General features: G+C 61.8%; 70 protein-coding genes, 5 tRNA genes, 1 pseudogene and 1 riboswitch. Of the genes and pseudogenes, 56 read left to right on the top strand and 20 right to left on the bottom strand.

Annotated elements, in window-relative coordinates:
• Positions 1-773 (top strand): hypothetical protein (locus JMA46_RS07915; RefSeq protein ID WP_207344791.1); only part of this gene is annotated, 773 nt, incomplete at its 5' end.
• Here JMA46_RS07915 and JMA46_RS07910 read toward each other — a convergent pair.
• A complete protein-coding gene (locus JMA46_RS07910) occupies positions 757-1,479 on the bottom strand; it encodes a transposase family protein (RefSeq protein WP_207344790.1) in 723 nt (240 codons plus the stop codon). The two genes, JMA46_RS07915 and JMA46_RS07910, sit on opposite strands and share 17 nt — an antisense overlap.
• 599 nt (positions 1,480-2,078) lie before the next feature.
• Positions 2,079-2,154: transfer RNA gene (locus tag JMA46_RS07905), tRNA-Arg, on the bottom strand.
• Between the two features lie 183 nt (positions 2,155-2,337).
• On the opposite strand from JMA46_RS07905, the gene JMA46_RS07900 reads away from it, so the two are divergent.
• The 3 genes from JMA46_RS07900 (at position 2,338) to ettA (ending at position 5,354) form a co-directional block, all read left to right on the top strand.
• Positions 2,338-3,015 carry a single-stranded DNA-binding protein gene (locus JMA46_RS07900; RefSeq protein WP_207344789.1) on the top strand — a complete coding sequence of 226 codons (678 nt, stop codon included), beginning with the start codon at positions 2,338-2,340 and terminating at the stop codon, positions 3,013-3,015.
• Positions 3,016-3,057: 42 nt separating this feature from the next.
• Positions 3,058-3,576 (top strand): hypothetical protein, encoded by a 519-nt coding sequence (locus JMA46_RS17155; RefSeq protein ID WP_247647154.1) that lies wholly within the window; start codon positions 3,058-3,060, stop codon positions 3,574-3,576.
• A gap of 95 nt (positions 3,577-3,671) precedes the next feature.
• On the top strand, positions 3,672-5,354 hold the full coding sequence (gene ettA, locus JMA46_RS07890) for an energy-dependent translational throttle protein EttA (RefSeq protein WP_207344788.1): 1,683 nt from the start codon (positions 3,672-3,674) through the stop codon (positions 5,352-5,354).
• Between the two features lie 62 nt (positions 5,355-5,416).
• Here ettA and JMA46_RS07885 read toward each other — a convergent pair whose 3' ends face one another.
• Complete coding sequence (locus JMA46_RS07885; protein ID WP_207344787.1) at positions 5,417-6,322, bottom strand: acyl-CoA thioesterase II; 906 nt, start codon at positions 6,320-6,322, stop codon at positions 5,417-5,419.
• A gap of 137 nt (positions 6,323-6,459) precedes the next feature.
• Here JMA46_RS07885 and JMA46_RS07880 point away from each other — a divergent pair, with 137 nt between their 5' ends.
• Both JMA46_RS07880 and JMA46_RS07875 read left to right on the top strand, forming a co-directional pair.
• A complete protein-coding gene (locus JMA46_RS07880; protein WP_207344786.1) occupies positions 6,460-6,960 on the top strand; it encodes a thioesterase family protein in 501 nt (166 codons plus the stop codon).
• Positions 6,960-7,628 carry a hypothetical protein gene (locus tag JMA46_RS07875; protein WP_207344785.1) on the top strand — a complete coding sequence of 223 codons (669 nt, stop codon included), beginning with the start codon at positions 6,960-6,962 and terminating at the stop codon, positions 7,626-7,628. Before JMA46_RS07880 ends, JMA46_RS07875 begins: the two co-directional genes overlap by 1 nt.
• Before the next feature lie 44 nt (positions 7,629-7,672).
• Here JMA46_RS07875 and JMA46_RS07870 read toward each other — a convergent pair whose 3' ends face one another.
• From JMA46_RS07870 to pepN, 5 genes are all read right to left on the bottom strand, one after another.
• On the bottom strand, positions 7,673-8,140 hold the full coding sequence (locus tag JMA46_RS07870) for a globin (protein WP_207344798.1): 468 nt from the start codon (positions 8,138-8,140) through the stop codon (positions 7,673-7,675).
• Positions 8,141-8,295: 155 nt separating this feature from the next.
• Positions 8,296-9,015, bottom strand: a complete 720-nt coding sequence (locus tag JMA46_RS07865) for a mechanosensitive ion channel domain-containing protein (RefSeq protein WP_348770090.1) — start codon at positions 9,013-9,015, stop codon at positions 8,296-8,298.
• A 76-nt stretch (positions 9,016-9,091) separates the two neighbouring features.
• On the bottom strand, positions 9,092-9,574 hold the full coding sequence (locus JMA46_RS07860; RefSeq protein WP_207344784.1) for an OsmC family protein: 483 nt from the start codon (positions 9,572-9,574) through the stop codon (positions 9,092-9,094).
• A gap of 50 nt (positions 9,575-9,624) precedes the next feature.
• Positions 9,625-10,491, bottom strand: coding sequence for an SGNH/GDSL hydrolase family protein (locus tag JMA46_RS07855; RefSeq protein ID WP_207344783.1), 867 nt, complete (start codon positions 10,489-10,491; stop codon positions 9,625-9,627).
• A 167-nt stretch (positions 10,492-10,658) separates the two neighbouring features.
• Positions 10,659-13,220: an aminopeptidase N gene (pepN, locus tag JMA46_RS07850; protein WP_207344782.1), complete on the bottom strand. Its 2,562-nt coding sequence runs from the start codon at positions 13,218-13,220 to the stop codon at positions 10,659-10,661.
• 273 nt (positions 13,221-13,493) lie between these two features.
• Here pepN and JMA46_RS07845 point away from each other — a divergent pair, with 273 nt between their 5' ends.
• The 11 genes from JMA46_RS07845 to JMA46_RS07795 all read left to right on the top strand — a co-directional run bounded on the left by JMA46_RS07845 (position 13,494) and on the right by JMA46_RS07795 (position 22,788).
• Complete coding sequence (locus JMA46_RS07845) at positions 13,494-14,531, top strand: DUF1648 domain-containing protein (protein WP_207344781.1); 1,038 nt, start codon at positions 13,494-13,496, stop codon at positions 14,529-14,531.
• 4 nt (positions 14,532-14,535) lie between these two features.
• A complete protein-coding gene (locus JMA46_RS07840; RefSeq protein ID WP_207344780.1) occupies positions 14,536-15,531 on the top strand; it encodes a hypothetical protein in 996 nt (331 codons plus the stop codon).
• A gap of 92 nt (positions 15,532-15,623) precedes the next feature.
• A complete protein-coding gene (locus JMA46_RS07835; protein WP_207344779.1) occupies positions 15,624-16,097 on the top strand; it encodes a ribose-5-phosphate isomerase in 474 nt (157 codons plus the stop codon).
• Positions 16,098-16,099: 2 nt separating this feature from the next.
• Complete coding sequence (locus tag JMA46_RS07830) at positions 16,100-17,113, top strand: DNA glycosylase (protein ID WP_207344778.1); 1,014 nt, start codon at positions 16,100-16,102, stop codon at positions 17,111-17,113.
• 78 nt (positions 17,114-17,191) lie between these two features.
• Positions 17,192-17,265 (top strand) — tRNA-Gly (locus tag JMA46_RS07825).
• A 141-nt stretch (positions 17,266-17,406) separates the two neighbouring features.
• Positions 17,407-17,479, top strand: a tRNA-Pro gene (locus JMA46_RS07820).
• Positions 17,480-17,568: 89 nt separating this feature from the next.
• Complete coding sequence (gene tig, locus JMA46_RS07815) at positions 17,569-18,945, top strand: trigger factor (protein ID WP_207344777.1); 1,377 nt, start codon at positions 17,569-17,571, stop codon at positions 18,943-18,945.
• Positions 18,946-19,232: 287 nt separating this feature from the next.
• On the top strand, positions 19,233-19,853 hold the full coding sequence (locus JMA46_RS07810; protein ID WP_207344776.1) for an ATP-dependent Clp protease proteolytic subunit: 621 nt from the start codon (positions 19,233-19,235) through the stop codon (positions 19,851-19,853).
• A 42-nt stretch (positions 19,854-19,895) separates the two neighbouring features.
• Positions 19,896-20,570 (top strand): ATP-dependent Clp protease proteolytic subunit, encoded by a 675-nt coding sequence (locus JMA46_RS07805; RefSeq protein ID WP_207344775.1) that lies wholly within the window; start codon positions 19,896-19,898, stop codon positions 20,568-20,570.
• A 191-nt stretch (positions 20,571-20,761) separates the two neighbouring features.
• The gene (gene clpX, locus JMA46_RS07800) at positions 20,762-22,048 is read left to right on the top strand and encodes an ATP-dependent Clp protease ATP-binding subunit ClpX (protein WP_207344774.1); all 1,287 of its coding nucleotides are present in this window, start codon (positions 20,762-20,764) and stop codon (positions 22,046-22,048) included.
• 113 nt (positions 22,049-22,161) lie between these two features.
• The gene (locus tag JMA46_RS07795; protein WP_207344773.1) at positions 22,162-22,788 is read left to right on the top strand and encodes a DsbA family protein; all 627 of its coding nucleotides are present in this window, start codon (positions 22,162-22,164) and stop codon (positions 22,786-22,788) included.
• Positions 22,789-22,968: 180 nt separating this feature from the next.
• On the opposite strand, the gene valS is transcribed toward JMA46_RS07795, so the two are convergent.
• Positions 22,969-25,590, bottom strand: a complete 2,622-nt coding sequence (valS, locus tag JMA46_RS07790) for a valine--tRNA ligase (RefSeq protein ID WP_207344772.1) — start codon at positions 25,588-25,590, stop codon at positions 22,969-22,971.
• Positions 25,583-25,984 (bottom strand): hypothetical protein, encoded by a 402-nt coding sequence (locus JMA46_RS07785; protein WP_207344800.1) that lies wholly within the window; start codon positions 25,982-25,984, stop codon positions 25,583-25,585. Before JMA46_RS07785 ends, valS begins: the two co-directional genes overlap by 8 nt.
• 272 nt (positions 25,985-26,256) lie before the next feature.
• Between JMA46_RS07785 and JMA46_RS07780 the strand changes: the two genes are divergently transcribed.
• Complete coding sequence (locus JMA46_RS07780) at positions 26,257-26,604, top strand: DUF488 family protein (protein WP_207344771.1); 348 nt, start codon at positions 26,257-26,259, stop codon at positions 26,602-26,604.
• 34 nt (positions 26,605-26,638) lie between these two features.
• On the opposite strand, the gene JMA46_RS07775 is transcribed toward JMA46_RS07780, so the two are convergent.
• Positions 26,639-28,264, bottom strand: a complete 1,626-nt coding sequence (locus JMA46_RS07775) for a GMC family oxidoreductase N-terminal domain-containing protein (RefSeq protein ID WP_207344770.1) — start codon at positions 28,262-28,264, stop codon at positions 26,639-26,641.
• Positions 28,265-28,433: 169 nt separating this feature from the next.
• Positions 28,434-30,152, bottom strand: coding sequence for an aldehyde dehydrogenase family protein (locus JMA46_RS07770; protein WP_207344769.1), 1,719 nt, complete (start codon positions 30,150-30,152; stop codon positions 28,434-28,436).
• A gap of 163 nt (positions 30,153-30,315) precedes the next feature.
• Between JMA46_RS07770 and JMA46_RS07765 the strand changes: the two genes are divergently transcribed.
• From JMA46_RS07765 to ndk, 6 genes are all read left to right on the top strand, one after another.
• Positions 30,316-31,530, top strand: a complete 1,215-nt coding sequence (locus JMA46_RS07765) for a helix-turn-helix domain-containing protein (RefSeq protein WP_207344768.1) — start codon at positions 30,316-30,318, stop codon at positions 31,528-31,530.
• A gap of 3 nt (positions 31,531-31,533) precedes the next feature.
• A complete protein-coding gene (locus tag JMA46_RS07760) occupies positions 31,534-32,301 on the top strand; it encodes an SDR family oxidoreductase (protein WP_207344767.1) in 768 nt (255 codons plus the stop codon).
• A 306-nt stretch (positions 32,302-32,607) separates the two neighbouring features.
• Positions 32,608-35,892: an isoleucine--tRNA ligase gene (ileS, locus tag JMA46_RS07755; protein WP_207344796.1), complete on the top strand. Its 3,285-nt coding sequence runs from the start codon at positions 32,608-32,610 to the stop codon at positions 35,890-35,892.
• Complete coding sequence (locus JMA46_RS07750; RefSeq protein WP_207344766.1) at positions 35,893-37,275, top strand: folylpolyglutamate synthase/dihydrofolate synthase family protein; 1,383 nt, start codon at positions 35,893-35,895, stop codon at positions 37,273-37,275.
• Between the two features lies 1 nt (position 37,276).
• Complete coding sequence (locus tag JMA46_RS07745; RefSeq protein ID WP_207344765.1) at positions 37,277-37,717, top strand: DUF4233 domain-containing protein; 441 nt, start codon at positions 37,277-37,279, stop codon at positions 37,715-37,717.
• Positions 37,718-37,780: 63 nt separating this feature from the next.
• Complete coding sequence (gene ndk, locus JMA46_RS07740) at positions 37,781-38,197, top strand: nucleoside-diphosphate kinase (protein ID WP_207344764.1); 417 nt, start codon at positions 37,781-37,783, stop codon at positions 38,195-38,197.
• A gap of 304 nt (positions 38,198-38,501) precedes the next feature.
• On the opposite strand, the gene JMA46_RS07735 is transcribed toward ndk, so the two are convergent.
• Positions 38,502-39,137, bottom strand: a complete 636-nt coding sequence (locus JMA46_RS07735) for a vitamin K epoxide reductase family protein (protein ID WP_207344763.1) — start codon at positions 39,135-39,137, stop codon at positions 38,502-38,504.
• A 367-nt stretch (positions 39,138-39,504) separates the two neighbouring features.
• On the opposite strand from JMA46_RS07735, the gene JMA46_RS07730 reads away from it, so the two are divergent.
• From JMA46_RS07730 to JMA46_RS07660, 15 genes and pseudogenes are all read left to right on the top strand, one after another.
• The gene (locus JMA46_RS07730) at positions 39,505-43,341 is read left to right on the top strand and encodes an Rne/Rng family ribonuclease (protein ID WP_247647153.1); all 3,837 of its coding nucleotides are present in this window, start codon (positions 39,505-39,507) and stop codon (positions 43,339-43,341) included.
• A gap of 154 nt (positions 43,342-43,495) precedes the next feature.
• Positions 43,496-43,594, top strand: a riboswitch (TPP riboswitch).
• Positions 43,590-45,185, top strand: a complete 1,596-nt coding sequence (gene thiD / locus JMA46_RS07725; protein ID WP_207344762.1) for a bifunctional hydroxymethylpyrimidine kinase/phosphomethylpyrimidine kinase — start codon at positions 43,590-43,592, stop codon at positions 45,183-45,185. It overlaps the preceding riboswitch by 5 nt.
• A 432-nt stretch (positions 45,186-45,617) precedes the next feature.
• A complete protein-coding gene (rplU, locus tag JMA46_RS07720) occupies positions 45,618-45,926 on the top strand; it encodes a 50S ribosomal protein L21 (protein WP_062006778.1) in 309 nt (102 codons plus the stop codon).
• A gap of 59 nt (positions 45,927-45,985) precedes the next feature.
• Positions 45,986-46,243: a 50S ribosomal protein L27 gene (gene rpmA, locus JMA46_RS07715; RefSeq protein ID WP_207344761.1), complete on the top strand. Its 258-nt coding sequence runs from the start codon at positions 45,986-45,988 to the stop codon at positions 46,241-46,243.
• 141 nt (positions 46,244-46,384) lie between these two features.
• Positions 46,385-48,001, top strand: a complete 1,617-nt coding sequence (gene obgE, locus JMA46_RS07710; protein WP_207344760.1) for a GTPase ObgE — start codon at positions 46,385-46,387, stop codon at positions 47,999-48,001.
• Positions 47,998-49,164, top strand: a complete 1,167-nt coding sequence (proB, locus tag JMA46_RS07705; RefSeq protein ID WP_207344759.1) for a glutamate 5-kinase — start codon at positions 47,998-48,000, stop codon at positions 49,162-49,164. The genes obgE and proB overlap by 4 nt, the downstream gene beginning before the upstream one ends.
• Positions 49,165-49,225: 61 nt before the next feature.
• On the top strand, positions 49,226-50,506 hold the full coding sequence (locus JMA46_RS07700) for a glutamate-5-semialdehyde dehydrogenase (RefSeq protein WP_207344758.1): 1,281 nt from the start codon (positions 49,226-49,228) through the stop codon (positions 50,504-50,506).
• Positions 50,507-50,627: 121 nt separating this feature from the next.
• Positions 50,628-50,873, top strand: coding sequence for a hypothetical protein (locus JMA46_RS07695; protein ID WP_207344757.1), 246 nt, complete (start codon positions 50,628-50,630; stop codon positions 50,871-50,873).
• 10 nt (positions 50,874-50,883) lie between these two features.
• Positions 50,884-51,564, top strand: coding sequence for a nicotinate-nucleotide adenylyltransferase (nadD, locus tag JMA46_RS07690; protein WP_282099569.1), 681 nt, complete (start codon positions 50,884-50,886; stop codon positions 51,562-51,564).
• Complete coding sequence (locus tag JMA46_RS07685; RefSeq protein WP_207344756.1) at positions 51,564-53,366, top strand: hypothetical protein; 1,803 nt, start codon at positions 51,564-51,566, stop codon at positions 53,364-53,366. Before nadD ends, JMA46_RS07685 begins: the two co-directional genes overlap by 1 nt.
• Positions 53,367-53,393: 27 nt before the next feature.
• Positions 53,394-53,771 (top strand): annotated as a pseudogene (rsfS, locus tag JMA46_RS07680) (ribosome silencing factor); the annotation flags it as partial.
• 138 nt (positions 53,772-53,909) lie between these two features.
• Positions 53,910-54,656, top strand: coding sequence for a histidine phosphatase family protein (locus JMA46_RS07675; RefSeq protein ID WP_207344754.1), 747 nt, complete (start codon positions 53,910-53,912; stop codon positions 54,654-54,656).
• Between the two features lie 100 nt (positions 54,657-54,756).
• Positions 54,757-54,832, top strand: a tRNA-Ala gene (locus tag JMA46_RS07670).
• A 54-nt stretch (positions 54,833-54,886) separates the two neighbouring features.
• Positions 54,887-54,962 (top strand) — tRNA-Ala (locus JMA46_RS07665).
• 224 nt (positions 54,963-55,186) lie between these two features.
• Positions 55,187-55,918 (top strand): VIT family protein, encoded by a 732-nt coding sequence (locus tag JMA46_RS07660; RefSeq protein WP_207344753.1) that lies wholly within the window; start codon positions 55,187-55,189, stop codon positions 55,916-55,918.
• A gap of 21 nt (positions 55,919-55,939) precedes the next feature.
• Here the strand turns inward: JMA46_RS07660 and JMA46_RS07655 are convergent, their stop codons facing one another.
• The gene (locus JMA46_RS07655; protein WP_207344752.1) at positions 55,940-56,407 is read right to left on the bottom strand and encodes a pyridoxamine 5'-phosphate oxidase family protein; all 468 of its coding nucleotides are present in this window, start codon (positions 56,405-56,407) and stop codon (positions 55,940-55,942) included.
• On the opposite strand from JMA46_RS07655, the gene JMA46_RS07650 reads away from it, so the two are divergent.
• Positions 56,399-57,268 (top strand): FCD domain-containing protein, encoded by an 870-nt coding sequence (locus JMA46_RS07650; RefSeq protein ID WP_207344751.1) that lies wholly within the window; start codon positions 56,399-56,401, stop codon positions 57,266-57,268. The genes JMA46_RS07655 and JMA46_RS07650 overlap by 9 nt on opposite strands.
• A gap of 77 nt (positions 57,269-57,345) precedes the next feature.
• Positions 57,346-57,666, top strand: a complete 321-nt coding sequence (locus JMA46_RS07645; protein ID WP_348770089.1) for a YchJ family metal-binding protein — start codon at positions 57,346-57,348, stop codon at positions 57,664-57,666.
• A gap of 11 nt (positions 57,667-57,677) precedes the next feature.
• Here JMA46_RS07645 and JMA46_RS07640 read toward each other — a convergent pair whose 3' ends face one another.
• Positions 57,678-58,670 (bottom strand): MIP/aquaporin family protein, encoded by a 993-nt coding sequence (locus JMA46_RS07640; protein WP_207344749.1) that lies wholly within the window; start codon positions 58,668-58,670, stop codon positions 57,678-57,680.
• Between the two features lie 156 nt (positions 58,671-58,826).
• On the opposite strand from JMA46_RS07640, the gene JMA46_RS07635 reads away from it, so the two are divergent.
• A complete protein-coding gene (locus JMA46_RS07635; RefSeq protein WP_207344748.1) occupies positions 58,827-60,014 on the top strand; it encodes a methyltransferase in 1,188 nt (395 codons plus the stop codon).
• A 185-nt stretch (positions 60,015-60,199) separates the two neighbouring features.
• On the top strand, positions 60,200-61,405 hold the full coding sequence (locus JMA46_RS07630; RefSeq protein WP_207344793.1) for an ROK family transcriptional regulator: 1,206 nt from the start codon (positions 60,200-60,202) through the stop codon (positions 61,403-61,405).
• Positions 61,406-61,454: 49 nt separating this feature from the next.
• Here the strand turns inward: JMA46_RS07630 and JMA46_RS07625 are convergent, their stop codons facing one another.
• Positions 61,455-61,655: a hypothetical protein gene (locus JMA46_RS07625; protein ID WP_207344747.1), complete on the bottom strand. Its 201-nt coding sequence runs from the start codon at positions 61,653-61,655 to the stop codon at positions 61,455-61,457.
• A gap of 139 nt (positions 61,656-61,794) precedes the next feature.
• Here JMA46_RS07625 and JMA46_RS07620 point away from each other — a divergent pair, with 139 nt between their 5' ends.
• From JMA46_RS07620 to JMA46_RS07580, 9 genes are all read left to right on the top strand, one after another.
• Positions 61,795-62,802, top strand: a complete 1,008-nt coding sequence (locus tag JMA46_RS07620) for an AAA family ATPase (RefSeq protein ID WP_207344746.1) — start codon at positions 61,795-61,797, stop codon at positions 62,800-62,802.
• 6 nt (positions 62,803-62,808) lie between these two features.
• Entirely contained in the window at positions 62,809-63,690 is an 882-nt protein-coding gene (locus tag JMA46_RS07615) for a DUF58 domain-containing protein (protein WP_207344745.1), read from the top strand.
• On the top strand, positions 63,680-64,324 hold the full coding sequence (locus tag JMA46_RS07610) for a hypothetical protein (protein ID WP_207344744.1): 645 nt from the start codon (positions 63,680-63,682) through the stop codon (positions 64,322-64,324). Before JMA46_RS07615 ends, JMA46_RS07610 begins: the two co-directional genes overlap by 11 nt.
• Positions 64,315-65,421, top strand: coding sequence for a VWA domain-containing protein (locus JMA46_RS07605; RefSeq protein ID WP_207344743.1), 1,107 nt, complete (start codon positions 64,315-64,317; stop codon positions 65,419-65,421). The genes JMA46_RS07610 and JMA46_RS07605 overlap by 10 nt, the downstream gene beginning before the upstream one ends.
• Complete coding sequence (locus JMA46_RS07600) at positions 65,418-66,503, top strand: VWA domain-containing protein (RefSeq protein ID WP_207344742.1); 1,086 nt, start codon at positions 65,418-65,420, stop codon at positions 66,501-66,503. The genes JMA46_RS07605 and JMA46_RS07600 overlap by 4 nt, the downstream gene beginning before the upstream one ends.
• A complete protein-coding gene (locus JMA46_RS07595) occupies positions 66,500-67,309 on the top strand; it encodes a hypothetical protein (RefSeq protein ID WP_207344741.1) in 810 nt (269 codons plus the stop codon). Before JMA46_RS07600 ends, JMA46_RS07595 begins: the two co-directional genes overlap by 4 nt.
• Before the next feature lie 396 nt (positions 67,310-67,705).
• Positions 67,706-68,701 (top strand): methylenetetrahydrofolate reductase, encoded by a 996-nt coding sequence (locus tag JMA46_RS07590; RefSeq protein WP_207344740.1) that lies wholly within the window; start codon positions 67,706-67,708, stop codon positions 68,699-68,701.
• 74 nt (positions 68,702-68,775) lie between these two features.
• Positions 68,776-71,091: a 5-methyltetrahydropteroyltriglutamate--homocysteine S-methyltransferase gene (metE, locus tag JMA46_RS07585; RefSeq protein WP_207344739.1), complete on the top strand. Its 2,316-nt coding sequence runs from the start codon at positions 68,776-68,778 to the stop codon at positions 71,089-71,091.
• Between the two features lie 137 nt (positions 71,092-71,228).
• Positions 71,229-72,641 carry an aldehyde dehydrogenase family protein gene (locus tag JMA46_RS07580; RefSeq protein WP_207344738.1) on the top strand — a complete coding sequence of 471 codons (1,413 nt, stop codon included), beginning with the start codon at positions 71,229-71,231 and terminating at the stop codon, positions 72,639-72,641.
• Here JMA46_RS07580 and JMA46_RS07575 read toward each other — a convergent pair.
• A complete protein-coding gene (locus JMA46_RS07575; RefSeq protein ID WP_207344737.1) occupies positions 72,638-73,570 on the bottom strand; it encodes a LysR substrate-binding domain-containing protein in 933 nt (310 codons plus the stop codon). The two genes, JMA46_RS07580 and JMA46_RS07575, sit on opposite strands and share 4 nt — an antisense overlap.
• A gap of 506 nt (positions 73,571-74,076) precedes the next feature.
• Here JMA46_RS07575 and nrdH point away from each other — a divergent pair.
• The 4 genes from nrdH to nrdF all read left to right on the top strand — a co-directional run bounded on the left by nrdH (position 74,077) and on the right by nrdF (position 78,160).
• Positions 74,077-74,331 carry a glutaredoxin-like protein NrdH gene (nrdH, locus tag JMA46_RS07570; RefSeq protein WP_207344736.1) on the top strand — a complete coding sequence of 85 codons (255 nt, stop codon included), beginning with the start codon at positions 74,077-74,079 and terminating at the stop codon, positions 74,329-74,331.
• 130 nt (positions 74,332-74,461) lie between these two features.
• Positions 74,462-74,938 carry a class Ib ribonucleoside-diphosphate reductase assembly flavoprotein NrdI gene (nrdI, locus tag JMA46_RS07565; RefSeq protein WP_207344735.1) on the top strand — a complete coding sequence of 159 codons (477 nt, stop codon included), beginning with the start codon at positions 74,462-74,464 and terminating at the stop codon, positions 74,936-74,938.
• 14 nt (positions 74,939-74,952) lie between these two features.
• On the top strand, positions 74,953-77,073 hold the full coding sequence (nrdE, locus tag JMA46_RS07560) for a class 1b ribonucleoside-diphosphate reductase subunit alpha (protein WP_207344792.1): 2,121 nt from the start codon (positions 74,953-74,955) through the stop codon (positions 77,071-77,073).
• Positions 77,074-77,182: 109 nt separating this feature from the next.
• On the top strand, positions 77,183-78,160 hold the full coding sequence (nrdF, locus tag JMA46_RS07555; protein WP_207344734.1) for a class 1b ribonucleoside-diphosphate reductase subunit beta: 978 nt from the start codon (positions 77,183-77,185) through the stop codon (positions 78,158-78,160).
• Between the two features lie 138 nt (positions 78,161-78,298).
• Here the strand turns inward: nrdF and JMA46_RS07550 are convergent, their stop codons facing one another.
• The 3 genes from JMA46_RS07550 to JMA46_RS07540 form a co-directional block, all read right to left on the bottom strand.
• A complete protein-coding gene (locus JMA46_RS07550) occupies positions 78,299-78,964 on the bottom strand; it encodes a TrkA family potassium uptake protein (RefSeq protein ID WP_207344733.1) in 666 nt (221 codons plus the stop codon).
• A 25-nt stretch (positions 78,965-78,989) separates the two neighbouring features.
• The gene (locus JMA46_RS07545; RefSeq protein ID WP_207344732.1) at positions 78,990-80,357 is read right to left on the bottom strand and encodes a potassium transporter TrkG; all 1,368 of its coding nucleotides are present in this window, start codon (positions 80,355-80,357) and stop codon (positions 78,990-78,992) included.
• Between the two features lie 309 nt (positions 80,358-80,666).
• Positions 80,667-80,876, bottom strand: a 210-nt coding sequence (locus JMA46_RS07540; RefSeq protein WP_207344731.1) for a hypothetical protein, incomplete at its 5' end; no start/stop codon positions are given.

Here is an 80,876-nt window from a genome sequence, read left to right as displayed (position 1 = left end):
GGACGTCCCCGTCCCGCCACGGACCCCACACGCACTGCCGCACACACTCACCGGAACACCACTCGAACGCCCCTGGCGAACCCCACAAACCGCATAATCACGGCAGTTACATGGATAGCCAATTCACAGAGTATCGTTTCCTTGCCAGCGAATATGTGGCCAGCGCTTTTGCTGATGGCACAGGTCGAGTTGTCATCTACTCCGTCATGACGTGCTCCCCGGATTTCGGGCTGACATTTACGACGCCGATAGGAACACGAGCAACGCTCCAGACCGTGCCGATAGCCAACACTGAACAGGGCAGTCCTGGGGACAAGGCTGCAGCATATTTCGACTACAACGAACGATTCATTACCTACTATGCCGGCGCTACACGCGGGAGCCTGAATCAAATCATCGAAGAAGGAAAATATTCGGGTTCAACGATCGCTCGATACCAGAGCTTCTACGTAGGAGTGAATAGTGCATGCGCCAAAATCAATCTGATTTCTGACCCATCTTCCACCGAAGCTCTATGGGTGCAAAATACCTATAGCGGCTACACAGACAAGGCTCCGGAAACGCTGAAAGCACTGCGTGGCAGTATCGCTGCAAACTTCTACGCTGAAACTTCTGGCATTGATATACGCATTTCCAGCGAAGACAAGGTTCTCCTCTACAACGGCAACGATCCCATCCACACCAACGAGGAGCAGGCCTTTCCGATCTCACCTTACCATTTGGATTTGCCGCAGAATTATTTGCAGTCAGCCTCAACTAGAACATTCCAGTAGCTGCCGTGGTCTGTCGTTGAGATAGCCATGAGATAGCTACAACGTGCACTCCCAAACGCCATTCCAAGGGTCGTTGAATCAGCCAAGCACCAATGCCCGTGTGGTCACGGCCGTCTACAACGCCAAGGACTTGACCGGTATCGAGGTCAACGATGGTGCTCATCCAGGGTTCAAAGCGCGTCCAGGCGTTGGTGGCCGGGTCTTTGAAGTAGCGCACGGATCGGAAGCGGTGTTCATCAATACCTAGCATTCTTGGCCTCAGAGCGTCGACGTCCGGTAACTTCAGCAGGGCTGCTTCATTCACAGCAGCCCTGACCATCCACCACGACACAGCGAACCCTGCGGCGGTTTCTGACATGGCCCGGCCAGAGCGGATCACCGCATCCACCAAATGATCCCGGAGCCTACCCGTCGAGCGCGCCCTAGCAGGAACTTGGGTCGTCGATTCAAAGAATGAGAGCCTCTGGCACTCCAGTTCTTGGCAGTACCAACGGTACTTCCGCCACACCACTTCAATCTTCCCGGCGACCGGGATGTCGCGGATCCGTTGGAAGCGGCGTTCCTTCCGCCGAGTGGCGATGACACCGCAGCTGGGGCACCCTGGTGGTTGCTCGCTTTCGACCATGACTTGGCGGCAACCATCAGCGGTGATTGTCGTTGAGATGAAGCGGTAGTCGGGCAGATTGAAAAGCGTGGTGGCCGTCAACTGCCATGACGGTAGGCTCGTTCAAGGCTCGTGGTCCTGTTCAGGTTGAATGCGTAGATAACACTCATCCCAGCAGGGCCACGGGCCCTTTGTATAGCTAAATCAAGAACTCAAACCCCCACGAACCACGAAGAGCCCGATTGCTGGACCGGACAGATTTAGACCGGATCGATGACAATCAGGGGTTTGACGCTCCGCGCTGGCCGCTTTCGGCGGGTATCTTTCTGCCCAGCGTCCGCGTCGAGCGCAAATTGGCCCATCGCCTTGGGGGTATTTTGCGTGAGGATATGTGGACCCGAATGATCAAACTCTGCGCGCGAAAGCTGAGCGGCTGAGCAACGTTGGGCTATCGCAGGGGTAGGGTGCATCGCTTTGCGGATGCGTGTCGGATCGACTGGCGCCAGCGGCATTTTCTCCAATTGGCAACGCGGCCTCGCAGCCAAAAACGTGAGCTGAAATTGAACCTATTTCCGCCCCAAACCATGCAAAAAACGTGACCAACTTTTCGTCCAAAAACGTGAGTAAAACGTGACTTGGGGCGCTTTTGGCCTTAAACGGCTCTGACCTGCGGAACGTAACCGCAGGTCAGAGCCATTTTTTGGTGCCCCGGGCGGGAATTGAACCCACGACCAAGAGATTAGAAGGCTCCTGCTCTATCCGCTGAGCTACCGAGGCGTGGCCCAACTAAGGGCCGCATCTAAATTATCAGGTTTCTTGGTCGATCTCTTCCTCCACAGCTTCACCAGCACAGGCGTGCGTCCACAATCAGCGCATTCTTACTGGTGAACGTACCTGGACAGGCGTTGGCTGGAAGCAAGTGAACACCGCCGCAGCTGCGGCCTAGAGAAAGGCATCGCCATGGCCAACCATGTCAATATCCGGGGCTTCGTATCTTCCGAGTTCGAGATGCGCAACACCCCAACTGGACTTGTCATCGGGAGCTTTCGCATGGGTTCCACCGAGCGCCGCCAGGATCCCATCACCAAACTCTGGGAGGACGGGCAGACGAACTGGTACCGCGTCAACGCGTTCAAGGCACTTGCCGTGAACTCTGCTTCAAGCATTCACAAGGGCGATCGCATCCTGGTGATGGGCAGGCTCAAAATCCAGACCTTCCTGCGCAAGGACGGCACCACTGGAACGAGCGTCGACATTGATGCGGACGGCATTGGCCCGGATCTGCAATTTGGAATGGCCCACTACACCCGCATGGCAGGTGCCCACCCAGTTGGCCAAACGATGTCGCGAGCCGATGCTGGAGAAGCGTTGCAGTCTGCAGGCTCGTTCCGTAGCGCAGAGGAGGGGGATATTCCTGATGACTCCATGCCCGGCTCGGACGGGTCCGGCGCGGACGGGCCCGGCGTGGACGGGGCTGACGAAGAACAAGACGACGACGTGGACGGTGACGCGGCCGCCGCCGCGGGATACGGCGACGACGATGAGTCGGGCAGTGCTGACGATGAAAGTGGCCTCACGGAGGGGGAGCGCGCAGATCGGCAGACAGGAGAGATTCTGCAGGAAGCCGCGCCCTTCTAGACCTGTGGAACAACGCACCGGCTGTCATGGCAGAATGGCGGGGTGACTTTGGAAAAGATGACATCCCGCCACCAGCCCGCATCACCTCACATGAAGGTTCGCGCTGTGGCAGTGTCTGCCCTACTGGCTGCAACCATGGCACTGGGTGGCTGTTCGCTTCTGCCTGGGGAAGTGGCCTCTCAAGCTCCCACACCAGCAGCAGCAAGCACGTCAGCGCCTGCCACGGAAGCCGAAAAAGCGCCCGAAAAGCCTGCGCAACCACCAACGGCAGCGGAAGAATTCTCCAAGAAGCTCACGGCATCCCTGACCACGCTCGCTGCAGGAACCAAGGCCCCCAACCGTCAACAGATGATGACCGCCATGCTTGACGCCGGTGCAGTCAAGGAAAACACCGAGGTCTCTGTAGACATCACCCCAACGGGCCTCGCCGTTGACGCGATTGAAGCTGCAACGCCCATCGCGGAAGAGTGCGTCATCGGCCAGGTACGCGACGGCAAGGTTGCAGTCACCATACTGCCGGTGCTGGCATCCGGACGCTGCTTCGTCGGGGACGTCCACTGACCACGAAGTCGTGGCGTGGGCCGCGCCATGACGCTTGCCTCACAAATACGTCTGCGAATGTGGGTTAAGCCGTCGCACCCACTAACCTTGAGTGTATGGCGGAATTTATTTATACAATGTCCGATGCCCGCAAGGCTGTTGGCGACAAACTCATTCTTGACAACGTAAGCATGTCTTTCTATCCGGGCGCCAAGATCGGCGTCGTCGGACCCAATGGTGCGGGAAAGTCCACCATTTTGAAGATCATGGCCGGCTTGGACACCCCCTCCAACGGTGAAGCCCGTTTGAGCCCCGGCTACACGGTAGGCATCCTGCTCCAGGAGCCGCCGCTGAACGAGGAAAAGACCGTTCTGGGCAACGTCCAGGAAGGCGTTGGCGAGATCTACGGCAAGATCACCCGTTACAACGAGATCTCCGAGGAAATGGCCAGCCCCGACGCTGACTTTGACACCCTCCTTGAAGAGATGGGCAAGCTGCAGGAAGCCATTGACGCTGCCGACGCCTGGGACATCGACTCCCAGCTCGAGCAGGCCATGGACGCTCTCCAGTGCCCGCCGGGCGACTCCGACGTCACGGTCCTCTCCGGTGGTGAGCGCCGCCGCGTTGCCCTGTGCAAGCTGCTGCTGCAAAAGCCTGACCTGCTGCTCCTCGACGAGCCCACCAACCACTTGGACGCCGAGTCCGTCAACTGGCTGGAACAGCACCTGAAGAGCTACGCCGGCGCCGTCCTGGCCGTGACCCACGACCGCTACTTCCTGGATCACGTCGCCGAATGGATCGCCGAAGTGGACCGCGGAAAGCTGTACCCCTACGAAGGCAACTACTCCACCTACCTGGAGAAGAAGCGCGCCCGTCTGGAAGTCCAAGGCAAGAAGGACGCCAAGCAGGCCAAACGACTCACCGAAGAACTCGAGTGGGTACGCTCCAACGCCAAGGGTCGCCAGACAAAGTCCAAGGCACGCCTGGCCCGCTACGAGGAAATGGCTGCCGAAGCCGACCGCACCCGCAAGCTGGACTTCGAAGAAATCCAGATTCCACCGGGCCCGCGCCTGGGCGGCATTGTGCTCGAAGCCGAGAACCTCAAGAAGGGCTACGGCGACCGCGTCCTCATCGACGGTCTCAGCTTCACCCTGCCCCGCAACGGCATCGTCGGCGTCATCGGCCCCAACGGTGTTGGCAAGTCAACGCTGTTCAAGACCATCGTTGGCCTTGAAGAGCTCGACGGCGGCAAGCTCAAGGTGGGCGACTCGGTCAAGATCTCCTACGCCGACCAGAGCCGTGGCGGAATCGACCCGGACAAGACCCTGTGGCAAGTCGTCTCCGACGGACTCGACTTCATCCAGGTGGGCCAAGTTGAAATGCCTTCCCGCGCCTATGTTGCCGCATTCGGCTTCAAGGGACCGGACCAGCAGAAGAAGGCAGGTGTGCTCTCCGGTGGTGAGCGCAACCGCCTGAACCTGGCGCTGACCCTCAAGCAGGGTGGAAACCTGCTGCTTTTGGATGAGCCCACTAACGACCTTGACGTGGAAACCCTCAGCAGCCTAGAAAACGCGCTGCTGGAATTCCCCGGCTGCGCCGTCGTGGTATCGCACGATCGCTGGTTCCTGGACCGGGTCGCGACACACATCCTCGCCTACGAAGGCACCGATGAGAACCCGGCCAACTGGCACTGGTTCGAAGGCAACTACGACGCCTACGAGGAAAACAAGATCGAGCGCCTTGGCGCAGATGCTGCACGTCCGCACCGCGTCACGCACCGCCGCCTAACCCGCGACTGAAATTGCCGATAAGAATGGCCGGTCCCCTCAACGGGACCGGCCATTCTTGTACCTGCAGCACGTTAGTCCGTGGGGGTTCCTTCCGGCACGCGGATCATGCCTTCCTGGGCAACGGAGGCCACGAGCACGCCGTCGCGGTTGAAGAAACGGCCCACGTTCAGCCCGCGTGCCTCCGAGGCGCTGGGGGATTCGGCGACGTAGAGCAGCCAGTCGTCCACCTGCAGCGGCCGGTGCCACCACATAGCGTGGTCCAAGCTGGCCACACTGATGCCGCGCGTCGCCCAGGCAATCCCGTGACGGCGTAGCGACGGCTCCAACAGCGTGTAGTCACTGGCATAGGCCAGCGCCGCACGGTGCAAATTCTGGTCGGTCGGCATGGGACCCAGCGTCTTCAGCCACACAGCCTGGTGCGCAACATGCTCACCCTTGACGTCAAAGTAGATGTTCGGGCCAACGTGGCGGATGTCGAACGGACGCTCATACGCCCAGGCCTGCGCCACCGGGTGGTCAATGCCTCCCAGCAGTTGCGCCGAGGTGGGCAGCGTCTCCGGATCCGGAATGCCTGCGGGCATGGTGTCCTGATGTTCAATGCCGCTGTCCGGCCGCTGGAAGGATGCGATCATGGACAGGATCGGCACGCCGCCCTGGTAGGCGTGGGTGCGGCGGGCCGAGAATGACCTGCCGTCGCGTAGCCGCTGCACCCCAAACGTCAACGGGGCAGCAGCATCCCCGGGGCGCAGAAAATAGCCGTGCATGGAGTGGACCAAATGGTCCTCTTCCACCGTGCGGGTAGCTGCCACCAGCGACTGCGCAAGCACCTGGCCGCCAAAAAGTCGGGGCTGGGGCGCGGCAGGGTCGCCTAGCCCCACAAAAACGTCCTCATCCGTCTGGGCGCCGCCCGCGTCGGACAGCTCCAAGATTCGCAGCAGGGATTCCATCGGGTCAGCTTTAGGACGCGTCGCATTCATAAACGTGACTCTATGTGTCGCAACGCCCCGGCGACAAATGGACCACACGACATGAATCCGGCAACTGCGCTGCGCCGTCCTGTGACGTTGCCGACGTTGATTGGTGGCACCACCTGTGGCTTTGGCATGATGAAAGCATGGCTCCCGGCATCCGCATCACCCAACAAATCCGCTTTGGCGACATTGACTCCTACAACCACGTCAACAATGTTGTCTATCTGCAATACCTTGAGGATGCCCGTGTTCAGCTGACGTACGCCGAACTGCCCGGTGGCGGCACGTTCCAGGATCTGGTTGGCCAGGATTTCTTCACCCTGGTGGGGCGCAACGAAATTGAGTATTTGGCCCCGATCAGCTTCCGGCCGACACCTATTGCCGTGAACATCTGGGTCACCCACATTGGCGGATCCAGCTTCGACTTCGGCTACACCGTCACCGAATCCGACGACTCCATCACGTTCGCGCAGGCAGAAACCTCCATGGTGCTGGTCTCACGCACCACCGGCCGCCCCGTCCGACTCACCGAAGCGCAGCGGGTCGCCCTGAACGCGTGGCGCGGGGAACCGGTGCCGTTCAAACGCGGATCCAACCGCCCCGCCACCAAAACCACACCCGCCACCGCAGAAGGAAGCCACTGATGTCCACCGCCACGCATACCGAAGAACTGCTTTTGGAAGACGCCGGAACCGTCGCCGACCTGCGCACCTTTGTGACCCGGGCCCGTGCCGCGGACGACGGCGCCATCCGCCTTCAGGGGGCCGGGCACGTCCTCGCCGCCTACGTGTGCGTCATGCGCGCCAAACTTTTGGGGGAGGGAACCCCCACGATCCTTGGACTGCGCACCATGGCGCTCGGAACGCCGTCGGACATTGACGTGACGGTGTCCCTGGCCTCGGTGGCCGACCGCCTGGCCCACATGGATGCCGACGACACCAGGCTGCCCATCCCGCCCATGACCGTCAATGAATCCTGGGCGGCCGTCACGGCCCCGCGCGGTGCGTGGGAGGAGCTGGGTTCCGTTTCCGCCGAGACGCTCATCGATGCCGCCAAGACCGGGGTGCAGGAGATTGGCCAGATCATCCCTATCAATCCCGGAGCCTTGATCGTCAACAACGCCCGCGCCGCCGTGTGGGGACGAGAAATGGACGGCGTTCCCGGCTCGATTCCCGGCGGGGCAGCCTTCGCCGCCTACGCCCTCGGCTTTGTGGCACCGGGGGAGACCGGAACGATTTTCCGCTCGCACAAATGGTTGCGTATCACCACGGGGCGCGGACATATCCTGGTCCGGCCCAAGGCGGTGCTCTAAAAGCCAGTGTGAGTCACCGTCTCCAATGGGAGACGAGCGAAAACTCAGCCCCGGGGTTCGGAGGCCGCGTTCACGAGCGAATGCGCGGCTCGCTCCAAATAATCCCACAGCGTGGCCTCGTGCATGGGCGAGAGCTCCACGGCGTCCACGCCCTTGCGCATGGCGGCCAGCCAGCGGTCGCGCGCCTCGGGGGTGATGGGGAACGGCACGTGGCGCATGCGCAGGCGCGGGTGGCCGCGTTCCTCAAGGTAGGTCCGCGGCCCGCCCCAATACTGCTCCATGAACATCAACATGCGGTGCTCGGCGGGCCCCAAATCCTCTTCCACGTACATGGCGCGTAGCAGCGGATCGGCGGCAATGCCCTGATAGAACACGTGGATGAGCTTCTTGAACGTCTCGTGCCCGCCAATCTGGCCGTAAAACGTATCGGAGTAGTCCACGGGTTCATCGCCAGCAGCGGGGCTGGAGGTCGACGGCAGCGGCCGCCCCACCTTCGTGGGAATCGGCAGCATCGTCGCCAGCGGCTCGCCAAAGCGCGACGGAATCGGGGTTCCTGTTGCCGCATTCTCGCCAGCACTATTCTCGGCTGCGTCATTTTGGGCCGGACCGTTGGCGAAGGGGGAGGAGGGATTGTGCTCGTGGTTCATGGCTGTACTTTCTACGCTTTCTACTCTGCCGTCTCGGCGGGTTCGTTGCTGGTTGAAACGTTCGACGCCGGTGTGCTTGCGGCGGGTGCCTGAGGCGCCTGGGGCTCTGGCGCATCTGGCTGCGGTGGCACATAGTTACCCTTGGACCGGTTTCCCAAGCGCAGTATTTCACCGTTGCGCAGGTACCACACGGTGCCGTCCTCGGCCAGCACCCGGGTGATGCGCAGGCCAAGGTATTCCACCGTGCCTACCACCTCACTGGTCACGATTACGTCGCCGATCCCGTACTGGTCCTCGAAGGTGATGAAGATGCCCGCAAGGAAATCCCGAATGAGCTGTTGGCAGCCGAAACCGATGGCAATGCCCACCACGCCCACGCTGGCCAGTAGAGGGGCGATGTTGATATTGAAGGCGAGCAGGATGTAGAAACCCGTCACTAGTGCCACTGTGCCTGTCAGTGCCGAGTTCAGGAGGGAGCCGATGGTGCGGGCGCGCAAGACGCGGCGTTCGTTGTCCAAAGCATGCATCATGGGGTCCATGTTGCGCAGCATGGGTGCGGCCCAACGTAGTGAGGCATGGTTCAGCGGTGTGCGTTGGATGCTGGCGCGCTTGACGAACAGGCGGATGCCGTAGTGGCACACCAGCCACATCACCAAGCCAATGGCCAGAGCCACGCCAGCTTGGGTCACACTGCGCCAAAATCCTTCGTCAAAGCCGTCAAAGATCAATAGTGCTTGCACGCGTGGCTTACCTTGCATCGCTCGGGGAAGGGAACTGGGAACTTCATCTCAACCCTAGCGCGGTCAGCGCAGCAGATCAGTCCTGCGTGGGCTCCAACACTCCAGGCTCGTGGTGAACGGGGAAGTTTACGCTTCTGGCAATGAAGCATTTGCTGGCTGCTTCTGCATGCAGCGTCAGTGCCAGAGCCTGCATTGTCGGGTCTGAGACATAGATTTTGGGATGCAGGGTGACGGATTCGAATTGACCGCTCCCATCGGTATTGAGGAGCAGTGTCCCGGTGGCCGTGTCCTCATATTTGGTCACGACCACACCGTGATTCACGGCCACGTGCAGGTAGGAGAGCATATGGCATTGGGACAAAGCCGTAACGAGCAGCTGTTCCGGGTTCCACCGGTCCCAGTCGCCGTGAAACGTTTTGTCGGCTGAACCCAGCAGCATGGGCAGACCAACGGCCGTGACGCTGTGGTCACGGCCGTAGGCCTTGTACCCGGACGTTCCGGTTCCCCGGTTGCCGGTCCAAAATATGTTGACTTCGTAGTGGTGCTCATTGCGTCCCATGAGGCTAATGATAAGGGGCGCGGGGACTCACTTGCAGGATCAGGTATTACCTACAGCCAGCGGAGGAACGGCTGCAGGGATGCTGCATAGCCGAGTTCGTAACCCGTGGCGGTGGGGTGGAACGCGAATGGGCTCTGTCCTCCTAAAGCTGTTGGGTAGTTTATCCAGGATCCCTCTGAAGGCACCGCATGGCCAGAGAAGCGGTAGGCCACCGGTACGAACGCCACGCGGTTGGACAGGGCAGTCACAGCCAGGATGCCATTGAGCAGGTCCGCGGCTCCGTTGAGGACCTTGGCGCCTTCGACCTGGGTAGGTGCGAAGGGGGGTACCAGCATGTTTTGCGGCTCAAAGAGGCGCGGGTAGCCGAGGTAGAGGATCTTTGCGTGCGGGGCCTTGGCCTTGATGGCCTTGAGCATCGTGGTCGCTTTCCTGGGCACCTGCTTCATGAGTTTGATGGAGTCGGCCACAGCTGACTTGCACGCGTCCAAGGGAGCAGCCAGGCACGTTCCCACGGCCGTGGTCCAGGCGACGTCGTTGCCGCCGGCCGTGATGGTGATCAGCTTCGTGTCGGGCGAAAGTTGTGGCACCTCAAACTCGGTGACCTGAGTGGTGGTGAAACCGGCGCAAGCAATGTTCGTCAAGTTGGCACCAAGTTGAGTGGCGATGTCATTGGCGTAGCCGCCAACGCTCCGCCCGCAATCTCCCTCGCCGCCAGCACCCGAACCGGCCGAGTAGGAGTCTCCCATGACGGTGTAGTTCAGTGTGCTCTGATCTGGATACGACGGGCCGGAGTGTCCCCAGGAAGTCTGAGTTTGGGCGATGGCCGGGGCTCCGGCCATGCCTGCAACGAGGCCCAGTGATAAAAGTGTCACGGCGCCTGCACGGGCAGCAATCCCCTTAAAGTGATGAGTAAACATGACCTCAAGATACCCCTGACGCAGGGGCCTTACTAGCGTAAAATGTAGTCAATTCTCCCGGGCGCCAGCCGCGTTGCGAGCCGCGTTCGGTCGGGCAAAAATCAGCAAAAAACGGGCGTTTCCCGGCCACCGAGTGGCAGGGAAACGCCCGTTGCAGACTACAGGGCTTAGTTGGCGGACTGCCGGTCGGCTGCCTGTGCGGCCAAGGCACGCACCACGCCGTCGCGGGATTCCACGAGTAGGCGGCGCAGTGCGGGGAACTCCGCCCCAAGCGTTGCCAGGAACTTGTCGGTCGCCTCCACCGTTGCCGTAGAGACAAGCTGCGAGGGGTAGAGCCCGGTGATGATGGTGGAGCTCGTCTCGTACGACTTCTCCTCCCACACCCCCAGAATCGCGGCAAAATACTTCTCCACGTACGGCTCCAGCAGCGAGGTGTCCCAGACCCTGCCGAAACCGTCGATCGCCGCACGCTGCACCGCATTGGCACCATCCCCACGCACGACGACGGAATGCCACGTTCCAGCCTTGGCGTCAGCAGTCGGAACGGCAGCATGCGCCGTGGCAGCAGCGAGCTGTCCGGTCTGGGTGTTGTCCAAAGCCAGTGCCGCGTCAATGGCGGCGCCGTCGGCCCGGCCGCCGGCAACCAGGGACGTCAGCAGTTCCCAGCGCATGTCCGTGTCCACAGCCAGCGAATCAAGAACCACCGTGCCGTCCAGCAGGGCCTGCACGGCGTCAAGCTGGTTAGTGCTTTGGGCGTGGGAGGCAAAGGCCTTGGTGAACTGCAGCTGGGCATCGGATCCGGGGGCAGCAGCCTGTGCCAGTGCCCACAGGGAATCTGCGGCGGCAACGGACGTGGCCTTTTCGTGTTCCGCAGCCACGTAGAAGCGCAGCGCAGTGGTGAGCTGACGCAGCAGCACCATGATCACGGTGGAATCCGTTTCGTGCCCAATGATGGCCAGCACAAAGTCCACGTACTCGCGGGCCGGGGTTTCGCCGTCGCGCATGGCATCCCAGATCGAGGCCGCAGCAATGGTGCGCGGCAGCGATTCCTTGAAATCCTGCACATGTGCCTTGGCCGTGGCCAGGGAGACATCGTCGAGGCGGATCTTGGCGTAGGCGAGGTCGTCGTCGTTGAGCAGCACCAGGGCGGGACGGGCCAAGCCCACCAGCTCCGGAACTTCCGTCACGGCGCCGTGGACATCCAGCTCTACACGGTGGGTGCGGACCAACTTGCCGGCATCGTCGCCCTCGGTGGCCAGGTTGTAGAAGCCCACAGCCATGCGGTGCGGGCGCAGGACCGGGTGCTCGGCCACGGCGGACTGGAGGATCGAGAATGAGGTGATGGCGCCGTCGTCCGCCACGTCGATGGAGGGCTTGAGCGTGTTCACGCCGGCCGTCTCCAGCCACTTCTCCGTCCAGGCGGAGAGGTCGCGGCCGCTGGCAGCCTCAAGCTCCACCATGAGGTCCGGCAGCTCCGTGTTGGACCAGGCGTGCTTGGCGAAGTAGGCGCGCACGCCGGCCATGAACTCCTCCTGGCCCACCCAGGCGACGAGCTGGCGCAGCACGGAGGCGCCCTTGGCGTACGTGATGCCGTCAAAGTTGACGAGCACATCCTCCAAATCGTTGATCTCGGCCTTGATCGGGTGGGTGGAGGGCAGCTGGTCCTGGCGGTAGGCCCAGCTCTTCTCCAGCGAGGAGAACGTGGTCCAGGAGTCCACGTACTTCGTGTTCTCGGCGGCGGCCAGGGTGGACATGAACTCGGCGAACGACTCATTGAGCCACAGGTCATTCCACCAGCGCATGGTCACCAGGTCGCCGAACCACATGTGGGCGAGCTCGTGCAGGATGGTGATGGCGCGGCGTTCCACCATGGCGTCGGTGACCTTGGAGCGGAACACGTAGCTCTCCAGGAACGTGACCGCGCCGGCGTTTTCCATGGCCCCGGCATTGAACTCGGGCACAAAGAGCTGGTCGTATTTCGGGAACGGGTACGGGGTGCCGAACTGCTTCTCAAAGAACTCGAAGCCCTGCCGGGTCAGTTCAAAGACGTTCTCCGCATCCAGATATTCCATGAGCGACTTCCGTGCGAACACGGCCAGCGGCACCGTGCGGCCGTCTGAACTCGTCAGCTCGCTGCGCACACAGCCGTACGGGCCGGCGATCAGCGCGGTGATGTAGCTGGAGATCTTCAGTGTCGGCTCAAAATGCCACGTCGATTTGCCCGCACCGGCTTCAACCGGCTCCGGGGTGGGGGAGTTGGAAATGACTTCCCAATAATCCGGCGCCGTGACGTGGAAGGCGAACGTCGCCTTCTGGTCCGGCTGCTCGAAGACGGGGAACATGCGGCGCGAATCCGGCACCTCAAACTGGCTGTACAGGTATGCCTCACCGTCCACGGGATCCACAAAGCGGTGCAGGCCCTCACCGGTGTTCATGAAGACCGCGTCGGCCTTGATGGTGAGCACGTTGTCTTTGGCGAGGCGGGGCAGGGAGATGCGGACGCCGTCGGACACTTCCTTGGGGTCAAGTTCCTCACCGTTGAGGGTGACTTGGTGGACGTCGGCCGTCACGGCATCAATGAACGACGACGACCCCTCCTTCGCGCTGAACCGCACCGTGGTGGTGGTGGTGAACGTAGTCTCGGATGTGGTCAGGTCAAGGGCCACGTCATAGCTGGAAACAGTCAGGGTGGCCGATCGCTCAATGGCTTCGGCGCGGGTCAAGTTCATACCAGGCAAGGTGTGCTGCCTTCCGTTCAGGGTTGAGTGGAACAGGGCCGCGGACGAAGCTTGTGGCTGTTGCGCGGCGGTGAAACGATTCTTCCACGTTACCGCCTGCCCGCCGGGGCAGTAAGTAGCAGTGTTCTCTGCGAGCCAAAGCCGGGCTTATCCGGAGCCGGAACGCGAGAAAGTTGTGCCCCGCCAAGTGCTGGGGCAGGGTTAATGCAGACGCGCGTGAAAATTTTTTCGTGCACGTGCGGGCGATGTGGGAAGTAGGAGTTCATGGGGGAGCGGATGCGCAGTGCCGAGGAAGAAGCGCGGTACAACCGGCGGTGGCTGATCGGGCTCATTGTGGGACCGCTGCTGCTGGGTGCCCTGGCCGCGGCCTGGATGTTCAGCGTCGCAGGCAGGTTGCCGACCGAGCTGGCCTCGCACTGGAACAGCAAGAACGAAGTCGACGGATACATGTCACTCACGGGGGCGGCGCTGATGGTGTTCGCCATGGGCGGCGTTGGTGCCGTTGTTGCCCCGATGGCGTTGCTGCTGCGAACGCCCTCGACACTTTTCGCCCGCATTGGCGTGGGCTTTGGTCTGGCCTTCTGCACAGCGTTGACAGCCCTGAGCGTTGGCGTGGTTGCCGGGCAGCTGGATCTCTTGGATGTCTCGCACGCGAAGATTTCCGGACCGGTCATGGCGGTGGGGCTTGCCGCCGCGTTTGTGGTGGGCTGCGCCGCCGTATGGTTGTACCGCCCCGGCGAGGTGGACAGGACCCAAAGCAGTGAAGCCGCCGCAACGAACGAAGCGGCGCGCCAGGACCACACTGAGCTTGGCCGCCGGGCCAGCGAAAGGGCCGCTCAGGGCGAAACGATGCGCATAGACGTGACCATGGGGCACTGGAAATGGCTTCTGAGCCTGGGGGTTGGACTCATCACGGCCGTCAGCACCTACCTGATTTTCCCAGGCCTGGCTCTGGTGGGGGTGCTCATCGGCGGGATCATCTGGATATTTTGCCAAGCGACGGCCGTGATCGGTCCGGACGGGGTCAAGGTGCTTGCCTCCGGCTTCTGGAAGCTCATGCCGCTGGAGTGGAAGCAACTCAAAAGTGCCGAGGTGCTGGACATCAAGGCGATGGACTACGGCGGCTGGGGCTACAGGATGGGCGCCGGCAGCGTCGGATTCATCATGGGCAACGGCCCGGCCGTAATCATGACGGGCGGCTACCACCAGACGTGGATCATCTCCATGCCAAGCCTTGAAGCGGCCGGGGAAGCAGCCGCTCTCATCAATGCCTACATCCACGCTGCGACAGTGAGAAGCTAGGGCCATGGCATACGAAGGCAGTCATGACGGCGCAGACGAACGTCCCATCGACGCCCGGGCGTTGCGCTTCGCCCTGATCTTCCCACTCCTGCTGGCCGCTTCGTTATTTCTTGGCGGGTTTCTGATCAAGGGCCAGCTGCCAGACGGAGTGATGCTCCCTACCGGCGGTGGCTCGCTTCCGCTGCCTGCGTTTCTGTCCATTGGAGCAGTGTTGATTGTGGTGCTGGGTGCCGGCGTGGGCAGCCAGGGTGCACGCACATCGCTGCCGCCCCTGCTGCGCAGAATCCTGCTGGGCGTCGGAATGACCCTGCAACTGGCAGCCTTCACCTTATTTGGGGCCGCCTTGTTGGGTCAGGGCGCGCCGGAAGGGTTGCCAAAAGTCACCGTTGACGGGTTCGTCCTGCTCATGGGGTGCGGACTGGCCATGGCCATGGGCGTGGTGCTCGCCATGACGTTCAAGCCCGCGGAACAATGGAGCGCATCTGATGACAAGGTGCTGGCCCAAATGCTGGAGGCAGAGGCAGACCCCGCCGCCATCAATGACACCATGGCGTACTTTGTGCACCCCAAGGGATCCGTCACCATCATGATCCTGCTCGTCGCCATACTGCCCGGCGCCATACTTACGGTGATTTCACCATGGATCCTGCTCATTGCAGTGGTGCTGGCTCTGCTGGTGATCTCGATGCTGAGCGCAACCATCCAAGTGGATAGGCACCAGCTCATCGTGAAACTGCTCGGGCTGGTTCCCGTGTTGGCCGTTCCCTGCGAGGTTGTCGACGCGTCCGTGTCCCTGGACATCGTCGCGAAGGACTATGGCGGCTGGGGCTTGCGCAAGCACAGCGGGTCCGCCACGTTTTTGACGTACTCGGGGGCCGCCGTCGTGCTTCGACTGAACGACGGCGGTAAGGTGGTTGTCAGTGCGCCGGACCTTGACACGGCCGACGACCTGTCCGCGATCCTAAACCGCCGTGCCGGAAAGTCGCCGGACAAGCGCTAGCCGCCCGGCCGGCACCGGACCCGGCCGCAGCAGGGCCGCGGCATGGGTAGGCTTGGAGGAGCATTAATCACCTCCACCACTAAGGACCCCTCATGCGCGTTCACATCGCAACAGACCACGCCGGCATGGAGCTCAGCGCCCACCTCATCACCGCCCTGGCCGCCAAAGGCTACGACATGGTGGACCACGGACCTGCGGCCTACGACGCCGAGGACGACTACCCCTCCTTCTGCATCAACGCCGCGCAGGCAGTGGTGACGGACCAGGCGGCAGGCGTGGATGCGCTGGGGATCGTACTCGGCGGTTCCGGCAACGGTGAGCAGATTGCGGCCAACAAGGTCAAGGGTGTGCGCGCCGCGCTGGCGTGGAACCTGTCCACGGCCAAGCTGGCCCGCGAACACAACGACGCCAACGTGGTGGCTGTGGGCGGGCGCCAGCACAGCGTCGAGGAAGCCACCGAGATCATCGAGGCGTTCCTGGCGGAGCCCTTCAGCGAGGCCGAACGCCACGTGCGTCGCATCGGCAAGATCGCCACGTACGAGACCACCGGCGAAGTCGTCGACTAAGGATGCCTGAGGGCCATTCAGTCCACCGCCTGGCGCGGCAGTTCAACGACGTCTTTGGCGGGGCTGCACTAGCCGTGTCCAGCCCGCAGGGGAAGTTCACCGCCGGGGCCGCCCGCCTGGACGGCCACGTGCTGGAACGAGCCGAGGCCCACGGCAAGCAGATGTTCCTGTACTTCTCCCACGACCTCATCATGCGCGTCCACCTCGGCCTGTACGGGGCGTGGGACTTTGGCGGTGACTCCACTTTCACCGGCGCGTCCAGCATCGGAGCGCCGCGGCGCATCGGTGAGCAGGAAGTTAGTGGTGATGCCGGTGTTCCGGAAGCCACCAGCGTTGCGTACCTTGGCCCGCCGGAGCCCAAGGGTGCCGTGCGTGTGCGGTTGGTCTCGGACCACGGCTGGGCAGACCTGCGGGGCCCCACGGCCTGCGAGGTGCTGACCCCTGCCGAAGCCGCTGCCGTGCGCAGGAAACTGGGACCCGACCCGTTGCACAACTTCGACGGCGACGCCCAAGAGTTTGCGCGCCGTCTTCGAAAGAGCGCCACCAACATTGCGCTGCAGCTCATGAAGCAGGACGTCCTGGCCGGGGTGGGCAACGTGTACCGGGCCGAGGTCCTGTTCCGTCTGGGCCTTGACCCCATGCTCCCCGGCACGAGCCTGCAGCTGGAGGAAGCCAACGCACTCTGGACGGACATTGTGTGCGTCATGGCCGACGGCGTCCGCGACGGGCGCATCATCACCACCGAGCTGGCAGACCGGCCCTCGGGCTTGGGTGTGGCTCCCGGCCTTGCGGCGCAGTGGAGGGACAGCGGCGGGCTGGACGGCGGCGGCAGCCGGGGAGCGCCGTCGAGCCTCGACACCGTGAACAACACGGTGAACAAGGACGTCCCCGTTGCAGATGCCCACTACGTGTACAAGCGTGAGGGCCTGCCCTGCCGGCATTGTGGCACCGAGATAGCCATGAAGGATCTGGGTGGGCGGAAACTGTACTGGTGCCCGAACTGCCAGGGAACCTGACCGGGAATTCACGATTTGCAGCACAGGCCGAGTCGTTGATAGTGTTACGGAGTTGTTCGGCCACAAGCCGAAACATCCGGGGGCGTAGCTTAATGGTAAAGCCTCAGTTTTCCAAACTGATGACGCGGGTTCGATTCCCGTCGCCCCCTCCAAAAGAAGCAATCCCCGGCCCATGGTCGGGGATTTTTTCATGCCCGGGGCCAGCCAGCCAAGCCGAAGCACCCAAATAGCGTGCGCCGGAGTGCCGATTGTGCATCTGGGAACTTTTGCCCGTAGACTGTTCCGGGCAACTACGGGGCGTAGCGTAGTGGCTAGCGCGCCTGCTTTGGGAGCAGGAGACCGCAGGTTCGAGTCCTGTCGCCCCGACTTCAGCATAATCCGGATCACGTTTGGTCAGTGACTGCCCATGTGCTGGGCCCAGATATCCATCTAGAGACCATCAGGAGTACCACGCTGTGAAGAGCGCTGTCGAAAACCTCACACCCACTCGGGTCAAGCTCGATGTCGAGGTTTCCTTTGAGGAATTGAAGCCCAGCATTGCCGAGGCATACAAGACAATTGCCACACAGGTGCAGGTGCCTGGCTTCCGCAAGGGCAAGGTCCCGAACCAGCTGATCGACCAGCGCGTTGGCCGCGGCCACGTCCTGGAGACGGCCATCAACTCCGGCCTCAACGGCTGGTACCAGGAAGCTGTCATCGAGAACAAGCTCATCCCGTTGAGCCGTCCCGAGGTTGAAATCACCGAGGTTCCCGACCCTTCCGGCACCGAAGGCGTTGTCAAGTTCCACGTTGAACTGGATATCCGTCCCGAGATCGAACTGCCCGACTACGAAGGCATCGAAGTTGAGGTCGCCGCTCTTGAGGCTACTGACGAAGACACCGAGACGGCTCTTGACGAGCTGCGCGGCCGCTTCGGCACGCTGAAGGTTGAAGACCGCCCGGCTGCCGATGGCGACTTCGTCAGCATCAACATCGACGCCAAGATCGACGACGTCGAGGTTGACTCCGCTTCGGACCTCTCCTACCAGCTCGGTGCAGGCAACATGCTCGACGGCCTGGACGAGGCTGCCACCGGCCTGTCCGCCGGCGAAGAGGCCATCTTCAACACGAAGCTTGCCGGTGGCGAGCACGCTGGTGAAGAAGCACAGGTCACCGTCAAGGTCACCTCCGTGAAGGTTCGCGAACTGCCCGAGGCAAACGACGACTTCGCTCAGCTGGCTTCCGAGTTCGACACCATTGCTGAACTGAAGGAAGACCTGGCCAAGCAGGCTGCCGAGTCCAAGACCGTTGAGCAGGGCGTCGAAGCCCGCGACAAGGTTCTTGAGAAGCTCGTTGACCTCGTTGAGGTTCCCGTTCCGGAATCCGTCATCGCAGATCAGCTCGAGCAGCACTTCAAGCCGGAGAACGCACACGGCCCCGAAGAGCACGACACCGAAGAGCACCGCGCCGAGGTCAAGGAAAACACCGAGAAGGCGTTCCGCAACGAGATCATCCTCGATGCCATCGCCGAGAAGGAAGAGATCGGCGTCAGCCAGGCTGAACTGATCGACTACATCGTTTCCTCCGCCAGCCAGTACGGCATGGACCCGAACCAGTTCGCCCAGATGCTGGATTCCTCCGGCCAGGTCAACATGATCGTTGGCGAAGTTCGTCGCCGCAAGGCCCTGGCTGCAGTTCTGGCCAAGGCTTCCGTGAAGGACTCCGAAGGCGCAGTGGTCGATTTGACCGACTTCGTCTCGGTTGCTTCCGAAGAAGAAGTAGAAGAAATCGACGGCGAGGACGAGGTCATCGAGCCCTCGGCAGTGGTTGATCCGGGCGAAGTCCGCATCTAACGCACACCTTTCACCAGGCCGCTAGAACTAAAAGCCGTTGCCGGTTCCTTTCACGGGGAGCTGGCAACGGCTTTTTGCGTGCACAGTTGGTGGCCTCCCCGTGCACCACGCGCAGGCTGATTTATTCCCGCACACACGGTGTCTTCGCGGATCGTGCGCCTACAGCGAACAGGGTGAGGATGGGCCCCAACGCATCGCTGAAAAGGGCTACTGTCCAAGTAGTGAACATTAGTGATGGGCACGCGGGGCTCGCCCGGCGGCCCACACGAAGGAGAGGTAAACCCACCATGGCACAGCAAACCACCCCGACGATGGCCAGCGCGGATTCGAACGGCCAGGATCAGTACATCTTCAACCGCCTGCTGAAGGAACGCATCATTTGGTTGGGCTCGGAGGTTCGAGACGACAACGCGAACGTCATCTGCTCGCAGCTGCTGCTGCTCTCGGCGGAGGACCCCGAGAAGGACATCTTCTTGTACATCAACTCACCCGGCGGCTCGGTGACGGCAGGCATGGCGATCTATGACACCATGCAGTACATCCCGAACGACGTCGTCACCGTCGCCACCGGGCTGGCTGCGTCCATGGGACAGTTCCTGCTCTCCTCCGGTACCAAGGGCAAGCGTTATGCCACGCCCAACGCACGCATCCTCATGCACCAGCCCTCAGGCGGTATTGGAGGAACGGCGTCGGACATCAAGATCCAGGCTGAGCTGATCCTGCACATGAAGAAGGTCATGGCTGAACTGACAGCCGACCAGACAGGCCAGACGATCGAGAAAATCCTCGTCGACAACGACCGCGACAAGTGGTTCACAGCCGAGCAGGGACTCGAATACGGCTTCTTCGACAAGATCGCGCGCCACGCCGGTTCCGTTGCCGGCGGCGGCGGAACCAACGCCAGCTAAAGCCCCGCCAAAGAGAATCCTCGATTTCAGGAGTAACCGATCATGACTTACAACTTTGGCAGCACAGCTTTTGGCAAGACTGCCGGCAACCTGCCCTCCAGCCGCTACGTGCTTCCGCAGTTCGAGGAGCGCACCCCCTACGGTTTCAAGCGTCAGGACCCGTACACGAAGCTCTTCGAGGACCGCATCATCTTCCTGGGCGTCCAGGTTGACGATGCCTCAGCCGACGACGTCATGGCCCAGCTTCTTGTACTCGAAGCCGATGACACAGACCGCGACATCACGCTGTACATCAACTCTCCCGGTGGATCGTTCACGGCCATGACGGCCATTTACGACACCATGCAGTTTGTTCGCCCGGAAATCCAGACTGTGTGCCTGGGTCAGGCTGCTTCCGCGGCGGCCGTGCTGCTTGCCGCCGGAGCCCCGGGCAAGCGCCTGGCCCTGCCCAACGCACGCGTGCTCATCCACCAGCCGGCACTGTCCGGCGGGCAGGGTGGCCAGGCTTCCGACCTGGAAATCCAGGCCAATGAGGTCATGCGCATGCGTTCATGGCTTGAGGACACCCTTGCCGAGCTCTCCGGCCGCACGCCGGAGCAGGTCAGCAATGACATTGAGCGTGACAACATCCTCACGGCCGCGCAGGCCAAGGATTACGGCCTGATCGACGAGGTGCTTGCACCGCGCAAGATCAAGCCTGCCGCCATCACGCGCTAAGTGGGCTCTGGCACGCACCGGAACGGGGGATGTAAAAAAGCCCTTGTTCCGGTGCTTGCCTTCCGCCCAATGTCCATGCCGTGGCTTAGAGTGGAATGTAGTTCGTAGGACGTTCCCCGGCACCGGCCGGGAACGCACAAGTTTTAGAGGTAACTTCGCCACCGGCGGGTTATGCGCGAAAGGACACATTGATGGCCAGGATGGGCGAAAGCACCGATCTGCTGAAGTGTTCCTTCTGCGGCAAGAGCCAAAAACAGGTCCGCAAACTCATTGCCGGGCCCGGGGTGTACATCTGCGACGAGTGCATTGAACTGTGCAACGAGATCATCGATGAGGAACTGGCCGAAGTTGCCGACCTTGATACGTTCGAACTTCCCAAGCCGCGTGAGATCTTCGATTTCCTGCAGGAATACGTGGTTGGTCAGGAACCGGCCAAACGTTCATTGGCGGTTGCTGTGTACAACCACTACAAGCGGATCCAGTCCGGGCACGCCGTCAAAAGCAACACCATTTCCACGGGCATCCATGACGAAGTGGAAATCGCGAAGTCGAATATTTTGCTGGTAGGACCCACGGGCTGTGGAAAAACCTATTTGGCACAAACCCTTGCGCGGCGCTTGAACGTTCCCTTCGCCGTCGCCGATGCCACCGCATTGACCGAGGCCGGCTACGTGGGTGAGGACGTGGAGAACATTCTCCTCAAACTCATCCAGGCAGCGGACTTTGACATCAAGAAGGCCGAACACGGCATCATTTACATCGACGAAATCGACAAGATCTCACGCAAGTCGGAGAACCCTTCCATCACCCGTGACGTATCCGGGGAAGGCGTCCAGCAAGCGTTGTTGAAAATCCTTGAAGGCACCGTTGCCTCGGTCCCTCCACAGGGCGGACGCAAGCACCCCCACCAGGAATTCATCCAAATCGACACCACGAACGTGCTCTTCATTGTGGCTGGAGCCTTTGCCGGGCTGGAAGAGATCATCGGCTCACGGGCCGGGAAAAAAGGCATCGGCTTTGGCGCCCCGCTCAGTGCCCTCAAACAGTCGGAGGCCACTTACGCCGACGTCATGCCTGAGGACCTGCTGAAGTTTGGTCTGATCCCGGAATTCATTGGCCGCCTGCCTGTCATCACCACTGTCACGCAGTTGGACCGAACGGCACTGATCCAGATCCTGACGGCACCGAAGAACGCGCTGGTCAAGCAGTATCAAAAGATGTTCACGCTCGACGGCGTCGACCTCGAGTTTGAGGACGAGGCACTCGACGCCATCGCGGATCTGGCGTTGACCCGTGGAACAGGTGCGCGTGGCTTGCGGGCCATCCTGGAAGACGTCCTCCAACCGGTCATGTTCGATCTCCCCAGCCGAGAGGACATCGCGTCGGTGGTCATCACGGCAGACGTAGTTGCCAAGAAGGCTGAGCCGACGCTCATCCCGCATGACGTGGTTGCCAAACGCAGGAACAAGTCCGCCTGACAGTTGGCCTAGGGCGTCCGGCGGAATAGCCTTCCACTCCACATGGTTGTACGAGTTAGTGGGTCTGCCGTGTGCTGGTCCTTCTCATCCATGCTTTACCAAGGAGGTTTTTCATGACTGAAAATAATGCAACCGCTGTTGAAACCGCTGACTTCTGGTTTGATCCCACCTGCCCCTACGCTTGGGCAACTTCACGCTGGATCTGCGAAGTTGAGCAAGTTCGCAGTATCAAGGTCAACTGGCACGTGATGAGCCTGTCGGTATTGAACGAAAATCGCGAGGATATTTCCGAGGACTACAAGGCTCATGTGGCCAAGGCCTGGGGCCCGGTCCGTGTTATCACTGCTGCTGCGCAGGAACATGGCAACCAGTTCATCAAGCCGCTGTACGACGCCATGGGCACGGAAATTCACGTCAATGGCAATAGGGATCTTGACAACGTCATCGCCAAGGCGCTGGCCGAAGTTGGGCTGCCTGCAGAACTGGCTGCTGTGGCAACCACTGATCGTTATGACGTGGCACTGCGCGCCAGCCACGCCGAGGGCATCAACCAAGTGGGACAGGACGTTGGAACACCGATTGTGGCCTTCAACGACACCGCATTCTTCGGTCCCGTCATCACGCGCATTCCGCGCGGCGAAGAAGCCGGCAAGCTGTGGGACGCCACCCTGACATTGGCGGGTTTCCCCTACTTCTTTGAGATCAAGCGCAGCCGCACGGAAGAACCGCAGGCCAGATAAATAGGGTTGGAGAAGCGAAAAAAGTGCCGTCACCCAAGCAGGGGTGGCGGCACTTTTTTACGCGCTTCTCGAACGCCGATTATTATGCGCCGGATTCACCTGCGAATGGTGCGCCACGGTGTCAGTGGCGCACCATTCGCAGTCGAATCGGACGCATAAGTTAAGTGCCGGCGGAACGGATCAGGCCTGCGCGGGCTCCTCAGCCGGTGCCAGCTCGACGTCGGAGACGCTCAGCTCGCCCTCACCCACGGCAATGGTGATCTCAAGGGCGTTTGCTGCCGCTTTGAGGTCGCCCAAACCGGCGGCCAGCTGAGCTGCCCGTACTTCACCGGCAGTGACGGTCGCCGAGATCACCTGGGTGCGCTGCTTGACCTTCGCCTCGGACTTGGCCTTGCGGATGCCGCTCAACGCGTCCCCGACGGTCGAGAGCAAGGTGGTGTCGCCGTCGTCCACGGCAACGGCGGTGGGCCATGGTGCGCGGTGCACCGAAGCGGTACGCCACCAGCCCCACACTTCCTCCGTGGCGAACGGCAGGAACGGTGCGAACAAGCGCAGCAGTGAATCAAGCGTGGTGGCCAGTGCAGCCAACACGGACGCCTGACCCTCCTCGCCGGCCGCACCATACGCCCGGTCCTTGATGAGCTCCACGTAGTCGTCGGTGAAGTGCCAGAAGAAGCTCTCCGTCAGTTGCAGGGCGCGGGCGTAGTCGTACTTCTCAAACGCAGCAGTCGACGCATTCACCACTTCTGCCAGCTGGGCCAACAGTGCACGGTCCAAGGGGTTGCTCAGCACCTCGCTGTCAGCACTGAGCACATTCGCCTCGGTGGCCCCAAGGTTGAGCACAAATTTGGAGGCGTTGAGCAGCTTGATCGCCAAACGGCGGCCAATCTTCATCTGTGCAATCTCATACGCCGTGTCGGCACCGAGCTTGGCCGAAGCGGCCCAGTAGCGGACGGCGTCGGCACCGAAGTCGTTGAGCACGTCGGTGGGGACCACCACGTTGCCCTTGGACTTGGACATCTTCTTGCGGTCCGGGTCAAGGATCCAGCCGGAGATGGCAGCGTGCTTCCACGGTGCGGTGTCCTGCAGGGCATCTGCCCGCACGGCGGAGGAGAACAGCCAGGTGCGGATGATGTCGTGGCCCTGCGGACGCAGGTCGAACGGGAAGACGGTGGAGAACAAGTTCTCATCAACGCCCCAGCCGCCCACAATCTGCGGTGTCAGCGAAGATGTGGCCCAGGTGTCCAGCACGTCGGCGTCGCCAACGAACCCGCCAGCGGCGTTGCGCTGCTCCTCGGTGAAGCCCGGAGCCGCATCGGCGGCTGGGTCAACGGGCAGCATGTCCGTCATGGGTAGGATCGGGTGGTCGTAGTCCGGGTTGGCGTCCTCATCCAAGGGGTACCAGACGGGAACCGGAACGCCGAAGAAGCGCTGGCGGGAAACGAGCCAGTCGCCGTTCAGGCCGGAGATCCAGTTGTCGTAGCGCGAGCGCATGAATGCGGGGTGGAATTCGATCTGCGCACCGCGGTTGATCAGGCGTTCGCGGCGTTCCTCGTCGCGGCCGCCGTTGCGGATGTACCACTGGCGTGAGCTGACGATCTCCAATGGCTTGTCGCCCTTTTCGAAGAAGTTCACCGGGTGCATGATCTTCTTGACCTCACCGTCAACCAGCTCCGCCTCGGTCAGCATCGCCACGACGCCTTCCTTGGCACTGAAAACTGTCTTGCCGGCGATCTTGGCGTAGTTCTCGCGCCCTTCCTCGGTGGTGATCCACTCAGGACTTTCGCCCAGGATGCGGCCGTCGCGGCCCACAATAGCGCGGGTGGGCAGCTGCAGCTCGCGCCACCAGGTCACGTCGGTCAAGTCACCGAACGTGCACACCATGGCAATGCCGGAGCCCTTGTCCGCCTTGGCCAGGGCGTGGGCGCGAACCTCCACCTCAACACCAAAGAGCGGTGAGGTGACCTTCTTGCCAAACAACGGCTTGTAGCGCTCGTCATCCGGGTTGGCCACCAGAGCGGAGCAGGCGGCCAGCAGTTCTGGGCGCGTGGTTTCAACGTAGATCTTGGTGCCGTCTTCGGCGAAGAACGGGTACCGGTAGTACGCGCCGGGCATCTCCCGGTCCTCAAGCTCGGCCTGAGCCACCGCTGTGCGGAACGTGACGTCCCAGAGCGTGGGTGCTTCGGCCATGTAGGCGTCGCCGGCAGCGAGGTTCGCCAGGAACCCACGCTGGGACACGGCACGGGAGTGGTCGTCGATGGTGCGGTACGTCAGCTCCCAGTCAACGGACAGGCCCAGTGTCTGGAATAGGTGCTCAAAAACCTTCTCGTCCTCAACGGCGAGCTCTTCGCACAACTCGATGAAGTTCTTGCGGGAGATCACATCGAAATCACGCTGGTTCTTGGCCGGGGCAGCGGGAGGGCGGTAGTCGGCGTCGTACGTGATCTTCGGATCGCAGCGCACACCGTAGTAGTTCTGCACGCGGCGCTCGGTGGGCAGGCCGTTGTCATCCCAGCCCATCGGGTAGAACACGTTCTTGCCGTTCATGCGCTGGAAGCGGGCCAGCACGTCGGTCTGCGTGTAGGAGAACATGTGCCCCACGTGCAGCGAACCGGATGCCGTGGGCGGGGGAGTGTCGATGGAATACACCTGCTCCCGCGTGGTCTCCCGGTTGAACTTGTAGGTCCCCTCGGCGAGCCAGCGCTTGGTCAGGGATTCTTCAAGTCCCTCCAGAACGGGCTTGTCGGGAACGTTGCTTGACGTGGGTGCGGGCGTGTCTGTGCCCGGAATGTTTTCAGCCATGGGCCAATTCTTCCATGTTTTGCGCCGGTTCCCCGATTGCACCCGGAACCCCGCGCGCGTTGATAACATGCGGACTACAAATATTGCCGTGATGGGAGGTGCGCCGATGCGCCATGCAGCGTTGTTGGAGGTGCGGGCACGCGTCTGGGAACCTGCCGGGCTGGCCTGTGCTGACATCGTGGCCCAGCCTGAAAGTGCGGCGTACTGCGGCCTCATCCTGACCCTCGTCGGCCGTCGAGCCGTGTTCCGTTCCGCCAAGGCCACACCCATCAAAGCCGGGCAATTTGCCACCGTGTGGCAGCGTTCGTTCGAGGGACCCATCCGGCCCTTTGACACGGACGACGGCGTGGAGTTGTTCGTTGTCCAGGCCGGCTTTGGCGCGGGGCTGGGACATTTTGTGTTCCCCACCAGTGCATTGGTCCGCCATGGCGTGGTTTCCGTTGATGGGAACGGTGGCAAACGGGCCATGCGTGTGTACCCGCCGGATGTGGAGTGCGGAAACGCCCAGTCCCGGCGGACTTCACGCAACGTGAATGTGACGCCTGCGCACCATGCCTGGCGAAAGTGCCGCAGCAGTGAGAGGGTGGCGGCACATACAGCGCTGATGGTGCGCAGGAGTCGAAGTTTCCCCTGCCGCGGCCCGCGTTTCCAGACTAGGATGCGGATATGGGCACACTTCGGATTTTGCGCGTATATGAGGACCCCGAATCGGGGGAGTACCGTGTTCTGGTCGACAGGCTGTGGCCCCGCGGGATCAAAAAGGACAAAATTGACGTTTGGCTCAAGGAAGTGGCGCCCAGCAACGAGGTGCGCAACGCCTTCGACCATGTGGCGGAGCGCTTCGAGGCCTTTGTCCGCGACTACACGGCTGAGCTGAAAGAGAACCCTGCCGTTGCGCAGCTGCGGGAGGTCATCTCCGAGCATGAGAACGTGGTGCTGCTGTACGGAGCCAAGGACCACCATGAAAATCAGGCTGCCGTGTTGCTGGACTTCCTCAACGAAGCCGGCAGCTGACAGCACACGCCTTCCATGTCAGGTGATCCCGGAGCTACCAGCCCAGAATGAGTGCCGCCGCCTTCTCCCCGATCACGATGGATGGGGCATTGGTATGCCCCCGGATAATATTCGGCATGATCGACGCGTCGGCAACACGCAGTCCGCTCACGCCACGAACCCTCAGCTGTTCATCCACAACGGAAGCCTCATCCGTCCCCATCCGCGCGGTTCCCACCGGATGGTAAAGGGTTTGGGCATGTTGGTTGATGGCGAGATCGTCGCGCTCCTCAACCGGCAGATGTCCGGCCCCTGCCGGTTGGATGAAGTTTCCATTGGTGCTCTGGCGCATGGCGTCGCTGGCAATGATCTTTTCACACACGGCAAGTCCTGCCATGAGTGCTGTCCGGTCTTTTCCGGTTGGGTCGCTGAGATACTGCGGGTCGATGAGTGGTTTGTCGAGAGGGTCGGCCGTGGCGAGTCGGATGGTGCCGGTGCTTTCGGGGTGCAGCAAAATGGCGCCCACGGAGATGCCGTGACCTGTGTGCTCGATAAGCCCTTCGCCAATGAAGGCGACAGGGGCGAAGATCAGCTCAATGTCAGGAAGCTCCAATCCGGGGTCGGTGCGAACGAAGCCGTAGGCCTCACCCACATTCGAGGTCAGCATGCCTTTCTTCCGAGACAGGTAGCTCGCCAGCTGCCCGGGTTTCTGGGCGAGGAACAAGGTATCTGCGGTTGCGTCAACAGCCAACAAGGCAACCAGGTGGTCCTTCAAGTTCTTGCCCACTTCTGGGGAGTGAGTGATAACTGTGATGCCAAGGGCCTGCAGGTCTTCGCGATCTCCGATCCCGGATAGCAGGAGAAGTTGTGGGGTGTTGATGGCACCACCGCACAGGATCACTTCCTTCGCGGCACGGAGCGTGCGGCTCACGCCGTCTTGCACGTATTCGACACCGACGGCAGTTGTCCCTTCAAAGAGAACCCGCGTGGCCTGGGCGTCGGTGCGCACCGTGAGGTTGGTTCGCTTGCGAGCGGGTTTGAGGTACCCGTCGACGGTGCTGAATCGGGATCCCTTGGATTGGGACACCATCGTTTGGCTGAAACCTTCCTGATTGCTGGAGTTGGCCGCGATGATTTTGTAGCCGAGTTCCTTTGCCGCGGCAAGGAAGGTAGCGGTGTGGGAGCGCGGACTCCGCTGCACCTCGATGCTCATGGGGCCCGATGACCCGGTTTCCTGGTTGTTGGCTCCTTCGACTCGTTCCGTTCGAGTGAAGAACGGCAACAGCGATTTCCAGCTCCACCCTTCCCCTGCCGCCGCACCCCACGCGTCATAGTCTTCAGGGAACCCGCGGACCCACATCATGGCATTGATGGAAGAGGACCCGCCCAGCATCCTGCCCCGAGGCCAGAATATCCGGCGGTTCTTCAGTCCAGGTTGTGGTTCGGTGTCATAGTCCCAGTCCACTTCCGAACGGAACAAGGAGGAGAAGGCCGCTGGAATGTGGATCTCCATTTTCGCATCGACAGGCCCGGCTTCCAACAACAGCACGGAGGTGTTCTTGTCCTCGCTGAGCCTGCAGGCCAGTGCAGCCCCGGCTGAACCGGCACCGACAATGACGTAGTCGGCTGTTTCCGTGGATCCAGTGTGGACCCTGCCGGGTGCCGTTGGCAAAGCGCTCATGCCGCCATCACCATCAAGGGCTGCGTCCTGCCATGGACACTTCCGGTCAGTACCGGGAGGATGCTGTTAATCATGGTGCTCTGTCTCGCTTTCGTGGTGGGCCGTGCTGTCTTGCCGGTGTGGAGCGGACGATTCTTGGCGTTCCGTCTTGGCGGTTTCGCTCGTCGTTTCAGGCGCGAAAGGCTGCCGCGAAGACTGCCGGCATGCGCGCCCAGGACGGCTTGGCAGCGAATTTGCTCAGCAGCCTGCCGGTTGCTTTTGCGCTGCGCGAGGTAACAAACCACGGTGGCTTGGGAAAGAGGGCAAACTCTCCGTGGGCAACGGAGCGCGGGAAGGGGCGGAATGGTCCCGTGACCACCGTCCGCTCGGGCTCGCTGATGAGCAGCGCGTTATGAACCACGCCGAGTCCGCTTTGTACGTCCTCCAGCATGTGGCCGGGGAACGCCCCCCACGGTGCCGCTGCGGTCAGGAAGCCAACGCCGGTCCAGGCGTTGACGGCAATGGTTCCATAATGCAGTTGTGCAATCGATGTGCGAAACCCCTTGCCCATGGACTTGATGTCTTTCGGGTCGGCAATGACATTGGCTCCTAAGGTTCCAACGAAGTCTTGGTTTGCAGCAGAGATGGCAGCGTCCAGAAACGCACGGCCGGAGCCGGCGAGTTCCATGACCCCAAGGACAGGGGAGAAGTATTCGGTGGTTTGCATTGTCTGCGCATTGTCCGCTGCCGTGAGCTCAATGAGGAGACGGCCCGTACCGACTTGCTCGGCACCCGGATACGATTCACAGGCTGAGGCAACCCTGTCGCCGCTGCCTGGGTACCACGGCGTGCGTTCAGGCGTCCGGGTCATGGCTGCACGCAGTTCTTCCAAGAAAGCGCCCTTTTGGTTCCAATCGCGGCTCATGAGCACCACCTGCCCGGCGATGCAGTTGTAGCCGCCGTTGTGAAGACGCATGGTGGCGATGTGCTCTGCCTGATAGCGCAAGTCCCGCGCCGTCCACCGACCGGGGACCACGATGATGGGTGAGACCCCGCCGAGTTCACTGGTTATGGGCTTGTTCAACAGCGGCGTGTTGGCGGCCTTGCGGGCCTGGCCTTCCGGTCCAGGACCATAGACAACGGCGTCATGCGTTGCCGCGCTTCCCGTCATGTGGACATGGGAGATGCCGCGGTGGTGGGCCAGGTATCCACCGTCCGCACCGTCACCGTCGACGATCCGCAGGAGATTCGCTGCGATGAGAGGCGCCAGTGCCTTTTCGTACACGGCTTTCATCCGGGACATCACCGGGTTGAGCTTGAGTAGCGTGAGGCGGTTGTTGGCGATGAGCTCATACAGGACGTCAAGGGGTGGAATGGAGGTGATGTTTCCCGCGCCCAGGACCAGCCCCACACCGTGGGTCAGCGAGGGACGGTGGGCGGCCAATCCGGCATGCGAGCGCACCGTGGACGCAGCCACACCAGGGGGCATCCACACTTCCGCCTTGAACCCATGGAGCAGGATCGATTCGTAAGCACTGTGGGGGAGCACTGGAACGCTGACACGACCACCCGGTGCGGTGCCAAATTTTACGCCTTCCAGAGGGCTCTTCTTCTGTGCCAATGCCCTAAGGCTTTCGGCCAGCACGGCGCACGCTGACAGCACCGGGTTCGGCCCGGAAATCCACTCCTCGCCCACGAGCTGCGAGTCCGGGTCCAGACCCTTGACGCTGCTTGCCGTGCCGACCCAGCTTTCCGCGGAGGCCGCCACCGCTTCGTGAACTCGGCCAAGCAGGTCGGCGCGCTCCGTCAGCGACATCCCGGCCCAAGCGCTTTCGCCCCCAGCGAGCTCAGCTATTGCACTGTCAAACATTTTTCGGTCCTGATCAGTGGGAACTGATGTGAGCGTCATGAATCTCCCTCGATTAATGCCTCTGCCGATCTTGCATCGATCGGTGCCTGACACTGAGTGTATTCCGGTGAAGGCCCGTTCACCATGGGCGTGGGACATCAATTACCGGTGAACGTTTGTGCTGGAGCACAAAAAGGATGGTGTAACGGCGTATCATTCATGCATGAGTTCGCACCAGCCCGGAACAAGGGACGCCACCGTTGGCCCCGTAGAATTGTTCACCGAATTGCTCGACGCCGTCGATGAGCTCAGCGGGCGAATTGTGGATGAGATTCTCAGTGGTGAGCAGGTCTATGCCGACGCCACCCTGACACCCGAGCAACTCCTGGAAATTGTGAGCACCAATGTGCGCTGCTTGCTGGAAATGCTTGTGGGTGCACCCGAATCCGTGGACGCTGCGCGCATGGCGGGCAGGCTCAAGGCCGAGTACGGGATTCCGATGGCCAGCCTGCTGCGCGCCTATAGAATCGCCGGACTGACGCTATGGGAGGAAATGATCGCCCGTTCGGCAGCACTGGGCAGCTCTGAGTCCCTGTTGCGGGTTTCATCGCACTTTTGGGGAATCGTAGACACGTTCTCCAGCGCGGCAGCTGAGACGTACCGCGAAGTGGTTGATGAAATCGACCGCCGCGATCAGAGGGCGCGCGGGGTCATGCTCTTGTCACTGCTCGAGGGCACAGCCCCCACGCGGGAGGCGGAGGAGCTGCTGCGCAGGCTGGGGCTTCCCATCCTCGCCACGTACCTTGTCGTTGCCGCAGAACTTGACGGCACGGGTGCCGATCCGCTGCCATCAATTCGCAGCAGGCTGCGCGCTGCGGGAATCCCCTCAACGTGGACAACATGGACCGGGGAACATTTGGGCCTGCTGGGCTGCCCATCGGCGGCAGACATTCCGGTGGCCGCCGGTATCATCGCAGCAGCAGCAACATCCCGAGTGGGGGCAAGCAGGCCGTTCGCCTCCGTCCAAACTGCCAAGGACGCCGTCAGGCAGGCGCAGCTGTCCATGGAATGCGTTCCGCCGTTGAGTGTGGGTTTTCACAGCTATGGATCGGCGCCCATTGACACCCTGTTGGCAGCCCAGCCGAGCTACGCCAGTGAACTGCGCGTGAACGTGCTGGGCCCGCTCTCTGCGGCTGTTGATGCGGAACCGCTCCTTGACACGCTCGAAGCGTGGTTTGCCGCCGATGGTTCGCCGGCACAGGCAGGAATCATGCTGCATTGCCACCGCAACACCATTGGATACCGGCTGGGCCGGATTGCGGAATTGACAGGAAGGAACGTGTCCCGGCCGGCCGACGCTGCCGTGCTGTATGTGGCGCTGCGCTCGATGCGCCTCACCCCGGAATCCCTCGGAAGAGGGCTTGGGCGCTACATTTAATCCATGGTTGAAAACACTTCCCGCAATGCAGTAGTCACTGGCGCCAGCTCCGGCATTGGCGCCGCCACCGTCCGCGCGCTGCGCGCCCACGGCTGGAACGTGGTGGCAGTGGCCCGCCGCGCCGAGCGGCTAGCCGAGCTTGCCACGGAAACAGGGGCCATTGCCTGTCCGGCGGACATTTCCAAGGACGACGACGTCGCCCGCCTCCGCAGCGCCGTCACCAACGCTTTCGCGAATCACGGCGGCGTGGACACTGTCATCAACATTGCCGGCGGCGCGCGCGGGGTGGACCCCGTGGGCAGCGCGAGTGTCCAAGACTGGGAGTGGATGTACCAGGTCAACGTGCTGGGTACCCTGAAAGTCATCCAGGCGTTCCTTCCCGCACTGCGCGCTCACGGCCGCGGCACCGTGCTGAACCTGACGTCCACCGCCGGGCTTGTCGCCTATGAAGGCGGCGCCGGCTACAACGCCGCAAAATTCGGCCAGCACGCCCTGAATAATGCGTTGCGCCTGGAAGAAGCCGAACACAATGTGCGTGTCATCGAGGTGGCTCCCGGCCTTGTCCAGACGGAGGAGTTCATGTTGAACCGCCTTGGCGGGGACAAGGAATCGGCGGCCAAAACCTACCAGGGTGTGGCCGAGCCACTGACGCCGGAGGACGTGGCGGAGGTGGTGCGCTACGCCGTCGAACTTCCCCAGCACATCAACATTGATCAGCTTGTGGTGCGGCCCGTGGCCCAGGCCGCCGCGCACAAGCTCATCCGCCACTGAGTACGGGACGCTACTGAGCACGGGCCGCCCATGTGCACCGCCTGCGCAGGCGGTGCACAGCAGCCCCGCCGATCCCGTAGACTGGCACACAAAGCGTTGAACCGGCCATCACCGGTGAGCTTCCGGAAGAACACACTGCGCCCACTCGGGTGCTGTGCCAGTAGAACCGGACGGGTAAGCCCGTCACAGCAGACAATGAGCGGCCGCACCCGGCGTTGAAAGGCAAGGGGGACGGTAAGCGAGGTGGTACCGCGGCGCAAGCCGTCCTTGCATCCTGACATGAACGCCCCCAACCAGGATGATGTGATGACCCACTTCCCGAAGGCCTCCGCCGCCGCCGGCTTGCACGCCGAAACCCACCATGTTCCCGCCTCCGTGAATTTCCCGAAGGTGGAAGAACTTGTCCTGAAGTACTGGGACGAAGACGGCACCTTCCAGGCCAGCATCGACGCGCGCGACGCCGGGGCCGACGGGTCGAACGAGTTCGTCTTCTACGACGGCCCTCCTTTCGCCAACGGCCTGCCGCACTACGGGCACCTGCTCACCGGTTACGCCAAGGATCTGGTGGCCCGCTACCAGACCCAGCGCGGTCGCCGAGTGGAGCGTCGTTTCGGCTGGGATACGCACGGTTTGCCGGCCGAGCTGGAGGCCATGAAGCAGCTGGGCATGACGGACAAGGCGCAGATCGCGGCCATGGGCATCGACAAGTTCAACGACGCCTGCCGTTCCTCCGTCATGAAATATGCTGGCGAATGGCAGGAATACGTCACCCGCCAGGCCCGCTGGGTGGACTTCGACAACGACTACAAGACGCTCAACGTCGACTACATGGAGTCGGTGCTGTGGGCGTTCAAGCAACTGCACTCCAAGGGCCTGACCTACAACGGCTACCGCGTGCTGCCTTACTGCTGGAAGGATGAGACGCCCCTCTCCAACCACGAATTGCGCATGGATGAGGACGTCTACAAGGACCGCCAGGATCAGACCGTCACCGTCACGTTCCCCATCCTGACCGGGGAATCCGCCCTCTCGCAGGAGCTTGCCGGCGTGGCCGCGATCGCCTGGACCACCACGCCCTGGACACTGCCCACCAACCAGGCCCTCGCCGTCGGGCCGCAGGTGAGCTACGCCGTCGTGCCTGTTGGGCCGCACGGTTCCAGCGCCGAGGGGGAGCGGTTCCTGCTTGCCGCCGATCTGGTGGGCTCCTATGCCAAGGATCTGGGGTACGACGACGCTGCTGCCGCGAGCGCCGCCGTCACCGCCACCTACGCCGGCGCCGAGCTTGAGGGACTGAAGTACGAGCCTTTGTGGGACTACTTTGCCGATGACGAGAAGTACGGCACCGCCAAGTCCTGGCAGTTCCTGCTCGCCGACTACGTGACCACCACCGACGGTACCGGCGTTGTCCATCAAGCGCCCGCCTACGGTGAAGAGGATCAGAAGGTGTGCGAGCAGTACGGCATCCCGGTGGTCCTGTCCGTGGATGAGGGCGCAAACTTCCTGCCCGTCTTTGCCGGCGGGCCGCTGAACGACATCGCCGGAGTGCAGGTCTTCGACGCGAACAAGACCATCACGAAGGTGGTCCGCGAGGCCGGGCGCCTGGTCCGCCAAGCCAGCTACGTGCACAGCTACCCGCACTGCTGGCGCTGCCGCACACCGCTGATCTACCGCGCCATCTCCTCCTGGTACGTGGAAGTCACCGCGTTCAAGGACCGCATGGTTGAGCTGAACCAGGACATCAACTGGATCCCCGGCAACGTCAAGGACGGCCAGTTCGGCAAGTGGCTGGCCAACGCCCGCGACTGGTCCATCTCCCGCAACCGCTACTGGGGTTCACCCATCCCAGTCTGGCAGTCCGACGACGAAGAGTACCCGCGCACCGACGTGTACGGCTCGCTCGCCGAGATGCAGGCAGACTTTGGCCGCCTGCCCGTCAACAAAGCGGGCGAAGTGGACCTCCACCGCCCGTTCATCGATGAGCTGACCCGCCCCAACCCGGATGACCCGCGCACGCCTGAGCAGGGGCAGTCCACCATGCGCCGCGTGGAGGACGTGCTGGACGTCTGGTTTGACTCCGGCTCCATGCCGTACGGCCAGGTCCATTACCCGTTCGAGAACGAGGACTGGTTCAACACCCACAACCCGGCCGACTTCATCGTCGAATACATCGGGCAGACGCGCGGCTGGTTCTACATGCTGCACATCCTCTCCACGGCACTCTTTGACCGCCCGGCGTTCCGCAACGTCATCAGCCACGGCATTGTGCTCGGCTCCGACGGGGCGAAGATGTCCAAGTCGCTGCGCAACTACCCGGACGTGTCCGAGGTGCTGGACCGCGACGGCTCCGACGCCATGCGCTGGTTCCTCATGTCCAGCCCCATCCTGCGCGGCGGCAACCTGGTGGTGACCGAGCAGGGCATCCGTGACGGCGTTCGCCAGGTCATCCTGCCCATGTGGAACGTGTACAGCTTCTTCACCCTGTACGCGAACACGGCCAACGGCGGCACCGGCTACGACGCCAAGCTGCGCTACGACGGCTACACCGACCCCATGGACCAGTACCTGCTCGCGAACACCGGCGATTTGGTGCGCGAGCTGACGGACCTGCTTGACGGCTACGACGTCTCCGGCGCCTGCGAAGCCCTGCGCGTGTACTTCGACATGCTCACCAACTGGTACGTGCGCCGAAGCCGCAACCGTTTCTTCGACGAGAACGTGGACGCCTTCGACGCGCTCTACACCGCACTGGAAACGGTGTGCCGAGTGGCAGCCCCGCTGCTGCCACTGGTCACCGAGGAGATTTGGCGCGGCCTGACCGGCGGGCGTTCGGTGCACCTGAGCGACTGGCCCAACGCCGAATTGTATGTTTCCAACGCACCGCTCGTGGAGCAGATGGAGGCGATCCAGCAGATCTGCTCCACCGGCTCCAGCCTGCGCAAGGCCGCCAAGCTGCGCGTCCGTCTGCCCCTGCAGGAGCTGACGGTGGTTGCCCCCAACGCCGCCGCACTGAAGGACGGCGCCGGCATGGTCTCCGAGGAACTGAACCTACGTTCCGTGCGTTTCCTCGACGCCGCGGACGCCTCACCGGAAGAGTTCGGCATCAGCCAAAAGCTCGTGGTCAACGCCCGTGCAGCCGGCCCGCGCCTGGGCAAGGACGTCCAACTCGCCATCAAGGGCTCCAAATCCGGCGACTGGTCGGTCGTTGACGGCACCGTGACGGCGGGCGGCCTTGAACTGCAACCCTCCGAATACACGCTGGAAACTGTTGTTGACCAAGCGGACGACGGCGGAAACAGTGCGGTGGCCATGCTGCCGCACGTCGGTTTCGTGGTGCTCAACACCGAGTTGACGGACGAACTGCTGGCCGAAGGCACCGCCCGCGACATGGTCCGTGCCATCCAGCAGGCCCGCAAGGACACGGGCCTGCAGGTCAGCGACCGCATCCGCACCATCGTCAGCGCCCCGCAGGACATTGTCGACGCCCTGCACGCCAACGCCGAGCTGGTCAAAAACGAGACCCTCACACTAAAGCTTGAACTCATCCCCGGTGACGTTGAAACCACCATCACTGTTGAACGGAGCACCGTCTAAATGAGCGCCAACCACGATGAATTCTCGGTGGAAAGTGTTTACGCCGAGCTTCTGGGCCGCGCCCCGGAAAACAAGATGGAGCCGCGGCTTGACCCGCTGTTCCGGGCCATGGACATTCTGGGCGAGCCCAACAAGGCCTTCCCCATCATCCACATCACCGGCACCAACGGAAAAACGTCCACGGCGCGCATGATCGAGGCCGGGCTGCTGGCCCACGACCTGCGCACCGGACGCTACACCAGCCCGCACCTGACAAAGGTCACCGAACGCATCAGCATTGACGGTTCCCCCGTCAGCGACGAGACGTTCGTGCGTATCTGGGACGAAATCCGCCCCTACCTGGACATTGTCGACGCCGAACTAGAAGCCGCGGGCGACGTGCGGCTGACCTACTTCGAGTGCCTGACCATCCTGGCCTTCGCTGTCTTTGCCGACGAGCCCGTGGATGTGGCCGTTATGGAAGTGGGCCTCGGCGGCATCACCGACGCCACCAATGTGGGCGACGGCCAGGTTGCCGTCATCACCCCCATCTCCCTGGACCACACCGAACTGCTGGGGGACACCACCGGCCTCATCGCTGAGGAAAAGGCCGGCATTATCAAGGAAGGCGCGTTCGTCATCAGCGCCGCGCAGCCCGCCGACGCCGCCCAGGTCATCCTCGACAAGGCACGTTCTGTGAACGCGGACTTCCGCTTTGAAGGTGTGGAGTTCGGTGTGGAGTCGCGCACCATTGCCGTGGGTGGGCAAAGCCTTGACCTGCAGGGTCTGGCCGGTCGCTATCCCGGCATCCTGCTGCCGCTGCACGGCGAACACCAGGCGCAGAATGCCGCCGTCGCCCTTGCCGCCCTTGAAGCCTTCCTCGGCGGCGGGGAAAAGGAACTGAACCTGGAACTGGTCCAGCAGGGTTTTGGTGCCGTCACCTCCCCGGGTCGTCTTGAGGTCATGCGCACCTCGCCGACCATTGTGGTGGATGCCGCCCACAACCCCGCTGGCATCGCTGTCAGCGCCAAGGCCCTGCAGGAGTCCTTCGCGTTCAGCAAGCTGGTCATTGTGCTGGGCGTGCTGGTCGAGAAGGATGCCGAGGCAATCCTGAACACCATCAGGGAGTCCTACGGCGATGAAGCTGCTGAAATCTGCCTGACCCAGTCCAACTCGCCACGCGCCATTCCGGCCGCGGAACTGGCTGAAATGGCAGTGGATCTTGGCTGGGACGAGGCGGACGTGCACATTGCCGAGAGGCTCGACGACGCCATCGAGTGGGCGGTTGAACGGGCCGAGGCCAACAACGACCTCGCCGGCGGTGTCCTGATCACCGGCTCCATCACGGTGGTGGGCGAAGCCCGCATCCTGCTGGGCCGCCCCGGCGAAAAGGCAGGTGCCTGAGATGGCAAAGCTGACCCGCGCACAGCGCGAATGGAAGCCCAACACACCCAAAAAGGCCCGCTCCACGAAGACGATGTTTGCGTCGGTGGTGTTGGTCCTGGAAGCGTTCGTGGCTTTGTTTGCCGGTCTGGGGCTCTTTGGTTTGAAGGACAAGAACGTCACCTACCTTGTCGTGGCGGGTGTGCTGGCGTTCCTCATGGTCGCCGCCTGTGCGTTCCTGTCTAAAAAGTGGGGCCCTGCCTTTGGCTGGATCCTGCAGCTGGTCCTCATTGCCGGCGGCTTCTGGGAACCTTCCATATTCGTTGTGGGCATCCTGTTCGCGGTGGCCTGGTGGTACGCCCTGTACGCCGGTGCCCGGATCGACCGCGAAAACGCCGCCCGGGCCAGGGCCCAGGCGCAATGGGATGCAGCCCATCCCGAGGAGACAACCATCACGGAGTAGTTTCACGCCCCGGCCAGTAAGCTGAATCTGAAAGTCCGTTACATCTAGTTGTTTGGAGTATCTGTGAGCATCGAGCGCACTCTTGTCCTGGTCAAGCCCGACGGCGTTGCCCGCAACCTTTCGGGGGCCGTGCTGGCCCGTATCGAAGCCAAGGGTTACACCCTGTCTGAGCTGAAGAAAGTCAGCGCCACGCGCGAGCAGTTGGAGGCACACTACGCCGAGCACGCCGGCAAGCCGTTTTACGAACCGCTGGTGGAGTTCATGATGTCCGGCCCGGTGGTGGCCGCCATCTTCGAAGGCAACAGTGTCATTGAAGGCTTCCGTTCACTGGCCGGCACCACCGACCCCACCACGGCGGCCCCTGGCACCATCCGCGGCGACTTCGGCCGGGATTGGGGCCTGAAGGTGCAGCAGAACCTGGTGCACGGCTCCGACTCGGTGGAATCAGCCGAGCGCGAGATCGCCATCTGGTTCGCCTAGGCACGCGCACTACAGCACCAACCACAGCACCACGACGAGGGGCACCTTCCAAGCGGAAGGTGCCCCTCGTCGTGGTGCAAGGCAGTAAACGCACCCCCACTACCGACCCTCCCGCGCCTTCCGGGCTATTACGACGGATCCTCCTGCACCTTCCGGGGTGGCACTATCGACGCTCGCGCACGTTCGGGGCTGAGACAAGGAACGCTCCCGCAGGGGCTGCGGGAGCGTTCCGTTTTTATCACCCGAAGGTGCTGGAGCGTCCGGGGGAAATGGCCCGAAAGTGCTGGAGCGTTGGGGTGGGGGGTTAGGCGTTGGACGGGAGGATCAGGTGCATGAACTTGAAGAAGATCGAGGCAAGCGTGGCGATGTAGATCAGTCCCACAATGACCCAGGCCCATTCGTTGAGGAACTTCGTCAGGGCGGCCGGGGCGGGGATGACGCCGTAGTTCAGGTTTCGCACTGTGATCCAGACGAAGAGCGGGATCATCATGGCCCACACGATCATGCAGTAAGGGCACAAAACGGCGAGGACGTAGACGGCCTGGAACCAGAACCATCCGATCACGGCCATGCCAGCGGTGATGCCTGCCTGCAGGCCGAGCCAATACCAGCGGCTCATCCGAGCCCCCGCCAGCAGGACAACTCCTGTGGTGATCACGATCGCGAAGGCGGCCACCCCAATGAACGGGTTGGGGAATCCCAGGACTGCTGCCTGCGGTGTTTTCATGACACTGCCGCAGGAGATCCACGAGTTGAAATCACAGCTGACGGCGGCGTCCGGGTTTGCGTACAATTTCAGTCGATCCAGGACCAGCGTGAAGGAGGCGATCCAGGCAATGGCACCGGTGATGAGAAGGAACCAGCCAAATGGTTTGGCACGCACCATGGCGGGCTTTCCCAGCTCTATTGGATCACTCGTGGAGACTGCGGTGCCGGGCATGGTGTCCTTTTCCGTGAGGGAGATAATTGTGTCCTGATTGTAGCGTGAGATTCTTGGCGCGCCGTGTGGGGAATCACCCCACGCCTAGGCGCGTGTGAGACAATAGTTTCGGCTGATTGGCGATCCACATGCGCCTTTCAGTCCGATGGCACGCCGAATGGCTGCCGGTGACGACGCTGCCAGAGAGTGCAGCCATCCACCAGGCAACTTGCGCAAACCATTGGCTTCGAAGAGCTTGCGCACCCAGAGGTTGGTGCCGCCTGCGAAGTATCTAGACGACTTCCGTCAACGCCCGCGGGTGTTGGCACATCAGCCGCTTCGGCGCTCGATGTGGGTGCGCTGGTTCGGCGCGAAAGTAACGTCCACCATGGATAAAGATCAAGCCTCCACAGACAACACAGGCGCAGACAACGCAGCGGCAGCACAGGCAGCCCCCGCGAAGGCTAAAGCCACACGCTCACGCCGTGCCACGGCTGCAGTGACCAGCCCGGCCAAAACCCCTGACGCCGCCCCCATATCAAACACCGCCGCATCAGGTTCTGCAACATCAGCAACGGCAGACACAGCCGCGGCACCGGCCCAGACGGCTCCGGCACGCCGCAGCCGGGCCAAGAAGGTCGAAACCCCCAGTGGCGCACCTGCTGAAACTCCCATGATCGACCTGCCCTCCGCTGCAGCAGATGCGCAACCGACGTCATCTGCATCAAACGCAACCGGAGCAGGCACGACGGCGGCCGGCACCACTGCTGCTGACTCATCGTCAGGGGACGCAGCACCGGCTGCCGCCCCGCGGAAACGTGCAGCAAGTCGCCGTGCAACGGCTCCTGTGACCGCCCCGGGCCAAGGCGAACTGAGCCTCAACTCTGACAGTGCATCCGCCGGAACCACGGCTGAACCCACAAAGGCTCCGGCCAAGCGAACTCGTGCCACCAGGGCTTCCGCTGCCAAGGCTGCCGACACGGACGACTCCAGCACAACCGCTGTTGAAGCTGCCGCACCCACCGGCGCTGCACAGCAGGAGCAAGCAGACTCGGGGGCACCGGCTGCCAGGACGCGTGGACCGCGTAGGAGCAGCCGAAAAGCCGCTGCTCCCGAATCTTCACCCACGGTTGTACCTGCCACCGAAGCATCGGACTCCGCTGTACCGGACTCGGCTGTGCCCGACACGGCTGTACCCGCCACGGCTGCCACACCCGCCGATGCGCCCGCCGCACCTACTGCAACAGCCGAAACTGCTGAATCCGATACACCGGTTGAAACGGCGGCACGGAAGACTACGCGCAGCCGTCGCCGGTCCACAGCCCCCAGCGCCCCGGCCCAAGAAGCTCCTGCAGCGCCCGCAACAGTGGAAGCCGGCACCGCAGCAGCAACCACCGTAGAAACCGCAACGTCTGCTGCAACGGAAGCTCCCGTGGAGGACCTGCTCACGCTTGAAATAATCGACGCAGCGCCCACCACCGAGTCCCCTTTCGCGGCCCCGTCCACGGGAATTTCGGCGTTGTTCCTCGCTCCGGATCTGAGCCAGAGCTTGTCAGTCACTGCAACAAAGGGCTCCGAAGCCAGCTCTGACGAAGATGACGAAGACAGTCAGGACTCGGACAGCCATGGCGGTGAACAGCGTGGACGCGGCCGCAGCCGCAACCGGCGCACCCGTGGCACTGACTCCCGCAACTCGGATTCGCGCGGTACTGATTCACGCAGTTCCGACGGTGACACATCAGAGGCCAGCGACAGCTCCGAGGACCACGGCGTTGAAGGTGACGGCGAAGGCACCGACGACGGCGTGACCTCCCGCCGCCGTCGTCGTCGCCGCCGCGGGGATGCCGACCTGGAAATGACCGGCGGCAGCGACGAAGATCCGCCCAACACGGTGACCCGCGTCCGTGCCCCGCGCACGCCGTCGGAGTCGAGCACCAGTCCTTCAAACCGGGTGACAAGCCTGCGCGGCTCCACCCGTCTCGAAGCGAAGAAGCAGCGCCGCCGTGATTCCCGCGACTCTGGCCGCCGCCGCACCGTCATCACGGAAGCAGAGTTCCTGGCGCGCCGGGAATCGGTTGACCGTGTCATGGTGGTCCGCCAAGGCGAAGACCGAATCCAGATCGGCGTGCTGGAAGACGGCATCCTGGCGGAGCACTTTGTCTCCAAAACACAGCAGGACTCCCTGATCGGCAACGTCTACCTGGGCAAGGTCCAGAACGTGCTGCCCAGCATGGAAGCCGCCTTCGTCGACATTGGCCGCGGCCGCAATGCCGTCCTGTACGCCGGCGAGGTCGACTGGGACGCCGCCAACCTCAACGGCCAGCCGCGCCGCATCGAAAACGCGCTGAAGTCCGGTGACTCCGTCCTGGTACAGGTCTCCAAGGACCCCGTGGGCCACAAGGGCGCGCGCCTGACCAGCCAGATATCACTGCCCGGACGTTACCTGGTGTTCGTGCCCGGCGGTTCCATGACGGGGATCTCCCGCAAGCTGCCCGACGTCGAACGTAATCGGCTTAAGCGCGTGCTGAAGGACCACCTCCCGGAAAACGCCGGGGTCATTGTACGCACGGCGGCCGAAGGTGCCAGCGAAGAAGAGCTGACCCATGACATCAACCGGCTGCGCGCCCAGTGGGAGGGCATCAACGCCAGGGCTTCCTCACACAAGACGCTCGCGCCGGAGATGCTGTACGCCGAGCCTGACCTGACCATCAAGGTGGTCCGCGATGTCTTCAACGAGGACTTCACGAAGCTCATAGTCTCCGGTGAGGACGCTTGGGACACCATTGAGGCCTATGTGACCTACGTGGCGCCGGACCTGCTTGACCGGCTGGAAAAGTGGAGCAACCCGGACGACATCTTTGCCGTGCACCGCATTGACGAGCAAATCAACAAAGCCCTGGAGCGCAAGGTCTTCCTGCCCTCGGGTGGGTCGCTGGTCATTGACCGCACCGAGGCCATGACGGTGGTTGACGTCAACACCGGCAAGTTCACCGGTTCCGGTGGAAACCTGGAAGAAACCGTCACGAAGAACAACCTGGAAGCGGCGGAAGAAGTTGTCCGTCAGCTGCGCCTGCGCGACATTGGCGGGATCATCGTCATCGACTTCATCGACATGGTCCTGGAATCCAACCGCGACCTGGTGCTGCGCCGTCTTGTCGAATGCCTGGGCCGGGACAGGACCAAGCACCAGGTGGCCGAGGTGACCAGCCTGGGCCTGATCCAGATGACGCGCAAGCGCATGGGCACGGGCCTGCTGGAAGTCTTCGGCGAGCAATGCCCCACCTGTGCAGGCCGCGGCATGGTCACCCACGACATCCCCGTGGAGCCCCGCCGCGTTCATACCGCCCACGCGGCCCACGCTGCCGCAGAGTCCGTGCAGAGCCACCAGGCCCGCCAGGAACCCCGCGAGAGCGAACGCACAGCCAACCGCTCGACTCGTAGCGAGCGCAAGCGCAACCGTAACCGCGGGCAGCAAAATGAGCCCGAACAGCCTCAGGAAGTTCCCGAAGTCCACGTGCCCGACGAGGTCGACGAGGCTGCAAAAGCACAGAAGGCCACTGCGGCACGCGCCGCACTGGCGAACATCGCAGCAGCTGCGGCAGCCTCGCACCACGAGCAGGGCGCCGAGTCCAGCTCCATGGCTGAACCGGAGCTGGAGGTGGATGACACCCACGACGCAGCCATCCTCACCTTGGGTGGCGAGGCCATTGAGCTCCCGCGCGGACACCGCAGCGAAAGCAGCGGCTTCTCCGGCACGGCCTCGGCAGACAGGGACGCGGCCTTGGCAGGATTGACCCAGGCTCTTGACCAGCTGTCAGCCCCCGGCCACGACACAGCGCAGACCAAGCGCGACGCCGGCCACGCTGCCGGCAACGATGTGGGCCACGACGCTGGCCGTGATAGTAGCCATGAGGCTGGCCACGACGCAGGCCACGACGCAGAGGCGGACAGTGGCAGCAGCCGCGGCCGTTCTTCACGGAGGGGGCGCCGCAACCGCAGTGCGCGCAGTGCACAGGGCGGTTCCGACATGGCTGTGGAAACGAACGACGGCGGCACCCGCGCTCAGGGATCGACGCGGCACAGCGGCAACGCCCCACGGGGCCAATCCTCACAGGGCGCGGCCAACACTGACCAGAGCCATCAGGTTCAACAAGCCAAGGCAGCGGCTGTGAAGAGCCCGGAGCCCATTATTTTGGGTGTCGGAGTTCCCGCAGCCGATCTCTAGGAAGAGCTTTAGAAACACGAAGCCCGTTCGGAACGAAAGCTTCAGGAAATAGTGCCAGCCCGCACCAAGCAGCAGGAAGAACCGCCACCGGCGGATTCGACCACTGTTTGTTGCGGGCTGGTTTTCGTTAACCCATGCAAGCGAGGCTAGGGTGAGGAGCGACACGGGGTGCCAGGACAAGAGGTCCGGCTGAGAGAAAACCCGTTGAACCTGCCCGGCTAGAACCGGCGAAGGGATGTCCCATGGCCATGAACACTTTAACAACCACCGCCACAGACGCTATTGAAGACGAAGCAACTGACGGTGTCACTGCACCGGCAGCACCAGTCACCGTAAAACACTCCAGAACCCTGAAACACCCCAGAGTACTGAGCATTGCCGGCTCGGACCCGTCCGGTGGAGCCGGAATCCAGGCAGACATTAAGTCCATCTCGGCCCACGGCGGCTACGCCATGACAGCCATCACCGCCTTGACCGCACAAAACACCCGCGGCGTCACCGGCGTGCACTTTCCCCCGGCTGAGTTCCTGCGCAGCCAGCTCGACGCCGTGTCGGGGGACATCTGCATTGACGCCGTCAAGATCGGCATGCTTGGGAACGCGGAGGTGATGGGCGCGGTAGCCAGCTGGCTGGCGCAGACCCGGCCCGCCGTCGTCGTGCTTGATCCTGTCATGGTGGCAACCAGCGGTGATGCGCTGATGGCCCCGGAAGCCCACAACGCGCTTCTGGAACTGTTGGAGCACGTTGACCTGCTCACTCCCAACATTCCCGAGCTGGCTGCCCTGCTGGGCGAGCCCGAGGCGCAATCATGGGCTGGTGCGGTGGAGCAGGGCAGGGCGCTGGCCGCCACGCACCAGCTCACTGTGCTGGTCAAGGGCGGGCACCTGCCGGGGGCCGAATGCCCCGACGCGCTGGTGGCTCCCGATGGCACAGTCAAGGAGTTCTCCGCAGCGCGGGTGGACACGGCCAACACGCACGGAACCGGCTGTTCGCTTTCGGCTGCTGTGGCAACCCTGCAGGCCCGGACAGGGGACTGGGCAGAGAGTGTGCAGCAGGCCAAGGCGTGGCTGAGCAGAGCCCTGGAGACGTCGGGGGAGTTGCACGTTGGCGCTGGCGCCGGACCGATCAACCACTTGCACGCTTTGTGGGAAACTGCAGCACCCGGTCTTGATTCGTTCAGCCGGGACGTGTGGGAAGACAGCGCACCGCAACGACAGGCCATCTTCGGCCTCGATTTCATCAAGGAGCTGGCCGCCGGCACCCTTGCACACAACCACTTTGCGTACTATCTGGCACAGGACGCACTGTATCTGGGGACGTATTCACGGGTTCTTGCTCGAGCAAGCGCCCTGGCGCCCACCGAAGCAGAACAAATGTTTTGGGCCTCCGGTGCGCAAAACTGTCTAGAGGTGGAGATGTCGCTGCACCGCGACTGGCTGAGTCACCATACCCAGGATTTACTCCAAGGGCCTGTGACGAAGCACTATGTGGACCACCTGCAAGGGGTGGCATTTTCAGGCAGCTACGGGGAAGTGGTAGCTGCCGTGCTGCCCTGCTACTGGCTCTATGCAGAGGTGGGGCGCGTACTTCACGCCGACTACCAGTTGTTTTCCGGCGACCATCCGTACGGTGCGTGGCTGCAGACGTATGCCGACGAGGCTTTTGCACAGGCAACGCAAACCGCTATCACCATCATGGACGCCGCCGCTCGCAGGGGATCGGCGCTGGAACGGCGGGCCATGAAGGTGGCTTTTGCCCAATCAGCACAGTTTGAAGTGGACTTCTTTGCCGCTGCTCACCAGGTGCTGCCACCCAATGAAGCAGCCAGTCAACGAGCCAATTAGCCGTCCAGCCAACCGCCCCATGGACCGGCATAGGTGATTAACGCCACCCATTCCGGAAGAAGAAAACGACGCGGCACGGGTGCAAATGGTAAAAATTTCCAGCTTACGCGCTAAAGTTGCAAAGTGCGGTTTCGCAAGTACCCCAAGATTTTCGGACAAGAGATCATTTTTGCCCGGCCCGATCTAGGGCGCGCAATCAGTCTCATTTGCTCCCGGAGCGAGAATTAGCGTATTCTTGATCTTCGGTGCTTACGCCAATACCTAGGGCAATCACTCCATGGCAGAACTCCATTGAGGTCCACGGCGTTGAGGCACATGCATGCATATCGTTTCGTTCACTTTGAACAGCGGGCGCATGTGGTTGGCAATGATCAATCATGATCATGTCGGCATAAAAACTTTGTAATAACGTCGAGAGAAGTGAGTTCCCCAGTGGTGTACGCGATTGTCCGCGCAGGCGGCCGTCAAGAAAAGGTTTCCGTTGGAGACCACGTGACCATGAACCGCGTCCCCGGTGGAGTCGGCAGCACGCTTGAGCTGCCCGCTCTGCTCCTGGTCGATGGTGAGAAAATCACCACCGCCGCAAAGGACCTGGCTAATGTGAAGGTTACGGCTGAGAAGTTGGAGGACCTCCGCGGTCCGAAGATTGTCATCCAGAAATTCAAGAATAAGACCGGTTACAAGAAGCGTCAGGGCCACCGACAGGAACTGTCGAAGGTCAAGATCACTTCAATCGCTTAATAAGCGCTTCGAACGTCGATCCACTTAGTAACTTTTAGTCAAAAGGCAGGCATTTTCAAATGGCACATAAAAAGGGTGCGAGTTCCACTCGCAACGGTCGTGACTCCAACGCTCAGTACCTTGGCGTCAAGCGCTTCGGTGGTCAGGTTGTCAAGGCGGGCGAAATCATCGTTCGCCAGCGCGGCACACACTTCCACCCCGGCGCAGGCGTCGGTCGCGGCAAGGACGACACATTGTTCGCTCTTGACGCAGGCGCAGTCGAGTTCGGCACGCGTCGTGGACGTCGCGTAGTCAACATCGTTGAAGCTGCGGTCTAATCACCAAAGCTATTCCAGTGGGGCGGGCCGCATGGTCCGCCCCACTGTCTTTTAAAGCAGCTTTACCGGCTTGACTCAGGCCAACGATTACTTGCGGACTAGAATGAGTGCGCAAGGCAAGTTCTATTCAAGGAGATTTCATTGGCCAGCTTTGTTGACCGGGTTGTATTGCATGTATCCGGCGGGACTGGCGGCCATGGCTGCGTCTCCGTGCACAGTGAAAAATTCAAGCCGTTGGGCGGGCCCGACGGCGGCAAGGGCGGCGACGGCGGCAGTGTCATCTTCCGTGTCAGCGACCAGACCACCACCTTGCTTGACTTCCACCACGCTCCCCACCGCCGGGGCGGCAACGGTCAGCCCGGCATGGGTGACTGGCGCGATGGCAAGGACGGCCATTCGTTGATCCTTGAAGTTCCCGATGGCACGGTCATCAAGGACAAGGAAGGTAATGTCCTGGCCGACCTCGTGGGCATCGGCACGGAATACGTCGCTGCCGCGGGTGGCCTGGGCGGGCTCGGCAACAACGCTCTTTCCTCGCTGAAGCGCAAGGCCCCGGGTTTCGCCCTGTTGGGCATCGCAGGCTCAGAGGCCGACATTGTCCTTGAATTGAAGTCCATTGCAGATATTGCCCTAGTGGGTTTCCCGTCCGCCGGCAAGTCCAGCCTCATCGCCGCCATGTCTGCGGCACGGCCCAAGATTGCCGACTACCCCTTCACCACCCTGATCCCCAATCTGGGCGTTGTCCAGGCCGGGGAGGTCCGCTTCACCATGGCCGACGTTCCGGGCCTCATTGAGGGCGCCAGCGAAGGCAAGGGCCTGGGCCATAACTTCCTGCGCCACGTGGAGCGTTGCGCGGCCATTGTGCACGTCCTGGACTGCGCCGCGCTTGAGGCGGACCGCGACCCCATCAGTGACCTGGCCATCATTGAGCGCGAGCTTGACCGGTACGACGTCGACATGAGCTATGCCGGCACCGACGGCGATGTGGTGCCTTTGAATGCACGCCCTCGTCTGGTGGCGCTCAACAAGGTGGATTCCCCCGACGGACGTGACATGGCAGAGTTTGTGCGCGGCGACCTGGAGTCACGCGGCTACCGGGTCTTTGAAGTTTCCGCGGCGAGCCATGAGGGACTGAAGGGGCTCGGCTACGCCATGGCAGAAATTGTCATGGCCGCCCGTCAGCAGATCATTGAGGCCCCGGCCAAGGTGGAACCCGTTGTACTGCGCCCCCGTGCAGTCAACGCCGTGCCCTTCAAGATCGTTCGTGAAGAACGAAACTTGGAGCCCCTGTTCCGTGTCCGTGGAGAGAAGCCCGAGCGGTGGGTTGAGCAGACTGATTTCCAGAACGAGGAAGCCATCGGCTATCTGGCAGACCGATTGGCGAAGGCCGGCGTCGAGAAGGAACTTTTCCGGATGGGTGCCACTCCCGGTGACACAGTTGTCATTGGCGGGGAGCACGGTATGATCTTTGATTGGGAACCCACCATGATGGGTGGCGCCGAACACTTGGCGGCACCGCGCGGCACCGACTTGCGCCTGCTCGATCTGGGAGATCGTCCCACCCGTTCGCAGAAGCGCCAGGAACAGCAGGAGCGCCGCGACGCAAAGGCTGCGGCCCGTGCAGAACTCGAGGCCGAGCGCAAGGCCGGCATCTGGACCGAATCAACCAACCGCCAATCAACCAAAACGCACTTCATTGAAGCCGATTTGGCCGCTGAAGGTGAATCCGCAGAATCGACTACCACTAAGGATCTATGAGCCTGGAAGCATTGACAATTATGGAACATGACCAAGAGCTTTCCCTGCCGGTACGGCAGACTATCGCCACCGCGTCCCGAATCGTGGTGAAGGTCGGGTCGTCCTCCTTGACGTCGCTTGTTGGCGGTATTTCAGAGGAGGCACTGACCCAGCTCGCCGGTGTGCTGGCTGAGCGGCACAAGGCGGGAACGGAGATCATTCTGGTGTCCTCCGGTGCTATCTCGGCAGGTTTGGCACCGTTGGGCCTGGTTCGTAGACCGTATGACCTTGCGACGCAGCAGGCAGCTGCCAGCGTGGGCCAGGGGTTGTTGATGGCTTACTACAACAAGGTCTTTAGTGCCCATGGAGTCATTGCTTCGCAGGTGTTGCTGACAGCCGAAGACCTGGCCAAACGCCGCCAGCATGTCAATGCGCATCGGGCCTTGGAACGATTGCTCAACCTGGGCGTCATTCCCATTGTCAATGAAAACGACACTGTTGCCACCCGTGAGATTCGTTTCGGCGACAATGACCGGCTCGCGGCCCTCGTGGCACACCTCGTCAAGGCAGATGCCCTGTTGTTGCTGTCCGATGTTGACTCCTTGTACGACGGTCCACCCTCGCAAGGGGCCACGCGCATTAGCCAAGTGGACTCACCCGACGACCTTGAAGGGGTCGTCATCGGCACCACTGGCAAGGCCGGGCTGGGCACAGGAGGCATGGCCACGAAGGTACAGGCTGCCATGATTGCAGCCGAAACCGGGATTCCAGCCCTTGTCACCTCCACCGCCCAAGCGGCTGCCGCACTGGCAGGTGAGGACGTGGGAACCTGGTTCGGCGAGAACGGCAACAGACGCTCCGTGCGAATGCTGTGGCTGGCACACCTGGCGGATATCCGCGGGCGTCTGGTACTGGATGACGGCGCTGTCCGGGCAGTCACCGAACGGAACAAGTCCGTGCTGCCAGCAGGAATCACCGCCGTCAGCGGAGAATTTGTTGCCGGAGACGCCGTCGAGATCTGTGATTCACACGGGAACGTGTTTGCCCACGGACTGGTCAACTTCCGTAATTCCGACCTGCCGCAGATGCTGGGCCACTCAACCAAGAACCTGGCAAAAGTCATGGGCCAGCAATTCGAGCGTGAAGTGGTCCATGTTGATGACTTGGTGATCCTGAGCGTTTAGCGCTTAGCTGACCGAGGCCTGCGTCACAGCGACGCAGGTCTCGGTGCCCTAGACTTGATGGATGACCGAACCGATTGTAAAAGTAAATATTTCCGCTGAAGTTCAGGCCATCACCGAGCGTGCCCGCCGAGCTTCCCGCCGCATGGCCGGAGCCAACCGTGCCTGGAAAGACAAAGGCCTGCGGGCCATTGCCAAGTCGCTTTTGGAACACCAAGATGCCATCCTTGCAGCCAACGCCAAGGATGTGGCAGCAGGCCACGAAAACGGAACTTCACTACCACTGCTCGATCGCCTCACACTGACCAAGGTCCGCGTCCAGGGGCTGGCCGACGCATTGGAAAACCTTGCCAGCCTTCCAGACCCCGTAGGCAACGTGGTCCGTGGACAGACTCTGCCCAACGGCCTGCGCATGCGCCAAATCAACGTCCCCATGGGTGTGGTTGCCGCCATCTACGAAGCACGTCCCAACGTTACCGTTGATATTGCCGGCCTTGCCCTCAAGAGCGGCAACGCCGTGATCCTGCGCGGTGGGAGCGCAGCTGCCCACACCAACAAGGCTTTGCTCGGCCTATTGCGCGAGGCCCTTGACGCTGTGGGCCTGCCAGCAGACGCCGTCCAGTCCGTGGACCAGTTCGGCCGTGAAGGCGCCAACCTCATCATGAAGGCGCGAGGCTCCGTCGACGTGTTGATTCCCCGCGGCGGACGTGAGCTGATCCAGACGGTGGTGAACAATTCTGCCGTTCCTGTCATTGAAACGGGTGAAGGCAACGTGCATATCTTCATCGACAGCAGTGCCGAAGAGGAAATGAGCGTCAACATCCTGCTGAACGCGAAAACACACCGCCCCAGCGTGTGCAACACAGTGGAGACGCTGTTGGTCCACAAAGATGCGACTGTTCTTCCAGCAGTACTCAAAGCACTGTCGAAGGCGGGAGTTCGCCTGCACGTCGATGAGCGTGTACAGGCTGTTCTGCCAGCAGGAGTCACGGCAGTGCCGGCCACGGATGAGGACTGGGCTACCGAATACATGGACCTTGACCTGGCCGTGAAGATGGTCGATTCCATGCCGGACGCCATCGCCCACATCCGCACTTGGAGCACAGGCCACACGGAAGCGATCGTGACGAACAACTTGGCCAATGCTGAAAAGTTCATTGCTGAAATTGATTCGGCCGCAGTCATTGTGAATGCGAGCACTCGTTTCACCGACGGCGGCGAGCTGGGCCTCGGGGCCGAAGTCGGTATTTCCACGCAAAAACTGCATGCTCGCGGGCCCATGGGCCTGACAGAGTTGACCACCACCAAATGGATTGTGCAAGGCGAAGGTCAGGTCCGGGGCTGAATTCGGCCCGTCGGTGTGCCAGTGTACGTCGATTGCACGTACCATTAGAAAAGAATTCAAGTGATAGACGGTTCGGTCGCGGTTACACTGCCGCCCGGCCACGCACCCTAGGGGAGAAATAATGCTGACCCAGCTTGCAGGAGTCGTACTGGCTGCCGCAGAGGAACATGACCTTGCGCCGTTGATCGCACCCCCGTTCGTGATTGGCGGGGCAATGCTCGCAGCGCTGCTGCTGTTGATGTTCGTCACGGTCTCATTCATGAACTTGGGCAACCGACACGCGGCAGTCGAAGCTTCCGAGGACCCGCACCGCCAGCACACGAACAAGCACTTGCACGGTGACGATTCGGCGTCCTCCAATCACTGAGCAAACACCCTTGGCGCCTTCGGTTGAAAGCGCCAAGGGTCGTCTGCGTGTTGGGGTCATGGGTGGAACGTTCGACCCAATCCACCATGGTCACCTTGTCGCAGCCAGTGAGGTTGCGAGTGTCTTTAAGCTTGACGAAGTTATCTTCGTGCCCACGGGTGAACCGTGGCAGAAAGCCAAGAACCAGGTTAGCGCCGCTGAACACAGGTATTTGATGACAGTCATTGCCACCGCAGCAAACCCCCAGTTCACCGTGAGCCGTGTGGACATTGACAGGCCCGGCCCCACCTTCACGATCGACACATTGCGCGACTTGCGCAGGATGCGTCCTGAGGCGGATTTGTTTTTTATCACCGGAGCCGATGCCATGGCACAGATCATGTCGTGGAAAGACAGCGACGAGCTGTGGGATCTGGCCCATTTTGTTGGTGTAACCCGTCCCGGGCATGTCCTCGATGACAGGGGGCGCACCGATGTAAGTTTGTTGGAAGTGCCCGCCATGTCAATCTCGTCCACTGATTGCAGGATGCGGGTGGCGGAGCACAATCCCGTCTGGTACTTGGTGCCTGACGGAGTCGTACAATACATTGCCAAATATGGTCTCTACCTACAACCCGCCACGAATGCCCTTGCAGGGATCGTGCCGGTAACTTCGAGAACCGAAGATTTCCAGAACCGAATGAGTGAGTGATGAGCAAGGAAACGGAGCCGATTCGCAGCCGCAGGGAACCGCGTGCGCAGTCGGCCAAATCAAGCGGCGCCACGGGACAGCCGCTGAAGCCCGGCACCGCCACGCCCAAAAGCGCCGCTGGTCCCCAAAACGCTGCTGCACGTAAGACTGGCGCCGGTCCTCAAAACGCGGCTACACCCAAAACCGCCTCTGCCACGGCCAAGACCGGAGCCGCTGCGCGTAACACTGCTGCTGCGCCCAAAACCGGCGCTGCCACCGCCAAGACCGGAGCCGGTGAGCGTGAAACTGGCGCTGCTGCACCCAAGCTCGGCGCTGTTGCGCCCAAGCCCGGGTCTGCCACGGCTAAGACCGGAGCCGCTGCGCGTAAAACTGCTGTTGCGACCAAAACCGGCGCTGCCACGGCCAAGACCGGAGCCGCTGCGCGTAGAAGTGGCGCTGCTACACCCAAAACTGGGTCTGCTGCACCCAAAACTGGCGCTGCTGCGGCCAAGACCGGAGCCGCTGCGCGTAGAAGTGGCGCTGCTGCACCCAAAACCGGCGCTGCTGCGCGTAAAACTGGCGTTGCTGCCGTTCAGGCTTCGGCTGGTGAATCCACGACAGGTCCCGCGGTCCCCGCCTCCGCGGTCTCACCAGCCACTGCAGGGCAGGTGGAACCGACCACCCAGTCGGATAGAGGAGCAGTACCGGTAGAACGGCAGTCCCAAACGGGTGGACGCGAAAGAGCAGCCCAGAGCTCCTACAAGAAGCTCCTCGACGCGGAACCTGCGGCGCTACCCGGACAGGGCACTGGACAGCAGGCAGAAGCCAGCACGGCAGTTCCGGGGGGCCAGGGAAGCAGCCCGCTGTTGGGGCCCTTCGCTCACCGCCGCACTGGCCGCCGCGCTTCGTCCGGTGCCGTGGATGCTCCCTCATCAGTGGCACGCGGTTCGGGCCGTGCCGGCGCGCATGGTAGCAATCAGGCGCCGGGGACAACCATCCCCACATCCGAGGAATTGACGGTCGTGGCAGCGCAGCGGGAAGACAGTGGCCGTGCCGCCGTTCTCAACCAGCGGGCCGAGGCCCGTGAACGGCTGGGGCAGGAGAATGCCAGGAACCGACGGCCGACCCCCGACCCCACGGCGACCGACAACCTGGCCATGGTCACTCCGCTGGAATTTATCCAGGTGCCCGGCATCGACCGGTCCGTGATGCGCCCGCCTGCAACAACGCATGTGCCGATCGTCACCCAGTCAATGCGTCAGCAAACCGCCGGGCCCAGGAAACCGCTGCCCCGTTCGGCGGGAAAATCGGCACCCATAAGCACCTCGAATGTAGGGACAGCGGCCTACACCGCTGCCGCCGCAACGGAGCCGCTCGGTGCTCACCCCGCACAAGTACCTGAACCACAGGTGCAGCGCACAACGGCCAAGCATAAGAGCGAGGTAACCAGCACCGTGGTTCCCACCACGAGTACTGAACGTTCTGAAGCAGTCCCGGCATCAGAATCCGTCCACAGCCCCAGTCACGGTAAACGTGTACTTACGGGCGGGCACCCAACCGCGGGCTCCGCCGTCGGACCTGTGGCCGTGGCACCCGCTGAAGCAGCTGCCGCAACGCCTGCCCCAGTGCGCGCCGAGATGCACCGGTCGCAGATGCCCCCGATGCCAGCCGACTATGCTCATGGACTTGAGCCGCTGGATGCAATGACGGCAGGGCTGCGGCGTACCCAGCGTAATCGGCGGCTGCAGTGGGGAAGCCTCATTGTTGGCGGCGCTGCCCTGGTTGTGGGCGTCATCTTTCTCATCACATCTCTTACACGCTAAATTTTTTACCAATCAAAGGAAACAGTAGTGACGGCAACAGAACAGTCAATTGAACTTGCACGCGCAGCAGCACGTGCGGCATCGGACAAGCTGGCCCTGAATGTAACAGCCATTGATGTCAGCGACCGCTTGGCCATCACGGATATTTTCTTCATCGCATCGGCGGAAACCGAGCGTCAGGTCAACGCCATTGTGGACGGGATCGAAGACGAGCTGCACAAGTTTGACTTGCGCCCCGTACGTCGCGAAGGACGTTCAGGAGGCCGCTGGGTGCTGCTGGACTACGCCGACATCGTGGTTCACGTCCAGCATGAGGAAGACAGGGTCTTTTACGCTCTGGAACGCCTGTACGGAGACTGCCCTGTCATCGACCTGCAGCTGGGCGAGCTCGACCCGTCGGCGAAGCCGGCCGGTGCCTCCGCTGCCGCCGGAGCTGACGCTGAGCCCGTGACTGCGGCAGGCACTGAGACCGACGTCCCGGCCAACGCTCAGGCCAACAAGAACTAATCCCTGCAAAGGGCTCTGGAACGGATACTTCCCTTGATGGCTGGAATTGAACCAGAACACTCGGTCCTGCAGTCCGCCGGAACGCGGCGACGGGTGATCTTTTGGCGCCACGGACGCACCGCCTGGAATGCTGCGCGGCGCTTTCAAGGCCAAACAGACATTCCGCTGGATGAGGTGGGTGTTTCACAAGCCAGTCGTGCCGCAGCGTTGTTGGCGGGAAAGCTGGTTCGCAACAATGCTCAGCTGAACGTGCAGATCCTTTCCTCCGACTTGGGTAGGGCCTATGCCACCGCTCAGGAGCTCGCAACCCTGATGGGCAGTGAGGTTCTGGTGGATCCCCGCCTGCGTGAAACGTATGGCGGGGAGTGGGAGGGCAGGACGTTCGATGACATCATCGAACACTTCCCGGACGACATTGCCTTGTGGCAGAAGGATGAGCCGGGTGTGCGTGCAGGCGGCGGGGAGACCCGCGTGGAGGTGGCCCAGCGCATGGTTGAGGCCATCTTGGAGAAAGCCGAGGATATGCCCGACGGCGGCACTCTGGTGGTCACCACCCATGGGGGAGCCACACGCGTGGCACTGGCAAAACTGTTGGGCCTGCCGGAGGAGCTGTGGCGGGCCATGTCCGGGCTGTCCAACTGCCATTGGTCAGTGGTTGAAGCTGCCCAAACTGACCCCAACAATGACGGAATGGGCATCTGGCGCCTGCTTGAACACAATGTTGGAACTCTTCCAGAACCGTACGAACTACCCGAAGACTTAGCCGAACCCGTTGAGGATTAGACAAGCTTTAAAGCCCGATTTGGCAGGTGGGTGAAACGTGTTCTAGGATAGACAAGTTGTTCCGGCCAAGACCGATTGGTCAAGGCTGGAGGAACAGTTTGGGGCTGTGGCGCAGCTGGTAGCGCACCTGCATGGCATGCAGGGGGTCAGGGGTTCGAGTCCCCTCAGCTCCACCAAACCGACCGGAATGCTGAAACAGCAGCCGGTGGTTACAACTTAATAATGTCTTTGGGGCTGTGGCGCAGCTGGTAGCGCACCTGCATGGCATGCAGGGGGTCAGGGGTTCGAGTCCCCTCAGCTCCACCAAAGAAAAAAGTCCGGTCATCCTACCCATGGATGGCCGGACTTTTTGCTGCCTTCACGACTTCGCAGTTCAGCGGCGGTATGCGGAACGGTGGTGCCGAAACGCAAGGAGCGGTAGCCTCTGCCCTAGGACTCATGCGCTCGGGTTTGCGGGCGCACGGTAATTTTGAAGAAAGCCGAAAAATGTTGAAACTTTGCAACGATGTGCGTGCACCGCAGGGTGTGGCATGATCCCGGGGCCGGAAGCGGCGTTCCACGGTGGCGAGCCCCACCGGCCAGAGCTCGCCCAACGGCTCAATTGGCTTCGCGCTGGCATTTTAGGGGCTAACGACGGGATTGTTTCCGTCGCCGCAATTGTGGTGGGTGTGGCTGGGGTGAGCACTAGCACCGGCCCCATCCTGACGGCAGGAGTGGCGGGGCTTGTTGGTGGCGCGGTTTCCATGGCGTTGGGAGAATATGTCTCCGTCAGCAGCCAAAGGGACAGCCAGCACGCGCTGATTGAAAAGGAGCGGACCGAGCTTGCCGAGCAGCCCGAAGAGGAACTGGCGGAACTGGCCGCCATGTACCAGGCAAAAGGGTTGAGCCCGGCAACGGCCCTGAACGTGGCGGAGGAGCTGACGGCCCACGATGCCCTGTCGGCGCACCTTTCCATTGAAATGAACATTGACCAGGACGACGTCGTCAGTGCCTGGTCCGCGGCACTGGCATCTGCCGTGGCGTTCACGCTGGGTGCCATCCTGCCGCTGTTGGCCATCCTTCTTCCGCCGCCGTCTTTGCGCGTCCCCGTTACGTTCGTGGCCGTCATTGTGGCACTGGGACTGACCGGGTGGTTCGGAGCCTACCTTGGCGGCAGCAACAGAGGGCGTGCAGCAGTCCGTGTGGTGGTGGGAGGTGCGCTGGCACTGGCCGCCACATTCATCATCGGAAACGTGCTGGGAGCCAGCGGCATGGTTGGCTGACCTGTGAAGCCGCGATGTTGACTATTCGAAGGATGACCGGCGAGGATCCGACACGGGAGTCTTCCAAATGTCCGGCCTGGTCACAGGGAAGCTGCGGCCGCTCAAACTCAGGGAATCGATCCGGATCAGATGTGCCTTCGTCCCTCCCTGCCATGGCTCCAGCGGAAGTGCATTGGCGGCAGAGACCTCCACAGGGTGCGTGATTTCCCTGGCCGTTCCGCGCAGCACTACGCTCCATGCATGCTCGCTGCTGTCGTCGTACCCGTCAATCTCCAGCGCAACCAACGCCTGGTCAATGGTTCCCTGGAGCTTGGTTCCGCCAGCGGTACGGAACACCACATGGCCGTTGCCCACCGCATAGTTGAGCGGAAAAATATCCGGATGCCCATCCACCACGACGGCGAGCCGTCCAACAACATGGGACTTGAGCAAGTCCCAGCATTCGGCCTTTTCCAACTTGTCAACGCGCGGGTGCTCCGTATGGTTCATACGCTCGAGGCTACAGGTATTTATGTGGGCACGGCAGAGCGGGACTTGGCAGTGGCAGGCCGGGAAGGCTGGAAGACCGGCAGTGCAGGAAAATGGGACAATGGTGCCGTGTCCATTCCAAACAACGCGCCGCTTGCTGCGCCAAACCCGCCAGCAGAGCCCGCCGCCCGCAGCTACGAAGCTGTGCTGGAGAGTATTGAAGACGAACTCAAGGCTGGGCGGATCAAGGTGGGGGACCAGTTGCCGGGCGAGCGTGCACTGGCCCTGAAACACGGTATTTCCAGGGCGTCTGTGCGTGATGCCATCCGTGTCCTTGATGCCATGGGGGTAGTTCGCACCGCTGCTGGTTCGGGACCGCGGTCAGGGGCTGTGGTCATTGCCAATCCCAGTGCGGGGCTGGCTTCCACTTTGCGTCTGCACATGGCCACCAACCATTTTCCGGTTGCTGACATTGTGCAGACCCGCATCATGATGGAAACGTGGGCGGCCGGGGAGGCTGCGATCCAGCCACGCGACCACGATCAAGAGACAGCGTTGGGCTCCTTGCTCACGGCCATGGCTGATCCTCAACTGGACAGGGAGGAATTCCACGTCCTCGACGCGGCCTTCCACGTGCAGCTCAGTGCACTGGCCGGCAATGCCGTCATCACCGCCATGATGGAATCCCTGCGTTCAGCGATCCAGGGCTACGTCAGTGCCGCCATCGACAGTGACGAGCGGTGGGCGAGAATCGTCCCCACGCTGCGTGCACAGCATGATCAGATATTTGCTGCCGTCCTGGAGCACGACGGCGCCCGCGCAGCCCAGGAGCTCAGGGGCCACATTGAGTGGTTCCACGAGCAGACACGGCCCCTGCGATGAGGTGCCCCTGCCAAAGTGGCGAGAGTTACGAACATTGCTGTGCCAAGTTCATCACGAGCCTGGGCACAGCCCAGCAGTTGTACCCGCCCACAGCGGAGGCGCTGATGCGCTCACGCTTCAGCGCCTTTGCCGTGGGGGGTGCCAGCTACCTCCTGCATACCTGGCACCCCTCCACCCGGCCTGCTTGCCTCGAGCTTGATCCTGACCAGCAGTGGTATTTGCTGGAAATCCTTGGCACCAGTGGTGGCGGGTTGTTTGACACCCAGGGAGTTGTCAGCTTCCGGGCCCACTACCGCTCCGCGGCAAACCGCAAGCTGAAGGATTCATTGACCGAAACCAGCAGCTTTGTCCGTGAAGAACGGCAATGGCTCTATATGGAGGCGTTGGAACTGCTTTAGTTTGGCCAGTCCTAGTACTCCTGGGTTGCCGGTCCGGGTTCTGACGGCGGCGGGTCAATCTCCGTCTTGCGGGCGGCCAGTTCCTCCCGGTCGGCCAGAATGCGGCGCGCATGCAGGATGTCCCCGATGAACCAGTCGTACACCAGGATGCCGATGACGCCGCCAATGAGCGGGCCCACTATGGGAACCCAGAAGTACCAGCTGAACGCCCCTGGGACTCCGGTGATGGTGCCCGGCATGGCCACCTCACCCCAACCGGCCATCCACGCAAAGACGCGTGGGCCAAAGTCACGGGCCGGATTGATGGCATATCCGGCGTTGGCGCCAAAGGACATGCCGATCGCGGCGACAGCGAAACCGATTATGAGCGGGCCAAGGTTGGCCTTGACCGCCAAGTTGCGCATGTCGATAATCGCGGCGATCAAGATGATCAGGAACGCGGTTCCAACAATTTGGTCAATCAACGGCACGGTCAGGTTGCCCTTGAAGTACGGGGCAGGGAACGTGGCGAAGATGGAAAACGTAGCCAGGCCCCCTGCTTCATTCCGTTGGGTTTTGGACGCCGCATTGAACGCATCGATGGCATTGAAATACACCACGTACAGAAGTGCTGCGGCGGCAAAGGCACCTACCACCTGGGCTACGACGTAAGGTATGACCTTGTTCCAAGCAAACTTCCGCCGAACGGCGAACGCCAAGGTGACCGCCGGGTTCAGGTGAGCCCCGGTCACTCCGCCGGCAACGTAAACGCCGAGGGCGACGGCGAACGCCCAACCCCATGTGATGAGCAGCCAGTCCCCAGCAGCGGCAAAGATGGTGGTGTCGGTGGCTGCGCGGCCGCTGCCTGGCAGGGCCGCGACGGCCATGGCGACGACTCCGTCGCCAAAACAAATCAAAACGAAGGTGCCGAGGAATTCCGCAAGCATTTCTCCCCACACACCACCAACGCGCTTTAACCCGCTGCCTTCGCGAATTCCTCTTCGCAACGGCGTAATTTCACTCATGTGAATCATCCTTCCAGTCGTCAATGACGGCGACGTATCTGTGACTGAGGTGACTGCCACAAGTATACGACTGCCGTGACCCCTGTCACCAGAGACGGGGACAAGGTCACGGGGAGCCGGGTGCGGTCGCGAAAACCCGCCCTGTAGAGTAGCCCGGTGGAGGATAACAACAGCACTTGCGGCCCCGACTTCGACTTCGGGCAACTGCGTAGATTTCCCGACATTGAGGCAGCAAACTTGTTTGCCCACGACGCCACCGATGAACTGATCCTCAACGAAGCAGCCGCAGCGTTGGCCCGGACAGGCAGCGGCCCCGGAAATGGTGTGGTCGTTGTGGTGGGAGACCGCTACGGGGCCTTGACGTTGGCTGCGGCAACCCTTCACGGGCTGCGCGGGCTGCGGGTGCACCAGGACGGACTGTCCGGGGAGCGGGCCCTTGCCGCCAATGCCGCACGGCTGGACTTGGCCGGTGCCTACACCAGCGGACCCTTGGATGGCAGCCTATTTGCCGGTGCACGCGTGGTGCTGTGGCAATTGCCGCGCAGCCTGGAGGAAGTTGCCGAAGTGGCTGAGCTGATCAGTGCCCATGCCGACCCGGACGTGCAGATCTTTGCAGGCGGGCGCATCAAGCACATGACCGTCGCCATGAACACCGTCCTGTCACGACATTTCTCCTCCGTCACGGCCGGGCGGGCATGGCGAAAGTCCCGCCCACTGTTCGTCAGCGTTCCGCTCAAGGAGGGCCCGGCGTCGAGCTTCCCGCGGTGTGAGTTCCACGAGGAGCTGGGCCTGTGGTTGTGTGCGCATGGGGCCACCTTCGGCGGCACCAAGGTTGATGTGGGAACAAGGTTCCTGCTGGAGTACATACCGGCGATGCGCCAAGATACCGAAACCGCCATCGATTTGGGAGCTGGCAACGGCACCATCGCGTCGGCCCTGGCCAAAGCCCGGCCCGGACTGCACATTTCCGCCACCGACCAGTCAGCTGCTGCGGTGGCGTCAACGCTGGCCACTGCAAAGGCCAACGGGCTGCAGGACCAAATTGAGGTGATTCGCGACGACGCGCTGTCCAGTTTCCCAGCGGGTTCGGCCGGACTGATCGTGCTCAACCCGCCCTTCCACGTTGGGGCCACAGTCCATGCCGGCATCGCGCTGAAGCTGTTTGCCGCAGCCGCCCGGGTGCTGGCTCCAGGCGGGGAATTGTGGTGCGTTTACAACCGTCACCTGGACTACAAGCAGGTGCTGTCCAAGATTGTGGGTCCCACCCGTGTGGAGGGGCGCAACAGCAAGTTCACGGTGACCGTGTCCACGAGGGTGGCAGGCCCCGCAGCGGAAACGGACTGAGTCGAAGCACAAGATCATGATGTTGCCCGTGGCGTTCGTACACACCCGTTCAGCTGGGGGTAATCTGGCAGCTGGGTATTGGAGGATATGGGGCCCATGCATACCATCCATCCGGCAAGGAGAATTAGTTGACTGACCCTGAACTTGGTGTGCCACAGCGGCGCCGCGGCACGAATCTTCCCAAGATGGGCGATTTTAATCAGGCAGTCATTTTGGACTCCATCCGGCGCTCTGAGGAAGGGCTCAGCCGGGTGGAACTGGCAGCCTCGGCCGGGCTCGCCGCCCAAACCGTTTCCAATATTTGTCGCAGGCTCCTTGACAACGGGTTGATTGTTGAAGCTGGCAAGGAAACTTCCGGCCCAGGCAAGCCGCGCACCATTTTGCGTCTGAACCCCCGCGGCATGTACGCAGTGGGGTTGCACATTGATCCCTCCCGAACCAGCTATGCGCTCCTTGACGCCGTGGGCACAGTGATCTTCTCGCAGGAGGAAGCAACAGATTTGGTGGGCCGCCCAGCCGACGCCGTTGCCGCCATGGGTGCCACGGTTCGCCGGATCATCGCCGAGTCAGGTGTGGATGAGCAACGAATTGCCGGTGTTGGTGTGGCTACTCCGGGGCCCTTGGATGCCGCTCATGGGACCGTTGTGGATCCGCCGCATATGACAGGCTGGACGCGGGTGCCGTTGCGGGACATCCTGCAGGAAAGCACGGGCCTGCCCGTGGTGATCGAAAAGGACGTGACGGCAGGTGCCGTAGCCGAGTTGTGGGCCGGTGGTGCGGACAGTACCGCCGATTTTGTGTATGTCTACGTTGGTACGGGCATAGGTGCCGGTCTGGTGCTCAACGACGAAGTGGTGCGCGGCTCCTCAGGGAACGTCGGGGAGATTGGGCACATCATTGCCGATCCGGACGGGCCCACTTGTGATTGTGGACGCCGTGGCTGTGTCAAGGTCACCTGCATGCCCGAGACCATTGTGGCCCATGCGCGGGAGGTTGGAGCGCTGCCCGCCGTGGACCCGCTTTCACCCAAGCCGCTGGCGGAGGACTTGGAAGCCCTGGCCCACGCAGCTGCGGCAGGAAACCCTGCTGCTGCCGAGGTTCTGGCGCAGTCCGCACGCAGGATGGCAGGGGTGGTTTCGGTCCTGACTAACCTGCTTGATGTGGAGCGGGTTGTCTTTGGCGGTCCGTTCTGGCCCGCCCTTGCAGCGAGCTACTTGGCTCAGATCCCGCCCGTGTTGTCGCAGCTGAGCGTCACCACCTGCGTTCATTCGGTGGAGGTGGTGGGCACGATTGTCAGTTCCGGCGAGGAAGCATTCGGGGCGGCGTGCCTGGTCATGGAAAAGACCTTCAACCCCACGGCCGCCCAACTGTTGCTGGGCGCCAAGCCCTAAGCCAGGCTTGGCCCTCAGGTTAAGCTGCCGCTCAGGTCTAGCCGGCTGTTCAGTCGACCACACCCTCCCGAACTTCACCGAAGGGAACACCCGGGTCCGTGCGGGCCTGGACTGTGTGTGAATTGACGATGACGTAGACGCCGTGCGTTTTCTCGGCGACAGACTGCTTCAAGATGGGCAAGACGGTGGCAATGAAGCTTTCGTCCCTACCTTCAAGGTATTCTGCATACGCGGCTGGCAACTGGTTCATGTTCCATACTGTAGTACCTGCCCGGCGCCCCCAACAGGTGTGCATGGGAAGTTCTCCCCATTGCGGCCTTGGCCGTGATCGGATGTGATTGACCCCAAGGATTTAGTCAATAACGGTGCCCGGCGAAAGGCCCAAGTCTGTGTTGTCCACCAGTGTCCGCTTCCACCTCGACCCCGCGGAACTGTCTCATGCCCAGCAGCTTTCGCAGCGCATCGCCCACAGCTTTGAGCACAAGGTGGTGGGACAGGCCCGGCTGCGCGAGACGCTGTTGATCGCGTTGATGACTGGCGGGCATGTGCTTTTGGAGTCGGTGCCCGGGCTCGCCAAGACCACAGCCGCCCAAACACTGGCAGATTCCATCGATGCCCGTTTCCGCCGCATCCAGTGCACCCCGGACCTGTTGCCCAGTGACATTGTCGGCACGCAAATTTACGACGCCGCCCAGGGCACCTTTGTCACCCAACTGGGCCCCGTCCACGCCAACATTGTGTTGTTGGATGAGATCAACCGCTCCAGCGCCAAAACCCAGTCGGCCATGCTGGAAGCCATGCAGGAACGCCAAACCACGATTGGCGGGCACGTGCATCCACTGCCGTCGCCGTTCCTTGTCATGGCGACGCAAAACCCCATCGATCAAGTGGGCACCTACCAACTGCCTGAGGCGCAGATGGACAGGTTCATGCTCAAGGACGTCCTGGACTACCCGAGCCCCGTGGAGGAGGCTGAGGTGATCCGGCGCATGGACGCCGGTGTATACCTGCCGGATGCAACGCCGTCGGCCGCGGCAACGCTGGATGAGGTCCGAACTCTGCAGACCACCGTGAAGAAGGTGTATCTGGACCCCTCCCTGGTGAACTACATTGTGGGCCTGGTCTACGTCACCCGCCACGCCGGGGCCTACATTGACCCTGCCCTGGCCTGCCTCATTGAATTCGGAGCCAGCCCCCGAGCCAGCATCGCCTTCACCCAGGCATCTCGCGCCCTGGCACTGCTGCAGGGCCGCGACCACGTCATCCCGGAGGACATCAAGGCCCTGGCCGAGCGGGTGCTGCGCCACCGGCTCATACTTGGCTTCGAAGCCGTGGCTGAGAACATCCCGGTGGAAAAAGTCATTGGCGCCATCGTTGACTCCGTGCAGACACCTTAGGGCTGCATGGGCAGCCTATTGACGGCGGTGAAGTCGAAGATGCACATCTTTGCCCACCGCAAGGCCAGGGGCCTCCTCGAGGGTGAATACGCGTCGATCTTCCGTGGCAACGGCCTGGATTTTGACGACTTGCGCGACTACGTCCCGGGAGACGAGGTGCGTGACATCGACTGGAAAGCCACGGCGCGCACAGGCAAACCGCTGATCAAACGCTACGTTGCCACGCGTCGCCAGCAGCTGCTGCTGGTGGCCGACACCGGCCGGAACATGGCGGCGCTGGCCGAGGGCGGGGAACCCAAGAAGGACCTGGCTGTCATGGCCATGGGTGTGCTGGGCCTGCTCGCGCTGGGCCATGGGGACTCGGTCTCGCTGGTCCATGGCGACGTGGCCGGGACCGCCGCCCTGCCCGCCAAAGGAACTGAACACCATGTGGAGATGCTGTTACGCCACATGGACGCGGTGGGTTTGGACCATGAGCCCAGCGACCTCACGTCGCAGCTGGAATACGTGGCAGCCCACTACCGCCAACGCCTGCTGCTGGTGGTGATCGCCGACGACGTGCTGGCGGATCCACGCTTGGCGAAGGTGGTGCGCCGGTTGCAGGCACAGCACGAAGTCCTGTGGGTGCACATCGTCGACGCCGCACTGGCAGGTCCGCGGGCAGTGCAGGGCACGGCGCTTGATGTTGCCGGGATGAAACCGGTCCTGGCGTTCCTGGCGCAGGACCCGGCGCTGGCCCACAGCTATGCCGAGGCCATGGCCGCACGCGCCCGCGGCCTGGCCGAGATGCTCTCCACCCATGGCATAGCCACGGCGTCCATCGCCACCACGGGCGAGGTTATGGGGCAGATCTTCCTCTTGCTGGAAAGGCACCGCCGTGGCCGCTGACACCCTATTTTCCGCCGTCGGCTTCCATGCTCCCGCCTTGAACACCACCGCCTTGAACACCGCCGTCTTGAACACCACCGTCTTCAACGCGCCAATCTTCAACGAGCCGGTCTTCTACGCCCCGGTAGGCTATTCGCCGTGGTGGCCGCTGGCCGGAATTGCCCTGCTGCTGTTGTGCCTGGGTTGGTGTGCCTGGGTGTGGATTTCCACCCGGGTGGGCGCCACCGCGAGCGTGCCGGAGTTCTCCGCCCCACGCAATCCTGAAACTGTTCGGCACAAATACTGGGCACTGATCACGGATATCGAGCACAGGCACGACGGCGGCCAGCTGGACGGACGATCCGCTCACCTCGAGCTCAGCTTGGTTCTGCGCACTTTTGTGCAAGAGATGACGGGGCTGCGCGCTCAGCGAATGACACTCGCGGAACTGCGTGCACACCAGGTCAGCGAACACCAGCTGCCTTTGGTGGCAGATGCTGTGGAACGCTGGTATCCAGCACAATTTGGTGCAGGTGCAGGTGCAGGTGCAGGTGCAGGTGCAGGTCCAGGTGCAGGCAAAGGTGCAGATGCAGGCACGCCTAGCGTGGCATCCTCCGCGCAGCAGGCCCGGGAGGTGGTGGGCCAATGGCGTTGAAATACTGGTGGCTGCTGCCCTTGGGGCTGGCCGCAGTGGCCGCTGTGGTGATACTGCTGTGGCGGCGCCAGGGTATTGTCATTTCACCTACCCCGGTGGCGCACGCCGAACGTCTGACTGAACTGCCCGCCTACAAGCAGGCACTGGCCTCCTACCGTAAGCGGCTTGTCGCTGCTGTGGTGGCGCTCGCAGTCCTGGCAGTGTCGCTGCTGGTCGCCGCGGCCCGGCCCGTGAGCGAAAGCAGCACGGTTCCCGAGCAGTTCAACAGGGACATCATGCTGTGCCTGGACGTGTCAGGATCAATGCTGGACACGGACGTGGCCATCATGGGTGTCTTTTCCCAGCTCGTGGGCAAGTTCCAGGGCGAACGCATTGCCATGACCATCTTTGATTCCAGCGCTGTCATGGTTTTTCCGCTCACCGACGACTATGAGTTTGTGGCCGGGGAACTCGCCGCAGCCACGAAGGCGCTCGGTTCCGCCGACATTGCCATTGACTACCTGGCCGGCACCCATGAGGCGGATGGATCCTCGCTCATCGGCGACGGCCTGGCCAGTTGCGTCAAGGGGTTCCCGGCTGCGGAGAATACCGCGGCGAAAAGTGCTGTGGGGGACAATTCTGCGGCTGAGAAGGGGCGGTCCCGCTCCATCATCTTAGCCACCGACAACATGTTGGCCGGGCGCCCCCTGTTCACGCTGGAACAGGCCACCGAACTGGCCAAGACTGCCAACACACGCGTCTACGCGTTCAACCCCAATGACTACGGCAGCAGTGACTACGGCTCCAACGAATTTGGCATGTTCCCACTCTTAGGAGACGCTGCCGTTGGCTTGAAGCAGACGGCGTCTGCAACCGGCGGAGCCTACTATGCGCTGGAGTCGGAGGAGGCAGTCGCCTCCATAGTGGAGAAAGTGCAGGCCACTGAGGCGTCGCGGTTGCTGGGTGCCCCGCACAAGAGCCTCGTTGACCATCCCGGCGTGCCCCTGGGGATCGCAGCCGTGGCACTGTTGGCTCTGGCGCTGTTGCGCGTACCCACATCGGCAACCGCACGGGCAACAGCATCGGTGTCCGCATGGGTGCGGCGGGTGCGGCCATGAGTTTCCTGCCCATCGTTACCCCCTGGCTGTTTTGGCTGGTCGTCGTGATGCTGCTTGCAGGCACGGTGTGGACACTGCTGAAGAACCGTAGCTCCACCAGCTGGCGCCGGGCAGCCCTCGTGGTGCTGTTGCTGCTGGCAGCGGCCAGGCCCGGTCTGGCGGGTGCGGACGCATCCGTGGTCAGCAGCGACCTGAACGTCTTCTTCGTGGTGGACGTCTCGCCAAGTTCCGCAGCACAGGACTACGACGGCGCGTCCCCCCGCCTGGCGGGAATGCAAGCGGACATCAACGCTGTGGCAGCCGAATTGCCCGGAGCCCGCTATTCCCTCATCAGCTTTGACAGCACAGCGAAGGTGCTGCTGCCATTGACCACGGATACCACCGCTCTGCGCACACTGACGCAGGTTCTTACCCCGGGCTCTTCCTACACGTCCAAGGGCAGCAGTATTTCCGCCGCTTCGGAGATGTTGGGGGAGCGGCTGGCTGCAGCACAGGGAAGCCATCCCCACCGGCCACGATTGGTGTTCTACCTGGGAGACGGCGAACAAACGGCAGCCTCGGCACCGAAGCCCTTCACTCACGGCACCGAACTTATTGATGGGGGTGCCGTGCTGGGCTATGGCACTGCAGCTGGTGGGCACATGCGCGACTACTCCTACAACGCCGATAAGCCCGGGCCCTATATTTTGGACAAGTCCGCTGGCTACACTCCTGCCACGTCACGCATCGATGAAAAGGCGCTGGCCACGGTGGCCAAGCAATTGCGGGTGCCCTATATCCACAGGGGCAATCCGGCAGATATTTCGGCTGCACTGGTGGCCGCAACACCCACCAAAGCAGCACAGGCCGGAAGCAGTGAACAGGACGGTACCGGACGCTGGGAACTGTATTGGCTTTTCGCGTTGGCAGGTTTCGGCGTGGCCGCTTGGGAAGCCGTGCGACTCGGCACAGCTTTGCGGACTTTGCCTGGTGGCAAGCTGTCCCACCCCCGAGCGACTCAGCGCAGCCAGGCACCCGCCCGCCCAACTCCCGCCAACCTAACGCGTAGCCGACCAACACGCGGCCGGGTGGACTCGCCATGACTGGGGGAGCGGGCACCGTGAAGACTGCCGCCGAGCCGGTAGCGCAAAGCCAGCCTCAACTTGCGATGCTTGCCGACGTGGAAAAGCGGCGGGCACTGCGCAGGCGCCGCACCCTCCTGCTGCGGTCGGCACCTGTGGTGCTCGCAGCAGTGTTGCTTGCCGTGAAGCTGATGTCGCTGCCGGTCTCGGCAGGACAGTCTGTAGGCGCCTTCGAAGCGAACGACGCCGGTGGCACACTTGGCGGCGCCCGCGCCATGGGCCTGCCCAACCTCGTTGAACGCTGGAAACCGCACTTTGCAGAAGGAGACGGCCATGTGCTGCAAGGTGATTTTGCGAAGGCCCGGGACCAGTTTGCCCTGGCCTTGGACCTCGTTCCTGAGGGGGAGTCGTGCAAGGTTCGGGTGAACCTTGTGCTCAGCTTGGAAAAATTGGGTGAGGCAAGGCAGAAGGCTGGGGACCCGGCGTCGGCCAAGGAATTTTTCGCCGAAGGCAGCAAGGTCGTGGCACAGGCGCCGCGTGACTGCTTCACGGAGAACAGCGAGAACAACCGGGAGGGCGAAGGGCGGACACTGCGCGAAGCCGATGAACGCCTGAGCAAAAAACAGTCCGAGGGTCAAGGCGATGAAGTCAGTGTTCCGCAGAGCGACGGCCAGGAACCGGCAGAGCCGCCGCCGGCTGGCAAGTTGGAGCAGTTGGAGCAAACCGGGCAAAAGGCGCAGCAGGAACGCGGGCAGCGGCAAAAGATCAAGGAACAGCTGGAACAGATGGACCAAGACGAGCCGGAATCTTACGCCAAACCCTGGTAACACTACGTGGTTGGGTCGACGCACAGGCCGGGCGGGATGTTGCAATAGTTCGGTTTTCGGCACTATTTTCCAACATATGTCGAACGTAAACACGAAATGTTGCGTAAAATTGCGTCGTAATTCGGCGTGAGCTTGGTATTGACAAAAAATGCTGGCTAGTATTGGTCCTACGTTATATACCTCAACGTGTGTCAGCGACCTTTGCTTAGCCAAGGGTGTGGGTGCCCCCATGTGGGCCTGACATTTGCTGGTGGATGGCAACTTCTTGGCGACTGTGCGTGCACAGCGGGCCAGGGTTCCCCACCCGACCTTTTACGAAAATGCGGTAGTTCATGCCTGCGGTGATCTAGACACCCTGGCGTGAATTTCCGGCCCATCCTCAAGGACCCCAAGCAAATGTCTCCTCCGAGCCTTATTCAGGCTTCGGCGCCGTCATCACACAGCGCGCCGATAGCCCTCTCCTACGAACTATTTCCGCCCCGCAATGAAGCTGCTTCGCTCTCTTTGTGGGACACCATAGGTAAACTTGAAAGCACCAACCCAGACTACGTTTCGGTCACTTATGGTGCCAACGGCAGCAATCGCGACACGGCAGTGGACCTGCTCAACCGCCTGTTAACCGAAACCTCACTACTGCCGCTGGCGCACCTGACGTGCGTCGGCAACACGGGCGACGAGCTTGCCGATATCATTTCCGAACTCCTGGACCACGGTGTCCGCGGCATCCTGGCACTGCGCGGGGACCTGCCCAGCGACGTCCCCGAGCAGCCGCGGGCAGGCGCGCTGACGTACGCCCAGGACTTGATTGAGCTGATCCGCCGTGTGGAGCAGCGCCGCTCGGCGCTGCTGTGTGCCGGCAAGGTGGCCATCGGTGTGGCCGCCTACCCGGCACGGTACCCGGAATCGCCCTCCATTGAACACGACATCGAAGTCCTGCTGGCCAAGCAGCGCTCAGGCGCAGACTTTGCCATCACGCAAGTGTTCTTCCACGCGGATCAGTACAAGGATCTGGTCAACCGGGCCCGTCGGGCCGGGGTCAGCATCCCCATCATTCCCGGGGTGATGCCCCTGACCAGCCTGCGCCGCGTGCAGCGCCTGGGTGACCTGACCGGCGTCGAGCCTTCAGCAAAACTGCTCGATGCACTGGGCAGGGCCGAGAACGCTGCGGAAAGCCGCCGCATCGGCGTGCAGGAAACCGTCGGTCTGGCCCGTGCGGCGTTGGATGCCGGGGCTCCCGGAATCCACCTCTACACCTTCAACGAGCACGCTGCCGCGTTGGAAGTGCTGGACAAGCTGCAACTGCTCAGACCCGGGCGCCCGCAGATACCTGCCCGTGCAGCCCGGGCCTCCCAATCCGCACGGGTGGCCACGGACCGTCTCGTCACGGCCTGAACCACCGACCTGACCCAAGCACTTTGCCCCACAAATTTGAATCGTCTTTGTTTCACCATCACGAAGGAATCGCCATGTCAAACACACCCGTATTCCCCGCAGCCTCACTTCTTGGCTACCCGCGCATCGGCCGCCGCCGCGAATTGAAGAAGGCCATTGAGGCGTTCTGGGCCGGGAAGATCGATCAGGCAGCCCTGGAGGCTGCCGCCCAGGAAATCCAGCTCGGCACCGCCCGCAAGCTGACCGAGCTGGGCCTGAGTGAAGCCGCCGCCATCCCCGGCACCTTCTCCTACTACGACCAGGTGCTCGACGCCGCCACCCACATTGGCGCTGTGCCTGCCCGCTTCGGTGAGCTGCGTAACGCTGACGGCCAGCTGGACATCAACGCCTACTTCACCCTGGCCCGCGGCACGGTTGAGCAGCAGCCGCTGGAAATGACAAAGTGGTTCGACACGAACTACCACTACTTGGTGCCGGAAATTGGCCCGGAGACCAACTTCTCGGTGACCTCCAACCGAATTGTTGAGCAGTTCGAATACGCCCTCGCCCACGGCTTCGAAACCCGCCCCTACCTGGTGGGCCCGGTCACGTTCCTGCTGCTGAGCAAGGCCTCCGACGACGCACCGGCCGGCTTCTCCCCGCTCACCCGTCTTGAAGACGTGCTGCCTGTCTACGCTGAACTGCTGCGCCGCCTCGGCGCTGCCGGTGCCAGCTGGGTACAGCTCGATGAGCCTGCTCTCGTCACCGACCAGGATATTGCGCTCTCCGAGGTCCAGGCTGCCGTGGCTCGCTCTTATGAGGTCCTTGCAGCCGCTGCAGGCCGTCCAGCCATTCTTGTCTCCACCCCTTTCGGTGCTCTCACCGAACTGCTGCCGACCCTCGCAGCAGCCCCCATCGAGGCGCTGCACATCGACGCTTTCAAGGGTGCTGTCCCTTCGGCGGAAGAACTGGCAGTGCTGACCGGCAAGACGGTTGTTGCAGGCGTCGTTGACGGCCACAACATCTGGCGCAACGACCTGGCCGAGTCCGTCAACCGCTTGGAAGCCCTGAAGGCAGCCGGGCTGAACGTGGCCGTGTCCACGTCCACCTCCACCCAGCACGTCCCCCACGACGTCAGTGAGGAAACCCAACTCTCTGCCGAGCTGCGCAGCTGGTTGTCGTTCGCAGACCAGAAGGTCACCGAAGTGGTGACGCTGGCAGCGCACCTGGTGGACCCGGCGTCGTCCGCGGCGGCCGTCGCTGAAGCAACAGCCGTCATCGCCTCCCGTGCAGCCGCCGCCGGCGTCAAGCGCCCCGAAGTCCGCGCCCGCCTGGCCGCACTGACCCCGGCCGACTTCAACCGCTCCGAGTACTCGGTGCGTGAAGCCGCGCAGGAAGAATCCCTGTCACTGCCGCCGCTGCCGACGACGACCATTGGATCCTTCCCGCAGACGAGCGAAATCCGTTCGGCCCGCGCCCGCGCCAACAAGGGCGCCATCACGGGCGAGGAATACTCGACGCTGATGAAGGAAGAGATCAAGCGCGTGGTGGACCTGCAGGAAGAACTCGACTTCGACGTGCTGGTCCACGGTGAGCCCGAGCGCAACGACATGGTCCAGTACTTTGCCGAGAACCTTGAAGGCTTCGACGTCACCGTCCACGGCTGGGTCCAGTCATATGGCAGCCGCTGCACCCGCCCTTCCATCCTGTGGGGTGACGTGACCCGCGAGAAGGCCATCACTGTCAAGTGGGCCGAATACGCACAGTCATTGACGAATAAGCCCATGAAGGGGATGCTCACGGGACCGGTCACGATCCTGGCCTGGAGCTTCGTGCGCGACGACCAGCCCCTGGGTGACACCGCCAACCAGGTGGGCCTGGCCCTGCGCGACGAGATCGCAGACCTGGAAGCCGCCGGCATCAAGATCATCCAGGTCGACGAGCCCGCCCTGCGCGAACTGCTGCCGCTGCGCCGCGCCGACCAAGCCGCCTACCTGGACTGGTCCGTGAATTCCTTCCGCCTCTCCACGGCAGGCGCTGCCGACGGCACCCAGATCCACACCCACCTGTGCTACTCCGAATTTGGCGTCATCATCGACGCCATTGACGGACTGGACGCGGACGTCACCTCCATCGAGGCCGCCCGCTCACGCATGGAGGTTGTCAACGACCTGGAAAACCACGGCTTCGGCCGCGGTGTTGGCCCTGGCGTGTACGACATCCACAGCCCCCGCGTCCCCGGTCAGGCCGAAGTTTCGGAACTGCTCGGCACCGCCGTCAAGCACGTCCCGGCACGCCAGCTCTGGGTCAACCCGGACTGCGGCCTGAAGACCCGTGGCTACGCCGAGACCGAAGAGTCCCTGCGCAACCTCGTCAAGGCCACGAAGGAAGTTCGCGCACAGCTCGTGTAAGTGTTTTCAGCTTTAGCAAGTATGCGTTGACGCCTAGGCGTTTCCGTCTCTGCAACTCGGGGGACGGGAACGCCGTTGGCGTTTAACTCAGGTGTTTAACTTGGGTGGCAGGTTGACGTCCGGGCTAGATTGAAGACATGAGCGTAGAAACGACAGTGGCAGCAGCACGGACCGCCTTCAATAGTGGAATCACCAGGCCCCACGCCTGGCGGATTCAACAACTAACGGCCATGAACCGCATGCTGCGGGAGCACGGGGATGACTTTGCCGATGCCCTCGCAGCAGATTTGGGCAAGCACCCGACAGAATCCTGGCTGACCGAGATCGGGTTCCTGACCAGCGAGATAAGCCACGTCATCAAGCATCTGGAAGGATGGCTCGCACCGCGCAGGGCAGCGGTGCCGGTGGCCCTGCAGCCAGCCAAGGCCTCCACCATCCTTGAACCCTTGGGCGTGGTGCTGGTCATTGCACCCTGGAATTACCCCATCCAACTGCTCCTGGCCCCGGTCATCGGGGCGCTGGCAGCAGGCAACACCGTGGTGGCCAAGCCCAGTGAAATAGCCCCCGCCAGTTCCGCGGCGCTGGCGCATTGGGTGCCCGAATATTTGGCCGGCGCCCTGAGCATCGTTGAAGGCGGCGTACCGGAAACCACCGAGCTGCTGGAACAGCGCTTTGACCACATCTTCTACACCGGAAATGCTCGGGTGGGGCGCATTGTGATGACTGCCGCCGCCCAGCAGCTGACACCAGTGACGCTGGAACTGGGCGGCAAGTCGCCCGTCTACATTGATGAAACAGTGAACATGGCCGCCGCTGCACGCAGGATCGCCTGGGGCAAGTTCATGAATGCCGGGCAGACCTGCGTGGCTCCGGACTACGTTCTCGGGACCTCCCACGCCCTGGCTGCCCTGGCGGCGGAACTGCCGCACGCGATTGCAGAATTGTACGGTCTAGATCCGGCGCACAGCGTGGCCTACGGACGGATCATCCACGATGACGCCTTTGCCCGTATTGCAGGCATGTTGGCGGGGGACCTGGCTGAGGGAACCGGTTCCGTTCTTGTCAGCGGAGGGAGCACGGACGCTGCCACGCGCTACATTGAACCCACAGTGCTGCACGTGGATGCGCAGGCGCAGCTCATGGACAGCGAGATTTTTGGTCCAGTCCTTCCTCTGGTCACGATTGGTTCGCTGGCGGAGGCCATCACCTTCATCAACGCACGGGACAAGCCGCTCTCGCTGTATGTCTTCAGCGAAGACAGGGCCGTGCGGACGCAGTTCACGGAACAGACGTCGTCGGGCGCGTTGAACTTCGGGGTTCCCGTGGCCCACCTCTCCGTACCGGGGCTGCCCTTCGGCGGAGTGGGGGAGAGCGGCATGGGCAGTTACCACGGGCACCATTCGATTGAAACCTTCTCCCACCACAAGGCGGTGCTGGAAAAGTCACTGGCCCCCGATACACTCGCCTTGATCTACCCTCCGTTCGGGGTGCTGAAGAAGCAACTCATCAAACGTCTTGTGGCGCCGTCCAAACCGCACAGCAAAAACTAGGGCCGGGGGTCCACGGAACTGGTGCCCGTCACGTCCTGCAAAATGCTGGCCAGCTTATCCACAAACACTTCGACGCGTGCCGTCCGGGCGTCGTTGATGAGCAGTGCAAAGATATTCCTGGCCAGCCGGATTTCCGGCACGTCCAAGACCACCACGTTGTCTGGTTTGTTGCGCAGCGCCAGCTCAGGGACCAATGCCGCACCCCGCCCGACGCCGGCCAGCTGCAGGGTTGCGTTGAAGTCATCGCTGTAGACCGCCACGCGCGGATGCAGGTTGCAGCTGGCAAACAGCCGTTCAATGACGGACGCGTCGCTGGTCCCCGGATGGTGCATGATCCACGGCATGTCCGAAAGCTGGTTGGCGGCCATGACCGAGCCGGGACGGATGCCCCAAGACCGTGGCAGCACCACCCTGAAGTTGTCATCACCAATCCACTGCCGGTTCAAACTGTGCGGCCAAGCGAGCCCGGATTGCCCCACTTGGTACACGAGCGCCACATCCAGTGCCCCACCGCTGCGCAAATCACCAATGGTCTGCTGCGGTTCACCCACGGAAACGTGCACGTTGATTCCCAAGGCGGGCCACTCGGGGCTGCTCAGCAACCGTGGCAACACATAGGTGGCCAGCGAAGGGAAAATTCCCAAACGCAACTCCTGGCTGTCGCCGTCGTCACTCCTTGCGCTGGCTGCCAAGAGAGCGTCAATGTCGGTGAGCACCTTGGCCGCATGCCGCGACATGACCAGCGCGGCTTCCGTGGGCTGCACGCTGCGGGCAGAACGCCGGAACAAGGTCACCCCGGCATCGCGTTCAAGGGTGGACATCTGCTGTGAAACGGCCGACGCCGTGTACCCCAATGAGGCGGCGGCGGCAGCGAAGGAGCCGCGGCGGACAACCTCCAGCAAGGTCTGAAGATGGACGGGATTGATCACGGGAACCTCATTTTCTGGCCTCCGGCCAACTCCCTGCAAGCATAGACGGCACTCGCGTATGCGCTGTTGCATAAGTGTTGCGTGAGTGTTGCGTGCGCCGCGGTTGGCTCCTTCCCCGGACTGTTCCGGCACCTGTTGCGGCACCGGCTCCGACACCGGCTCCGACACGCCGACGTGCGCCGACACGCCGTCCCAATTTTTGTGATGAAGTACTCCACAAGCTGTGGAAAAGACAGCATCTTCCTTGATTTCTAGGGCTTTTAAATCCCCCAACCTGTGGACGGACGGTGCATAAAATGACATACTTGTAATACATCATGTAGGGGTCAACCTCGAGTGTCTGCACTACATGTAGTATCTAATACAGAATTCAAGCGGTTCCAAGGAATCCGCTGGAACAGCTCGAGAAGCTGGCGAGACCGTGGCAATTACCGTTGGTCCCACCGACAGCGAGTAGGCCGTCAAAGGCCGCCACAGTTAGCCATAGAAATAAGGGGAACTTGATCATGAACGTCACGGTTTACACCAAACCTGCATGCGTCCAGTGCAATGCCACATACCGTGCGTTGGACAAGAAGGGCATCACTTACCAGAGCGTGGACATCTCCACCGACCCGGCCGCCCTGGAGCATGTACTCAGCCTGGGATACCAGCAGGCACCCGTTGTGATCACGGACGCCGATCACTGGTCAGGTTTCCGCCCGGACAAGATTGCAGCTTTGGCCGCAGCCACGGAGGATGCTGCCGTCAGCGTGGCGTAACTACCCTCACTCGGGTCCTGTTTCTGAGGGCCAATCATCAAAATTTCAAGTGCCCAGTGCACACAGGTGGGGCTGACCGGTCAAAGGGTTGGCCCCACAACCGCAAGCAAGTAGTTGGAAAGCGTTGGCCATGTCAGCCATTACAGCCGAAGCTGCTGTTGGTCGGATAGTCTCTCGAAAAACCAGCAGCCCGTTGATCTACTTTTCTTCAGCATCAGATAACACCCACAGGTTCGTGGTGAAGTTGGGTGTTGACGCCGCGAGGATCCCGCTTTACACCTATGAGGACACGCTCTTGGCGCAAGAGCCCTTTGTTTTGCTCCTCCCCACCTATGGCGGGGAAACAAGACGCGGGGCGGTACCAAAACAGGTCATCAAATTCCTGAATATACCCGAAAATCGGCAACTGATCCGTGGCGTCATTGGCGCCGGGAACACGAATTTTGGAACCACCTATTGCCTTGCCGGGGACATCGTCGCCGAGAAATGCAATGTACAGCATCTATACCGTTTTGAACTGATGGGCACGTCGGAAGACGTGGACAGGGTTCGCGAAGGATTGGAAGAATTTTGGACACGATTGTCTCAGAACACGACTCAACAGTGAAGGCGTCCAAGGACATGCCTGCGGCATGGCAGGAGCTCGGCTATCACGAGCTCAACGCCATGCTCAACCTGTACAACTCCAAGGGTGAAATCCAATTCGACGCCGACAAGGCGGCCGCCCGCCAGTACTTCCTGCAACACGTGAACAACAACACCGTGTTCTTCCACGACCTGGAAGAAAAGCTGGACTACCTGGTGAAGAACGAATACTACGAGCGCGAGACGCTTGACCAGTACACGATGAACTTCATCCGTGAGCTGTACCAGCATGCCTACAAGAAGAAGTTCCGCTTCGAAACCTTCCTGGGCGCCTTCAAGTTCTACACGTCCTACACACTGAAGACGTTTGACGGCAACCGCTTCCTTGAGCGCTACGAAGACCGCGTGTGCATGGTTGCCCTGCACCTGGCCCGCGGCAACGAGGAACTCGCCACCAAGATCGTCGACGAGATCATCGAAGGCCGTTTCCAGCCGGCCACCCCCACGTTCCTGAACGCCGGCAAGGCACAGCGCGGAGAGCTTGTCTCCTGCTTCCTGCTGCGCATCGAAGACAACATGGAGTCCATTGGCCGCTCCATCAACTCCGCACTGCAGCTCTCCAAGCGCGGCGGCGGCGTGGCGTTCGCGTTGACGAACATCCGTGAAGTGGGCGCGCCCATCAAGCAGATCGAGAACCAGTCCTCCGGCGTCATCCCCGTGATGAAGCTTCTTGAAGACAGCTTCTCCTACGCCAACCAGCTCGGTGCCCGCCAGGGTGCAGGAGCGGTGTACCTGCACGCCCACCACCCCGACATCAACCGCTTCCTGGACACCAAGCGGGAGAACGCCGACGAGAAGGTGCGCATCAAGACCTTGTCGCTCGGCGTGGTCATCCCCGACATCACCTTCGAGCTGGCCAAGCGCGACGAGGACATGTACCTGTTCTCCCCGTACGACGTCGAAAAAGTGTATGGCATGCCGTTCTCCGACATTTCGGTCACCGAGAAGTACTACGAAATGGTGGACGACGCCCGCATCAAGAAGACGAAGATCAAGGCCCGCGAGTTCTTCCAGACCCTCGCTGAGATCCAGTTCGAGTCCGGCTACCCGTACATCATGTTTGAAGACACGGTGAACCGCGCGAATCCGATCGACGGCAAGATCATCATGAGCAACCTGTGCTCGGAAATCCTCCAGGTTTCCGCGCCCACCAGCTACAACGACGACCTCTCCTACGCTGAGACCGGCAAGGACATCTCCTGCAACCTGGGCTCGCTGAACATTGCCAAGGCCATGGATTCACCGGACTTCGGCAGCACCATCGAAACGGCCATCCGCACACTCTCTGCTGTGTCGGACATGTCCAACATCACCAGCGTGCCGTCCATCGCCAAGGGCAACGACCAGTCGCACGCCATTGGTCTGGGCCAGATGAACCTGCACGGCTACCTGGCCCGTGAGCGGGTCCACTACGGCTCGGAAGAGGGCCTGGACTTCACCAACATCTACTTCTACACCGTGGTGTACCACTGCATCCGGGCGTCGAACATGCTGGCCATTGAAACCGGCTCCACGTTTGCCGGCTTTGATAAGTCCACCTACGCCTCCGGTGCATTCTTTGACAAGTACACGGACGGTGAATGGCTGCCGCAGACGCAGAAGGTTGCCGAGATGTTTGAAGGCGTCCACATCCCCACGCAGGATGACTGGCGCGAGCTGAAGGCTTCCGTCATGGAGCACGGCATCTACAACCAGAACCTGCAGGCAGTCCCGCCGACGGGCTCCATCAGCTACATCAATAACTCCACGTCCTCCATCCACCCGGTGGCCTCGCGGATTGAAATCCGCAAGGAAGGCAAGCTGGGCCGCGTGTACTACCCGGCCCCGTACCTGACGAACGACAACCTTGAATACTACAAGGACGCGTACGAGATCGGCTTTGAGAAGATCATCGACACCTACGCTGCTGCGACCCAGCACGTGGACCAGGGCCTGTCCCTGACACTGTTCTTCAAGGACACCGCCACCACGCGTGACATCAACAAGGCGCAGATCTACGCCTGGCGCAAGGGCATCAAGACCATCTACTACATCCGTCTCCGCCAGCTCGCGCTGGAAGGGACCGAAGTGGAAAATTGTGTTTCCTGCATGCTGTAGTGCCGCATAACTGAAGAGTACGACGGCGGGCACCTCCCGCCGTCGTACCTTCGGCTTAGGATTGACTGGGCTCTTGGAGCCATCAGTATTTAGTGAAGAGAGAAAAGCGATGACACCGGAAAAGCTGAAGTTGGCAAGCCACGTTAAGGCCATCAACTGGAACCGCATCGAGGACGAGAAGGACGTGGAAGTCTGGAACCGCCTCTGCAACAATTTCTGGCTGCCGGAAAAGGTGCCGCTGTCCAACGACATCCAGTCCTGGGCGACCCTCACACCGGACGAGCAACTGCTGACCATGCGCGTGTTCACCGGCCTGACCCTGCTGGACACCCTGCAGGGCACGGTGGGCGCCGTCTCGCTGATCCCGGACGCCATCACCCCGCACGAAGAAGCCGTTTACACGAACATTGCGTTCATGGAATCGGTGCACGCCAAGAGCTACTCCTCGATCTTCTCCACCCTGTGCTCGACGAAGGAAATCGACGAAGCCTTCCGCTGGTCGGTAGAGAACGTGAACCTGCAAAAGAAGGCCCAGATCATCGAGGGCTACTACTACGGCGACGATCCGCTCAAGCGCAAGATCGCCTCCACCTTGCTGGAGTCCTTCCTGTTCTATTCGGGCTTCTACCTGCCCATGTACTGGTCATCACGGGCCAAGCTGACGAACACGGCAGATTTGATCCGCCTGATCATCCGCGACGAGGCCGTGCACGGCTACTACATCGGCTACAAGTACCAGAAGGGCTTGGAAGGCCTTTCGGACGAGCGCAAGGCAGAGCTGAAGGAGTACACGTTCGAGCTGCTCTTTGAGCTGTACGAAAACGAAGTCCAGTACACGCATGACCTGTACGACTCCGTCGGTCTGGCCGAAGATGTGAAGAAGTTCCTGCACTACAACGCCAACAAGGCGCTGATGAACCTTGGCTACGAAGCCATGTTCCCGGCGGCAGTCACCGACGTGAACCCGGCAATCCTGTCCGCGCTCTCACCGAACGCCGACGAGAACCACGACTTCTTCTCCGGCTCCGGCTCCTCTTATGTGATCGGCAAGGCCGTGAACACCGAGGACGACGACTGGGACTTCTAGTTCTTGCGTAAAATGCGCGTAACCCGGCCCTTTTTGGGGCTGCGGTTGCGCGCATTTTTTGTATCCTGCACGGCTTGTTTCCTGCACAGCTGCTTCATGCACGGCTCGGGCTGGTGGGCGCCGACCAGATATGGCCGTTTAGATAAGTGCGGCAAATCTTTCGGCGGCCAACGTTGCGCCGGCGACGATGATTTCGTCATCCTCATTGAGCACGGTTTGGGGGGTGGTGTAGTCCCACTCACTGTTTCTGCGTTTCACTGCAACCACGGTGATGTGGTGCTTGGCCCTTATCCCTGTCATGCCCAGAGGTTTGTTCAGCGCCTCCTTGGGCGGGCGTGTCTTTACCATGGCAAAGCCGTCTTCGAACTCGATATAGTCCAGCATGGCGCCGCGAACCAAGTGGGCAACCCTGCGTCCCATGTCCTCTTCTGGACGGACAACATGTTCCACGCCGAGCTGTTCAAGGATCTGGCCATGGGCGGCACTGACCGCCTTGGCCCAGATGGTGGGTTTCTTGAATCGGAGCAGGGATGAGGTGGTGAGGATGCTTGCTTCAAGGTCGCTACCGATGCCGACGACCGCACGTTCGAACTCGTGCACTGAAAGTTGGCGCAGGGCTTCTTCCTTCGTGGAATCTGCCCGAACGACGTGGGTCAGCCGGCCGTTGAAGGACTGGACGACGTCCTCGTTCATGTCAATGCCCAGAACTTCAGTCCCGGCTGCTGCCAGTTCCAATGCCAGTGCGCCCCCGAACCGGCCCAGCCCGATGACAACGACGGAGTTTGCTTCCGCGATTCGCTCCATCGACTTGTGTGGGAAAAGTGGATATCTAGCCAATGAGTGGCCTCTCTTTCGGAAATTCGTAGAGCAGGGGACGGGATCGTAGTGCCAAGGCTGATGCCAGGGTCACAGGACCGAGACGGCCGATGAACATCAGGAAAATGAGCAAGAGTTGCCCGGCGGGTGGGAGGGAGGCAGTAATCCCTGTGGATAGTCCGACGGTGGCGAAAGCCGAGACAGTTTCGAAAAAGAGCCGATCAAAGCCGATGTCCGTCATCAGCATCAGGGCCATGGTGGAACCAATGACCAGTGCGACGGCGAGCAGAACGATGGTGATGGCTTGGCGGTGCACGGAACGGGAGAGCCGTTTGCCGAATATATTCACTGCTGTCCCGCCTTGAATCTCGGTGAGGAGGATAAAGAACAGCACGGCGAAGGTGGTGATTTTGAGGCCCCCCGCAGTACCTGCGGGACCGCCACCAATGAACATGAGGATGTCCATGCCCAGCCAAGTGGCTGGGTGCATCTGGCTTAGATCCAGTGAGTTGAAGCCAGCCGTGCGGGTCATCACTGATTGGAAGAACCCCGCAAGGATCCTATTCGCCGTGGACAAGGTGCCGAGGGTTCTGGGGTTGTTCCATTCCAGCGTGCTGATAAATAGAGTACCCAGGACTAGAAGGGTCCCTGTGCCACTGAGTACCAGTTTGGTGTTCATGCTCCAGTGCAGGGGCCTGCGGTAGCGGCGTCCCAGTTCGAAGAGCACTGGGAATCCCAGCCCACCGATGATGATGGCAAATGCGATTGGCAGGCAAATCCAAGGGTCTCCGACGAAGCTCATGAGGTTGTCGCTGAAGAGTGCGAATCCGGCATTGTTGAAGGCCGACACGGAGTGAAATAGGCCCAACCAGATTGCGTGGATGGGTGAGTATCCGTAGCCGATGCCAAATCGCAGGGCCAAAATGACTGCAACAACTAATTCGATGCCGATGGTGATGCGAAGAATTCCAAACAGCACGGATCGAACATCACCGAACCCGGCGCTCTTGGTTTCCGCCGCGGCTTGAATACGGGATCTGAGTCCCAAACGCCGGGCCATCAGCACCCCAAGCAATGAAGCGAACGACATGATGCCGAAGCCGCCTACCTGGATGAGAACCAAGATCGTGGCCTGGCCGAAAGGTGTCCAATACTGGGCTGTATCCACCACCGACAGTCCTGTGACACACACGGCGGAGGTGGCCGTGAAGAGGGCTTCCAAAACACTGGCCCCGTCGGACCCAGACTTGGCGATGGGCAGCATGAGAACAAGTGTTCCGACAAGAATGGCCATACCGAATCCAGCGGCAATTGCTTGTGCTGGATGGCGGGGAACCACCGCACGTGCGATGGCCTTGAGTCTTCTTGCTGCGACTTGCATAACTCATAGAATAAGCGCCGTTTGCGGAAATCTATCCATCGACAGTGAAAGTGCGCCTTCCTTGGCGAAAGTGCTGGAACCGTGTGCGAACGGAGTGGAACGTGTATTGAGTAGATCTAGTTCCTGCACAGGGTGGGGTGGTGGGTGGTGGTATCCACATTGGGGGTTCTTTTGGGGGTGGATGTCAGTGGCTTCTTATAGAATATATGTATGGATGAAACGGCAGGGAGGCCGGGACTTTCGGCCTCCGATTCAGGGGATTTGCGGGTTGGTGGGCATGTTCACCAGCTCTTGAATCTTGCTGCGGCGTTAGTGCGTTCTTCTGCCAGTGCTGGTGCCGGTTCCACTGCCGGTGGCACTGGCAGCGCGGGTGCCGGTGTTGGTACGGTCCGGGATTCTGGTGGTGGCGAGAGCAGTGGTGGTGGGTTGCCTTTTGGTGTTGATGTGGGGGTTTTGTCTGATCGGGAGTGTGTGCGGTGGGCGCAGGACTTGGAGCATTTGTCTCGGGTGGGGCAGGCG

It is taken from the genome of Arthrobacter sp. E3 (assembly GCF_017353415.1).
Classification (GTDB): domain Bacteria; phylum Actinomycetota; class Actinomycetes; order Actinomycetales; family Micrococcaceae; genus Specibacter.
Note: the sequence above shows the minus strand (reverse complement) of the source record. Positions and strands in the feature narration are given on the sequence as shown.

Coding starts and splice junctions, on each gene's coding strand:
- JMA46_RS07900 (WP_207344789.1), top strand. CDS start 2,338: ATGGCCAACCATGTCAATATCCGGGGCTTCGTATCTTCCGAGTTCGAG.
- ettA (WP_207344788.1), top strand. CDS start 3,672: ATGGCGGAATTTATTTATACAATGTCCGATGCCCGCAAGGCTGTTGGC.
- JMA46_RS07885 (WP_207344787.1), bottom strand. CDS start 6,322: ATGAATGCGACGCGTCCTAAAGCTGACCCGATGGAATCCCTGCTGCGA.
- JMA46_RS07880 (WP_207344786.1), top strand. CDS start 6,460: ATGGCTCCCGGCATCCGCATCACCCAACAAATCCGCTTTGGCGACATT.
- JMA46_RS07875 (WP_207344785.1), top strand. CDS start 6,960: ATGTCCACCGCCACGCATACCGAAGAACTGCTTTTGGAAGACGCCGGA.
- JMA46_RS07870 (WP_207344798.1), bottom strand. CDS start 8,140: ATGCTGCCGATTCCCACGAAGGTGGGGCGGCCGCTGCCGTCGACCTCC.
- JMA46_RS07860 (WP_207344784.1), bottom strand. CDS start 9,574: ATGGGACGCAATGAGCACCACTACGAAGTCAACATATTTTGGACCGGC.
- JMA46_RS07855 (WP_207344783.1), bottom strand. CDS start 10,491: ATGTTTACTCATCACTTTAAGGGGATTGCTGCCCGTGCAGGCGCCGTG.
- pepN (WP_207344782.1), bottom strand. CDS start 13,220: ATGAACTTGACCCGCGCCGAAGCCATTGAGCGATCGGCCACCCTGACT.
- JMA46_RS07845 (WP_207344781.1), top strand. CDS start 13,494: ATGGGGGAGCGGATGCGCAGTGCCGAGGAAGAAGCGCGGTACAACCGG.
- JMA46_RS07840 (WP_207344780.1), top strand. CDS start 14,536: ATGGCATACGAAGGCAGTCATGACGGCGCAGACGAACGTCCCATCGAC.
- JMA46_RS07835 (WP_207344779.1), top strand. CDS start 15,624: ATGCGCGTTCACATCGCAACAGACCACGCCGGCATGGAGCTCAGCGCC.
- JMA46_RS07830 (WP_207344778.1), top strand. CDS start 16,100: ATGCCTGAGGGCCATTCAGTCCACCGCCTGGCGCGGCAGTTCAACGAC.
- JMA46_RS07810 (WP_207344776.1), top strand. CDS start 19,233: ATGGCACAGCAAACCACCCCGACGATGGCCAGCGCGGATTCGAACGGC.
- JMA46_RS07805 (WP_207344775.1), top strand. CDS start 19,896: ATGACTTACAACTTTGGCAGCACAGCTTTTGGCAAGACTGCCGGCAAC.
- clpX (WP_207344774.1), top strand. CDS start 20,762: ATGGCCAGGATGGGCGAAAGCACCGATCTGCTGAAGTGTTCCTTCTGC.
- JMA46_RS07795 (WP_207344773.1), top strand. CDS start 22,162: ATGACTGAAAATAATGCAACCGCTGTTGAAACCGCTGACTTCTGGTTT.
- valS (WP_207344772.1), bottom strand. CDS start 25,590: ATGGCTGAAAACATTCCGGGCACAGACACGCCCGCACCCACGTCAAGC.
- JMA46_RS07785 (WP_207344800.1), bottom strand. CDS start 25,984: ATGTCCCAGCCCCGCGCCAAAGCCGGCCTGGACAACGAACAACTCCAC.
- JMA46_RS07780 (WP_207344771.1), top strand. CDS start 26,257: ATGGGCACACTTCGGATTTTGCGCGTATATGAGGACCCCGAATCGGGG.
- JMA46_RS07775 (WP_207344770.1), bottom strand. CDS start 28,264: ATGAGCGCTTTGCCAACGGCACCCGGCAGGGTCCACACTGGATCCACG.
- JMA46_RS07770 (WP_207344769.1), bottom strand. CDS start 30,152: ATGACGCTCACATCAGTTCCCACTGATCAGGACCGAAAAATGTTTGAC.
- JMA46_RS07765 (WP_207344768.1), top strand. CDS start 30,316: ATGAGTTCGCACCAGCCCGGAACAAGGGACGCCACCGTTGGCCCCGTA.
- JMA46_RS07760 (WP_207344767.1), top strand. CDS start 31,534: ATGGTTGAAAACACTTCCCGCAATGCAGTAGTCACTGGCGCCAGCTCC.
- ileS (WP_207344796.1), top strand. CDS start 32,608: ATGACCCACTTCCCGAAGGCCTCCGCCGCCGCCGGCTTGCACGCCGAA.
- JMA46_RS07750 (WP_207344766.1), top strand. CDS start 35,893: ATGAGCGCCAACCACGATGAATTCTCGGTGGAAAGTGTTTACGCCGAG.
- JMA46_RS07745 (WP_207344765.1), top strand. CDS start 37,277: ATGGCAAAGCTGACCCGCGCACAGCGCGAATGGAAGCCCAACACACCC.
- JMA46_RS07735 (WP_207344763.1), bottom strand. CDS start 39,137: ATGCCCGGCACCGCAGTCTCCACGAGTGATCCAATAGAGCTGGGAAAG.
- JMA46_RS07730 (WP_247647153.1), top strand. CDS start 39,505: ATGGATAAAGATCAAGCCTCCACAGACAACACAGGCGCAGACAACGCA.
- thiD (WP_207344762.1), top strand. CDS start 43,590: ATGAACACTTTAACAACCACCGCCACAGACGCTATTGAAGACGAAGCA.
- rpmA (WP_207344761.1), top strand. CDS start 45,986: ATGGCACATAAAAAGGGTGCGAGTTCCACTCGCAACGGTCGTGACTCC.
- proB (WP_207344759.1), top strand. CDS start 47,998: ATGAGCCTGGAAGCATTGACAATTATGGAACATGACCAAGAGCTTTCC.
- JMA46_RS07700 (WP_207344758.1), top strand. CDS start 49,226: ATGACCGAACCGATTGTAAAAGTAAATATTTCCGCTGAAGTTCAGGCC.
- JMA46_RS07695 (WP_207344757.1), top strand. CDS start 50,628: ATGCTGACCCAGCTTGCAGGAGTCGTACTGGCTGCCGCAGAGGAACAT.
- JMA46_RS07685 (WP_207344756.1), top strand. CDS start 51,564: ATGAGCAAGGAAACGGAGCCGATTCGCAGCCGCAGGGAACCGCGTGCG.
- JMA46_RS07675 (WP_207344754.1), top strand. CDS start 53,910: ATGGCTGGAATTGAACCAGAACACTCGGTCCTGCAGTCCGCCGGAACG.
- JMA46_RS07660 (WP_207344753.1), top strand. CDS start 55,187: ATGATCCCGGGGCCGGAAGCGGCGTTCCACGGTGGCGAGCCCCACCGG.
- JMA46_RS07650 (WP_207344751.1), top strand. CDS start 56,399: ATGGTTCATACGCTCGAGGCTACAGGTATTTATGTGGGCACGGCAGAG.
- JMA46_RS07655 (WP_207344752.1), bottom strand. CDS start 56,407: ATGAACCATACGGAGCACCCGCGCGTTGACAAGTTGGAAAAGGCCGAA.
- JMA46_RS07640 (WP_207344749.1), bottom strand. CDS start 58,670: ATGAGTGAAATTACGCCGTTGCGAAGAGGAATTCGCGAAGGCAGCGGG.
- JMA46_RS07630 (WP_207344793.1), top strand. CDS start 60,200: ATGGGCGATTTTAATCAGGCAGTCATTTTGGACTCCATCCGGCGCTCT.
- JMA46_RS07625 (WP_207344747.1), bottom strand. CDS start 61,655: ATGAACCAGTTGCCAGCCGCGTATGCAGAATACCTTGAAGGTAGGGAC.
- JMA46_RS07615 (WP_207344745.1), top strand. CDS start 62,809: ATGGGCAGCCTATTGACGGCGGTGAAGTCGAAGATGCACATCTTTGCC.
- JMA46_RS07605 (WP_207344743.1), top strand. CDS start 64,315: ATGGCGTTGAAATACTGGTGGCTGCTGCCCTTGGGGCTGGCCGCAGTG.
- JMA46_RS07600 (WP_207344742.1), top strand. CDS start 65,418: ATGAGTTTCCTGCCCATCGTTACCCCCTGGCTGTTTTGGCTGGTCGTC.
- JMA46_RS07595 (WP_207344741.1), top strand. CDS start 66,500: ATGACTGGGGGAGCGGGCACCGTGAAGACTGCCGCCGAGCCGGTAGCG.
- JMA46_RS07590 (WP_207344740.1), top strand. CDS start 67,706: ATGTCTCCTCCGAGCCTTATTCAGGCTTCGGCGCCGTCATCACACAGC.
- metE (WP_207344739.1), top strand. CDS start 68,776: ATGTCAAACACACCCGTATTCCCCGCAGCCTCACTTCTTGGCTACCCG.
- JMA46_RS07580 (WP_207344738.1), top strand. CDS start 71,229: ATGAGCGTAGAAACGACAGTGGCAGCAGCACGGACCGCCTTCAATAGT.
- nrdH (WP_207344736.1), top strand. CDS start 74,077: ATGAACGTCACGGTTTACACCAAACCTGCATGCGTCCAGTGCAATGCC.
- nrdI (WP_207344735.1), top strand. CDS start 74,462: ATGTCAGCCATTACAGCCGAAGCTGCTGTTGGTCGGATAGTCTCTCGA.
- nrdE (WP_207344792.1), top strand. CDS start 74,953: ATGCCTGCGGCATGGCAGGAGCTCGGCTATCACGAGCTCAACGCCATG.
- nrdF (WP_207344734.1), top strand. CDS start 77,183: ATGACACCGGAAAAGCTGAAGTTGGCAAGCCACGTTAAGGCCATCAAC.
- JMA46_RS07550 (WP_207344733.1), bottom strand. CDS start 78,964: ATGGAGCGAATCGCGGAAGCAAACTCCGTCGTTGTCATCGGGCTGGGC.
- JMA46_RS07545 (WP_207344732.1), bottom strand. CDS start 80,357: ATGCAAGTCGCAGCAAGAAGACTCAAGGCCATCGCACGTGCGGTGGTT.